The organism is Nocardia sp. NPDC127579, assembly GCF_042672005.1.
Taxonomy (GTDB): Bacteria; Actinomycetota; Actinomycetes; order Mycobacteriales; family Mycobacteriaceae; genus Nocardia.
Map to the genome: position 1 here is coordinate 1 of NZ_JBHXVZ010000006.1, position 111,604 is coordinate 111,604.

The window sequence follows — 111,604 nt, forward strand, 5'->3', positions numbered from 1 at the left end:
GACCCCGCTGCGGCTATGCCCGGCGGGGTTCTCTTGCCTCTGATGGTCGGCATCTTCAACGCCTGGTTGATCGGCATTTTCAGCGTCGCCTAACACCTTGCAGCCTCGCCCGGCGTCGATCTGGCGAGCAGCTGTCGTGGAGCGAGGCTGACGGCACCTGCCAGGCCGGGTGCGGGTCGGATTCCATGCCTGGGACCCACACTCCGGTCGCGATACCGGCTTCACGGTGCTCTGATTCCGGGCTCCGATGGTGGCGGCGGTGTTGATAGGAGGTGGTAGCGGCGGTGGGGTGGTGGCGGTGTTGATGGGTGGCGGGGGCGCTGGGTGGCGGTGTTGATGGGTGGCGGGGCGCTGGGTGGCGGTGTTGATGGGTGGCGGGGCGCTGGGTGGCGGTGTTGATGGGTGGCGGGGCGCTGGGTGGCGGTGTTGATGGGTAGTGGGCGCTGGGTGGCGGCGGTGTTGATGGGTAGCGGTAGCGGCGATGGGGGCGGCGGTGTTGATGGTGGCGGCAGCGCCGATCGGTGGCAGCAGCAACGCTGGGCGACAGCGGGTCGGGGCGCGGCCGGGATGGGGTGGTCGGTGGTCGCAGATCGGCCAGAATATCCAACGTCGACACTGGTTCGACCGTGCGAGGTTCTTCGGTCCGGGCGCGGGGGCTTGCACGAGGGGTGGGGTGCGCGCGACGGTGGTGCGATGGAGGAACTGCCGGAGGATCTCGAGGCACTGGTGGCGGAGTACGCCCGGCATCTGCGGCTGGGGCGGAACCGGTCGGCGCATACCGTGCGCGCCTATCTCGGGGACGCGCGGTCGCTGCTGGCGCACCTGTGCGCGCGAGCGGCGGATTCGGCAGTGCGCGAAGTCGATCTGGCGCTGCTGCGGTCCTGGCTGGCCGAACAGTCGGCGCGTGGTGCGGCACGCACCACGCTGGCGCGGCGGGCTTCCTCGGCGCGCACGTTCACCGCGTGGTTGACGCAGAACGGACATCTCGACGTGGATCCGGGCCTGCGGCTGGGTGCACCGAAAGCGCAACGCACTTTGCCCGCGGTGCTGGGCAAGCAGCAGGCGGCGGAAGCGATGGCGGCGGCAGAATCGGGTGCGGCGCAACGGGACCCGGTGGCACTGCGCGACCGGTTGATCGTGGAGTTGTTGTACGCCACCGGCATTCGGGTGAGCGAGCTGTGCGGCCTCGATCTCGACGACGTCGATCGGGAACGCCGCCTGGTCCGGGTGCTCGGCAAGGGCAACCGCGAGCGGTCGGCCCCCTTCGGCGGGCCCGCCGATCGAGCCATCGAACTGTGGTTGCGGCATGGTCGGCCCGCGCTGGTGAATTCCGCGTCGGGGCGCGCGCTCCTGCTCGGCCGCCGCGGCCGCAGGCTCGACCAGCGTCAGGCCAGAGACGTTGTCCACGAGGTGGTTTCGGCGATCCCGGGAGCCCCGGACCTGGGCCCGCACGGTCTGCGGCACAGTGCGGCCACCCATCTGCTCGAGGGTGGCGCCGATCTGCGTGTGGTGCAGGAACTCCTGGGGCACGCCAGCATGGCCACCACGCAGCTCTACACCCACGTTTCGATCGAGCGCCTGAAGTCCGTGCACGATCAGGCCCATCCGCGCGCCTGAGCGAAAGCCGCCGTGTTCGTCCCGAAACCCCTATTCTGAAACCAGTTCCAGTTTCGGGAGGCTTCGTGAACGATGCACGCGCCGTGCACACCGTGCTCGGTAAACCGGTCGAGATGCCGGTCCGGATCCGGCAGGCGCGCGCCTTCATGGCGTCCTACACCGTCGCCGCCGGCCCCGCGCAGCGGGCCATCGACTATTCGGGGCTGCAAGTCATCCGGGTGCCGGGTGACCGGGCCCTGTGCACGCTCGTGTTCGTGCAGTACGTCGATGGTGATCTCGGCCCGTACCACGAATTCGGGATCTCGTTCATGGTCCGCCACCACACCGCCGAATCCGTCGGCGGGCTGGCGGATATCCGTGCCCTGGCGGCGGGCGCGGCCGGTGTGTTCATCCACCGCCTGCCGGTCGACGGGGAGTTCACCTTGGCCGCGGGCCGCGAGATCTGGGGGTTTCCCAAGGAGATCGCCGATTTCCGGATGGACTACGAGGGCACGGCCCGGCGCGGCGCCGTGCATCACAACGGGGAACTGGTCGTCGACCTCACTGTCCGTCCTGGTTTCGCGACCCCGGCTCGCCGCGGCGCGAGCACCTCATTCGACGCCTACTCCCATATCGACGGTGTCACCCGCTGCACTCAGTGGGAGATGATGCCGGGCGGTATGCATGCTCGACCGGGCGGCGCGGATCTCGTCTTGGGCGAGCATCCATGGGCACGCGAACTCGCCACCCTCGGATTGCCCAAGCGCGCGTCGATGTCCTCGACGATCGCCCGGCTGCGGATGACCTTCCAGGACGCCACCCCGGTGTGATCCTCCGGTGCGCGACTTCTCGGCGTTAGGGTGATAACCCCGGCCGATTGGAGAGGTGAGGTGGAATCCGAATCACCGACGCGCGCGGAGGAGGTGCGGCTCGACTACCGTTTCGACCTCGCCAACGAACGCACCTTCCTGGCCTGGATGCGCACCTCCCTCGGCCTGCTGGCCGGCGGCGTCGCGGTGCACACGCTGGTGCAGCCGTTCCGGACGGCGGGCTTACGGCGCGCACTCGCGCTGAGCTGCATCGTGCTCGCGGTGATCGTGGCGGTCGGCGCGTACGGCCACTGGCGTCGGGTCGGTACCGCCATGCGGCGCGGAGATATGCTGCCCCGCACCGTCATGGTGCCGATCCTGTCCGCGGGCATCGCCGTCATCTCGGTGCTCGCCGCCGTCGCGGTCCTGCTGAAATGAGCGGCCGCGATCCCGGTCTCGCGGCCGAACGCACGGCGTTGGCCTGGCGCCGCACCGCGGTCTCGGCCATGGTCTGCGCCGCGCTGTTCCTCAACCACGCTGTCGGAAGTGCCTGGCGTCCAGCCGAATTCGCACCCCTCGCGGCCGCCGCCACCTTGACGGCCGTAGCGGTGCTCTGCTACTCCCGCAATCACGCACTGCGCGAAGGAAAACCCGGCCACGCCGGAGCCGCCATCGCTGTCACCACGGTCGCCGTGATCGCGGTGACCGCCGTCGCGGCAATTCTCGGCGCAACCATGCCGCACCCGTGATACCGATCCATACGCGCGCACCCGGATGTGATCAGCGTGAACGTCGGTGGGCAGGTGTGGGCTCGATTCGCGATCGGCGTGACGCCTGTCCGGGCAGCGCACTTCTGGTCGGAATCGGTGCGACCACCTGTCCGGGCGGGTGGGTTCTGGTCGGGTGTGACTATCGGGTTGGGGGTGGGTTCCGGTCGGGGTGGACGTGTCCACCGGGCTGGTTGCGTGGTTGCGGATCTGAATCGGTGTGTCCGCTGGGGCGGTTGCGTGGTTGCGTGGTTGCGGATCCGGACCGGTGTGTCCGCTGGGGTGGTCGCGTGGCTGTGGATCCGGACCGGCGTGTCCACCGGGGCGGGCAGGCGTAGTACCGGATTCGTCGACGCCGGTGCAAGATCGCTGAGCCGGGCTGCGCCGCAGTCGAATACGTGAGTCGACAAAGTCGAACCGGCTGGGTTTTGCCGGACGGTAGTCGGATAATTTCGGCTATTCTGACGCTGCCGGTCAGGCGCAAGCGGTTCGTAGGATGACGTGGCACAGATCGATCGAATGACCGAGCGATTCGGCTCGGCGCTGCGGCTCGGCGGGGGCGATATCTCCGCCGCGTGCCAGGCGTGCGTGCAAGTACTGCCCGTGCGGGGCGCCGCGATCCTCATCGGTGAACGGCATCTCGGCTTGTGGCCGTGGTCGGTCACCGGTGACAACGCCGCCCGCATCGAAGGGCTGCAGGCGGTCGCGGGCGCGGGTCCCGCCGTATACGCCCACGCCACCGGCATCCCGGTACCGCTGCCGGATGTCACCACCCCCTGCCCGCGCTGGCCCGAGTTCGCCGCGGCTGTGACCCGGGAGTCGATCACGGGGGCTATGGTGTCGATACCGCTGCGGCTGGGCATGGCCCGGCTCGGCACCCTCGACCTGTTCGATCCGGATCCTGGGATGCCGGCCCCGTCGACCATCGCGGCGGCCCGCCGCATCGCAGCACTCGTCACCGCCGAGCTGGTTTCGGCCCAGTCCGCGCGGGCGCCGGGTTGGCTCACACCGCCACCGGCCAGCGTCTCGATCCACCAGGCCGCGGGCATGGTGATCGCGCATCTGAACGTCGGCGCAGCCGACGCCTACGCGCGGTTGCGCGCCCTGGCGGCCCGTCAGGGCCTGACGCTGTCCGAAGTCGCCGAGCGGATAATCGCCCGCCGACTGCCGATCGCCGCCGCGCTCGATGCTCGACCGCCGAATCCACACGGCGACTGAGGGTTTCATTCGGGCCCCGCCAGTCCATACCATGATGTGTTGGGCACGATGCGGCACAGGATCTCCGTGGCGGATGCCGAGGGTTCGCCGGTACAGGGGTGGTTCGGATGTCTGACAGCGAGCTGCTGGTCACGGCGCTGGCCGAGCTCGCGCGTCTGATGGCCGCCGACGACACCACCGGACTGCTCCGGCACGTGATCGTCAGCGCCGCCGAACTTCTGGAATCGACCGGTGCCGGAGTGTTGCGGGTCTCGGACGGACCGGAGGACGGACAGCCGGGGGCGATCACCGCATCCCCGGTGCGGCTGGAAGCCTTGGAGCGCAGCCAGTTCGACGCGGCTCGCGGCCCCGCATTGGAAGCCATGCGGCACGGCGATTCGGTCGCCGTCACCGAGATCGGCAAATATCTGGACGTGTGGCCGGAATACGCGACCGCCGCCGCACAGCACGCCGTGTTCTCGGTGGCCAGCTTCCCGCTGCGCCATTGCGAGGTCAGTATCGGCGCGCTGTCGATCTATTCGACCGAACGCCGGGACTGGGCGCTGCCCGATCTGTCGGTCGGTGAACTGCTCGCGCAAATGACCGCCGGACACCTGGTCACCGTGGAGCGCCTGCGCGAACAGCAGCTCCTCGCCGATCAACTCCAGCATGCCCTCGACGCGCGTGTCGTCATCGAACAGGCCAAGGGCGTGATCGCCAATGCCCGCAATATCGCGCCGGATGCCGCCTACAAACTCATCCGGGCGCACGCGCGGCGCAATCGGATCAGCGTGGCTGCGGTCGCTACCGGCATCGTCGAGTTGCGGTTGCGGATCTGATCGCGCAAATGCGCTCGCACGGCCCTCCGGCGGTCGGTAATCTGGCGAATGGCGGATTTCGTCACCCCTGCCCCCGGGGCGAAATCGCCGCACCGACGTGAGCATCCCTGCCCCCTGATGGTCGGTTCCCACACCACCACGCAGCCATGGGGGCATCATGGTCTCGCACGTCATCTCCACCTGCCGCCAGCACGGCGCTGTGCAACCGGTCGGCACCGATTCTCTCGCCCAGTTGTTGCGCCGCACCGGCGCCGGCGACCGTGACGCGTACGCACAGCTCTATCACCGCACCCGCAATCTCGTCTTCCATCGCGTGCTGGCCATCGTGCGCGATCCCGGATACGCGGAGGAAACCTGTCATGAGGTCTACCTACAGGTTTGGCGCAGCGCGGCCAGTTATGACGAGCGGCGCGGTTCCGCGACCACCTGGTTGTGGACGCTGGCGCACCGTCAGGCGGTGGACCGGGTCCGCCGCGAACGTGCCGCCGTCGCCCACGATCAGGCCTGGGCCGTAGGGGATTACGGGCCACCCGTCGACACCGTCGCCGAGGAGGTGCTGCGCCGCCAGGAGTACCGCAATGTCCGCCGCGGCCTGGTCGCTCTCACACCCCTGCAACGCGAATCGGTGATCCTCGCCTACTACTACGGCCTGACCTACCCCCAGGTCGCCGCCGAACTCGGCATCGGCCTGGCCACCGTCAAATCCCGGATCCGGGCCGGGCTGGCCCAACTCGAATCCGCTCTGGCCAACGCCGCCTGAATCGCACAACCGTGCTATTCCAAGCGGATCGGGCAGTTCGGAATTCGGTCCAGCCAGGCATCTTGCCAGTCGGCCAGCGGCCGATCCAGTGGTAGCGCCACGAAGCGGCAGGCGAACAGCATGCCGTGGTCCGCGCCGGTTCCACCGACCCGATGCGTCCAGGTATCAGGAATGTCGATCCCGGCATCGAGATGGAAGAAGGTGGTTCGCCGTGGACGTCCGGACTGTGGGTGCGGTCGGTCGTCCACCCCGATTCGACCGATCACGGTGACATCGAGCAGCCCGGTCTCCTCCGCTACTTCTCGGAGCACCGCCCGTTCGAGGTCTTCGTCCGGGTACACGCCACCCGCGGGTATCTGGGTGCCTGCCTCGGGAATACCGACATGATCGAAAACCAGGAGTTCCGGCACGACGCGTCGCCTGATCACATAGGCGGCCACCCTGATTCGAGGTTGCTCCACTACGACATCGTGCCTGACCCGGCCGGGGATCCGTTGCCGGTCAAGGCTTCGCGGAACCCCTGTGCAGATCCCCACCGCACCGACCCGGTAGTGCACCGATCCGGCACGGCGCCCTCGGTTGAGCCAACGCCGACCGTCAGCGCGGTCGGTCGGGCCGGTGGCGATTGAACTGGGCGGCCGCCTACCGCGGTGGACTGTCGAAACCGGCTGTGAGCTCAGTTGGTCGAGAGGGTCGCGATGTATCGCGCCGCGACGAAGCGCTGGATGATCCGGACAACCGGCCCGCCGAGGCGGGTATACCAGGTGGCGGGGCGGGAGTAGGCGAGAACGATCCCATGGACACTGTCGTCGGCGGCATCGTATTCCACCGCGAACAGTTCTTCGCCGGATACGGGATGACCGGGCAGTGTCCCGTACGCGAACCCGCGCCGGTCCGGTTCGTCCAGCACGTACACCACTCGGCAGGGGGCGATGACCCCGATCGGGCCCACGCCCAGCCGCACCGTCAGTGTGCTGCCGGGTTCGGCCGCCGCCGCGCTCGCCTCCCGAAAGATCCCGGTGCCCTTCTGCATTCGGTAGGTCAGGATTTCCGCCCCGGCCCGCTCGAACAACTCCCGGCCCTGTCCGATCCGCTGCCGCAACCGGAACCGATGAAAGCCCTCCGTCGACTCACCACGCGTCGCCCCGATCTCGGCATAGGTAAACCCGTCACCATCCATAACGCGATCATGCCCCGCCGAGGGTGGTGAGCACAGCAACGATGATCCAGACCACGGTCTGAGGGTGTCTCGGCCCCCGCCGAGCGGCTCGGCCCTTGAATATCGACTGCTTCGAGCTGTTGATGTCGACTCCCTAGCCGTCGACATCAACCGGCCGATCTGTGCGCTATCAGTTGTCGGCGGATGGGCGAAATCCGCGGCGGTGCAAGCAACTCCACGTAGCCGCTCCGCTTCATCCGCTGGGATCGCGTGGCACCGACCGAAACCCATGGGCCGGAAATGCCGCGCGGGATTCGGGTGAATTCGGTGCGCCCGGGCTGGATTTCGGAGACGCTCGAGGCGCTGGGGCGCGACGGTGCGGCGGGCACCCCAGCGGACAAAGTGGTCGACGCCTACCTCGGACTGATCGACGGGGCGGCCAACGGGCAAGTGATCCGGCCCTGACGCCCAACTGCTCCGGACCGTCATGCCGCCGATCCGGGCACCACCGGCTTCAATCGCAAGGGTGAAATACGCAGTAGCGCAAGCGGATCCACGTATTCCGGACCATTCCTCGAACTACCATTCCGTCGTGCGCCCCAATGCAGGCAGGCAGTGGCCACACAGCCTTCGTGGCCGGGGCGCAGCGTGCCCAACACCGTGCCGCGGGTGATGCGCATTCCTTCGCGCACTGTCGTGTCGACCGGCTCGTAGGTGGTGCGCAAGCCGCCGCGGTGATCGATCGACACCACCGGTTTACCCGCCACCTCACCCGCGAACGCCACGATCCCGTCACCCGCCGCCAGCACGTCCTGCCCCGGGGAGCCCGCCAGGTCGACGCCCCGATGGCCCGGCAACCAGTTGTGCGCGGGCCTGTCGAATCGGCGTTCGACGGTCGGCCGCGGTCGCAGCGGCCACCCGAACTCGCCGGTCGGTGCGGCCTCGGCCGACGGTGGTACCGCTACGGTTGCCGCCAGCGCGCACAAAACCATGCCGACGTGCCGAAACCGCCTTGCCGCGAACGGACGAATAGCGCACAGGCCCATTCGCGGCCGACCTCCCGGTGCTGGCTGTGCGTGACCGTGAGACCGCGCAGTCTTCATGCCGGTCGTATCGGAAGCCATACTTGCGGAACAGGTTTCACCTGCGAACCGCCCGGAGTGAGCGGTCCCCGCCCACCGCTCACTCGGGATGCGAGACAGGTTCAGCGCGGTTCCCACGCCAGGGTGACCAGGATGGTGACCGGTCCGGAAGAGCAGGGCTCGGTGCACTCGGCCGGGTCGGGAGTTGCCAGGCGCAGGACCGGCGGGGGAGACGCCCGCTTCTTCGGCTTGGGCTTCGGTTTCGGGGTGGTCGTTTCGGCCGGGTCGGTTTCGGGTGCCGGGGCCGGCTCGGGTGCCGGGATATCGAGGGGTTTGCGCTCGGTGTGGGCGAGGGTGTCGACCAGTTCGGCGGTGACGGGAATCAGCTCGGCCAGGGTCGGGCCGAATTGGGTGATCAGGTGTTCGAGTTCGGTGGCGGAGCGGCCGAGTGCCGCGGCGAGACGGGGAACCAGTTCGGTGGTGAGCGGGACGAGCTGGGCCAGCGGCGGGCCGAATTCGGCGATGAGGCGGTTGACCTCGGCGGCGGGAATGCCGAGGGCCGCGGCGATATGCGGCACCAGTTCGGTGGCGAGCGGGACCAGCTGGGCCAGGGGCGGCCCGAGCTGGGCGATGAGGCTTTCGACCTCGGGTGTGGCGATGCGCCGCGGTGTGCTGCACACCGAGCCGGTGCACGACGCCTCGGCGCGAGCCGGTTGTGCGGTGACGACGGCCGCGGCGAAGGCGAGTGGAAGGAGCATGGTCGTGGCGATCGAGGTTCGGTTCATGCCGTCGAGAGTCGTCCTCGCGACCGGCGTGCCGTAAGCCCGTTCCCGGCGAGTGTGGACAACTTCCCCCGGTGTGGAGATTCACTATTTCTCCTGGTCAGAGGATCGGGTCCCGGGCGATTTAGAACCGCGGGCACCCACGCCGTAGACTGATCGAGCGGTCTGTGCCTGGCATGGACCGACTTCGCGCGCCATCCGTGCTGGAAAACAGTGAATTCCTCGGCTGGTCCCGAGCCTGCGTAAGGCCTGGGTCCGAGGGTTCGGAGGCGCCAGGGCCGTGGATCACCGATTCGCGGCGTCAACCGGCAACGAAAGAGAGTACGAGAGCAATGGCTGTCGTAACTATGAAGCAGCTGCTCGACAGCGGCGCGCACTTCGGGCACCAGACCCGTCGCTGGAACCCGAAGATGAAGCGGTTCATCTTCACCGACCGCAACGGCATCTACATCATCGACCTGCAGCAGACGCTGACCTACATCGACAAGGCCTACGAGTTCGTCAAGGAGACCGTCGCCCACGGTGGCACCGTTCTCTTCGTCGGCACCAAGAAGCAGGCCCAGGAGTCGATCGCGGCCGAGGCCACTCGGGTCGGTATGCCGTATGTCAACCAGCGCTGGCTGGGTGGCATGCTCACCAACTTCTCCACCGTGCACAAGCGCCTGCAGCGCCTCAAGGAGCTCGAGGCCATGGAGCAGACCGGTGGCTTCGAGGGTCGCACCAAGAAGGAAATCCTCATGCTCACGCGTGAGATGAACAAGCTGGAGCGCACTCTCGGCGGTATCCGCGACATGGCCAAGGTGCCCTCGGCCATCTGGGTCGTCGACACCAACAAGGAGCACATCGCCGTCGGCGAGGCGCGCAAGCTGAACATCCCGGTCATCGCGATCCTGGACACCAACTGCGACCCCGACCTGGTCGACTACCCGATCCCGGGTAACGACGACGCGATCCGTTCCGCCGCCCTGCTGACCAAGGTCGTCGCCTCCGCGGTGGCCGAGGGCGTGCAGGCCCGCGCGGGCGCGTCCGCTTCCGACGACAAGCCGGAGGCCGGCGCGGGCGAACCCCTCGCCGAGTGGGAGCAGGAGCTGCTCGCGCAGGCCGCCCCCGCCGCCGAGGCGGCCCCGGCCGAGGCTCCCGCCGAGACCCAGGCCTGAGTCCTCGTCACCAGCTGTTTCAGCGGTGGTCACGTCGATGTGTCAACGTGACCACCGCTGCCCAGTAACCAAAACTTTCAAGGAGGCTCGCCCGAGATGGCGAACTACACCGCTGCCGATGTGAAGCGGCTCCGCGAGCTGACCGGCTCCGGAATGATGGACTGCAAGAAGGCGCTCGAGGAGAACAACGGCGACTTCGACAAGGCTGTCGAGTTCCTGCGCATCAAGGGCGCCAAGGATGTCGGCAAGCGCGCCGAGCGCGCCACCGCCGAGGGCCTGGTCGCCGCGCAGGACGGCGTCCTGATCGAGATCAACTCCGAGACCGACTTCGTCGCCAAGAACGCGGAGTTCCAGGAGCTGGCCAACAGCATCGTGGCCGCGGCCGCGAAGGCCCGCCCGGCCGACCTGGATGCGCTCAAGGCCGTCGACCTGGGCGGCAAGACCGCCGACCAGGCCGTGCAGGAACTGGCCGCCAAGATCGGTGAGAAGCTGGAACTGCGTCGCGTCGCGTCCTTCGAAGGCCCGGTCGCGGTCTACCTGCACAAGCGTGCCACCGACCTGCCGCCCGCCGTCGGCGTGCTGGTCGAGTACAAGGGTGAGGGCGAGGCCGCCGAGGCCGCCGCGCGCGCCGCCGGTATGCAGGTCGCGGCCCTCAAGGCCAAGTACCTGACCCGCGAGGACGTGCCCGCCGACCTCGTCGCCAAGGAGCGCGAGATCGCCGAGGCCACGGCCAAGGAAGAGGGCAAGCCGGAGGCCGCCCTGCCGAAGATCGTCGAAGGCCGCGTCAACGGCTTCTACAAGGACGTCGTCCTGCTCGAGCAGCCCTCGGTCACCGACTCCAAGAAGACCGTCAAGGCCCTGCTGGACGAGGCCGGCGTCACCCTGACCCGCTTCGCCCGCTTCGAGGTCGGCCAGGCCTGATCCGCCTGAACAGCTGAAAGGCCCCTCGCGCACCGCGTGTGCGCGAGGGGTTTTTGCTGCGAATCCCCGCCTAGCCGGGGGCATCTGCCGCGTCGGATTGCCGATGAGGCAGGATAGGAACGCTGTGTTGCGCACTCGCGCAGGATTATCGAACGCCATCGCCGAAGGAGACGAGCACCGATGACCGACCCGGGGACCGACCGCCCAGGATATCGCCGGGTGCTTCTCAAATTGGGAGGCGAGATGTTCGGCGGCGGCAAGGTCGGGCTGGATCCGGATGTGGTGCAGACGGTGGCCGAGCAGATCGCCGAGGTGGTCTCCGACGGTATCCAGGTGGCCGTGGTCATCGGCGGCGGCAATTTCTTCCGCGGCGCCGAGCTGGAGGAGCGCGGCATGGACCGCGCCCGCTCGGACTACATGGGCATGCTCGGCACCGTGATGAACAGCCTTGCGCTGCAAGACTTCCTGCAGAAGCAGGGCATCGATACGCGTGTGCAGACCGCCATCACCATGGGCCAGGTCGCCGAACCGTATCTGCCGCTGCGCGCCAAGCGGCACCTGGAGAAGGGCCGTGTGGTCATCTTCGGCGCGGGCATGGGCATGCCCTACTTCTCCACCGACACCACCGCCGCTCAGCGCGCGCTCGAGATCGACGCCGACGTGGTGCTGATGGCCAAGGCGGTGGACGGTGTGTTCGACGCCGACCCGCGAGTGGACGAGAACGCCAAGCTGTTCACCGAGATCTCGCATCGGGAAGTGATCGAACAGGGTCTGAAGGTCGCCGACGCCACCGCCTTCAGTCTCTGTATGGACAACCAGATGCCCATGTTGGTGTTCAATCTTTTGACGAAGGGCAATATCGCCCGCGCGGTCGCCGGTGAGAAGATCGGCACATTGGTTCGGACCGACCCCGACACTCAGTAATTCGGGGATCAGGACGATGACGACGCTGTGGAGCCGGTGTCAAGGAAGGACATGGTCGTGATTGAAGAAGCGCTCTTCGACGCCGAGGAGAAGATGGAGAAAGCCGTCTCGGTGGCGAAGGACGATCTCGGGACCATCCGGACCGGCCGGGCCAATCCCGGCATGTTCTCCCGAATCGTCATCGAATACTACGGCTCGATGACCCCCATCACCCAGGTCTCCAGCATTACGGTGCCCGAGCCGCGCATGGTGGTGATCAAGCCCTACGAGCAGTCCACGCTGGGCGCGATCGAGACCGCGATCCGCAATTCCGATCTGGGCGTCAACCCGACCAACAACGGTGACATCATTCGGATCTCGGTGCCGCAGCTCACCGAGGAGCGCCGCCGCGAACTGGTCAAGCAGGCCAAGAGCAAGGGCGAGGACGCCAAGGTCTCGATTCGCAATGTGCGCCGCAAGGCCATGGACGAACTGGGCCGCATCCAGAAGGATGGCGAGGCGGGCGAGGACGAGGTCGGGCGGGCCGAGAAGGACCTGGACAAGACCACCGCGAAGTACGTGAGCCAGATCGACGAACTGGTCAAGCACAAGGAATCGGAACTGCTCGAGGTCTGAGCGCCTCGGGCGGCGGCTCTTTGGTGGGGGAACGAACGGAACTGGACGAGTTGAGCGACGGGACAATCGTGGCCGAGAAAGCCGCCGCGACCGGTGCGGCCGAGGAGCCGAAACCGGCCAACGGCACCCCTGAAGCGTTGCCGGAGCATCCCGGCATCGCGCCGCCGCCCGCCGCCGCGGCGGCCACACCCGCCGCGGCCCCCAAATCGCGGGCGGGCCGCAACCTACCCGCCGCGCTGGCGGTCGGTCTCGGTTTAGGTCTGTCGCTGATCGCGATTCTGCTGTTCGTCCCGAAGGTGTTCATCGCGGTGGCGGGCGCCGGTGTCGGCGTTGCGACCTGGGAGGTCGCCAAGCGGCTGCGTGAGGCCGATGTGCTGGTGCCGCGCATTCCGTTGATCGTGGGCGGGCAGGCGGTGTTCTGGTTCGGCTGGCCGTTCGGCGCCAGCGGCGTCGCCGGCGCGTTCGCCGGGACCACCCTGATCTGCATGGTGTGGCGGCTGTTCGATCACGGCTTGCGTCAGGCACCGCGAAACTTCCTGCGGGACACCGCGATCACGGTGTTCACGCTGGCCTGGATTCCGCTGCTGGCATCGTTCGCCACCTTGCTGCTGCTGGAACCCGACGGCAATCTGAAGGTGCTGACCTTCATGATTCTGGTGGTCTGCTCCGATGTCGGCGGCTATGTCGCGGGTGTGCTGTTCGGCAAGCATCCGATGGTGCCGTCGATCAGCCCGAAGAAGTCCTGGGAGGGTTTCTGCGGTTCGCTGGTATTCGCGGTGATCGGCGGTCTGCTGACGGTAACCCTGCTGCTGGAAGCCAATTCGATGATCGGCGTACTGCTGGGTGTCGGCCTGGTGGTGGTCGCGACCATCGGCGATCTGATCGAATCGCAGGTCAAACGTGAGCTCGGGATCAAGGACATGGGCACGCTGTTGCCCGGGCACGGCGGCATCATGGACCGGCTCGATTCCATGTTGCCGTCGGCCTTCGTCTCCTGGCTGGTGCTCAGCACCCTGATCTAGCGCGTCAGTGCACGGCGCGGTCGGTACCGTGCCAGTACTTGTCGCGGAGTTCGCGCTTGAGCACTTTGCCCGCCCCGGAGACCGGGAGGGCGTCGGTGAGTTCGATGGTGCGCGGTGCCTTGTAGCCCGCGATCAGGGTTTTCGTGTGCTCACGGATTTCCTCGACGGTGACCGTCGCGCCGGGGACACAGACGATGACGGCGTGCACGCGCTCGCCCCAGTCGGCATCGGGGACGCCGATGACGGCGCAGGCCGCGACGTGCGGATGCGCGGCGACCGCGTTCTCGACCTCGGTGGAGTACACGTTCTCCCCGCCGGTCACGATCATGTCCTTGAGCCGGTCCACCACGAAGACGAAGCCTTCGTCGTCCATGTAGCCGCCGTCGCCGGTGTGCATCCAGCCGCCGCGCAATGCGGCCGCGGTCTCCTCGGGTTTGTTCCAGTATCCGAGCATGACGTGGTCGCCGCGCACCTGAATTTCGCCGACGGTGCCGCGCGGCACCTCGTTGTCGTCCAGGTCGGCGATGCGCACCTCGGAGTGCGGGGCGGCCCGTCCGGCCGAGCGCATGCGGGCGCCGGTGTGTTCGTCGGGACCGAGCAGCGTGGCGACGGGCGCCACTTCGGTCATGCCGTAGGCCTGGGTGAGACGTGCGTTCGGGAACGCCTTCATCACCCGGTCCAGGACGGCCTGCGATACCGGTGACGCGCCGTAGAGGATGCGGGCGACGCTCGACAGATCGTGCTCGCCGACCTCGGGGTGGTCGACCAGCATCTGCAACATGACCGGCACGAGCAGAGTGTCGGTGACCCGATGCTCGGCCATCGCCCGCATGGTCGCGACCGGCTCGAACATCGGGATCGTGATGTGGGTGCCGCCGAGGAATACGATCGTCGTCCATCCGGCGAGGTCGGCGAGATGGAACATCGGCGCGGCATGCAGGTATCGGCCGCCGGGCGCGAACAGGTAGCCGGTCGAGATGGAGCCCAGCGCCGAGGCGAAGAGATTGTCGTGGCTGAGCATGACGCCCTTGGGGAAGCCGGTGGTGCCGCCGGTGTAGAAGACGCCCGCGAGTTCGCTGCCGCCGCGGCGGGCATCCGGGATCGGCGCGGTGTCGGCGATCAGCTGCTCGTAGGACAGAGTGCCCTCGGGGGTCGGTCCGTCACCGCAGTGGATGACCGCGGTGAGGCCGTCGTAGGACTGGCGGATCGCGGGCAGCATCGGTGCGAACGCGTCGTCCACGAACAGCACCTTGGTTCCGGAATCCCGGAAACTGTAGGTGATCTCGGCCGGGCTCCAGCGGATGTTGACCGGGTTCAGGACCGCGTCGGCCCACGGCACCGCGAGCAGGTATTCGCTGTAGCGGTCGGAATTGAGGCCGAGCATGGCGACTCGGTCGCCGGTGCCGACGCCGAGTTCGCGCAGCGCTCCGGCCAGCCGGGCGACGCGCTCGGCTGCCGTTCCGAAGGTGCGGGAGCGGTCGCCGCAGATCGTCATGATTCCGTCGGGGTTCTGCTGGACCGCGCGGTGCAGGCCTCGGGTGAGGTACATGGATATTCCTCCGAACCTTCGATGTGAATCGGCCGTAGCGTAACACCGGTCACACTCCTGCCAAGGTGCTTTCATCCATGCGCTGGTATTGCGTCAGCTGGCCCGGTTCGATCTACTAAGTGAATTCTTCGTAGGTTCGATTCATAGGATTTCGCATGGGGACTCTGGCCGGCAAGGTCGCGCTCGTTTCCGGCTCCGGCCGAGGTATCGGGCGTGAGATCGCACTCAAACTGGCTGCCGAGGGGGCGCGGGTGGTGGTCAACGATCTCGACGCCGAACCCGCTGAGGAAACCCGCACCGCGATCGAAGCAGCCGGCGGGCACGCGCTCACGTGCCTCGGCAGCGTCACCGACGACGAGTTCGCCGAACGGTTCGTGCGGACGGCCGTCGACGGCTTCGGGGGCCTGGACATCGTCGTCAACAATGCCGGATACACCTGGGACTCGGTGATCCAGAAGATGACCGACGAACAGTGGGATGCCATCCTCGACGTGCACCTCAAGGCGCCGTTCCGGATTCTGCGGGCCGCGCAACCGGTGATCGCCGACGCCGTCAAGCGCGCCAGAGCCGCGGGGGAGCCGGTTCCGTGCCGGAAGGTCGTCAACATCTCCTCCATGGCGGGCACGGGCGGCAATGCGGGACAGGCGAATTACTCCGCCGCCAAAGCCGGACTGCTCGGCCTGACCAAGACGCTGGCCAAGGAGTGGGGGCGCTACAACGTCACCGTCAACGCGGTCGCTTTCGGCATGATCAAGACCAGGCTCACCGAGGCCCCCGCGGGCAGCGGCGGCACCATCGACGTGCAGGGCAAAGAGATCAAAGTCGGCGTGAATCCCCAGCTGATGGCCGCCATGGAACAGATGATCCCGCTCGGCCGCTCGGGCACCCCCGCCGAGGCCGCGGGCGCGGTGTATCTGCTGTGCACGCCCGAATCGAACTACATCTCCGGGCAGACCGTGGTCTGCGGCGGCGGTTTCACCATCTGAGGACGCTGTCGTGGAGATCGGACAATGAGCGGGCCGGCGGTGGCCCGCCCGGCCCGGGGCACCCGGCCCGCGAACCGGCGCGAACTCATCGTGGCCGCGGCGAGCGAACTGTTCTATCGCAAGGGCTACGCCAATGTCGCGATGGGCGAGGTCGCCGAGGCCGTGGCCATCGGGCCGTCGGCGCTGTACCGGCATTTCCGGGGTAAACACGGCCTGCTCGCCACGGTGGTGGCGGGCGCGCTGCAAACCCTCGACGATGCGCTGGCCGTGGCCCGCCCCGACCAGGTGGCGGCGACCCTGGCGACGACAGTCCTCGGGCATCGCCAGGTCGGGGTGCTGTGGCGGCGCGAATCCCGGCATCTGGTCGACGCCGAGCGGGCCGCGTTTCGGGTGCAGGCACGCCGGATCGGAGGGCGGACAGCCGAACTCGTCGGTACCGCGCGTCCCGAGCTGGCCGCCCAGCAGCGAGACGTCCTGGCCTGGTCGGCGCTGTCGGTCGCCAATAGTGTGTCGTTCCACAGTCTTTCGCTGCCCGAGCCCGAATTCTCGGCGCTGCTCACCGATCTCGTCGGCCGAGTGCTCGACGCCACGCCGACCGCGCTCGGCGCGAGTGACGAGCCGGCCCGGCGCGCGCCGCTGGCCGCACGCTCGCGCCGCGAGGCGATACTCGTAGAAGCCACGAAACTCTTTGCCCGGCAGGGCTTCACGGGCGTCAGCGTGGAAGATATCGGAGCCGGCGCGGGCATCGCCGGTCCCAGCGTCTACAACCACTTCGCCGGGAAGGCCGATATTCTCGCCGCGGCCATCGTCCGCGGCGGCGAATGGTTGCGCATGGACCTGAACCGCGCCCTGGCCCGCGCCGCCGATCCCCAGGACGCGCTACGCCGAATCCTGCACAGCTACTGCGCTTTCGGATTCGAGAACCCGCATCTGGTGCAGACCCTGGTGTCGGAGACCCGGCATCTGCCCACCGCTGAACAGGACCGCGCCCGGGCCGCGCAGCGCGCCTACATCGCGGAGTGGGTGTATCTGCTGCGCAAGGTGCATCCGGAGTGGGAGCCGGTGGCTGCCCGGGTCCGAGTCCAGGCCGTTCAGGTCATGGTCAACGACACCGCCCGCACCCCGCACCTGCGGGCACAGGCGGGCATGGATGTGGCGGCGGCCACGATCGGGGCGCACGTGCTCGGTCTCTGAATCGGCGATATGGGAGACTGGAGCACATTATGGCCGCCGTCCCCCTTGTTTTCGATGCCCCGCGCCGGGGTATGCCGCCCAAACACCTCGCCGATCTGGACGCGGACGGGCGCAAGGAAGCGGTCGCCGAGCTGGGTCTGCCCAAGTTCCGGGCCGATCAGATCGCCCGCCAGTACTACGGGCGATTGCAGGCCGACCCCGAGCAGATGACCGACCTGCCCGCGCCGGTCCGCGAAAAAATCGGCGCGGCTCTGTTCCCGCCGCTGCTCAGCGTGGTGAAACACATCACCTGCGATGCGGGCGAGACCCGCAAGACGCTCTGGAAAGCCGGTGACGGCACCCTGCTCGAGAGCGTGCTCATGCGCTACACCGACCGGAACACCCTGTGCATCTCCAGCCAGGCGGGCTGCGGCATGGCCTGCCCGTTCTGCGCGACCGGCCAAGCCGGTCTCACCCGCAACCTCTCCACCGCCGAGATCGTCGACCAGGTGCGTGCGGCGGCTGCCGCCCTGCGCGACGGTGACGTCGCCGGCGGGCCGGGACGGTTGTCCAACATCGTGTTCATGGGTATGGGTGAACCGCTGGCCAACTACAAGCGCGTGGTCGCCGCCGTACGCCGCATCACCTCACCCGCGCCGGACGGTTTCGGAATCTCCCAGCGCAACGTCGTCGTCTCCACCGTCGGCCTGGCCCCCGCCATCCGCAAACTCGCTGACGAAGATCTTTCGGTCACCCTCGCGGTCTCCCTGCACACTCCGGACGACGAGCTCCGCGACACTCTGGTCCCGGTCAACAACCGCTGGCCCGTCGCCGAAGTCCTCGACGCCGCACGCTATTACGCCGACAAATCCGGCCGCCGCGTCTCGATCGAATACGCGCTGATCCGCGACGTCAACGACCAGCCCTGGCGCGCGGACATGCTCGGCAAGAAGCTGCACAAGGCTCTGGGTTCGCGCGTGCACGTCAACGTCATCCCTTTGAACCCCACACCGGGTAGCAAATGGGACGCGGCCCCGAAACCTGTTGAACGCGAGTTCGTTCGGCGCGTCAACGAGCAGGGCGTCCCGTGCACCGTCCGCGACACCCGCGGGCAGGAGATCGCCGCTGCCTGCGGCCAGCTTGCTGCCGAAGGCTGAATCGCAGCGAAGACCGGGTGGTTGTTCGGTTCGGGCTGCGCTCGGCATCGTCATGGTGATCAATCAGGTGTAGTTCACCCATAGACCGGGGTGATGACCGGCCTCACCATGTCGGCTCGACCGGGCGACGGTGATGGCGCACCAGACAGTCGAGAACTTCTATGCCCCGCTGGTGGTGCCCGTGGGTGCGGATCGCGGTGAACCGTTCGAGATCGCGGGAGCGGTCGTAATGCTGTCCGATCCATTGGCGCTGGCGGATTCGGTCGCCAATTGGGCTGCTGCGGGCGTGGATCCGCCGCCGCTGTCCACCGTTATCCTTGAGTCCGACGACCAGTTCGATGCTCTGGTGGCGAGCTCGTTCCTGGCCGGGATGGGGGTGCTCGTCGATCCACTGTTCGATCGGCGGGGAAAGCTCGTCTCCGCTTGTGTCATCGAGAATTTCGCGGTCCTGGTCGCGACCGTCGAGTAGCTCGGCCGCGCGGATAGTCGGTCGCTTGGAAGCGGTGGGCCTGCTGGGTTGTTCACCAGCGAGTGACCAGTCAGGGAACGAACGCACATTGCCACCGGAGCAGCTGGACCAACTCGCGGCGATGCGTAGGCAGGATCACGCGGTGACCAAACTCAGTCGAGACTTTCCCGACTTGCTTCTTTGATCCAGCGGCCGTTGATGGTGGGCATCCATCCAGACCGTCCGTTGCGCGTCTTCTCCCAACGCACCGCGTAGACGTCTTTGCGGCAGCGAAACAGATCGGTGTAGAAGCGGACCTCGTCCTCGGGACTGGAACGCATGTCAACCGGCGTATTGGCACTGGTCTGGTCGGGATCGACGGCACCGGATTGCTCCGGAGTCAGACGCAGCAAGTTCCGCAGGCGGACGTTTTCGGCACGGAGGGTGTCGAGTTCGCCGGGATATCGCTCCACGGGGCCAGTCTGCCCGATCGGGTTTCCACCATCTGCGCGGGCAGCGGCACGGATGGGTTGGTTCCGCGAGCACCGGCCGAAGCGCTTTCGTTTTATTCGAAAGCAGGGCATGATGGTTGTCATGGAGGTGCAATGACCGAGACGCTGAATGAGCGCACGCTGCTGCCTGAGCACTTGGACCAGCTTGCCGAGGTGCGGAGGTTCTTGGACGCTGCGCTCACGTCGACCGGCGCGACTGTGCTGAGGTCGGCCGACGGTGAGGTGGTGACATTGCCTGCTGAGGTGTTCGAGGGGCTGCGTTTGGTCGCGCTGGCGCTCTCCGAAGGCAAGGCGGTCACGGTCGCGCCGTTGCACACCACGTTGACCACGCAGGAGGCTGCCGAGTTGCTCGGGATGAGCCGGCCCACGTTGGTGAAGTTGTTGGATGCGGGGGAGATTCCCTTCACACGGCCCGGACGACATCGGCGCGTGCGTTTGACCGACGTACTGGCGTTTCGGGAGTACCGGCGCGCCGAACGCGCTGCGGGATTGTCCGAGTTGACGCGGATCTCCGAGGATCTGGGGCTTTATGACGCCGAGCCGCCCGAGCCGTTGCGGCGGCACGACTGATGCAACGGGTGTTCCTGGATACCTGCGTCTTATACCCGGCCCATCTGCGCGACACCGTTCTCCGTCTGGCCGAGGCGGACCTGGTCCAACCGTTGTGGTCGGCTGATGTGCTGGCGGAGCTGCGGCGGAATCTCTGTCTGCGGCATACGGGCGACGAATCGGCGGCGAAGATCGATCGGCTGATCAGCACGTTGAACGGCTTCTTTGCCGATGCCCTGGTCGAGGGATATGAGAAGCTGGTCGACAGGATGGAGAACCATCCCAAGGATCGTCATGTGCTCGCGGCGGCATTGCATGGCAACGCCGATGTGCTCCTGACGTTCAACCTCAAGGATTTCGCAGTCAGGCCCATCGGCGAGGGTTTCCCGGAATTGTGTCACCCGGACCCTTTTCTACTGGACGTGTTGGATCTGGCTCCCGGCCAGGTGCTCAGACTTCTGTACAAACAGGTCGCCGAACACAAGCGGCCGCCAAAGCGAATTCAGGGGCTCCTTGACGTACTGGACCGATCCGGGGTGCCCGGCTTCGCCGCCGAGGTACGCAGGCGTCTCGACTGAATTGCGGTGTGCCACCGGCCGCCGGAGTCGCCGCCGCATGTTAGGCAAGCTCACGACCGAAGCCCAGCAGGAGATCGAAGATATTTTCGAGAGCCTGGGTTGCGTTTGCCTCACGCCTCGCAAAAGAGGTCATTGAGTATTGTCGCAGGTCGCGGCATTTGTAAAACGGGGGCATGGGTGAACCGCTGGCCAACTACAAGCGCGTGGTCGCCGCCGTACGCCGCATCACCTCACCCGCGCCGGACGGTTTCGGAATCTCCCAGCGCAACGTCGTCGTCTCCACCGTCGGCCTGGCCCCCGCCATCCGCAAACTCGCCGACGAAGATCTTTCGGTCACCCTCGCGGTCTCCCTGCACACTCCGGACGATGAGCTGCGAGATACCTTGGTGCCGGTCAACAATCGCTGGTCGGTCGCCGAAGTTCTCGATGCCGCAAAGTATTACGCCGATAAGTCCGGCCGCCGGGTCTCCATCGAGTACGCGTTGATCCGTGACGTCAACGATCAGCCCTGGCGTGCGGACATGCTGGGCAAGAAGCTGCACAAGGCCCTGGGTTCGCGCGTGCATGTCAACGTGATTCCGCTGAACCCCACCCCGGGCAGCAAATGGGATGCCGCCCCCAAGTCGGTCGAACGCGAGTTCGTCCGGCGCGTGAACGAGCAGGGCGTGCCCTGCACCGTCCGCGACACCCGCGGCCAGGAGATCGCCGCCGCCTGCGGGCAACTCGCCGCCGAAGGATAGGTTGCTCTAGCTGGTCTCTTCCTCCTCGTCGAGATCGGTGTAATCCGTGATCGGTGAATCGAATACTTCAACAATCCAGCCGTTACTGCCGATCCCGCCGGTCGAGAAGCCGTCCTCGTCGCGCTCGGCATTTTGAATCCAGACCGTCACCGGGTGTATGCGGACGCGTTTGTCAGCGTCGTGTGCAGCCATGGCCAGTTGGACGCCGTCACGCAACTTTCGTTCTATCAGCTCGTGCTTCTCATTCAGTTCCCCGATGATCCAGCTGGTCCATACCATTTCAGGGGTTAGACCATCCGGGTAGCTCCAGCGGCCCGGTCTGGGATCGTCGTAGCCGACATCCGGGGTATCGGTCCGTCCGTCCAAGTCCCAATACTTCCCTCCTCGCCATCTTGTTTCGATGGCGTTCTCCAGGCGCACTGGCAATTCCACCTCGCCCGGGTTCGGGCCGCGCATGAATTCGTACAGGTCGGCAGTGTCCTGGGGGCTCCGCAGTCGATCGACGTAGTCTGGCACCGAGTAGATGGGGCCACGCCAGCTCCATTCGCCGTAAGATGGTGTGGCGCATTTCGATTCGAGATATCTCCGGATTGACCGGGCGACCGCTTCCGGGAACATGTCGAGATCGGGGTGCATCGGCTCTTCCCGCGTCTGCATGTCCTCATCGGGGTGAGCTTGCGTTTGGAGATAGTGATTCAGGCTGTTCAGCAGATCCGGAACCAGCCCCAAGTGGTCGCCCCCAACTGTGGTGACCAACTCCAGGTTCGGGGCCGGGATGCCTGCCGTACTGTCGATGGAAAGTGCGAAGATCTGAGTCCGCGCTGAGGTCGGATATGCAATGAAGTAGAGCATGATCGAGTTGCTCCTTGTGGTGCCGAGTAGAGCCGATTGCGCAGCCAGCGCCCCGGTGAGTGGAGTGGTTGATCGGATCCGATGCGGCATGGTGTCCGGCTCGGCATGGATTCAGAGTTTGTCCATCTCGGCATCGTGTCCGAGGTGGCGTGCCGACGACAATAGCAGGGACCTGCACCCTGGTCGAGGCCTTCGAGAATCCTCAGAAACGAACGGTGTTCGAGTTCGGTTGGGAATGCAACGCGCGCAGTTTCGTGGTGTACCCGGATACGAACGAGTCGGCAATCGACGCAGCGGTTGACGAGTGGTTGCTGGCGCGACGCTGCGAGCCGCAGGCTTTGCTATCCGGGCGCTCGATTGCATTGGCGAGCTGTGCGTTTCCTGTCGCGGGGCTAAACGGCTGATCGAGCTGCTTCATTGGATGGACTACTCACGGCTTTGAAGTTCCCGTCGCCAGGCGGCGAATCGGCGGCGCATGGCAGTGGTGACGTCCGGTGGTATGTCGCACGGTAACGACGTCGGGCATTATGGCGAGTTTCGCCTACACCGCACCCGAGCGCTTCCTCGGTCCGGCAGCCGATCAGTGCGCCGATGTCTATTCGCTGGGCTGCTCGCTGTATGAATTACTCACCGGCAGTACGCTATTCAACTATTCCGAACAGTCCACGGTGCACGCAGGCGCGGCCAGACCTCCCGCCTGGCTCGACAAGGTAATCGCTCGGGCTCTCGCCAAGGGGTTCGGACGACCGCTTCACCAGTTGTGGTGAACGTGCGGCTCGGGTATCGGAAGTGGCTCGCGCACAGCATGATTCGACCATTTCGGTTCGACGATCGCGGGTCGGCGCTACTCGCCTACCGTAGGGCGCTCCCCATTTCACGGTTTGGTCGCGAGGCTCAGCGGCGGATGGCGGCGATGGAGCCGCTGTGCGGAGCGTGGTCGCCGAGGTCGCGGCCCAGGGGTGCGACCATGTCGGTCCAGCGGCGGAACTCGGTGTTCCAGCCGAGGCTGTCGAGCCAGGGTTCGGGGTCGAAGGGTGGTTCGGGGGCGGGTGGGGTCGCGGTGCCGGAGACCAGGTTTCGGAGTTCGCGGTAGGGGGCGGAGGTGTGGTCGACGTCGAATCGGGAGACGTCGAAACAGCTGCCGGGGGCCGACAGCTCGGTGAGGGTGCGGATCACCTGCTGGGCCCAGTCCTGGGCGGGTGAGCCGAGGGTGCCTTCATCGATCCAGCAGGTGGGTGTGTCCGGCTGGAAGCCGTTGTCCAGTAGGTTCTTTCGCCAGTCTGCGCGGAGATCGGCGATGACCACGCGGCGGTCGCAGATCGGTCGGGCGGCGGCGAGGACCGGCTCTTTGAAGGCGAACAGTTCGGGTAGGTCGATTTCGAACAGGCGCAGGTCGGCGGGCAGGCGCATGCGGTAGGCGCGGGTGTCCAAACCCGCGCCGAGCAGGACGAATTGGCGGATACCGGCGTCTGCTGCGGCCTGTATCCGGTCGTCGACCAGGCGGACTGCCACGGTGCGGCCGGGATAGAACTGGTCGGCCAGGCGGTGCAGGCCGGTCCAGTGATCGTCGTCGAAACCGGCTCGGGCGGCGGTCGCGAAGACCTGGGCCGGGGGATCGTCGTAGAGCCGATCGGCCCGGGCGGATTCCCGCGCGCGGATGAGCGCGACCCCGAGGGCGGTCACCGCCACGCCCGTGACCGGGACATTCGATGCTGCTTCGGCCATACTTCACCCCTGAATCTCTAGATAGCTTGCCGACCGGCTAGCTAATTGCGAACAGCTCAGACGCTAAGGTTTTCCTTGCCGGTCGTCAAGCAATCGAGAGGATTCGATGGAGGAGCGCACAGACAGGCGGCGCAGCGACACGCGGGAGCGGATCCGGTCGGTCGCGATGGAACTGTTCGCCGAGCGGGGATACGAGAAGACCTCGCTGCGCGAGATCGCGGAGCGCTTGGATATCACCAAAGCCGCGCTGTACTACCACTTCCGGACCAAGGAAGACATCGTGTCGAGCCTGTCGGAGGACCTGCGCCGCGGCATCGACGACATCGTGGAATGGGCCGAAACGGCGCCGCCGGGAGCCGAACGCGCGAACGAGATCGTGCTGCGGTACGGAACGCTGCTGCACAGCGCGGGCCGGGACATGATCCGTTTCTGGGCGGAGAACCAGCCCGCGTTCCGCGATCTCGGTTTCGGCACCAGCCTGCGCTACCAGTTCCGCGTCCTGGCCGACCTGATGGTCGCCCCGAATCCCAGCCCCCTGGCCGTATTCCACGCTCGGCAAGCACTTCTGGCGATCAGCTGGAGCCTGTCCATGATGGGCGACCTGGACATCGACGACGAGGACTCCTACCGGGCGGCCGTCCACCTCGCCACCGACATCGCCGCCCGCTGTGGCTGAGACCGAGTGCTACTGCGATGGCTTGCGCAGTTCTGTGCTGCGCTGCGTGAGCAGGGCGGCGAGGCGATCAGTGGTCTTCTGGTCGAATCCGATTTCGCGCACCCTTGCGACCCACGGTCCGGCCGCGCCGGTGATGCGGGTCAGGCTACGGTTCATCGCGCGTTCCGGAACGCCGAGGCGGGTAGCTGCCTCGATCCACCAGCGATGCGTGAGTTTCGCGTCGCGGTCATAGAGCGGAAGAGCCATCGGGTCGCGCCAGCTGAGGTACGGCTGGGTGCTGAGCAGGTCGTATGCCGGGGTGACTGCCCAGATGCCATCGGCTTGCTGCTGGATGGACAGATTCTTGCCATGCAGGTTGCCGTTACCGATGAGATAGCTGAAGGCCGCGATCTCCAAGAGTTGCAGGACCGCCAATCGGTGGGAGCCGCGTCCTGCGGCGACCGCGTCGGCGAGTCCAGAAATTGCCTCCTGCAGGGTGATTCGGTATTTCGCGGCCGGATATCGGCCGAGGACTTGGCAGGAATCCTCCTGTGCCCACCGTCGGATGTCGCCGGATACGACGCTGCGGTCGAATCGGTGGACGAACAGGGCTTTCCGCCCGTGCCGGTCGGCGGCAAGATGATGGTTCGGGACTCGGATTCCGCACGCGCCGGCCATCGTCATGAAGAAGCTCTCGTTCTCGACCATCAGGGGATAGTCGGGCGGATTGAGTTTGAGGATGGCAGGACCCGTCGCTGTAGCGATCGGTGTCGAGATCATCTGCGCCGAAACCTTGATCTGGACGCCGGGCAGCCCGGCCCTGTCCAGGTCCGCGAGATCGGTCGAGGTCGCCCGGGAGAACAATTCGACGAAATCGGCGGATGCTGGGTCGGTGGCGAGAACCGGTGCCGGGTCGACGGGGTGCTGTCCGGCGGGCACTACTTGGACGTCGCCGATGGTGTCGGCTCCGACTGCGAGCAGGATGCTGAGGTGGTCGTCCGCACTGGTTCGCGTGGCGGTCGTGATCGCAGTCAGGCGCAATCCCTCTGGCAGCAATCCGGCGAAGAACGGCGGCACCGACCCGCCGGTAGCGCGGAAATCTCCCGCGGCCTTCGGCAAGGTGAATGCGACCGGAGGGGCAGTCGGATCGGCGAGATACGCCCGGTCGTATGTGAATGCGACGTCGTCGCGTTCGCGCCGGAAATGCCCGGCAAGGCGTCCGGACTTGTAAACGTCCGCCGCATCGATATCCCGGAGCTGGGCTGGGTCCGGGGAGGTCATCGTTCGGATCCGAAGCCGCGTACTTCGACAGCATCGCCCCCGGTTGTTCGAGCATCGATCTGGGGCACGGCGAGTAGTGAGAGGCCGAGTGCATCGAGAACGCGGAGGGCGACGGCCATGGTAGTGCTGGCCTGACCGGCTTCGAGGGTGCGAACCGAGGAGAGGCCGACATCAGCGAGGTCGGCCAGTTCGACTTGGGTCAGACCGAGTCGGAGGCGTCGCTCGGCCAGGAACGCTCCGAAGCCGACGAGTGGGCCGGTTTCGGTGCGTGATCGGCGTCTGGGTTGTGGCTTGGTCACGTGTGCCACCTATCGTTCCTATCGCAACGTTAGTTCGGGCAATATCGGAAGAAGTACCGGCAGCAACGCTTAACGCTGCTATTTCGATGATAGCGAATGAATTCAAGGGCGACGCTCGAAGCTTCGGATACTGGCGTTGGTATCGCGACGATAGCTCCGGTGGTGTCGTGAACTGGGCTGGGTGCCTGGGCGCGGTAATGTCCGAGGTAGTGGGTATCGGGAGCGTTCGTTCAGGCGAAGGAGCACCGCATGACCTATCCCGGCGGGCAGTACGAGGAGTATCCGGAACAGCCGGGGGTGCCGGTGCGGTTCTCGGTGAGCAACGCGGTGTCGTTCGGGTGGCAGCGGTTCAAAGGGAACCCGGTGCCGTGGGTGGGGGCGACGGCGTTGTTCGGGATTCTGCTCGGGGTGGTGACAGGGGCGACCGGGGGATTCGACGATGAAGCCGACACCGCGGGGCTGTTGACGCTGAGCGCAGTGCTCACCTGGTTGCTGACCACGCTGTTCTGGAATGTGTTCACGCAGGCGGCGCTGGCGGAGGTGGCGGGACAGCGGCCGAGCTTGAACGAGTTCACGAAGCTGAAGAACCTCGGGCCGTTCCTGATCGCGTCGGTGGTGCTCGGTGTGCTGGGTGTCGTCGCGCAGCCGCTCGTCGGTTCGGGAAACCTGCTGCTGTCGCTGATCGGCGTGATCTGCGCGGTGGCGGCGCTGGTGGTGGCGTTCCTGCTGCAATGGACCTACCTGTTCATCATCGACCGGGAGCTGGGCGCGGTCGAGGCGATGAAGTCCAGCCTGACCGCGGTGCGCGCGAATCTCGGTCCGGTGCTGCTGCTCACGGTCACCCTCGCCGCGCTCAACATCCTGGGCGCACTGCTGTGCGGGCTCGGGTTGCTCGTCACCATCCCCGTCTCGGTCATCGCCGCCGCGTGGGCGTACCGGCTGCTCACTTAGTCGGGCGACTCGGACCGGTCGAACGGGTAGCATCCCAGCGGACCGGTGGAAGTGTGGAGAGTGGAGATAGGCGTGCTGGAACCTGGTGATGTGTTCGCCGGTTACACCATCGAACGGCTGCTCGGTCGGGGTGGGATGGGCTCGGTGTACCTGGCGCGGCATCCGCGGCTGCCCCGGCAGACGGCATTGAAACTGCTGAGCCGAGAACTGTACGAGGACGAGGAGATTCGGGCCCGGTTCGAACGCGAGGCCGATCTCGTCGCCCAGCTCGATCACCCGAACATCGTGACGGTCTTCGACCGCGGTGTGGAGGACGAGCAGCTGTGGATCTCCATGCAGTACATCGACGGCATCGACGCGTCCTCGGTGGATCCGGCCAAACTGCCGCCGCAGCGCGCGGTGCAGATCATCGCCGAAACCGCCGCGGCCCTGGATTACGCGCACCGGATGAACGTGCTGCACCGCGACGTGAAACCGGCGAACATCCTGCTGGCCCGGGGTTCGGGCCGGGAGCGGGTGCTGCTCACCGACTTCGGTATCGCGCGCCCGCGCGAGGACACCAAACAGCTCACCCAGACCGGAACCTTCACCGCCACACTGGCTTACGCCGCGCCCGAACAGCTCACCGGCGCGCAACTGGACGACCGCACCGACCAGTATTCGCTGGCGTGCACCCTGTTCTGGCTGCTCAGCGGTTCGGTGCCATTCGATTCGCCGCACGCGGCGGCGGTCATCCAAGGGCACCTGCAGCAGCCGCCGCCACCGGTGAGCTCACTGCGCGCGGACTTGCCCGCCGGGCTCGATCAGGCGATCGGTCGCGCGCTGGCGAAGCGGCCCGCGGACCGGTACGGCTCGTGCGTGGAATTCGCGGCGGAGGTGCAGCGGGTGCTCTCCGGCGGGTCGGGGCAGCGTCCCGCGACCGGCCCGACCCCGATGCCCATGCCGGTGGCCGCGCACACGCCGCATCCGATGCCGATCGCGCAGCCGCTCACGGGCCAGCAATCGCAGCCGCAGTATCAGCAGCCGCGGCCCACCGCGGGCCCGATGCCGCAGGCCGGCTTCGGGCCGCAGGGCGGCTATCCCACCGGGTACCAGCAGGGCGGCTACCACCCGCAACAGCCGCAGGACGGCATGGCCTCGAACATGAAGGTGCTGCTGGGTGTGCTGGCCGGGGTGATCGTCCTGGTGCTGATCGCGTTGATCTGGGCGGCGGCCGCCTAGTGTTCCGCCTGAACAAGCGCCTGTTATTCCGGAGCTACCGTCTGCGCCCAACTCTGGTATCACAGGCCAGGCGGGGATATGAAGGCCGCAGCCTTCCATGCGTCACCAAGAATAGGAACACCGACATTGCTTGCCAGGATTAACGTGTGCGAGGAAGATGGTGATATGTGCGTTAGTCGGGGATGAATGCGTAGATCGCGTTTTTTGGAGTCCTCATGCGTATGCGTTTAGCTTCTATCGCTACGGTGGCAGTCCTAGGAACATCTATTTCAGGTCTGACACCGATGGTATTTCCTGGCGGCGGTAACACGCTCGGGCGGGCCGATTCAATGGATTCCACAGTTATGATCGGCAATTACTGTGGCTCGACCTATTCACCCCCGGTTCGAACAGGGCGAACTGTCGAGGGCGATGTTGTGTACTGCGTTCAGGTACTGCACACAGATGCCTTCGTATGGTGGCGTTCACCTGATCCTGTGCCTGCCGATCCAAACTCTCGTGTCACGCCGGGGGATGCATGTCTTGATGAAGGTGCGCGGTGGACCGATCCCGACGGTCTGCCGATCGTGTGTGAGAAGACAAAGAATGGCCGATTGGCCGGCAATTTAGTGTGGATGTATGTTTGAGGAGTTGATGCGCTCAGATCATGTTCGGCGATCGCTATCGGCTTGGGGCACACCGTTTCTCGGCGAGGCACGTGCGACCGACAATAATAGTTGAACTTCGCCCCAAGGCCGACGCGGTATCCGCAACTGGGTGTCATGCGATCGACGGTGCGGGTTTGGTCGACCTGGGTGCAGCGCAACGTGATGGAGCCGCAGGTGACTTTGCGGCTCGGCTATTAGGCGCGCTGGGCGGGGCGGCGAATGCCGAAGGTGAGCGGCTCGGAGTTCGGCAGGACGAGGAGTCGCTGGACGAACTCGTTGCCACTCGATCTGCGGCGGGACTTGCCGGGCTTGCAGATGCAAACGTTTGACCCGGCAGGAGGAGGCCGCGTACGGCGCCGACTGGGAGCGGTGGATCAAGGGAACGACTCGCTGGTTCGGTGCGCTCATACGAACTGGGCATTGCGCCGCTCTATATTCAACGACACCTCGGACCGGGATGGTCGATGATCGTCGCGCCGCTGCCATCAACAAGATCTGCCCTGGTGGGCGCGTCAGGTGTGGCGGTTGTTCATGCCCTTACTGCTGCTTATCCGCTGGCCCTGCACCAGGCAGGCCGTGCCCATTGCGGTAGTGGCGGAGTATGTGGCGCCATAGAGTTGCAACACCTGCTATCCGTTCGGCTGGAGCCGACGATCTGCGGGCAGCATCGGATCGGATCGTCGAGCGGAGGTATCTGATGCCTCATGACGAGGGTTTCGACGTGAACGAAAGGATCACCGATTTGCCGCCGAGAATCTTCCGCGGTACCTGGTGACTTTACGGCGGTGGCCGCGCAACCGTTTCGGGCAGGTGATGATACCAAGAATCGAGACCTGAGCCAGACGGACAGACCTAGCCGCGACGCTTGGCCGGGCGGTTGGTGGCCGCTCGGCGCTCGGCGTCCTTGGTCTTGACGCGTTCGGCTTCCTCGCGGACGGCGACCAGGTTGGCGCGCTCGCGGACCAGCCACTCGGGCGGGTCGGCGAGCAGCGCCTCGATCTCGACGGCGGTGAGCGCGTCGGATACCTCGGCGCGCTGCAGGCCGCTGTTGGAGACGCCGAGCTTGCGGGCGGTGATATCGCGCGGGAAAGGCCCGGTGCGGCGCAGTTCGGTCAGCCACTGCGGCGGATCGGTGCGCAGCGCCTCGAGCTGGGCGCGGGTGATCGTGGAGTTGCGGAACTCCTCGGGGGTCGCCGGAAGGTAGATGCCGAGCTTGCTGGCCGCCGTCAACGGCTTCATCGTCTGCGAATTCTGCTCCTGGCTCACCCGGTCAGCATAGTCGGAGCTACCGGGCGGCCCGCAGGGGCGACCCGATACCCTTGACCGAATGGACCGGTTCTCCGCGATCGACGTGGTGCGCCTGCGGTGGTTTGTCGCGGTCGCCGAGGAACTGCATTTCGCGCGCGCGGCCAAGGCGCTGCGCATCTCGCGGCAGCGTTTGAGTCAGACGGTCATCGATCTGGAACACGAGCTGGGCACGAAACTGTTCGTGCCCGGGGTGTCGCCGACCCAGCTCTCCGCGGACGGCCACGAACTGCTGCTGGCGGCTCGCGAGCTGATCGTGCGGGCGGAAGCGGCCGCGCAGGAACAGGTTTCCGCGACCCCGGTGGCGTTGCGGGTGGGTTTCGTGCCCGGTGTGACGGTGTCCAAGTGGACCCGGATCTGGGCCGAACGGTTCCCGCAGACGGCGCTCGAGGTGGTGGCGCTGGCTGCCGCCGACCAATTGAGCGCATTGCGCGAGGGCCGGGTCGACATGTGTTTCGTGCGGCTGCCCATCGACCGGGACGGGCTCAACGCGATTCCGCTGTATCGCGAGCTGCCGGTGGTGGTGGTTCCGAAGGAGCATCCGATCTCGCTGTTCGGTGCGGTGCGGCTGGCCGATCTCGCCGACGAGAAGTTGCAGGACGGGGGTGATCTCGACGCGGCCGCGGTCACCCTGGAGATGGTGGCGGCGGGTGTGGGGCCGGTCGTCGTGCCGCATTCGATCGCGCGGCTGCATGCCCGCCGTGATCTCGTCTACCGGACGGTCACCGACGCGCCGGATACCGAAATCGCCCTGGCCTGGCCGATCGCGAACGCGAGTGAGCTGAGCGAGGAGTTCGTCGGCGTGGTGCGCGGTCGTTCGGAACGGAGTTCGCGCTCGCCGTCGGGTCGGTCCGAGCCGGTAGCCACGCCGAAGAAGTCCGGTGCGGGGAAGAAGTCCGGCGTCGCGAAGCAACCCGCGCAGGCGCGCAAATCCGCCAAACCGGCGCACGCCAAGCAGAAATCGGTGAAACGCCGGGGTCGTTAGGCCGATTAACGGGTAGCCGCCGTGTCGGTGCGGCTGCGTATGCTGGACTCACTCGTGGAACGGGCAGGCCGCGAGTGAGATTCGCGCACCGAGTGGGCGATCCGGCCACGCTGGCGCGGTTGGGAGGGAACTCCGATGGAGTCGACCATCTTCGAGCGGTCGGCGCTCGATATCCGGGTGCTCGGGCCGGTACGGCTGCTGTTCGACGGCGGCGAGGTAGCGGTGCCCGGGGTGAAGCTGCGCGCGCTGCTGGCCATTCTGGTGATCAACCGACGCCGGGCGGTGCCCAAGAGTGTGCTGGTGCAAGCGCTCTGGGAGTCCGATCAGCCGGCCCGCTCGGTGGACGGGCTCTACGCCTACGTGTCCAATCTGCGGACGGTGCTGCGTGGTGCCGGGGTCGACGACCGGGCGGTGCTGCGCACGGTGCCCGATGGGTACCTGCTGGAGATCCGCGACGAGGCGTGTGATGTCGGCCGATTCGAGCAGGCGCGCACCCGCGGTGGCATGTCCGTGGCGGCCGGGGATTCGGCGGCGGCGGCACGGCATTTCGCGGCGGCGCTGGCGCAGTGGAGCGGCGAACCGGTCGCGGGTCTGCGCGAATTGCGATTCGCGGCGAATTTCGCCGCCGATATGGCCGAGCGGCGGATCAACGCGCTCACCGACCGGCTGGAGGCCGATATCGGTTGCGGCCGAGCGGGTGCGGTGATCGGTGAGCTCACCGCGCTGACCGCCGAGCACACGGTGAACGAGCGGCTGTGGCGGCTGCTGATCACCGCCCTGTACCGGGCCGGGCGGCAAGCCGACGCGCTCGCCGCCTGTCTGCGCATTCGGCGGAATCTGGCGCAGGAGCAGGGGATCGACCCGGATCCGCGCACGGTGGCACTGGAGGAGGCGGTCCGCGGCCAGCAGCAACTGCACACCGAGGGGGTACGCCCCGGTGCGACCACCCGTGAGGCACCGCAGATCCGCCGCCGGGCCTGGCTGCGCGTCGGCGATCGGGCCCCGCTGCCGATTCCGCCCGCGGGATTGCGTATCGGGCGCGCGCCGGACAATGACGTGGTCCTCGAGGACAACCGGGTGAGCCGCAAACACGCGCGCATTCTGCACCGTGAGGGTGGCGTGTTCATCCGGGATCGAGATTCCGCCAACGGCGTGTACGTCAACGGCGCACCGATCGGCGCGGATACGGCGCTGGCCGACGGTGATGTCATCCGGGTCGGGTCCACCACGCTGCGTTTCGAGTTGCACGCGGAACGTCCGGTCGCACCGTAGCCGGTTCAGGTGTCGGGTTACGGATCGAACACTTTCCTTGGCATTATCAGCTAATGTCTGGCAATCTGCCTGCAAGCTAGTTTCGTACCTTCACCCTGAAGTCCCCTGGCGTCCTCGCCTGGTCAATTCGCGTTCGAGGGAGACCGATCATGAAGCGTTCCAGCGCACTTCTAGCCACCGTAGGTCTCCTGACCGGCGGCACCATCGCGGTCCAACTGCTCGGCAGCGGCGAGGCCGGCGGCCCGCACCCCCTGATCCTGGAGACCGCGAACAGCCGGGTCGAGCTGTCGCACAACGAGCGTGCCGACAATCCGCTCCCCGACGCCTGGGGCCTGCTCTACCGCTAGCCGGGCCCGGTCGTCGCTAGTACTTCTTCGGTAAGGCCGCCATCATCTCCCGGGTCACCGCGACCGCGTTGTCCGAACTGCCGCCCTGTACGAGCAGCGTCGCGAACGCCAGATCTCCGCGATACCCGACGAACCACGAGTGCGATCCACCGCCCGCCTCGGCCTCCCCGGTCTTGCCGTACACCTCCCCCTGATCGGCGATCCGCTCCGCGGTGCCGCCCGTGACCACCTTGCGCATCATGGCCCGCAGCCCCTGCACCACCTTCGGCTCGAGTGGCGGCGGTGGATTCTCGACGGTGGTCTCGCGCCCGGCGATCAGATACGGCACCGGAACCGAGCCGCGCGCGACGGTCGCCGCCAGCAGCGCCATCCCGAACGGGCTGACCAGCACCCGGCCCTGCCCGATACCGTCCTCGGTGCGCTGCACCAGATCGGTTGCGGGCGGCACACTCGCGGTGACGGTCGGAATGCCGGGCACCGTATAGTCCGGGCCCAGGCCGAGTTTCGCGGCCGTGACGTGCAGCGCGTCCGCGGGCAGCGTGCTGGCCAGCTTGGCGAAGGCGGTATTGCAGGAGCGCTCGTAGGCGGCGCTCATGGGCGCGTCCCCGATGGTGAACAGGTTGTAGTTGGGAATCATGCGCTCGCCGATGGTGATTCGGCTCGGGCACGGCAGCACGGTATCGGGCGTGGCGAGGCCGGTGGACATGGCCGCGGCGGCGGTGACGGTCTTGAACACCGAGCCGGGCGGATAGGTGCCGATGGTGGCGACCGGGCCGTCCCGGTCGGCCGCCGGGTTCTGCGCCACCGCGAGAATCGCGCCGGTGGACGGTCTGAGCACCACCATCATGGTCTGCTCGGTGCGCGCGTCCACCGCGCGCTGGGCGGCGTTCTGCACATTGCGGTCGATGCTCAGCGCGAACGAGGGGGCGGGCTGAGCGGGCACCTCGGTGAGCACGTCGGTCTCCATGCCGTTGGCATTGCGGGTGACCACGCTCCAGCCCGCCGTACCGTCCACCTCGGCGATGACGGTCTTGCGGATCTGGGTCATCAAGTCCGGCGCGAACCAGCGGTCGGTGGGCAGCAGATCCCATTGCTCGCTCACCCGGACGCCCGGCAGTGCGGCGAGATCGTCACGGACGGTGTCGTATTCGGCCTCGCTGAGATCCGCGACCGGATAGGCGCCCTCGGTGTCCAGCGCCGCGTCCCGGATCGCCTCGGCGGTCAGCCGGGTGTCGTAGCGGCGCAGCGCCGAGGACAGCACGATCGATACCCAGCCCGGATCGGGTGCTTCGGCCGCGGTGAAGGTGACTCGGGAAACCTTGCCGGGCACCAGTACATCGCTGCCGGACTGCTCGTTGACCCGGGCGCGCGGCGCGGGAGTGACGCGCAGCTGCATGGACTGGGTGTCGCCGAGTTTCGGGTGGATGTCGGAGGCGGTCCAGCGCACCTTCCAGCGGCCCTCGCTGCGGCCCATGTGCAGTTGCACCGGGTAGGTCCAGATCCGGTTGTTCGGCAGCTTCCAACGGTAGGTGTACTCGACGGTGCCGGCGTCGCCGTTGATTCGGACCGCGCCGGTGTGCGCCGTGAGCTCCTCGGCCTGTAGTTGGGTCCAGGCCGAATCCATTGCGGCGGCGGCCGTCTCGGGCGCACTGGTGAATTCCGCGGCGCGGGCCAAGTCACGCTGGGTGAACGCGGTGATGAATCCCTCCGCGGCCGCGACCGGGCCCTGGGGGTTCGATGAACAGCCCGCCGCCGCGACGGCGACCGCCACGGTCGCGGTGAAGGCGAGCCGGCGCCGCGCGCGCACAGCGCTCGCGGGTGGTAGCGCAGCCCGCAGGGCAGCGCGGATACGGCGAATCGAGCAGCGTGTCGGTGCCATCGGCTGGAATCGTAGCGCGGCATCAGCTAACCGTGACAGCGCACCGCGATACCGATGTGTGTCAGTCGAGCAACACCGTGGCGAAGGTGGCGATCTGCCGGAATCCGATGCGGCCGTAGGCTCGCCGGGCCACCGTGTTGTAGTCGTTGACATACAGGCTGGCGGTGCGCCCCGACGCGACCACGGCGTTGGCGATCGTCGCGGTGCCCGCGGTGCCCAGGCCCTGCCCGCGCCGATCCGGGCGTACCCACACCCCCTGGATCTGGCCGGTGCGCCGAGACAGCGAACCCACTTCGGCCTTGAACACCACCTCGCCGTCCTCGAAACGTGCCCAGGCCCGGCCGGATTCGATCAGACTCTGGATCCGGCGGCGGTAACCGCGTCCGCCGTCCCCGGCTCGGGGGTCGACGCCGACCTCCTCGATGAACATCGCGATCGCCGCTTCCAGATACCGTTCCAGTTCGTCTGGCCGGGCCCGGCGCACCAGCGGATCGGGGGTGGCCAGCGGCGGCTGGCCCAGCGCCAGCAGCGGTTGCGCACTGCGGAGTTCGCGCGCCGGACCCCAGCGGACGGTCAGCATCTCCCACAGCGGCAACGCGAGTTCCTGGCGGCCGACCACCGAGGAGGCGACCCGCGGCCAGCGGACGGCGCGATCGGCGAACGCGCGCAGCGCATCCCGGTCGCCCCGTAGCGGGACCAGATTGGCACCGGAGAAACACAGCGACTCCGAAGGCGCACCGCGACTCCACAGCTCGCCGTGCCCCGCGCGATTGTCGAGGCCGAATTCCTGCAATCGCGCGGCGATCATGCACGAGGCCACCGGATCGGCGTCGAGCACACGCAGGACCTGCGCCAGGTCACGGTTCGCGAGCTGGCGGGCGGGAACATATCGGGTCCGCCCCTGCTTCTGTTTGGACCACGTCGGCTCCAGCAGACTCCGCACAACGACAGCCTGCCACGTACCGCGGCCGTCTGGTACGGCTATGTTGAAACGTGACTCAGCCGACGGTCACGGTGGGTTCACCGGAGGGGACATCCTCCATGGTCTCCGCGAGCCGCATGGCCTCTTCGATGAGCGTCTCCACGATCATCGCCTCGGGCACGGTCTTGATGACCTCGCCCTTGACGAAGATCTGCCCGCGGCCGTTACCCGAGGCCACACCCAGATCGGCCTCACGCGCCTCGCCGGGACCGTTCACCACGCAGCCCATCACCGCGACCCGCAGCGGCACCTCCATGCCCTCGAGTCCGGCGGTGACCTCGTTGGCCAGGGTGTAGACATCGACCTGGGCACGCCCGCAGGAGGGACAGGAGACGATCTCGAGCTTGCGTGGCCGCAGATTCAGCGACTGCAGAATCTGCCCGCCGACCTTGACCTCCTCGGCCGGCGGAGCCGACAGCGAGACCCGGATCGTGTCACCGATGCCCTCGCTGAGCAGCGCGCCGAAGGCGACCGCGGACTTGATCGTGCCCTGGAAGGCGGGGCCCGCCTCGGTCACACCGAGGTGCAGCGGATAGTCGCACCGGGCGGCCAGCTGGCGATACGCCTCGACCATGACGACCGGATCATTGTGCTTCACCGAGATCTTGATATCGCCGAAGCCGTGCTCCTCGAACAGCGAGGCCTCCCACAGCGCGGACTCGACCAGCGCCTCCGGGGTGGCCTTGCCGTACTTCTCCATCATTCGCTTGTCCAGCGACCCGGCGTTGACGCCGATCCGGATCGGGATACCGGCCGCACCCGCCGCCTTGGCGACCTCCGCCACCCGGCCGTCGAACTCCTTGATATTGCCCGGGTTGACGCGCACCGCGGCGCAACCGGCATCGATCGCGGCGAAGATGTACTTGGGCTGGAAGTGGATGTCGGCGATGACCGGGATCTGGGATTTGCGGGCGATGGTGGCCAGCGCGTCGGCGTCTTCCTGACGTGGGCAGGCCACGCGCACGATGTCGCAGCCGCTGGCCGTGAGCTCGGCGATCTGCTGCAAGGTGGCGTTGACGTCGTGGGTTTTGGTGGTGGTCATCGACTGCACCGAAATCGGGCTGTCGCTGCCCACTCCGACAGAGCCCACCATCAGTTGACGGGTCTTGCGTCGGGGCGCGAGAACGGCCGCCGGTGCGGCGGGCATCCCCAATCCGATCGTGCTGGTCACCTTCGGCTGCCTACTTTCGTACATCGCTGCGGGCCGTTCGCTCTTCCGAGCTTAGTCGCGCCCGAGACGGGCATTCTGTGACACCCATGACAATGACAACATCGAACGTCGCGCCGGTGACGCGCGAAATGGCGCGTACGACAGCGTACTCCGCCGCGTCCGAGGTCAGGGCCGCTGGAGCGGGGGATATGCCGAGGACGAATGCTTGTCCGCGGTTGCCTCAGGGGAACAGCTTGATCGGATTGACGATGTCGGCGGTCAGGGTGAGCAACATGTACGCGCCGCCCAGTGCCACGGCCGCATAGGTCATCGGCAGCAGCTTCAGGTAGTCGACGGGGCTGCCGGGTGCGAGACCGCGCCAACCGCGCACGGTGTTGCGCACCTTCTCGTACAGCACCACTGCCATGTGCCCGCCGTCCAGTGGCAGCAGTGGCAGCAAGTTGAAGGCTCCGAGGAAGAGGTTGAGGCTCGCGAGCAGCACCACGAACCAGTCCCACAGGCCGCGTTCGGCCGTCTGACCGCCGATAACGCTGGCGCCGACCACGCTGACCGGCGTATCCAGGTCGCGCTCGCCGCCGGTCACCGCATCCCACAGCGCGGCTACCTTGGCGGGCATCTGCACCAGCGCGTGCACCGTGCTCACCGCCATGTCGCCGGTGAAAGCGGCAGCGCCCGGCACCGCGGTGACCAGGTTGTAGTCGATGACGTAGTCGTGGTCGATGGACACACCCACGGCACTGACCTGCCGAGCGACTCCGTCGCGGTATCGCGTGACCCGCTCCGGAACCACCTCCCGGACGACCTCGCTGCCATCCCGGTCGATCGTGTAGCGGATGACGCCTTCCTGCTGCTGGGTCTGCCGCTGGAACTCCAGCCAGGTCCGGACCGGGACTCCGTTCACCGCGGTGACCACATCGCCGGGCTGGAGCCCGCCCGCCTGCGCGGGGCCGCTGCCACGGCACTCGCGCATGGTGCCGTCGGGGTTCTCCGAGGCGATGCAGCTCAATCCGTCGATCCGGGCCGGGGGCTCGGTGCGATTCGGCAAGCCCCACACGACGGCCGCGAGGACGATCAGCAAGAAGCCGAGCAGGAAGTTCATGGCGATCCCGCCGGACATGACCACGAGCCGTTTCCAGGTCGCCTGCCGGTACATCGCGCGGTCGAGATCCTCCGGCGCCACCTCGTCCATCGCGGTCATCCCGGCGATGTCGCAGAAGCCGCCGAGCGGAATCGCCTTCAGGCCGTATTCGGTCTCACCACGGCGAAAGGAGAACACGGTCGGGCCGAAACCGACGAAGTACCTGCGTACTTTCATCCCTGTTGCCCGCGCCGCCCACATGTGCCCGCACTCGTGGAGAGCGACCGACAGGGTAATGCCCACGGCAAAGAGCACTACCCCCATCGCGAACATCATCCGGTCGGACCCTCCTGCTTCTCGCGTTCGCACGTGCGTGCACCTGTGCGCCCGCTACACCGGCCGAACACTCGGTCTACGGTAGCGGGTCCGGCAAGCAGGGCGCCGACCGACTGTCCGGGCCCTCGCCGATCCGATCGCAGGAGCGGAGATCGTGCCCGGCGGTCCGGCCGCAACCGGATCACGGGCACGATCTCGGGCTTCGAATTACGCGTAGTCGAGCGGTGCGGCCTCGTTCGCGCAATTGTTGATGACGTCCCGGGAAATTCCGAAACCTGCCATGCAGCCCAGGGCCTTCGCGGGCGAGATCATGGTGCCGAAATTGCACTTGGTGAGGTACTTCTCCGCGATATCGCCGCGCACGCCGTTCCGCTCGAGGCACGCGCGGAACGCCGCCTCGGCCGCACTGCCGGCCGCGAGCACACGATTCGCCACGGGGACGCCGTTCTGCCACACCGTGGAATTCGCTGTGGTCGGCGACACCTGGACGATTTCGTTCTCGACGTGGTCGAGAATCTCGCCGCGTGCGGTGACGAGGGCCTCGACCACTTCGGTTTCGGCTCCCGAACCCTGCAGCGGAACCGAGACGAAGTACGTCGCCGCGTCCACCTGGCGAACGGCGGCGCGCAGGATATCGGGGCGGTCGGAGTCCAGCACACTCAGTGCCAGGTCGCCCGACTCGATCGCGCCGACGACGGCCTGCACGGGCGAGACCGCCTCGGCGGCCCGTGCCGGAGCCGGGCTCGCCAGCGCGGGCGCCGCGGACATCGTCGCCGCGAAAGCGGACAGCAGTAAGGACCCGACAATTGTGTTCCGTCGAATTTTCGACATAAGAGTTCCATCCTCGAATTGATCGGAGAATCTACTCGGCCGATGAAAATTGCTGCGCACATACAGAATGCGCGACTTTCCACGGATGAGCGGAAGCCGGAAACGGGCTTCCATCGAATCTCGAATTGAATAACTCCGTCCCGCAACAGATTTCAGCAGCACGCGGGAACGGAGTCAACACTTCGAGGCGGGTTTGGCAGTCTGCCAAACGAACTGTCTCGCCTCGCTCAGGATGCCACGAGGCGGCGGGCGAACTCGCGTGCCCACGAGTCGGCGGCGAGCACGTCGGCGAGCTCGCGGGGCTCGCTACGCCACTGATCGGCGGCTTCGACGGCTCGGGCGACGGTGCGCACGATCGCGGGGAACGAAATGGCGCCGTCGAGAAACGCCTGGACGGCGATCTCGTTGGCGGCGTTGTACACCGCGGTCACGCTGCCGCCCGCCTGGCCTGCGGTGCGGGCCAGATCCACCGCCGGGAACACGGTGTTGTCGACCGGTTCGAACGTCCACGTGGACGCGGTACCGAAGTCGCAGGCCGCCGCCGCGCCGGGCACCCGATCCGGCCAGCCCAGTGCGAGCGCGATGGGCAGCTTCATGTCCGGCGGGCTGGCCTGGGCCAGTGTGGAGCCGTCGGTGAAGGTGGCCATGGAGTGCACGATCGACTGCGGGTGCACGGTGACATCGATGCGGTCGTACGGAATGCCGAACAGCAGGTGCGTTTCGATCAGTTCCAAGCCCTTGTTCACCAGCGACGCCGAATTCAGCGTGTTCATCAACCCCATCGACCAGGTCGGATGCGCTTTGGCCTCGGACGGGTTCACCGATTCCAGCATCTCGGCGGTCCAACCGCGGAACGGGCCACCCGAGGCGGTCAGCACCAGCCGATCCACCTCCTCGGCGCGCCCGCCACGCAGGCACTGGGCCAGCGCGGAGTGTTCGGAGTCGACCGGGACGATCTGCCCGGGTGCGGCGGCACGGGTCACCAGGGAGCCGCCCGCGACCAGGGATTCCTTGTTGGCCAACGCGAGTCGGGTGCCCGATTCCAGAGTGGCCAGCGTCGGTTCCAGGCCGAGCGAGCCGACCAGCGCGTTCAGCACCACGTCGGCCTCGGTGCGGCGCACGAGTTCGGTGACCGCGCCGGGACCGCCGAGTGCGAGGTCGAGCGTTCGCGCGGCGGCGGGGTCGGCCACCGCGACATTGCGGGTGCCCGTGGCGGTCATCTGCTCCGCCAGCAGCGCGGGGTTGCCACCCCGCGCGGCCAGTCCGACCACCTCGAATTTCTCGGGGTTGGCGGCGATGACCTCGAGGGCTTGGGTACCAATGGATCCGGTGCTGCCGAGCAGCAGGACTCTCACGATGTCGGACACGAACCTCATTGTGGCTTACTCGAGACCGGTGTGACCGGCCCGGCCGACTTCCAACGACAGACCGTCGTATGTCACGATATCCGGCAACAGTCCCGTACCCGCGAGGTACCGAACCAGTCGAGGAGCGATCGTGGCCGCCACGGAACTCGAAACCACCACGACCGAGCGCCGCGTCGCCACCCAGGTGGACACGGCCGAGGTGCCCTCGGCGGCGTGGGGGTGGAGCGGTGAGTCGCCGCGTACCTTCCGGATCGCCGGTGTGGTCGTCGCGCTGATCCTGCTCGGCATGCTGTTCGAGGGTCCGCAGGGCAGCTCGTCCGGTTCGGGCAATGTCGGCTACATCTTCCTGATCGGGTTCGCGGCGCTGCTGGCCGGCATCCTGATTCGCGACGCGCTGCTCCGGAACAAGCCGCGGTAGCGCGCGTTCGATCGGCTTGTCGCCGTCCCGGCTGCTGCCGGGGCGGCGATTCGCGTTTCAGGCCGCGGGGTCGCGGCGCAGGGTGGCCGCGAGATGGTGTTGCAGCGGTTCGCCGACCGCGGCCATCCGCAGTGTGTAATCGATCGTGTCGCCGGCCACGCGCAGGGAACGACCCAGCGCCGTCACGGCTTTGGCGGTGCTGGAGCGGCCGATGGCGGTGGAGTCGAACTCCATTCGCAGCTCGCCGTCGTCGATGCTGAGCTCGCCCTCGCAGATCTCGGTGATGCCGGTCGGATGCGCCAGGATGAGTTCGAGATGCCCCGGTCGCGGGCAGCGCAGGTAGCCCGTCTCGGCGTGCATCGGACGGCTGCCGTCGGCGGCGCGGGTGCGCTGCCGGTAGGTCAGGAACGGCCGCCCGAGATGCCCGAACCGGATCTCCTCCAGGTATTCGAACGGCTGGATCGTCGGGTATTCGCCTCGTCCCGCTCCCCGCCAGGTGCCCAGCAGCGGCGCGAGCGGCGCGATCTCGGGATGAACGGCGACAGACGACTGAGGTTCCACCACGGCCGACAGCTTAGGCCCACCCGGTTTACGGCGCCCGTGAACCCACCGGATCACCGCGCTCGGCCCGCCTCGGTATCCGTCTCGTTCGCGTTCGCCGCCCAGTGCTGTGACCAGGCCCAAACCCCTTCCAGAGCGGCGCCGAGCTGCCGCCCCGCGGTGGTGAGTTCATAGCTCTTGTCAGGATTCTTCTCGACCAGCCGCGCGCTTTGCAGCTGCTGCAATCGGGTGGACAGCATGCTCGACGAGCACTGCCCCATGCGCCGCCGCAGCTCGAGGAACCCGAGCCGCCCGGGTTCCAGTTCCCACAGGACCCGCAGGTTCCAGCGCTGCCCCAGTAGTTCGATGGCCGCCAGCACGGGGCCGTTGGCCGGATCGTCCTCGCCCCGAGACGGTTTCGCACCGCTCGTGCTCATGGCCTGTTCCTTCCGCGCGGTGGTCCGCCGAGTTTGCGCTTCTAATTCAGAACCACCATAGTGATTCTGAATTAGAAGCGTCACGACGGGTGAGGGGCAACAGTGGACTCGGAACAGCGGATCATCCTGGTGACCGGGGCGTCGCGCGGTATCGGAGCGGAGACGGCGCGGGTGCTGGCCGCGCGCGGCGAGCACGTGATCGTCAACTATCGGGAGAAGCGCAAGCGCGCCGACGCGATCGTCGCGGACATCGTCGCGGCCGGCGGCAGCGCGTCGGCCGCGGGGGCGGACATCGCCGACCCGGCGGCGGCGCGCGCGCTGATCGAGGGTGTCGTCGCGGAGTTCGGCCGGCTGGATGTGCTGGTGCTGAACGCTTCCGGCGGGCTGGAGCGTGGCGCCGAGGCGGATTACGCGATGCGATTGAACCGGGACGCGCAGGAGCGGTTGGTGCGGCTCGCGGTGCCGCATATGGGTTCTGGTGCGCGGATCGTGTTCGTGACCAGTCACCAGGCGCATTTCCACGGACGCAAACCGGTCCCGGCCGACTACGTGCCGATCGCGGCGAGTAAACGAGCCGGGGAGGACGCGCTGCGCGCGATGATCCCCGAACTCGGCACGCGCGGCATCGATCTGGTCGTGGTGTCGGGCGACATGATCGACGGGACCACCATCGTGGTGCTGTTGGAGCGGCGGGATCCGGAGGCGGTCGCCCTCCGGCGGCGGGTGGGTGAGCTGCCGACGGTGGCGCAGTTCGCGACGGCGGTCGCCGACGCGGCGGACAGCGCGGGGGAATCGGGCCGCACGGTGTATGTCGGTGGCGCGGATTACGTTGATGCTGAGGGGTTGCCGGTGCCCGCTGACGGGTCCGCCGGATAGGGGCGAGTAGGTTCGGCGGGTGTGGGGGAGCGGTGCGGACAACCGCGCAACCAAGCGGTTGTCCGCTTCCATATGCAGGGCTGGTCAGGGAGTGTCTAGGCAGAAGGTGCTGGTCGGTGGGAGGCCGATGGTATGACGGCGGCTCGTGACAACTGGATGGTGCCCGGTCGGGAGCTGCTGCTGGCAGCTTGCCGGGGGCTACCCCATGACAATCACCCGATGCTGGACGCAGCGGGTGAACTGACCCAGCTGCATATGGATCGCGAGCGCACACCGGTGTGCGAACTCGTGCAGATCGATCGGCGCCGCACCCAGTTGGTGCGGGCGATCGACCGCTGGATGACCCTCGCCACGCCGGTTCCGCCGCCCGGCGAGCACTGGCACTACGAATCGGTCGGCAGGGTGGTGGATCGCCTGGCCGAACTCACCGCCCAGGCCATTCCGCTCGACCACGCACCCGATTCGATCTTCTACGACATCTGGCTGCGGGTGGCCGAAACGGCCGATGCCTATCAGGATCTGGCGGACGGGCTGTGCGCCGGAACTCTGCGCCCACCCACCCGCGGCTACTGGTTACCGGCCGCGACCGAATAGTCGCAGGCCGCGGCCACGCCGCCGCGGCAGGGTGGCGTACACCATCGTCATATCGGCGAACACCTCCGCCTCCTGCTCCCGCTCGGCACCGAACTCGTTGCGGCCCAGCACATGCTGCACCGACAGGGCGGGCAGCAGGGCGGCCAGCATGGGCGGCAGCGGCGCGTTCGGATCCGCCTCGGCCTTGCCGTGGCCGAGCAGCATGTGGCCGATCTCGTGCAGGATGATGTGATCGGCGTTGCGTTCGGTGGCGGCGTCGTCGTAGACGATGATGTCGTCGTGCTTGCGGGCGACCCACAAACCCTTTCCGCGGCAGCCCTTTTCGGTCAGCATCTCGGCCGGGACCGGTCGCAGCGAGATCGAGCGCCCACGGTACGCCGCGACATCGGCGAGATACGCGGTGAGGTTCCACGGATTCGGTAGTGGCACTGTCCGGGTAGCGTCACCGAAGCGGGCTTCCATGCTGGTCATCGGGGCACACATTACCCACCGGGCCGCCCGCCGTCACCTCCGCGATCCCTACCCCCGCGATTCGTCCAATGGCTTCTGTTCCGGTGTGTTTCGGCCGGTGAATCGCAGCGCGAGATGGTTGATCACCCACAGCGCGGCGCCGACCGCAAGCAGTGCGCCGGCGATGGCGTACTGGTCGGGATTGCGGTCGGTATAGGGCGTCACGAGGAACCCGCAGGTGAGCGCGCCGACTACGGGCAGGGCGGTCGGCGTGCGGAAGTGCTCGTGTGCCACCGGATCCCGGCGCAGGACCAGCACCGCCACATTCACCACGGTGAACACCGCGAGCAGCAGCAGCGCGGTGGTGCCGCCGAGTTCGGCGACCTTGCTGACGAAGAAGATCAGCCCGAGCGCGAGCGCGGTGGTGAACAGGATGGCGACATGCGGCGTGCGCCGGGCCTGATTGACCTTGCCGATCGGCCGGGGGATGACGTGCTGGCGGGCCAGCCCGTACAGCAGGCGGCTGGCCATCATCATGTTGATCAAGGCGGTGTTGGCCACCGCGAACATGGAGATGATCGCGAACAGGTGGGTCGGGAACGCCGGCGCCCCGATCTCCACCACCTTCAGCAACGGTGTGTCACCCTCGGAGAGTTCGGCGACCGGGACCAGCGCGACCGCGGTGATCGCCACCAGCACGTACACCAGCGCGGTGATCAGCAGCCCGGCCAGCAGCACCCGTGGGAAGATCCGCGACGGCTGTTTGCATTCCTCGGCCATGTTCACCGAGTCCTCGAATCCGACCATGGCGTAGAAGGCGAGGGTGGTCGCGACGATGACCCCGCCCACCGCGGTGCGGTCGCCGGTCTCGAATTCGGTGATGCGGCCGAAGTCGCCGTTACCGAATCCCAAGGCCCACAGCCCGATTCCGATGACGATCAGCAGACCGGTCAGCTCGATGCAGGTGAGCAGCACGTTGAGTTTGACGCCCTCGGAGACACCGCGCAGGTTGACCGCCCCGACCAGCAGCATGAACGCCAGCGCCACCAGCGTGACGCCGATTCCGGTGCCCAGGTCGATCTCGAAGGCCTCGGCGAAGTTGGCGGCGAAGGCGCGGGCCGCGGTGGACGCCGAGGTGATGCCGGAGCTCATCACCGCGAACGCGACCATGAAGGTGAGGAAGTGGATGCCGAACGCCTTGTGCGTGTACAGCGCGGCGCCCGCGGCCTGCGGGTATTTGGTGACCAGCTCCAGATAGCTGAGCCCGGTGACCAGCGCGACGAGGAAGGCGACCACGAACGGCACCCACACCGCCCCGCCGACGTGCCCGGCGACCTTGCCGGTCAGTGAGTAGACCCCGCTGCCGAGGATGTCACCGACGACGAACAGCAGCAGCAGTCCCGGGCCGATCACTCGTTTCAGCGACGGTTGTTCCTGGGCGGCGGATTCAGCGGACACATCGGCCATGGCGACACCCCTCTGTGCTACATCCGGACAACGGAGGGTACCCGCTGAAGCCTCAAATAATGCGCAGGTCAGAGGCTTTCGTGTCGCTACTGCATCCGGTCGGCGATCTGCCGGATGAGCACCGAGGAGTCGCGCGGGCTCAGCGCCATGGCGCGCAGTTGGTCGAAGATGACGCCGAAGCGCCGGATCTCGGCGTGGCCCTCGATGAGTTCGTCGCCGGCGATGCCTTCGACGTACACCAGTTCCGGATCGTCGGGCTTGGGGAAGTCGACCAGGGTGAAGGAGCCGGCCATACCCGGGTGCGCGCCCGCGTCGAACGGGAGGATCTGCAGGATCACGTTCTTGCGCTTGCTCTCCTCGAGCAGCTTCTCCAACTGGCCGCGCATGACACCCGGGCCGCCGACCACGCGGCTGATGGCGGCTTCGTCGAGTACCACCCACAGTTCGAGCGGGTCGTCCTTGCTGAGGACCCGCGCGCGTTCCATGCGCGCCTGGGCGCGGCTTTCCATGACGGCGGCCTCGACCTTGGGCATGCTGGTGTCGAGGACCGCCATCGCGTACTGCTCGGTTTGTAGAAGGCCGGGGATGAAGGAGGTCTGGTAGTGCCGTGCCGAGAGCGCCTCGGATTCGAAGTTGATGTACGCGGCGTAGACCTCGGTGAGGTTGCCCTCCCAGGGCCGCGACATGCCGGGTTTCTGCGCGTCGGTCAGCAGATCCAGCGCGTACTTGCGGCGCTCCGGATCCACGCTGTACAGATCGAGCAGCGTCATCAGGGTGCGCCGCTGCGGGCGGGCCTGTGCCGCCTCGATGCGGTACAGCGTGGTGACGTTGATTCCGGTCTTACCGCTGACCTCTTCTTTGCTGAGATTCACGCCTTCGCGCATCTCGAACAGCAACGCGGCCAGTCGTCGCAGGCCCGCGGTGAGAACGGTGCGCTTGCCCGCCATGTCGACAATCCTTTCGCCGTGCGCACTGCTGGGAACGCACCCCCGTGCGTTCGTGCGACCGTAAGGGCCCCTCCAGTGCAGCAGATCCACACGGGAATTGGGCGAATATCGGCAGAGCGTACTCCGCCGCTACGGCACGGTGACGGGTTGGTCGCAGCTGGCGGGCGGGTCGACCAGTGCGCAGTCCGAGGGCCCGCGGGTGGGCCGGTAGGCGGCGGGCACGCCGCCGGTGGCGATGATCCGGCGGTAGGTGTCCACGGCGTCGGTGGGACGGCGGGTCAGGCCGGGGTCGGTGCGCACGTCGACCGTGTAGAGGCCGAATCGTGGTGTGTAGGAACCCCATTCGTAGTTGTCGGTAATGGACCAGTAGTTGTAGCCCATGATCCGGATCCCGTCGGCCCTGGCCCGTTGCAGCCAGTAGACCGTGTCGCGCAGGTGCGCGGAGCGGGTGTAGCCGTCGGCGCGCGGCATGCCCTCCTCGGTGGGCATGCCGTTCTCCACGATCCACAGCTGCTTGTCCGGGAACTGGCGGGCGTAGTGCTGGAGCGCGAAGTAGATGCCCTCCGGGCGGATCGGCAGGTTCCACATGCCGATCGGCGGTGCGGCGGATCCGTCGGAGGCGGCGGCCATGGCGTCGGAGCCGGGATCCTCGAGGCCGAAGTAGTAGTCGATGCCGATGAAGTCGAGCCGGTCGCGGATGCGGTCGATGAGCGGCCCGTTGACCTCGGCCTCGGCGCCCGCGACGTAGCCGACATTGCTGGTGACCATGGCGTCGGGCTGGACGCGGTGGATGTAGTCGTAGATCTCGTTGTGCGCCTGGGTGACCCGATCGAGCATGGCGGCGGCGTCGGTCGCGTTCTGGCGCACCTCGTGCATGATGTAGGCGACCGGCTCGTTGATGGTGACCCACACCGGTTTCCGGTCGGCGAAGCGATCGACCACCATGCGTGCGCTGGCCAGCCACTGTTCGACGATGCCGGGGTTGTTCCAGCCGCCCTGGTCGGCGACCCAGCCGGGGTAGACCCAGTGGTCCAGGGTGAGCATGGGGTGCATGCCCGCGTCGAGGATGGTGTCGACGACCGCTTCGTAGAAGGCGAAGGCGTTCTCGTCCCAGGTCTCGGGGGTCGGCTGGACCCGCGCCCATTCGATGCCCACGCGGAAGACCTTGGCGCCGAGCCCGGCGGCAAGGGCTATGTCCTGCGCGTAGCGGGTGTGGAAGTCGACCGCGTTCTCGTAGGCGTCCCAGCCCGGGTTGGCCGCGATGTAGCGGGTCCAGTTCGAGTCCGGGGCGTGGCCCTCCGATTGCGAGCCGGATGCCGCCACGCCCCACAGGAAGTCGGCGCCGAGCCCGCCGTCGGCGCCGACCGCCGATGCCGCGGGGGTGGCGAGTGCGGCGGCGTCGGGGAACAGGGCGGCGGCCACGGTCAATCCCGCCAGGGCCAGACGGTGCAGTCGCGCGCGCATCGCACTCCGATCTCCGGTCGGGACGGTGGTACCGAACCGGATCGTAGCTGAATATTTGCTGAATCCGGGGGAGGTGGTGGGTGTCGCGGATGGACGCCGCCGAATGGGGCGCGGCGGCGTGGGCCGTGCGGAACCCGATGGTTGCTCGCCCGGGCCGTGGGCGGTCGCGCGGCCCGGTGTGCGCCCGTGCCGCGCCCGTCCGGGAGTTTGTCGTCGCGGTCCGTCGGCGCTGGTCGGCCCGGCTCGAGACGGACCGGACGGTATGCCTGCTGGTTACCGATCGGCATCCGAATGGGCTGTGGCGCTTGAGAGTTGCTGCGATCGCAGATGTAAGCACACTCGCGTTGCAGGATTGAAGACGCACTCTTGCGTTCTGCCCCCGCCGGGAGCATGATCCAGCTAGCGTATTAGTTGAAACTACCAATCCGCGACATCGGATAACCGAATCGAGAGCCAATCATGTTGGTACATAGAGTGTTGGTGTCGGGTGATTTTGAGGTGGCGAAATGAGCGCGCCCACGGTGGGCGCGCTCCCCACCGCACCGCAATTGTTGTGCGCATTCCAGGGGCGGCGCTTCCTGGATCGCGAGCTGCTGCGTTCCGCACACGCGCTGGCGGAACTGCACGCCCGCCGCAGTGAAGTGCGCGATGCGTTTCTGGTCGCCGAAATAGATTGCCGTCGAGGCGAACTCGTCGACGACATCAACGACTGGGTGGCGGCGGAGGTGCCGCAGCACCGCAACGGCGCGTCGCTGCACACCGAAAGCCTAGGCGCGGTGGTCGATCGCATGGCGCAGAGCTGGGTCGATGCCAATCAGGCGATCGACGCGGACGGTCCGCGCAGCGACAACACCCATAAACACTGGTACCACCTCGCCGAACTCGTCGACGGCTACACTGATCTGGTAACCGACGTGGCCGGCGGGCGGCGTCGGTTGCCGGAACAGTGACTCGGCAGCACCGCGATTCGCGTGCCGAGAGGGTGGCATTCCAGCGAATGCCACCGGCCGTGACGGCGGGCGCAACGGGGCGCCCTGCCCGGCGTGCCGCGTAGTCGACTGGCGCGGCACGCCCGCCGGGTCATTCCGCAATTGTGAATTCGGCGGAGGCCGCCGCGCGAATATCGATCTTGTCGTGTGCACGCATTCTTCGAAGTAATTCCACCCATGGTTCGGTCCAGCCGAAATGATTGCCGCACAGGGTGATCAGGGTGACCGCCGCGTAGGCGGTCGGCAGATCGACGTGGCTACTCAGCTCGTTCGCGATGGTCCACATGGTGGCCGGGTTGCTGGCACGCAACGTGGCGGTCGAGAGCGCCTGCTCCAAGTGTCGCGCAGGTCGGCAGATCAGTAGGCCGTCGGCCAGCTCGGCTGCGCGCCGGATCGCTTCGATCGCGGATTCTGGTGCGTGCCAACGGATTCCGGCCAGATGCAGATCGATGGCTGCCTGTCGCCATAGCGGCGCGGTGCCCAGTGTGACGGCGATCGACATCGCCGCGGTGCGCCCCGCTGCCGACCGGCGAGCAACTGCCTGGACCTGAGTCACCAAGGCGGACAGGCGCTGTCGCGCCGGGAGGTCGCGGCCCGGTAGCTCGATGTCTTCTGCCGCGAGGAGTTGCCGAACCGCCTCCGCGAGCGCCGTCACATCCCCGGTGGTCGTGGTGTGGGCCACCAGTGCCGCAACCGCGCCCCGCCACACGCCGAGTTCGCTCAGATCGCAGATCCGGCGCGCCAGCTGCGCACCGGCTTCGGGCGGGCTCCACCGACTCCAGAGCGGTAGCAGCGAAATCGCCTGGGACGCCAGCTGTTCGTCGGTGTTGTGTGCCAGGCCGAGTAGCAGACCCGCCATGCGGCGCCGTTGCTGGATCGGCAGCAGGCGCGGGGCGTACCCCGACAGTTCGCTCGCCACCTCCGGGTCGGCCGCGGCCTGCGACAGCACCGCCCACGCGGCGTCTCGATCCAGCAGGAAGCGGCACGCGAAGACCGCGGCGCGCCGCACATCGCGGTGCTGGCCCGGCGTGCGCCACACCTCCCCGATGACGTCCATCGCCTCCGGGGCGTGCAGTTCGGCGAGCAGGCGGACGCCCTCCTTCTTCGCGGTGATCTTGGGTGAGGCGAGCAGCGCCGCCGTGGTGCTCGTGAGCCGGTCCGGCGCAATGCCTTTCGCACAGGTAGCCATGCTGCTCACCGCGACCCGGGCCCGGTCGGAATCGACCTGTCCGGCCAGCAGGCCGAGCGCGCGCTCGGGATCCGCGCACTCGCCGAGCGCCGTGAGCGCCGCCTCGGCCACCGAAAGCCGCTGGTCCGCGGTGTATCCGGCCAGTCGATCGAACCCGCCGGGCAGGCGGCCCAATTGCCGTACCGCCCACCTCGATTCCCACAGCGAGGACTTGCGGTGGTCGGCGTGCGCGCTCAGCAGCCGGGCGTACTGCTCGACCTGAGCGGGAGTCCAGCTGCCGAATCCGCCTGGGAAACTGGGAACGAAGCGCACTTTCGCGGACAGGAACCGGCCCGGTGTCGCCGCGCCGAGCAGCGAATCGAGCAGGTCGGTGCGCCGCAGGCCGATCAGCCGCTGCACCGGCGGCAGGGTGATCAGCGAGCGGTCGCGTTTCACCAGGGCGTTCAGGGCGTCGTCCCGGGTCGCCGGGTCCGCGAGGGCCAGGTCGACGGCGCGTCGCACCGTGGAGTCGCTCCGGGCGCCGCAGGCGCGCAGCACCATTCGATGCAGATCGGGTAGATTCCGGGCGCGTTTGTCCAGACCGGCGGCGAGGTCGAGGGCGAGCTCCCACTCGTCGCGGGCGCCGTCGTTGTCCAGCCGGGGGCGCAGGGCCTCGAACAGGTGTCGCTCGGCGCCGCGCGGCAGGTTCTCGTGGATCCGGCCCAGCGGCACCCGGGTGGTCTGTGCGGCAAGGAGTTCCAGCAGACGCAGGGCGGTCGCGGCGAACCCACCGGTCGTGCGGGCGGCGGCACCGGTCGTGGTGGTGGTGCCAGCCATGGAGGTGGCGGCGCTGGTTGTGGAGGTGGCGGCACTGGTTGTGGCGGCGGCAGCGCCCGTCGTAGAGGTGGCGGCGCGCAGGAGCAGCAGCCGGGCCAGCGTCGCGACGGCGGCGGTGGTGCTGTACGAGCGGTCGCGCGCCTCGAGCGCGTCGGCGCAGATCTGCTCGAGTGCGGGCAGATGGTCGGGACGCAGCAGCGTCGGCGGCATCGCGGTCAAGGCTTGGAAAGCCTGGGCGCGCACCGGATCCTGTTCGTTGCGCAGGCGGCGCAGGGTATCGAGCAGGTCGCCGAGCACCTCCGGATCCCGGGCTCCGAACGCGGCCGCGATCAGCAGTGGATACGCGGTGGCCCGCTCGTCGGCGGTGGGGCGGCGAATGGCCTGGGCCAGAACGGGTTCGGCGTCGGGCCAGAACAGGCGCGCGGTGAGGCGCTCACGCACCGCACGCACCTCGGAGCCGCCGGGCCGGGCCAGCAGCTCCCGGGCCAGCTCGGCGCGCGCCGGGCGGGGGAGCAGATCGAGCAGGGTCGCGTCGATATCGCCGGGATCGATGCCCGGGCGCGCCCAGACGGCGCGCACCACGACCGCGCGGCGCGCGGGCGCCAGTGCCCGCAGAAAGCGGGTGCGGTGGTAATGGGGGTAGACAGATCCGAGGGCGATCAGCCGCTCATCGGGCAGCTCGCGCAGTGCCACCCACAGCGCCTGCCCGGTCAGCTCCGCGCCGCGGCCGGACGAGTGCAGCACGAGCGCCTGCACCGCCGCCGGATCGTGCCGGGCCAGCTGCCCGGCGACCGGCCGAAGTTGCTGGACAGAGGTGAATTCCACGGCCCGCCGGGCCAGTGCCAGCAATCGATCCGGCTGATGTTCGGCCGCGGCGCGGGCGCACGCGCCGACCCGCGGCCACAGCTCCCACCAGTCGGATTCGCCCGCGATGTCGGCTTTTTCCTCGGCATAGGCGAGCACGACATCGAGGTGCCTGTGGCCGAGCGCGGCCCAGTCCGGCACGGCGTAATCGAGTTCGGGCAAATACTCGGCGACCGTCGATTCGGTGCAGTACGCCAGGATTCGAGCCGCCTCCGCGTCACCGAAATGGCGACGGATCACCGGCAGCAGCGGGTCGGCGGTGTAGCCGCGGCCGGTCCGGCCGAGCGCGCGGTACAGCGCGCGCCGCGTGCGGTGCGACATCCGCGGCAGCCGATCGAGCAGGGCGTCCGGTTCGATTCGGGCGCGCACCAGCGCGTGCACCGCCCGCGCCGCCAGCTCGGGGGCCGGCGAATCGAGCTGGCGCAGCAGGAAGTCCGATTCGTTCGCGACGGTCGCCATCCGACCCGCCAGCAGCCGCTCGTAATGGCCCCCCGCGGCGAGTTCGGCCAGGAGGCCGGTCAGCTCGGCGGTGCCGCGCAACCGCAGCGCGCAGACCGCGACCGCGTGCTGACGCGCGGGCGCCGCGAGCGGCTCGATCTCCTTCAGCAGTTTTGTCGCGGTGCTGGCCACGCAAACCCCCTTCATCGAGTGTGACCGCGTCCCGCTCTACGGATTCGACGGCCTCGAACATCGTTGCGATGCTAGGTGAACCGGTTCCGCGCCGCATTCGAGATTTCGGGCCCGCCGGATTCCCTGTGCGGGTCGACCATCGGTCGGGAGGTCTCGGTGCTCCGGGCGGCTGCGTTGTGCTGTGCGGCTGCGACATCCAGAGCGGTCTCGCTGCTCCGGGCGGCTCCGTCACGCAGAGCACGCGGCCCTGTCCTGGCGGGCGGCCCGTCTCGTCGAACGCGGATCAGCCGCCGAGCCGGGCTTCGAAGGCGATGCGGTCGCCGCGGTAGAGGGCGCGCACCCGTTCGATCGGCGCGCCGTCCTGATCGACACTGCGCCGGTGCAGCAGGAGCAGCGGCAGGGCGGTGGTGCATTCCAGCAGGCCGGCCTCGCGTGGGGAGGCGAGGACGGTTTCGATGCGTTCGGTGGCCGCGGTGTAGACCACGCCGGTGGCGCGGACCGCCGCGTACAGGGAGGTGGTGGGGTCATATCCGGCGCGCAGTCCGGCGAAGCGGTCGCGGGGGAGATAGGTGCTCTCCAAGCCGATCCGCTCGCCGTCGGCGAGCAGGACGCGTTCCAGGTGCATCACCAGGGTGCCCGGCGCGAGGTCCAGCGCGGCGGCGGTGTCGGCGTCGGCCGGGACATCGTTGAAGCTCACCACGACTCGGCCCGGGACGCGGCCGAGGCTGATCGCGCCCTCGGTGTAGGAGCGCAGCGACAGGGGTTGCACCATCTTCGGGCGGGAGACCACGGTGCCGCGTCCCTGCCGCCGGATCCGCCCCTCGACCAACAGGTCGCGCAGGGCCTGCCGGACGGTCTCGCGGGCCACCTCGAAGCGGACGGCGAGGTCGCGTTCGGAGGGAACCGGATCGCCCTCCTCGAGTTCGGCGAGGATGCGCTCCAATTCGGTGCGCACCACATAGGACTTCAGCTGACGCCCCGCGAGTGCGGAATCCCTGCTCCGACCGGGTATTTCGGCCGCCGCGGCCCCCATCGACTCGGTTGCTTCCATGCCGCCAGCCTACCCGGCATTGGTCTATACCAATTGTTAACCCGGTGTTCGCATGGGAAACACCCGTTGGTCTAGACCATTGATCACCATGGTTTCCATGCGATTGGTCATCATCGGAGGTGGAATCCTCGGCACCGCCCACGCGCTCGCCGCGATCGGCCGCGGCCACGAGGTCGTACAGCTGGAGCGGGAGCCGGAAGCGCGCGGCGCGACCGTGCGCAACTTCGGATTGGTGTGGGTCTCGGGCCGCTCGGCCGACGAACTCGACCTGACTCTGCGCTCCCGGCAGCTGTGGGAGGAGATCGGCGGCAAGGTGCCCGGGGTCGGATTTCGCCCGGCCGGGTCACTGACTCTTGTGCGCACCCCGGAGGAATTGGCCGTCGCCGAGGCGGCCGCGGCGCACCCGAGCGCCGGGGCCCGTGGCTTCGAACTGCTCGACTCCGAGCGGGTTCGCGCTCTGAACCCGGCGTTGCGCGGCAAGTTCCTGGCCGGTCTGCACTGCTCGACCGACGCCGCGGTGGAGTCCCGGCAGGCGCTGCCCGCGCTGCGCGCCTATCTGACCGCCACCGGACGCTACACCTTCCACGCGCACACCGAAGCCCGCGCCGTCGCCGATACCGGTTCCGGCGCAACGGTTCTCGATGATCGCGGGCGCACCTTCGACGCCGATCTGGTGCTGGACTGCCCCGGTGCCGCGCACACCGGACTGACTCGTGAGCTCGTCGGCGACCTCCCCGTCCGCCGGGTCCGGCTCCAGATGATGCAGACCGCGCCGCTGGGCGAACCGCTCACCACCGCCATCGCCGACGGTGACAGCTTCCGCTACTACCCCGGTTTCGCCGGGCCGGAGGTGGACGCGCTCAACGCCGAACAATCACAGAGCGCCACCGCCGCCGAGCACAAGATGCAGTTGCTCTGTGTGCAGCGCCTGCACGGCGGACTCACCATCGGCGACACCCACGAGTACACCGAGCCGTTCGCCTTCGACGTGGACGAGGCGCCCTACGAGCACCTCACCCAGGTCACCGAGGAACTGCTGGGACGCGAACTGCCGCAGGTGATTCGGCGCTGGGCCGGGGTGTACAGCCAGTCGGTCGACCCGAACGTGATCGTCACCCGGGCGCAGGCGGCCGAGCACGTCTGGGTGATCACCGGCCCCGGCGGCCGTGGCATGACCCTCGGGCCCGCCCTCGGCGAGCAGACCGCGGACCTACTGAACCTGTGAGGAACACGATGTCGGACAACGCTATTCAGCTCGCCGTCTTCGATATGGCCGGGACCACGGTCGCCGACGGCGGCCTCGTGGTGCGCGCTTTCGACGCCGCCGCCACCGCCGTCGGCATGGAAACCGAAGGCCCGCGGCGCGATCGGGCGCGGCAGTACGTGCTCGACACCATGGGGCAGTCGAAGATCGTGGTCTTCCGTGCGCTGTTCGATGACGAGGACACCGCGCGGCAGGCCGACCGCGCCTTCGAAGCCGCCTACGACGCCTTGATCGAGGAGGTCGGGGTCACGCCGATCCCGGGCGCCGCGGCGGCATTGCGGAAGCTGCGGGCGGCGGGCGTGCGGGTCGCACTCACCACCGGCTTCAGCCGCGGCACCCGGGACCGGCTGCTGACCGCGCTGGACTGGACCGATATCGCCGACCTCACCCTCGCGCCCGCCGACGCCGGGCGCGGCCGCCCCTACCCCGATCTGGTCCTGACCGCGCTGCTGCGGCTCGGCGTCGACGCCGTCGACCGGGTCGCCGTGCTGGGCGACACCACCAGCGATATCGCGACCGGCCTGGCCGCCGGCGCGCGGATCGTCGCGGGCACCCTGACCGGCGCGCACGACGAGGCGCGGCTGCGTGCGGCGGGCGCCACCCACGTGGTGCCCTCCGTCACCGAGTTCGCCGAACTCGTACTCACCGAGCACTCCTGACCGTCCCCGTCCCTTCGAGACCCCTACTTCGACGAAGCGAAAGTTGTTCAACCGTGCGTACTTCCACAACGCGCCTCTTCAGTAAGACCGCCCTGCTCCTGGCCGCCGTCTGCGCGGTATCGCTGACCGCGGCCTGCGGCGGCACCGGATCCGGCGGGTCCGGCGAGCAGACCGTGACCGTCTACTCCGCCGACGGTCTCGACGGCTGGTACAAGACCCAGTTCGAGAAGTTCAAGGCCAAGACCGGCATTTCGGTCGATGTGGTGGCCGCGGGCTCCGGCGAGGTGGTCAACCGGGTGGAGAAGGAACAGTCCAACCCGCAGGCCGACGTCGTGGTGACGTTGCCGCCGTTCATCCAGAAGGCCGACGCCGCCGGGCTGCTCCAGCCGATCGGCGTGGACACCTCCGCCATCGCCGACTCCGAGCGCGACCCGAAGGGCAAGTATGTCAGCCTCGCGGGCAACTACCTCAACTTCATCGCCAACTCGACCGTCGACTCGTCCAAGCTGACCTGGGACGACCTGCTGAAGCCGGAATACAAGGGCAAGGTGCAGTACTCGACGCCCGGCCAGGCCGGTGACGGCACCGCCGTGCTGATCCTGCTCCAAGCCCTGCGCGGCAAGGACGGCGCGCTCGAGTACCTGAAGGCGTTGCAGGCCAACAATGTCGGGCCGTCCAGCTCGACCGGCAAGCTCCAGCCCAAAGTGGACAAGGGTGAGTTGCTGATCGCCAATGGCGATATCCAGATGAACATGGAGTCGATCAAGTCCAAGGGCTCGAAGTTCTCCATCTTCTTCCCGGCCTCGGCCGACGGCAAGAAGCACACCGTCTCGCTGCCCTACTTCATGGGCCTGGCCAAGGGCGCGCCGCACGCCGACGCTGCCAAGAAGCTGATGGAGTACCTGCTCAGCAAGGAGGTGCAGGCCACCCTGGGGCCGGATGCCTACGCGGTGTCGGCGCGCAAGGACCTCGCCGAGGTCACCCCCACCGGCACCGGTCCGACCCCGGCGTCGCTGATCCAGGGCGTCGAGGTGGTGCATCCGGACTGGTCGAAGGTGATCGCCGAACTCGACGCCGACGTCGCCGCCTACCAGCAGGCCACCGGCAGCTGACCGGCGCGACCAGCAGAAGGAGACCGATCCCATGAACGCCGGTGACGCGCGGACGAAAGCCGCCACGTCCACGACCCGAACATCCGCGGTCGTCGAACCCGCGATCGTGTTCGACCGGGTGGGGGTGCGCTACGGCGCGGGGCGCAAATCCACTGTCGCCCTGGCCGATTTCACCCTGCGCGTCGCCGCCGGGGAGACGGTCGCCCTGCTGGGGCCGAGCGGCTCGGGCAAGTCCACCGCGCTCAAGGCGCTGGCCGGATTCGTCCGGCCCACCTCGGGCGCGGTACGGCTGGCCGGACGTGAGGTCACCGACCTCTCACCCGCCGCGCGTGGAATCGGGGTGGTGGTGCAGTCGTATGCGCTGTTCCCGCATATGACGGTGCACGGGAATGTCGCCTTCGGCTTGAAGGCACATCGGGTGCCGCGCAAGGAGATCGGCGCGCGCGTCACCGAGGCGCTGGAGATGGTCGGTATGGGCGCGTACGCGAAACGGCTGCCGCGCGAACTGTCCGGTGGCCAGCAGCAGCGCGTCGCCATCGCCCGGGCACTGGCCATCCGGCCCAAGGTGCTGCTGCTGGACGAGCCGCTGGCTGCCCTGGACGCGCAGCTACGCCAATCCATGCTCGGCGAGTTGCAGCAGCTGCGAAAAGCCCTGCCGGACACGGCGATGCTGTATGTCACCCATGACCAGGCCGAGGCGCTGGCGCTGGCCGATCGGATCGCGGTCATGCGGGACGCGCGACTGGTCGACATCGACACCGCCGAGAACCTGTGGCAGCGCCCGCCCAGCGATTTCACCGCCGCCTTCTTGGGCGGCGCGAACCTGGTGCCCTGCACCGTGAACCACATCTCCGGCGATGCGGCCCTGGTCACCGCCGGGCGACACACGCTGCGTGCCACCGCGCCGAAACCGGGTGTGGGCAAGGCTGATTGGGTACCCGACGCGCACGCACTACTGTGCGTTCGCCCGCACACGCTGATCATGGGCGCGACCACGGATCGAGACGCACTGCGCGCCCGGGTGGTCTCGAGTGTCTGGCGCGGCGCCGCCACCCGCCTGTACCTGGCGGTCGATGGCCTGCCGGACGAGATCGTCGCCGAGGTGCCGGGACACCGTGCCGCCGAGCCGGATTCGATCGTCGGCGTGCGTTTTCCGGATCCGGCGGGAGTGCTCATTCCCGCCGAAGTGGGCGCTGGGACGGGCGAATCCGGAGCGGGCGAATGACCGTGCGCACCGGCTCACCGCAGACCGGTGCTGCCACGGATCGGCTCGACTCGCACGCCGGGATGAGCGCATGGTCCCCGCGCGCCTGGCGGCCGGTCCTGTGGACCCTGCCTCCGGTACTGATCGTGCTGGTCATCGCCGGGTATCCGATCACGCGAGTACTCGCCGAATCGACAGTGACGCCCGCTGGGCGCGGTACGGCGGTCTGGAGCCAGGTGCTGGGCTCGGAGGCGTTCCGAGATGCGCTGTGGCGCACCGTGTCCATCGCGATCGCCTCGACGGTGGGCTGCCTGGTGCTCGGTTCGTTTCTGGCGGTGGTGCTCGCCTTCGTCCCGTTCCGGGGATCGCAGGTGGTGGGCAGGCTGATCGATACGGTGCTCACGTTGCCGTCGTTCCTGGTGACGCTGGCCTTCACCTTCCTGTACGGGACGGCGGGCGCGGTCAACGCGCTGATCGCCGAACTCACCGGGCGCACCACCCCGCTGCTGAACTTCCTGACCACTCCGTGGGGTGTGATCGCCGCCGAGGTCACCTTCTTCACTCCGTTCGTGGTGCGGCCGCTGCTGGCCGCGTTCGCCCAATTGCCCAGGGAGCAACTCGATGTCGCGGCCAGCCTGGGGGCCTCCCCGTGGCGGGTGCTGCGGCAGGTGGTGCTGCCCGAAGCCTGGCCCGCGCTGGCGGCCGGCGGCAGTCTCGTACTCCTGCTGACGCTCAACGAATTCGGGATCGTCCTGTTCACCGGGGCCAAGGGCGTGCTGACGCTGCCCGCCATGATCTACACCCGGGGCATCGTCACCTTCGACCTGCCCGGTGCGGCGGTGCTGGCCACCGTGCAGGTGGTGCTGTCGCTCACGCTGTACACGGCGTATCGGATCGTGTTCGCCCGCTTCATCTCCCGGAAAGGACGCTGATCATGCTGGTGTGGACCCGAACCGGGAAAGCGGTGGTGCTCACCGTCTTCGGGCTGGTGCTGACGGTGGTGTTCGTGGCACCGATCACCACCGTGGTCGCGGCGGCGCTGGCGGGCAGCTGGATCGGCCCACTGCCCTCGAATCTCGGGCCGGCCAATTTCAGTCAAGCGTTGACCGGCGACGACGCGGCGAGTCTCGCGGTCAGTCTGCAGACCGCGCTGATCGCGGGTGCGGTGGCGCTGCTGCTCGGCACCTGGGCGGCGCTGGCGGCCCGCGAAGCGCCCGGCTGGTGTCGTCGTCTCACCGACGCGGTGTTCCACCTGCCGGTCGCGGTGCCCTCGGTCGCGATCGGCCTCGGCGTACTGATCGCGTTCAACGAACGTCCGCTGCTGCTCGGCGGCACCAAATGGATTGTCATCCTGGCGCATTCGGTGCTGGTGCTGGCCTACGCCTTCAGCGCGGTCTCGGCCGCGCTGGACCGCCTGGACCCGGGCTACCGGCAAGCCGCCGAATCCCTGGGCGCCGGACCGATCCGCGTGCTCTGCCAGGTGACGCTGCCGCTGCTGCTGCCCGCCCTCGGCGCGGCGGCCGGACTGTCGATCGCGCTGTCCATGGGCGAACTCGGCGCGACCATCATGGTCTACCCGGCCACCTGGCGCACCCTGCCGGTGACCATCTTCGGCCAGACCGACCGCGGCGAGATCTTCACCGCCGCGGCCGGCACCAGCCTGCTGGTATCGGTCACCCTGGTGTCGCTGGTACTGCTCGGCCGGCTGAAGGGCCGCGCGGCCCTGCGGTGACTAGGATCGACGAATGTCCGCGCTCCCGTTGATCTTCACCGCCGGCTGGGCGAGCGGCATCAACGCCTACGCCGTCGTGCTGCTGTTCGGTCTGCTCGGTGTCACGGGGCTGGCCGACGACGTCCCGGCCGGCTTGCAGCGCACCGATGTGCTGATCGCGGCGGGCGTGCTGTTCCTGATCGAGGCGGTCGCGGACAAGATCCCGTATTTCGACTCGTTCTGGGACGCCATCCACACCGTCATCCGCCCGGCCGCGGGCGCGGTGGTGGCCGCGCTGCTGGCCGGTTCGGACGGCTCGCTGCCGCAGCTGGCCGCGGCCGCGGTCGGCGGGACCACGGCGCTGGTCAGCCATCTGGTGAAGGCCGGGCTGCGGATGGGCGTCAACACCTCGCCGGAACCGGCGAGCAATATCGTCGTCAGCGTCGCCGAGGACATCGGCGTCGCGAGCGTCATCACGCTCGCGGTCTTTCATCCTGTGCCCGCGGCGATCATCGCCGCCGTCCTGCTGGTGCTCGGCGTGCTGCTGGCCGTGTTCGCGGCCAAGCGCATCCGGCGCTCGTGGCGGCGGCTGCGGACCTGGTGGGAAACGCGGCGCGGCAGGGCATTACCGAGTTAGCGCACCTGCGGGGCGACCTTCTCGCCGAACAGTTCGATGGTGCGGAGCACCTGCTCGTGCGGCAGCGTGCCGACGCTGGTGTGCAGCATGAAACGGTCCAGGCCGAGGGTGTCGCGGACATCGGCGATCTTCTCGGCGACATAGTCGGGCGTGCCGACGAACAGCGACCCGCTCTGCGAGCGCAGCGCGTCGAACTGCTGGCGGGTCATCGGACCCCAGCCGCGCTCGCGCCCGATCTGGCTCATCGCCGCCGCGTACGGCTCGTAGAAGTCGGCGACCGCCGCCGCGTCGGACTCGGCGATATAGCCGTGCGCGTGCACCGCGACCGGCTGCTTCTCGTGGCCGCCCTCGGCCAGCGCCCGGTGGTACAGCTCGACCAGCGGTCCGAACCGGGCGGGCTGGCCGCCGATGATCGCAATGGCCAGCGGGAGGCCGAGCAGTCCGGCGCGGATCACCGATTCTGGGCTGCCGCCCACCGCGATCCAGACCGGTAGCGGCCGGTCGTCGGTCCGCGGATAGACGATCGCGTCGCGCAGCGCCGGGCGGAACCTGCCCGACCAGCTGACCGGGCCGTCGTCGCGGATCTTCAGCAGCAGCGCCAGCTTCTCCTCGAAGAGTTCGTCGTAATCGGACAGGTCGTAGCCGAACAGCGGGAACGACTCGGTGAACGAGCCACGTCCGGCCATCAACTCGGCCCGGCCGCCCGACAGGCCGTCCAGGGTGGCGAACTCCTGATACGCGCGAACCGGGTCGGCCGAACTGAGCACGGTGACCGCGCTGGTCAGCTGGATGCGCTCGGTGCGCGCCGCGATGGCCGCCAACACCACGGCGGGCGCGGACGCGGCGAAATCCTGGCGGTGGTGCTCGCCGACGCCGTACACGTCCAAGCCCGCGCGCTCGGTCGCCACGGCTTCTTCGACCACCTCGCGCAGGCGCTGCCCGGCGCTGGGTGCGGGCCGGTCACCGACCGGCATGACCTCGGCGAATGTCGTCATTCCCAATTCCACGGCAGTGTCCCTGTCTGTGAGTGGTCGTTGCTCTGCCGATTAAACGGACCTTAGTCCGTATCTATTCCGCGGTGGTGGGAGGGAGGTGGCCGGTGCACCGGCCACCGGCCCGATAGGCTTGCGCCATGGCAGTCGGTACCCGCAAACCCCTCGTCCCCGGCACACAGTCGCCCATCCGCGAGGTGCCGCGCGCCATCGAACGACCCGAGTACGCGTGGAAGAAAACGGTGAACGAGGGCAGCGAGCCCTGGGTGCAGACGCCGGAAACCATCGAGAAGATGCGGATCGCGAGCAAGATCGCGGCGCAGGCGCTCGAAGCGGCCGGCAAAGCGGTCGCGCCCGGCGTCACCACCGACGAACTGGACCGGATCGCCCACGAATACCTCTGCGACCACGGCGCGTACCCGTCGACACTGGGCTACAAGGGATTTCCGAAGTCCTGCTGCACCTCGCTGAACGAGGTGATCTGCCACGGCATCCCGGATTCCACCGTGATCGAGGACGGTGACATCGTCAATATCGATGTCACCGCCTACATCGACGGCGTGCACGGCGACACCAACAGGACCTACCTCGCCGGCGATGTCGACGAAGAGGTGCGGTTGCTGGTGGAGCGCACCGAGGAAGCCACCATGCGCGCCATCAAGGCCGTGCGGCCCGGCCGCGCGCTGAACGTGATCGGGCGCGTCATCGAGTCCTACGCCAACCGCTTCGGCTACGGCGTGGTGCGCGACTTCACCGGACACGGCGTCGGCCCCACCTTCCACAGCGGCCTGGTCATCCTGCACTACGACCAGCCGGCCATCGACACGGTCATCGAAGAGGGCATGACCTTCACCATCGAGCCGATGATCAACCTCGGCGGCATCGACTACGAGATCTGGAACGACGGCTGGACCGTGGTCACCAAGGACCGCAAGTGGACAGCCCAGTTCGAGCACACCCTGGTGGTGACCGCGACCGGCGCGGAAATCCTCACCTTGCCGTGACGAGTGGACGGCCCAGTTCGAGGCTCACGCCCTCGGGTGGTGACCGCGACCGGCGCGGAAATCCTCACCTTGCCGTGACGAGTGGGCAGCCCAGTTCGAGGCTCGGGCCCTCGGGTGGTGACCGCGACCGGCGCGGAAATCCGTACCCCGCCGTGACCCCGCGGGGGGCGATGCTGGTCGCCGGGACCACCTCCGACGCCGGGAAAAGCGTTGTGGTGGCCGGGATCTGCCGGATGCTGGCGCGGCGGGGGGTGCGGGTCGCGCCGTTCAAGGCGCAGAACATGTCCAACAACTCCGTGGTCACTCTCGACGGCGGCGAGATCGGCCGGGCGCAGGCACTACAGGCCCGGGCGTGCGGGCTCGAGCCCAGCGTCCGCTTCAATCCGATTCTGCTGAAACCGGGTAGCGATCGGCGCTCCCAGCTCGTGGTGCGCGGCAAGGCGATTGCCACCGTGGGGGCCCGGGACTACTTCGTGCACCGGCGGGAACTGCGCGAAGTTGTTGCCGCCGAGCTGAATTCGCTGCGCGCCGACTTCGACGTGGTGATCTGCGAGGGCGCGGGCTCGCCCGCGGAGATCAATCTGCGTGCCACCGATCTGGCGAACATGGGGCTGGCCCGGGCGGCGAATCTGCCGGTCGTGGTGGTCGGCGATATCGATCGCGGCGGCGTACTGGCACACCTGTTCGGCACCGTCGCGGTGCTGGAACCCGAAGACCAGCAACTGATCTCGGCGTTCATCGTGAACAAGTTCCGCGGGGATGTCGAGCTGTTGAAACCCGGTCTGGACCGGCTCACCGAACTCACCGGCCGTCCCACGCTCGGCGTCCTCCCGTACGCCGAGGACCTCTGGATCGACGCCGAAGACTCGCTCGGCACCGTCGCCGACGCCCCCGTCGGACGGCCCCGCCCGCCGCGCGGCGACGAATGGCTGACCGTCGCCGCCGTCCGCCTGCCCCGGATCTCCAACTCCACCGATATCGAGGCCCTGGCCTGCGAGCCGGGCGTCGCGGTGCGCTGGGCCACCGAGCCGTCCCGCCTCGCCGACGCCGACCTGGTCGTGCTGCCCGGCAGCAAGGCCACCGTGTCGGATCTGGAATGGTTGCGCCGCAACGGAATCGCCGACGCGCTGCGCCTGCGTGCGGCCGCGGGCCGCCCGATCCTCGGCATCTGCGGCGGCTATCAGATGCTCGCCACCCGCATCGTCGACCCGGTGGAATCCGGCGCGGGGGCGGTCGAGGGCCTGGGCCTGCTCGATCTGGAGATCGAATTCGCCGCCGAGAAGGTCCTGCGCCAGGCCACCGGGGCCACCGCAGATCGGTCGATCCCGGTGCGCGGCTACGAAATTCACCACGGCCGCGTCACCCACACCGGCGATCCCGCCTGGCTGCACCTCGAAGGCGCCCCCGAAGGCAGTGCTACCGGCGCGATCTGGGGCACCCACCTGCACGGCCTGCTCGAATCCGACGCCTTCCGCCGCAGCTGGCTCCGCGAGGTCGCCCGCGCCGCCGCCCGCCCCGGCTTCCACCCGGCCGAGGACACCTCGGTAGCCGCCATCCGCACCGCCCAACTGGACCTCCTGGCCGACCTGATCGAGGACCACCTCGATGTCCCCACCCTCGAAGCCCTGCTCACCGGCGGCGCTCCCGCCGTTCCCACGCTCAGCACCACCCGCTGACCGAGTCGACGCGCTGAGGTGTTCAGGTGAGCGGTGTAGCGTTCAGCGGCATGGAAGCTCGGCGTATCGCGGTGGGGGACCGGGAATGGACCGTGCGGGTCGATGGCCCGGAGTCTCGGCACAGCGTGCTGTTGTTGCCGGATGCCGGGGATCCGCCGGAGGTGTTCGACGCGGTGTGTGCCCGGCTGCACACCTCCGATCTGCGCACCCTCACGGTGGAATCGATCGAGGGGCTGGATCCGGCGGCCATCCACGCGATTCTCGACGAACTCGCCGTGCCCTACACCCATGTCGCCGGGCGCGGCGCGGGCGCGCTGCTGGCCTGGCAGCTGTGCGCGGGCACCTTCGGCCGGTTCATCAGCCTGGTCGTGGCCGATCACGGTCACCCGGCGGTAGCGGGGCCGGACGGCGCGATCGCCGACGCCGGCTGCCGCCCGATGGAACTCCCGGTCACCGTGATCGCGACCAAGCGACTGCCGCGCGCGGTCGCGGAGACCTCCGGCCGCTACATCTACGGTGAATTCCGGGTGGTGCAGGTCGACGTCGACAATGTCGCCACCGAAGCCGACCACGAACTGGCCACCGAGATCGTGCTGCGCACCAGTCCCTGGTAACCGCCCGATTCCCGTAATCCGTTCCGCCGTTCTATTGTTCGAGGGAATCGGATCGAGAACGAGGTAACCATGCGGGGGATTCGGGCCGTGCTCGCGGTGACGGCCGTGCTGCTGGCCGGGTGCACACAGCTGACACCGGGCAGCCCGATGCCTGAGCCCGCGGCCCGCGCGCCCGTCACCATCGACACCTACGGACTGGATCTCTCCCTGCGAGACCGATCCGACCTGCAGACCGCCGCGGTGCTGCGCATCATCGACCCCTGCGGTTTCGTCAGCCCCGGCCAGTTGAGCAAGTACGGCGAAGTCGTGCAGGTGGTCCCGTATCTCGGTCCCGAACGGTGCCGGGCACTGGTGCACTCCGGTAGCGACACCGGCAGCCTGATGATCGAGGTCGGGGCCTACAAACCCGACACGGTCACCGACTATCCGGTGGACGGCGGCACGGTGTCGCGCCGGATGGACACGGTCGGCGGCTGCGAGCTGATCGTCCCCGCGCGGCTCCCGGTCACCGGTGTGGCCGGTCCCGGCGATACGTTCCTCGACCACATCGGCGTCACGGCAGGGGAGTTCGCGGGCGACGAGTGCGCGCCCGCCGCCGATGTGGCCGCGAAAATCCTTGCGGCGGTGCGTGATCTGAAACTGCCGCTGCGTCGCTACGCCACCGAGATCGTGCCCGGCGGCTTCTACGATCCCTGTGCGGCCGCGGGGCATCTGCCGACGGGCTGGCGGCTGACCCGTCTGGCAACGGTCGGACAGCCCTACGACTGCACGTTCTACGCCAACGGTCCCGACGGCAAGGAGCAGTATTTCGGGGTCCGGCTGGAAATCGACCGCGCCGACGCATCCGCGCTGGGCGCCCCGATCGATCTGAACGGGCGTCCCGGCACCCTCTACTGTCCCGGCGGTGCTGCGCCGGACATGCCGGACAACTGCTTCGCCGACTTCATCCTCGAGGGTGAAGTCGACGGCAACAGGTCCGGTTCCCCGCTGTCGAAGGTGGAAATGGCCTACGGCCGGGTCCGCACCACCGTCAGCGTGTACGGCATTCGGGCCGCCGTCGAGACGGTCGCGGCCGCGGCCACCGCGCTCTACCGCTGAGCGTCGCTGCCCGACTTGCGCTGATACTCGGTCAACCAGTCCAGCCAGTTGTCCAGCTCGGTGAACGCCTGCGCCAGCGGCTCCGCCGACGACAGGAACACATCGTGGCGGGCGCCGTCGATCGGCACGATATTGGTTCGGTCGCCGATGCAGCCGGCCCAGCGCTGGATCTGGCGCACGTCGAGCACAACGTCGGCGACGTCGGCGGCCGGGCCGTACGTGTGGGCGAACTTGGTCAGCCGGGAACGCAGGATCAGCGACGGCACGCCGATATCGAGGCCGCGCTGCAACTGCGCGTGCCCTTCCCGGATGGCGCGCAGCCAGCCGAAACGCACCGGGAACCCGGCCAGCGGCTTCCAATCCAGGTTGTAATCCCATTCGCCCGCGACGGTGCGGTGCAGGCTGTCGCCGTAGGTGCTGACCTGCGCGCCCGGAAGTTCGAACATGGACCGGAATCGGCCGAGCGCCTTGATGACCGGAGTGCCGATCGTGCGGTAGTAGGACGGACCCTGCAGATCGAACCAGGGGCTGTTGAGCACCAGCCCGATGATGCCCGCGGCGACCGTGCCGGTGGACTTGTTGAGCCGGTCCAGCCACAGCGGGGTGATCAGCCCGCCGGTGGAATGCGCGACCAGCAGCACCGGCGCGCCCGTCTCCGCCGTGACGATGCGCAGCGCCTCGTTCAACTCCGCGTCGTAGAGCGCCAGGTCGGTGACGTAGTGCGGTGTCTGGCCGTCGCGCAGCGAGCGGCCGCACTTGCGCAGATCGAGCGCGTAGAAGCGGTGGCCGCGCTGCGCGAAGTGCTCGGCCAGATGCCGCTGGAAGAAATAATCGGTGAAACCGTGCACGTACAGCACGGTCGCCTCGGTCGCGGGCGCGCCCGCCTCGGGGGTGCAGCGAATCAGTGTCGCCACCGCCTCGCCCTCGCCGTCCGGATCCGGGCCGAGGGGCAGCACGCGCTGCTCGTACCCCGCGCCGAGCACGTCCGGACGCCAGGACTCTCCAGTGATATCCGACACGCTGACCGTCGATTCATCCGTCACGAGTCTCAATCTAAGCCAGGTCGGGCGCGGATCGAAGACCGGTGGGGCGACTTTATCTATGTCACATTCGCCGCGTTCGTTTCGGGTATTCGAGGCGGTGAGGTGCACAATTGGGTCAAGGTGACTCAGGGGTAACCTCTTGTTCACCTAGCCCTGGCCCACGCGGCCCGCCGACCCCGGTGGGCAGCGCGAGAAGTGACAAGGAAGTCGATCTACCCGTGCCGAACGCTGCCATGACTGAAAAGACCGACGTCGTCCTCATCGGTGCCGGAATCATGAGTGCCACTCTCGGCGCGCTGCTGCGGCAGCTGCAGCCGAACTGGTCGATCGCCATGTTCGAGCGGCTCGACGCCGCCGCCGCCGAGAGCAGCGACCCGTGGAACAACGCGGGCACCGGTCACTCCGCGCTGTGCGAGCTGAACTACAGCCCGCAGACCGCCGACGGTTCCGTCGATGTCACCAAGGCCATCGACATCAACGAGCGCTTCCAGGTCTCGCGCCAGTTCTGGGCCTACGGCGTCGAGAACGGCATCCTGGGCGACCCGTCGGGTTTCATCAACCCGATCCCGCATGTCAGCTTCGTGCACGGCCAGGACGACGTGCAGTACCTGCGCAAGCGCTACGAGGCGCTGGCCGGGCATCCGCTCTTCGAGGGCATGGAGTACATCGACAGCCCCGAGGAGTTCACGCGGCGACTACCGCTGATGGCGCGCGGTCGTGACTTCTCCGACCCGGTCGCGCTGAACTGGACCGACGCGGGCACCGATATCGACTTCGGAGCGCTGACCACCGAACTGCTCGCCTACCTCGGCTCCACCGGCGCCGACATCGCCTTCGGGCACGAGGTACGCAACCTGACCAAGCAGTCCGACGGCAGCTGGCTGGTGAAGGTGGAGAACACCCGCACCGGGCGCACCCGCACGATCAACGCCAAGTTCGTCTTCGTCGGCGCGGGCGGCGGCGCGCTGCCGTTGCTGCAGAAGTCCGGCATCAAGGAGATCAGCGGCTTCGCCGGCTTCCCGGTGAGCGGCCAGTTCCTGCGCTGTACCGATCCGGCGCTGATCGCCAAGCACGAGGCCAAGGTGTACGGCAAGGCCGCCGTCGGCGCGCCGCCGATGTCGGTGCCGCACTTGGACACCCGGGTCATCAACGGCGAGTCCGGGCTGCTGTTCGGCCCCTACGCGGGCTGGACTCCGAAGTTCCTCAAGGACGGCTCCAACGCCGACCTGTTCAAGTCGATCCGCCCCGGTAACCTCGCGCCGATGCTCGGCGTCGGCCTCACCGAGCTGTCGCTGGTCAAGTACCTGGTCAGTGAGCTGCTGAAGTCACAGTCCGGCAAGGTGTACACGATGGAGGAGTTCATCCCGCGCGCCGAGGGCCGCGATTGGGAACTCATCACCGCCGGTCAGCGCGTGCAGATCATCCGCCGCAAGGGCGCGGGCGGCGTGCTCGAGCTCGGCACCGCGGTCATCGCGGCCGAGGACGGCTCGATCGCCGGGCTGCTCGGCGCCTCACCGGGCGCGTCCACCTGCGTGACCGCCATGCTCGACGTGTTGCAGCGCTGCTTCCCGCGCGAATACGCCGAGTGGACCCCGAAGCTGCAGAACATGGTGCCGTCGCTGGGCGTGAAGCTCTCCGACAACAAGGCGCTCTTCGGCGAGGTCTGGGACTGGACCTCCAAGACGCTCAACCTCACCTCCGCGCAGCACGCCGCGATGTGAACGGTTGCCCGGCGGCGCGATTCGGCCAAGTGGCTCGCGTCGACCCGCCGGGCGTGGTAGCAAGATGCGATGATGTCAACGGTTGCACTCAAGCGGTCATGGGCCCAGGATCTCGACACCGCCACCCTCTATCAGCTGTTGAAACTTCGCGTCGAAGTCTTTGTCGTGGAGCAGAAATGCGCCTATCCGGAGCTGGACGGTCTCGATCTGCTGCCGGAGACCCGCCATTTCTGGCTCGACGACGAAGGTGATGTCGTGGCCACCGCCCGGCTGTGCGAAGAGCACGCCGACGGGGTGAAATCGTTCCGGATCGGCCGGGTCTGCACCGAGAAGGCGGCCCGCGGGCACGGTTATTCCATCCGGCTCGTGAAAGCCGCTGTCGCCGAGGCGGGTTCGGCCACCATTCGGCTCAGCGCGCAGAGCTACCTGGTGGACATGTACGCCAAGCTCGGATTCAAGGTGGACGGCGAGGAATTCATCGACGACGGTATCCCGCACGTGCCGATGCGTAAAGGCTGATCCGCGGTGGGTGTGCCTCCGCCGGACTCGGGTTCGGTGGAGGACGCGCGGGTGAGGTCGCGAGTCGGTGGGTGGTTGCCGACGGCCTGGTCGCTCGCGCCTAGAGTTGGGGCGTGGTTCGAGCTGACGTTGCACTAGCGCCCCCGATCGGCGAGGCGGGATTCCCGTTCTCCGCCGTGGTCGGGCAGGAGCGGTTACAGCTGGCGCTGATCCTGTGCGCGGTACACCCCGGGATCGGCGGTGTGCTGGTGCGCGGAGAGAAGGGGACCGCGAAATCGACGGTGGTGCGCGCGCTCGCGCAGCTGCTGCCGCCCGTCGTCGACGAGATCGGCGCGCGGCCCGCGCGGTTGGTGGAGCTGCCGGTCGGGGCCACCGAGGATCGGGTCGTGGGTTCGCTCGATCTGGAACGGGTGCTGCGCGACGGTGAACAGGCCTTCCGGCCCGGGCTGCTGGCCGCCGCCCACCACGGCGTGCTCTACGTCGACGAAGTGAACCTGCTGCACGATCACCTGGTCGACGTGCTGCTCGACGCCGCCGCCATGGGGCGGGTGAATATCGAACGCGACGGGGTGTCGCATTCGCATCCCGCGCGGTTCGTGCTGGTCGGCACCATGAATCCGGAGGAAGGTGAGCTGCGGCCGCAGCTGCTGGACCGGTTCGGTCTCACTGTCGACGTCGCCGCGTCCCGGGATGTCGACGTGCGGATGGCGGTGGTGCGCCGCCGCCTCGACTACGAAGCCGACCCGGCCGGTTTCGCCGCCCGCTACGCCCGCGCCGACCGCGAGATCGCCGAGCAGATCCTGACCGCGCGCGATCTCGTCGCCCACATCCGGCTCGACAATGTCGAACTGCGGCGGATCGCCGCCCTGTGCGCGTCGTTCGACGTCGACGGCATGCGCGCCGATCTGGTCGTGGCGCGCACCGCGACCGCGCACGCCGCCTGGCGTGGCGCCGACCGGGTCACCGCGGCAGACGTGCGAGTCGCCGCCGAACTCGCCCTGCCGCACCGCCGCCGCCGCGACCCGTTCGACGAACCCGGGATCAGCGAGGAACAGCTCGACGAGGCAATGCGCGCGGCGGACGAGGAGGCGGCGCGCGAATCCGATTCGGAGAGTGAGGAGTTCGAGGACGCGGTGGATGGGCCGGAAGACGATCCGGACGACGACGGCCCCGGCTCCGGAGGGGCGCGGCCGGATGGCGATGGGCCGGACGGACCCGATGGTCGCGACGGAGCGGACGGCACGGGGCCCGATGGTCGCGATGGGGCCGACGGTGCGGGGCCCGATGGTCGCGATGGGGCCGACGGCACCAGGCCGGACGATCGTGCCGGGGCGGGGCCGGACGGCAACGGTCCAGATGTCCCCGACCGCGAGGTCGCTGCTGGTCGAAATGACTCGGCGAACGACGACGGCCGCGGAGACGACCCGCGCCGCCCCAGCGACCCCACCGCGCCATCGCGCGAAAACCGCACCGGCACAGCCTCATCCAGCAAGATCGTCGCCCCGCGCTGGGAGGTCCCCGGCATCGGCGAAGGCGCACCCGGCCGCCGCTCCCGCGCCCGCACCCGCCAGGGCCGCGTAGTCCGCCCGATCACCGACACCACCGCCGGCCTGCACCTACTCGGCACCATCTTCGCCGCCGCACCCCACCAGCATCGCCGCCGCACAACCACCCCGCCGCTATCGCCCGGCCGCACGAACACCGCTGCCCCGGCATCGAATCCAGCCGCCGTCGACGAGGCTCGCTCTGCCGCGGATTCGTGTGTGGATGTCGGCGGTGCGGTCCAGGACTCCTGGCACGATTCCGGTGATCAACTGTCGGATCGGGTTGGCGGCCCGGTGATCGGTGGCGGATTCGGCGCTGGCGCGCGGCGGGGATTGCTGTTGGAGCCGGTGGACTTGCGCGGGGCGTATCGCGAAGGGCGCGAAGGGAATCTGGTGGTGTTCGTGGTCGACGCCTCCGGGTCCATGGCCGCGCGGGATCGGTTGTCGGCGGTGACCGGGGCGGTGGTCGCGCTGTTGCGGGATGCCTACCAGCGACGTGACAAGGTAGCCGTGATCACCGTGCGCGGGGCGGACGCGGAACTCGTCCTGCCGCCGACCTCCTCGGTCGACATCGCGGTGCGGCGACTTGCGGGTATGCGGACGGGCGGTAAGACGCCGCTGGCCGCGGGACTGTTGAAGGCGCGTGCGGTGATCGGGCGGGAGCGGGTGCGCGATCCGCGGCGGCGGCCGATGCTGGTGCTGCTCACCGACGGGCGCGCCACCGGTGGTGTCGATCCGGTGATCCGGGCGCGGGCAGCGGCCGGGATGCTCGCTCGCGACGCGGTCACCGCGATGGTCGTCGACTGCGAACGCGGCATGATCCGGCTCGGCCTGGCCGCTGAACTGGCTCGCGAACTGCGCGGTGGCTATCTGCGTCTGGCGGAGCTCACCGGTGCGGCGGTCGCCGATGTGGTCCGTGCGAGTTCCGGGCATGCGGCGGCGTAACCGTCGTGGGTGACGGTCAGTGGTAGTGGACAGCGAGGAGTTGCGTAGTGCCTAAGGGTGTGCCGGAAAGTGTTCCGGACGATGGGTTGACGACGCGGCAGCGGCGGAACCAGCCGGTGCTGGCGGTGCATACCGGGCCCGGAAAGGGAAAATCGACGGCGGCGTTCGGGATGGCGCTGCGGGCCTGGAATCAGGGATTCGATGTCGCGGTGTTCCAGTTCGTGAAGAGCGCGAAGTGGAAAGTGGGGGAAGAGGCCGCTTTCCGCACGCTCGGGCAGGTACACGCCGACACCGGGGCCGGCGGTCCGGTCGAATGGCACAAAATGGGTGAAGGCTGGTCCTGGACGCGCAAGCAGGGCAGCGAGGAAGATCACCAGGCCGCCGCACTCGCAGGGTGGCAGGAGATCGCCCGCCGCCTCACCGCCGAACAGCACCGCTTCTACGTACTCGACGAATTCACCTACCCCCTCAAGTGGGGTTGGGTCGATATCGACGACGTGGTCGAGACCTTGGTGAACCGGCCCGGCAACCAGCACGTTGTCATCACCGGCCGCGACGCCCCACAGGCACTGCTGGACGCCGCCGACCTCGTCACCGAGATGACGAAGATCAAACACCCGATGGACGCGGGCCGCAAAGGCCAGCGCGGTATCGAATGGTGAACTCGGACAACGGGACACAGCGGTTCACCGACATCCGGCCCGGTTGGTGTGTTCAGCCCGTGAACGAATCGCTGGTCGGGGTCGCGCGGTGAGCGTGCCCGCGGTCGTGATCGCCGCGCCGGCGTCGGGCAGCGGGAAGACGACGTTGGCAACCGGGTTGATCGGGGCGTTGCGCCGGGCCGGTCATCGCGTCGCGCCGTTCAAGGTGGGACCGGACTATATCGATCCCGGTTACCACGGGCTGGCGGCTGGGCGGCCGGGACGGAATCTGGACCCGGTGCTGGTCGGCGCGCAACGAGTGGTGCCGCTGTACCGGCACGGGGTGCGCGGCTGCGACCTCGCCGTGGTCGAGGGTGTCATGGGCTTGTTCGACGGCCGCATCGACGAGAACCAGGTCGCGCCGGTCGCCGAGGGTTCGACCGCGCAGGTCGCGGCCCTACTGGGCGCGCCCGTCGTGCTGGTGGTGGACGCGCGTGGCCACAGTCAGAGCCTCGCGGCCCTGCTGCACGGTTTCGCCACCTTCGACAGCGGAATCCGGCTCGGCGGCGTGATTCTCAACCGCGTCGGCAGCGAACGCCACGACCAGGTGCTGCGCGCCGCCTGCGCCCGCGTCGGCCTCCCGGTCCTCGGCTCCCTGCCCCGCATGCCCGAATTGGAAGTCCCTTCCCGCCACCTCGGCCTCATCCCCGCGGTCGAACACGGCTCCGCCGCCACCGCCGCCGTCGCCGCCATGACGGATCTCGTCGCGGCACACGTAGATCTGTCGGCCATCGCGCGTCTCGCCCACTCCACAGCCACCGGCGACCCCTGGGACCCATCCGACGCTGTCCGCGCGGTTTTCAACGCGACCGCCCCCGTAGCAACACACCACTCGAACGAACCCGTGCACGAGGTTGCAACGCCGAAGGACTCCACGCTCAGAACGGCTACGCCTGAGGTTGCCACACCCAGGACCGTCAGGTCTGAGGATGTCACGCCTGAGGACGCCGCGCCCGTGGACGTGCCCGAGGTCGCCGCCGTGTCCGAGGCTGCGGTGCCTGCCGTCGTGTCTGGGGTTGCTGTGCCTGAGGCTGCGGTGCCTGCCGTTGCGTCTGGGGTTGCTGTGTCCGGGGCTGCGGTGGCTGCCGTCGTGTCTGGGGTCGTCGCGCCGAGAACCGTCTCGCCTGCCGGCGGACAACAGCAGGTCGGTGGTGATGGCGATACCGCCCTATTCGCCGGGCAGGCCACTGAGTCTTTCGTTGTACCCGATCAGTCACAGAGCGTCGGTGCGGCTTCGGGTATTTCCCACCGTTCGTCGGAATCCGTGGGTGGTCCGTCGCGGGCGTTCGGAACTTCACGTGGTGGTCCGGTGATCGCGATGGCCGGTGGGCCGGCGTTCACGTTCGGGTATGCCGAGCATCGGGAGTTGCTGGTCGCTGCCGGTGCGGAGGTGGTGGTCTTCGATCCGTTGCGTGATGAATTGCCGGAGGGGGCGGCAGGGTTGGTGTTGCCCGGTGGGTTCCCGGAAGAGCATGCCGCTGACCTGGCCGCGAATGCCGGCCTCTTGAAAACTGTCGGTGAGTTGGCGCGTCGCGGGCTGCCCATTCATGCCGAATGTGCCGGGCTCCTCTATCTCACGCGCTCGCTGGACGGTCACGCGATGGCCGGTGTCCTCGATGCCGACGCCGAATTCGGCCCGCGCCTCACGCTCGGCTACCGCGACGCCGTAGCTCTTGCCGACTCCGTGCTCTGGCGCGCCGGCGAACGAGTCCGCGGCCACGAATTCCACCGCACCCGCCTGATCGCCGCCGGCACCGCCCCCGCCGCCTGGGGCTGGCACGGCAGCCAGGGCGAACGAGTCCGCGAAGGTTCGTTGATCACTCGAGTCCACGCCTCCTACCTGCACACCCACCCCGCCGGAAACCCCCTCGCCACAGCCCGTTTCGTCACCGCGACCGAGCAGTACGCCGGGCACCATGTCGTCCCTTGACGTGCGGCGGAAACGTCACGTTCTGGTCGTACCGGATCGCGCTGCGTTCCAACGTGCCGCGGACGCGGCCGGTGTCCTGGTTTCGCAGGGCAGTTGGTGTGGTTGCACACCCGGTCGGGTGTGTGGTGTCGCCAAAAGTGGTGTGGTCCAGGGCCGGAATCGCCTACGGGGTGGGTACAGCGCATAGTGGGCGGTTTCGATCGGGTGGGGAGCGAGCGCGGAGTGGTCGGTTGGTGGGCGGGGTGGGTGTTGTCGAATCGGAGGGTGGCATGACCGAGGTGGTGGTGGGGATCGGTGCGCGGTCGGGGGTGACGGCCGAGGCGGTGCGACGGGCGCTGCGGGAGGTCGTGGGGAACAACGTAGTTCGTGGGATCGCGACGATCGATCGGCGGGCGGGGGAGCCGGGGATCGTGGTGGTTGCGCAGGAGCTCGGGGTCGCGGTGCGGGGATTCTCGGCGGCTGAGCTGGATCGGGTGGTGGTGCCGAATCCGCAGGATCGAGTTCGAGACGCGGTGGGGACCGCGAGTGTCGCGGAGGCAGCCGCGCTGGCGGCAGGGAACGGGCCGCTGCTGATGGGTAAGCGGGCCATCAGTGGCGTTGTGATCGCTGTCGCTCCGTGGCGGTCTGATATCGGCTGAGCGGGGGTATCTCCGCTAGGTGGGTAGAACCCTGGGCGCCGTCGGTGCGCAGATCGAACAGCTGTCTGCCGGTGGCCGAATATCAAAGGTGTCGGCGGGCAGAATCTGGAAGTGTCTGCCCGGTGGGCGATGCTAGGGCGTCTGGCGGTAGGGACACCTGTCGGTGGCCGGAATCCGGGGCGTCCGCCGGTGGGGCGGAAGGTACGGGTGCCTGTCGGCGGGCAAGACGTAAAGTGCCCGCCGACAGGGAGAACCTAGGGGGCGACCGAACCCCAGTCGGCGAACCCGGTGGGGTCGTGGCGGCCCATGCTGGCGTGCTCGAACAGCCCCCAGCCTTCCGCGTCCCCGCAGCGGGCGTGGCCGACGTGGTCGATGACGCCGAAGGGGATGCGGGCGGCGATGGCGGGGTCGGTGAGGTCGTAGGTGCGGGAGTCGACCCAGCCGCGGCCCTTCCATTGGCCGTGCAGCCAGTCGGGGTCGCCGCCGTAACCGCAGCCGATGTGCAGGGGGACGTTGGTGCCGGCGGTGACGTCGATGTCCAGCGGTTTCCCGTCGGGGGTGGTGCATTCGAGGCGGAGCGAGACGGGAATGCGGGTACCGGGCCGGTAGCGCAGCGACACTCGCGGCCAGCCGAGCTGCTCGACGCGTCCGTCGGGCCAGATCCGGGTCGCGTCGTTGAGGGTGCGGGTGCCGTCGGGCTCCTCCTGCACGATCACGATGATCGAGAAATCGTCGAACCGCAGCGGCACATACAGCCACCAGAAACCGTCGGCGGGTTCCGCGCCCGCGCGCCCGGCCGGATCGGGATCGCCGACGGGACGGATACCCCAGGAGCGGTCCCGGGTGCCGGTCCACACGGCCGGATCGACCGGAATGTCGACGCCGTCCACGGCCAGGGTGCCCGACCAGGATCCGACCTGTGCGAACCGTGACGCGTCGATGATCGGCCTGCCGCCGCGCATGATCAGATGCGGCTGTTCCTGCACGACCGGGAAGGCGCCCTCCCAGGTGAGGTCCATGCCGAGGTCTTCGTGCTCGCAGATCACCCTGATCCGCTGCAACGGTTCCACGACCTCGATGCGGTAGCCGCCGACCGCCAGATCCAGGCTGCGATCACCGAGCGCGTCGGAGAACCGCACGGACCGCTGGATATCGCCGCGCCGCACGCACACATACCCGTCGGTGACACCGAGATTCGGGTATACGCCGAACCCGGTGATCAGCATGGTGCCGCCGTCCCGGTCGTGGGCGTTGAAATAGCTGCGGTCGTAGAAGTTCTTGTCGCTGGTCGCCACCCGCGCCATGGTGAGCGGGGTCTGGTGCACCGGGTATTCGTCCAACGGTGCGGGCGCGGAGCCCGGAATGCGTTCGGCCATAGTCGTTCTCAATCCCACTGATAGGTTCCGTCGAGCAGAGCCTCGAGGCTCGCCCGGTGCATGACGTAGTCGTCGCGGTCCGGGGTGTCGGTGTCCTCGCCGAAGTGGATCATCCGGCGTTTGACCCGCGCCATCACGATGGCGTGCTTGAGCGCGGAGAACACCAGGTAGAAGTCGAGGTCGCGCAGCGTATATCCGCTGAGCTCCTCGTATTTCGCGACCACGTCGGCGCGGCGGCAGAAGTCGGGCAGGCCGGGCTGCTCGAAGCGCACGGCCAGATCCTGGAAGAAGCGGTGCAGGAAGATGAGCCAGGCGACGTCGAGTTCGCGCGGGCCGATCGTGGCCATCTCCCAGTCCAGGACGGCGGCGGGCTCGAATCCGCGGTAGAGGATATTGCCGGGCCGGGAGTCGCCCCAGGACAGCACATCCGGGCCGGGGTCCGCCGGCCAGTTCGCGTCCAGCCATGCGAAGCCGCGTTCGATGATCGGGACGGTGTAGCCGTCGTCGGCCAGGCCCCAGCGGTACCAGCCGTGATACCAGTCGACGCTGCGTCGCAGCGCCGGTCCCGGTCCGTCGAGCATCGGGAATGTCGTTGCGGGGTCGGCGATGTCGTGGATCGCGGCGATCGCTTCGACGGTTCCGGCGACCAGTCGCGCCCGCTCGTCGGGTGTGGCGTCGAACAGCCACCCGAGGAACACATAGGGCGGATTGTCCGAGACGACACGGCCTTCGGCCTTGTCCATGACGAAAAACGGTGCACCGAGGACGGTTTCGTCGGTTTCCAGCCAGCGCAGCCCGGGTACCGGCACGTCGGAGGCGGCCGCGACCCCGGCCATCACCTGGTACTGCGTGGCCAGATCGTAGTTCTCGAAGATCGGGAAGTCGCTGTCCTGCGGCGCGAGCCGGGCCACGAACGAACCGCCGGCGTGCTCGCCGCCGCTGGTCCATTCGGCGTCGAAGAACACCGAGGTGCTGGACATGCCCGCACCTTCCGGCCGCGACAGCCCCGAGATCTTCGGTGGTTCGTCGGCCGCGACCCGGTCGCCGAGCCAGCGCGACAGTTCCTCGGCGAGTGTCTCGAGATCGCGGCCACTGACGGTAAGTCGCACCCGTTCGGTGGGGTCCGGGCCTTCGGCCATAGTCGTCCTCCTGAAACCTGTTGCACTTGGGCGCGAATCTAACCGGCTCAGTGCCGCGCCGCAGGCTAATCCGGGCAGCCCGGACCACGAGTTCGGTGCGCGGACGATCTGGCTCACTGGCCGGAATCGATGGTTGACATCTCCGGCCACGGTGGTGCTGGCACCCGGGCGCCGCGGGTGCTCTCACCCCACGGTGCTAGGGGTGGCACGTAAGTCGCGAGACGTACCGCAAGTCGGGGGTTTTCCTGGAGGTGGCGCTCGGAGGCGGTCGATAACTTACAAACATCGGATGTTTGGGTCGGTGAGAGTGAGGTCTTCGGGTGAGTGCCCTCGGCGTGCAGGTGACAGAACACGACAGCGGCTGGTCGCCGCTGGCCCGGATCGGATTCCGATTCTGCTTCACCTATTTCGCGCTGTTCGGACTGTTGTTCGCGCAGATCCTGTTCGTCTTCGCGGGGATCGCGGTGGCGTGGCTACCCGAGGACGCGATCCACTGGCAGATGGATCGGGTCGCGCCGCTGGCCGAGTGGGTGGGCGAGCACATCCTCGGCGTGGATGCGGTCCTGCGCTCGAACGGCAGCGGTGATCAGGCGGCCATCTGGGTCATGGTCCTGATACTGGTCGTGCTCACCGCCGCGATCACCCTGATCTGGACCGTGCTGGCAAGACGTACCGAATACCGCACCCTCGGTACCTGGTTCGTCACCGCGATCCGGCTGGCCGCCGGTGGCCAATTGCTCTGGTACGGCTGGGCCAAACTGGTGCCGAATCAGATGCCGTATCCGAGCCTGGCCACCCTGCTGCGGCCGTTCGGTGAGTTCAGCGCCATCGACGTGCTCTGGAATCAGGTCGGGGTGTCGCCCGCCTATCAGGTACTGCTCGGCGCGGCCGAGGTGGTGGCCGGGCTGCTGCTGTTCTGGCCGCGCACCGCGACGCTGGGCGGCATGATCGGGCTGATCAGCATGCTCCAGGTCTTCCTGCTGAACATGACCTACGACGTACCGGTCAAGATCCTGTCCTTCCACCTGGTGCTCATGTCGCTGATCGTGCTCGCGCCGCAGACCCGGCGGATGCTGGACTTCCTTGTGTTGCAACGAGATACCGCGCCCGCTACGCAGCGCCCACTGTTCGGCACGCGCCGTGCCGAGCGGATCGCCGCAGCGGTCCAGGTGGCCCTGGGGCTGTGGGTGACCACCGCCTGCCTGCACGACGCGCACGAGATCTGGTACGAATACGGTTACGGCGCACCGAAACCCGCGCTCTACGGCATCTGGAACGTCACCGAGTTCAGCCGCGACGGTCAGGTGTTGCCGCCGCTGACCACCGACGAAAACCGTTGGCAGCGACTGGTTGTCGACCGTGGGGTGATCACCTATCAGCAGATGGACGGAACCCTGGTCGCCGCGCCGGGTGAGGTCGATCCGCAGGCGCGAACCATTACCGCGACTCCTGTCCGGCTCGTCTTCGAAGAGTCCGCCCCGGATCGGCTGATCGTGCGCGGCGAGATCGACGGCCATCCGATCACCGCGTCACTGGACAGGCAGGATCTCGATGCCTTCCGGCTGCGGGGCCCCGGCTTCCACTGGGTGCAGAACGAGCCCGCCTTCAGCTGAGCCACGATGCCCGGGCACGTAGGTTGGTGCGGTGGTTTTCGGAATGGCGGAGGGGGACTGGCATCCCGCGGCTCGGGTGGGATTCCGGTTCGGTGTGACCTACTTCCTGCTGTTCGGGCTGGTCTTCACCCAGATCCTGTTCGTGTTCACCGGATCGGTGACCGGGTTCCTGTCCGAGGAGTCGGTGCTGTGGCAGGTGCCGTGGCTGACGGCGGTTCCGCGGTGGGCCGGTGGCGTCGTCGGGGTCGATGTCACGTTGCGGATGAGCGAGAGCGGCGACCAGGCCTACATCTGGGTACTCGTCTGCTGTTTGCTGGTGGCGGCGCTCGGCCTGACGCTTGCCTGGACCCTGCTGGATCGCCGCACCGAATACCGGCGGCTGGGCGCCTGGTTCGTCGCCGTCGCGCGGATCTGCCTCGGCGGGCAACTGCTCTGGTACGGGATCGCCAAACTCGTCCCGAACCAGATGCCCTACCCGCCGTTGACCACCTTTCTGGAACCGTTCGGCACGTTCACCAGGATGGAGGTGCTGTGGAATCAGATCGGGATCGCGCCCGGGTATCAGATGCTGCTGGGCGCGGCGGAGGTGCTGGCCGCGATGCTGCTGCTGGCGGCGCGGACCGCCACCCTGGGTGCGCTGCTGGCCCTGGTCTGCCTGACCCAGGTGTTCGTGCTGAACCTGAGCTACGACGTGCCGGTGAAGCTGTACTCGCTGCATCTGCTGCTGCTGGTCCTGGCGGTGCTCGCGCCGCAGGCTCGCGACCTGGCGAATGTCCTTGTGCTGCAACGGCCGACCGAACCCGCCGGACAACCCGCGCTGCCCGTCGCGCCGCGCACCCGCCGTATCGTCACCGCCGTCCTGGCCCTGCTCGCGGTCACCACCTGCCTGCGTGACGCGTGGCGATGCTGGCACGAATGGGGTTACGGCGCACCGAAACCGGCGCTCTACGGCATCTGGGACGTCACCGAGTTCCGGGTCGACGGACAGTCGCTGCCGCCGCTGGTCACCGACGAAACCCGGTGGCAGCGCCTGATCGTCGACATTTCCGGTCTCACCTATCAGCGGATGGACGACACCCTCGTGCCGGTCGAGGCGGACCTGGCGCAGGGATGGCTCGGCCTGGCGGATGCCGGATCGTTCACCTACGAACGCCCCGCTCCCGACCTGCTGACCCTGCACGGCGACCTGCGCGGCCGCCCGGTGACCATCGCACTGGCCCGACACGATCTGGACGACTTCACCGTCCGACGCTCCGGCCTGCACTGGGTGCAGGAAACCCTGCCCCGCGACCGTCCCGCAGCGTAGCTCGGTCGTCTGGTTGATCCAGTTCGGTGACGGCCGCCCCAGCTCACCGCTCACGGTGAACGCAATCGGAATCAGCCGACCCCGTCGCATTCGCCGAGTACAGGAACGATCACCCCGGATACCGGGTCCACTCGCCGCCGGGCCCCGAACGTTCACCTCGCGCACCGGTTTCCAGATCGAGGATGTCCAGCAGCGTCGGATCCTCGTCGACGGCGTGCGAGAGGTGCCCGACGCGCCCCTCGCTGCCCGCGGCGGTATCGCCGATCAGCTGCCACACGCCGTCGGCGTCGTTGCAGACCAGCAGCACGGGCTCGCGCCGCTCGAAGACCTCGGGTGTCTGCACGCACATCGTCGCGGTCACCCAGTGCCGCATCCACCAGGCTCGCGGATCACGAGCCATCACCTGATCGACCACCCACCAGATGAAGGGGAGGTCCTCGTGGGCGCGGGACTGCTCGGCCGTCAGGTCCGGGCCGCCCTCGGGTACCTGCTCGAATGGATCGTCGACCAGGGAGTACGCGTAGGAGTCACCGTTGTCGAACAGCACGGCGTGGAAGGTGGCGCCGCCCGGATTCCCGGCACCGATACCGATACTGAGCCGCCCGGCCCGGGCATCGGATCCGGTGGTCCAGCCGAAGGCGTAGGAGGCGAGTTCGCCTCGGGGGCCGATGAATTCACCGAACGCCCGGCGGTCCATGCCGGTGGCGTCGGAAGTCGGGGCCTCGATCAGTCGTCCCGGGATGACCTGCGCGTTCACTCGCCGACGCTAGCACCCCGCGCGCGCCCCGTGCGGAGGGTGACCCGGCGTCCCGTAGGCTCGAACCTTGTGTCGAACACGTCTGCCAACACCGATGAGCATGCTGCCGGAGACCCGAACTACCTGGTCGGGCTGGATTTGAACGGACGCCGCGTCGTGGTGGTCGGCGGTGGCTCGGTGGCCCAGCGCCGGCTCGGTCTGCTGATCGCCTCGGGTGCGGACGTGCACGTCGTCAGCCGCAGCGTCACCCCCGCCGTCGAGGGCATGGCGACCTCCGGACAGCTCACGGTCACCCTGCGGGCCTACGCGGACGGCGACCTGGACGGCGCCTGGTACGCCATCGCCTGCACCGACGAACCCGACACCAACGCGGCCGTGGTCGAGGAGGCCACCCGCCGCCGCATCTTCTGCGTGCGCGCCGACACCGCCCGGCTCGGCACCGCCGTCACCCCGGCGACCGCGCGCTACGACGGACTGACCCTGGGCGTGCTCGCCGGCGGCCAGCACCGGCGCTCGGCCGCGATTCGCAACGCGGTGCTCGAGGCTCTGCAATCCGGTGTGGTGACCGATGATTCGGCGCCGGTCACCCCGGGTGTCGCGCTGGTCGGCGGCGGTCCCGGCGACCCCGACCTGATCACCGTGCGCGGCCGCCGCCTGCTCGCCCGCGCGAACCTGGTCGTCGCGGACCGGCTCGCGCCGCCGGAGCTGCTGGCCGAGCTCGGCCCGGATGTCGAGGTGATCGACGCCGCCAAGATTCCCTACGGCCGGGCGATGGCGCAGGAGGCGATCAACACCGCCCTGATCGAGGGTGCGAAGGCGGGCAAGTTCGTGGTGCGGCTCAAGGGCGGCGACCCTTACGTTTTCGGCCGCGGCTTCGAAGAAGTAGAGGCGTGTGTGGCGGCGGGCGTCCCGGTGACCGTGGTCCCCGGCATCACCAGCCCGATCTCGGTGCCCGCCGCCGCGGGCATCCCGGTCACCCATCGCGGCGTCACCCATGAATTCGTGGTCGTCAGCGGCCATGTCGCTCCGGATCATCCGGACTCGCTGGTCGACTGGCCCGCGCTGGCCCGCCTGCGCGGGACCCTGGTCCTGATGATGGCCGTCGAGCGGATCGAACAGTTCGCCACCGCGCTGCTGGAGGGCGGGCGGCCCGCCGATACCCCGGCCACGGTCATCCAGGAGGGCACCCTGCGCACCCAGCGGGTGCTGCGCGCCGATCTCGGGACCGTCGCTGCCCGGGTGCGCGCGGAGGGTATTCGCCCGCCCGCGATCGTCGTCATCGGCCCCACGGCCGGATTCTCCGCCGACGCCGTCGAATAGGCCCGGTCGCCGATCGGGGCCGACGCCTGCAACGGCGTCCATTACAGTGGCTGACTGTGCTCCAGAACCCCACTGCGCCGATGCAGTATCCAGTGACGCAGCGGGCTTTCGGGCTCGCCATTCTCGTGCTGAGTGGGATGCAGCTGATGAGCGTGCTCGACGGCACGGTCATGATCCTGGTGGTCCCACGGCTGCAAGCCGATTGGGGGATGACCGCTTCCAGCGCCAACTGGGTGATCACCTCCTATGCGCTCACCTACGCGGGGCTGATGCTGTTGGGCGGCCGGGTCGGCGATGCGTTCGGCCGGAAGAAGATGTTCCTGGTCGGCGTCGGCCTGTTCACCTTCGCGTCGCTGCTGTGTGGGCTGGCCCTCAACGGCGGCATGTTGATCGGCATGCGCGCGCTACAGGGCATCGGCGCCGCGTTCGCGTCGCCCACGGCGCTGGCCCTGGTCGCCACCACCTTCGCGCCCGGCAAGGCGCGTAATCAGGCCATTGCCATCTTCGGCGCCATGGTCGGTGTCGGTTCGGTGGGCGGCCTGGTGGTCGGCGGCGGACTGGCCGATGTCTGGTGGCGCGGCATCTTTCTGATCAATGTGCCGATCGGCCTGCTGGTCCTGTTCGGCGCGCAGCGCTGCCTGCGCGATACCGAACATCATCGCCTGACCCTGGATGTGCGCGGCGCCGTGCTGGCCACCTTCGGCGTCTCGGCCCTGGTCTTCGGTGGTATGGAAGGGCCGGTGCTGGGCTGGGGCCACCCGGTGATCATCGGCTCGCTGGTGGCCGGTGGCGTTCTGCTGATCAGTTTCGTGCTCGCCGAACGCAATGTGGACAATCCGCTGCTGCCCTGGTCGCTGTTCAGCAGCCGGGACCGGGTCGCCACCTTCCTGGCGGTGCTGTTGGCCAGCGGCGTGATGGGCGGCATCTCGGTGTTCGGCGCGCAGTATGTGCAGAACGTGCTGGGCTACACGGCCTTACAGTCGGGGCTGATCTTCATCCCGTTCACCATCGGCATGGGTGTGGGCGGCGCGCTCACCTCCAAGCTGGCCATGCGGATCGCACCGCGCTACCTGATCGCCATCGGCGCGGGCTTGGCCGCGGCCGCTCTGCTGTTCGGGTCGACCCTGGACCGCACCACGAATCTGCCCACCCTGCTGGTGCTGTTCCTGATGATCGGCGCCGGTGTCGGCATCGTGCTGGTGATCGTGCCGCTGTGCCTGATCGTCGGTGTCGAGGTCACCGAGATCGGCCCGCTGAGCGCGGTCGGGCAGATGCTGCTCGCCTTCGGGCCCGCGCTGGCGCTGGGCTTCCTGGGCCCGGTCGTGGTGTCCAGAACGCTGGCGCTCGGCGGCAGCGACACGATCAAACCCAAGGCCATGAACACCGCCCAGCTCGACGCGCTGAGCAGCGGTTACACCCTCGCCCTTTTCCTGTGCGGCGCCGGCGTCCTGCTGACCCTGCTGATCGCGCTGGCGATCCGCTACTCCGCCGCCCAGGTTGCCCAGGCCCAGCACGCCCAGGAAGAAGCGCAGCAGGCCTGACAAGCGCGATCCGGCATGGGAGACTCGCGAAGGTGACCAGCAAGCCCACCCCGGAGGAACGCCTCGGCGACCTCGTGCGGTTGCGGCGGGTCCGCGACCGGATCGACCGGGAGTACGCCCAGCCGCTGGACGTAGCGGCCCTGGCGCGGGACGCGCACATGTCGGCCGGGCATCTGAGCCGCCAATTCAAGGCCGCCTACGGTGAATCGCCGTACTCGTATCTGATGACCCGCCGGATCGAACGCGCCATGACGCTGTTGCGGCGCGGCGACCGGAGCGTCACCGAGGTCTGCTTCGAGGTCGGCTGTTCCTCGCTCGGCACCTTCAGTACGCGTTTCACGGAGCTGGTCGGCATGCCGCCCAGCGCCTACCGGGAGCAGGAGGCGCTCGCCACCGAGGGCATGCCCCCATGCGTGGCCAAACAGGTGACCCGACCGATCAGGAATAAAGAAGCGCGGGCGACCTAGCCGCATCTAGCCTGGTCATCATGGAAATCGCCATTTATCAGAGCTATCTTCCGCAGACCGATCCCGACGCCGCCCTGGCTTTCTACCGGGACACGCTCGGCTTCGAAGTGCGCAACGATGTCGGCTACAACGGGATGCGCTGGCTGACCGTCGGCCCGCCCGGACAGCCGGAGATCGGGATCGTCCTCTACCCGCCGGGCGCCGACCCGGGCATCACCGACGAGGAGCGCCGGGTGATCGGCGAGATGATGGCCAAGGGCACCTACGCCAGCATCAATCTGGGAACCAAGGATCTCGACGGTGTGTTCGACAAGCTCCAGGCCGGTGGCGCCGAGGTGGTGCAGGAACCGACCGACCAGCCCTACGGGGTGCGGGACTGCGCGTTCCGCGACCCGTCCGGGAACATGATCCGAATCAAACAGAGCTAGCTGACCGAGCGCAGCCGCTGCAGGGTGGGCTGGTCGAGATCCAGCTCCAATTCGATCGGCCCGAGTTCACCGGCGATCCCCGCGAACTCCTCGGCCCAGCGGTTGTGGACCCCGGCGCGCTGCACCAGACCCCAACTGAGCGTGGGATTCTCGGCGATCGGCACGTAGACGGCCGGACCCCGGTCGTAGTACTTGATCGCCTGGCCGCAGGCGAACGCGACCGCGTCCCCGGCGGACACCGCGAACAGGATTTCCTCGCGGGTGGGCTGGGCCGCGTCGGCTTCGCGCGGCGGCAGCGGGGAGAACGATTTCTCCCAGTAGTCCGGCATCGGCAGGCCTGAGGGCAGGACCTCGTACTCGGCGACCTCGGCCAGGGTCACCGCGGTGCGCCCGGCCAGTGGATGGCCGTGGCCGACGACCAGCACGATGGGTTCGGTGAAGGCCGCCGGGCCGATCAGCAGATCGGGTTCCAGCACCGGCATGGCCAGCAGCGCCACATCGACCTCGCCGCTGCGGATCAGCGCGAAAGGATCATCGATGCGCACCTCACGCATGTGCAATTGCACTGCGGGACAACGGGTTCGGAACAGCGCCGTGATCGGGGCAAGATCCTGCCACATCGGCCCGAGCACGCCCAGGGTGAGGGTTTCCGGTCCGCCGCGGGCGGCGGTCGCGGCGGACTCGACACCGTCGAGAATGCGCCGGTATCCGGCTTGCAGGTCGTTGCGGAGTTGCTCGCCGAGCGGAGTCAGGGTGACCTTGCGGCTGGTCCGCTCGAACAGGGGCGCGCCGATACGGCGTTCCTGCTTGGCGATGGTCTGGCTGACTCGGGGCGTGGAGATGTGCAGGCGTTCGGCGGTGCGGCCGAAATGCAGCTCTTCGGCCAGGGTCAGGAAGATCTCGATATCGCGTAACTCCACCCCGTCATGGTCGGCGATCGTTAACCCCGCGCGCAACCGGCGTTGCCTGATTGCTCATTGTTCGCCCCTTGCCGGGACGGAAAACTGAGAGTCGTAAGGAACACGGAACGAGAGAGGTCGGGGACATGGCAGTGGTACGGACCCACCGGTACACCGTGGTGACCGGCAAGCTGGCGCAGTTGCTGGAGCAGCGCGCCCGGTTGATCCAGGGTCTGCGCTCGATGAATCCCGCCTTCACCGCGGCCACCCTGATCCGCCAGGCCGACGGGTCCTACCTCGATATCTGGCGCTGGGATTCGGCGGAGGCGCGCCGCGACACCCTCGAATTCCCCCTGGTCGCGGCCACCGCGACCCTGACCACCGGCCACACCGTCGTGGACGGCGAGGTGCTCGTCGAACGATGAGGTCCGGCGTGCACCAATTCAGCGAGTAATACCGAAAGCATCGGAGAAGAAATCATGAGCACTCAGAAGCAGCGCAAAGCCGGCACCCCGGGCGCGTTCTCGCGGTGGATGCAGCAGAAAATGAACGGCCGGATGAACCGGAAGATCCGCGGCGGCCATGGCACCTTTATGGGCATGGACGTGCTCATTCTGAACACGGTCGGGCGGCGCAGCGGCCAGCCGCGCCAGACCCCGCTGGCCTGGTTCCCCGACGCCGAGGATTCCTGGGTGCTCGTCGGTTCCGGCGGCGGCAGCCAGAACCCCGACTGGCACGCCAACCTGATGGCCAACCCCGATCAGGTGAGCATCGAACTGCCCGGCCGGGATGCCTTCCCGGTCACGGTGCGCCAGCTCGACGGCGCGGACCGCGACCGGGTCTGGGAGCGCGTCGCCGCCGCCCAGCCTCGGATCGCCAAGTACCAGAGCAAGTCCGAGCGGCAATACCCGCTCGTCCGACTGACCGCGCGCTGACCGAGTAGGAGCCCCCCATGACCTGGAGCAAGCGGACCCGTCAGTGGCACCGCGCTTTGTCGATGACGTTCATGACCACCGTGCTCATCTGCTTCATCGCCGTCCCGTTCGGCGCGCTGGAATCCGCACCGTGGATCTTCTATCTGCCGCTGCCGCCGCTGTTCCTGCTCATGGGCACCGGCCTGTACCTTTTCGTGCTGCCGTACCGAAACCGGCGGCGCTCGACCACTCAGGAGATTCGATGACCACCGCGGCCGACAGCCACGACCTGATTCGCGTGCACGGTGCGCGGGTCAACAACCTCAAGGACGTCAGCCTCGAGCTGCCGAAACGACGGCTGACCGTCTTCACCGGCGTCTCGGGTTCCGGCAAGAGCTCGCTGGTGTTCGACACCATCGCCGCCGAATCGCAGCGGCTGATCAACGAGACCTACAGCACCTTCGTACAGGGTTTCATGCCGACGCTGGCCCGCCCCGATGTCGACGTGCTCGACGGGCTCACCACCGCGATCAGCGTCGACCAGCAGCGTATGGGCACCGATCCGCGCTCCACGGTCGGCACGGCCACCGACGCGAACGCCATGCTGCGCATCCTGTTCAGCCGGCTCGGCACGCCGCATATCGGTTCGCCGCAGGCGTTCTCGTTCAATGTCGCCTCGATCAGCGGCGCGGGCGCGGTCACCGTGGAGAAGGGTGGCCAGCAGGTCAAGGAGCGCCGCAGCTTCAGCATCACCGGCGGAATGTGCCTGCGCTGCGAGGGCCGCGGCGCGATCAACGACATCGACCTGACCCAGCTCTACGACGAGAACAAGTCGCTCAGCGGCGGCGCGCTGACCATTCCCGGCTACAGCATGGACGGCTGGTACGGGCGGATCTTCAGCGGCTCCGGCTTCTTCGACATGGACAAGCCGATCAAGAAGTTCACCAAGAAGCAGCTCAACGATCTGCTGTACAAGGAGCCGACCAAGATCAAGGTCGACGGCATCAACCTGACCTACGAGGGCATCATCCCCAAGGTGCGAAAGTCGATGCTGTCCAAGGATGTCGACGCGCTCCAGCCGCATGTGCGCGCGTTCGTCGAGCGGGCCGTCACCTTCGGCACCTGCCCCGACTGCGGCGGCACCCGGCTCACCGAGGCCGCGCGCTCCTCGAAGATCAAGAAGCTCAGCATCGCCGACGCCTGCGCCATGCAGATCAGCGATCTGGCCGTCTGGGTGCGGGGTTTGAACGAGCCGTCGGTGGCGCCGCTACTGGACAAGCTGGCCCACACCCTGGACTCCTTCGTCGAGATCGGCCTGGGCTACCTGTCGCTGGATCGGCCCGCGGGCACGCTGTCCGGCGGTGAAGCCCAGCGCGTCAAGATGATCCGGCATCTCGGGTCGGCGCTCACCGATGTCACCTACGTGTTCGACGAGCCGACCGTGGGCTTGCACCCGCACGACATTCAGCGGATGAACAATCTGCTGCTCCAGCTGCGGGACAAGGGCAATACCGTGCTCGTGGTCGAGCACAAGCCGGAGACGATCGCCATCGCCGACCACGTGGTGGACATCGGTCCCGGTGCGGGCACGGCGGGCGGCGCGGTCTGCTACGAGGGCACGGTCGAGGGGCTGCGCGGCAGCGGCACCGTCACCGGAAAGCACCTGGATGATCGTGCGGCACTGAAGGATTCGGTGCGCGAATCGAACGGCAAGCTGTCGATCCGCGGCGCGAACAGCCACAATCTACGCGATGTCGACGTCGATATCCCGCTGGGCGTGCTGTGTGTGGTCACCGGGGTCGCTGGCTCGGGCAAGAGCTCGCTGATCCACGGCTCCATCCCCGGCACCGAAGGCGTCGTCGCCGTCGATCAGGCGCCGATCCGTGGCTCGCGCCGCAGCAATCCGGCCACCTACACCGGACTGCTGGAGCCGATCCGCAAGGCCTTCGCCAAGGCGAACGGCGTGAAACCCGCACTGTTCAGTGCGAATTCGGAGGGCGCCTGCCCCAACTGCAATGGCGCGGGCGTCATCTACACCGATCTCGGGATCATGGCGGGAATGGAGACCATCTGCGAGGTCTGCGACGGCAAACGGTTCATGGCCGAGGTGCTCGACTACAAGCTCGGCGGCCGCGATATCAGCGAGGTACTGGCCATGCCGGTCGCCGAGGCGGAAGCCTTCTTCCGGGAGGGCGAAGCGAAACTGCCTGCCGCGCATGCGATCCTGGATCGGCTCGTCGATGTCGGGCTCGGCTACCTGACCATCGGGCAGCCGCTGACCACCCTGTCCGGCGGTGAGCGGCAGCGGCTGAAGCTGGCCACCCACATGGCCGACAAGGGCGGGATCTACGTGCTCGACGAGCCGACCACCGGTCTGCACCTCGCCGATGTCGAGAACCTGCTCGGCCTGCTGGACCGGCTGGTCGACGCCGGTAAATCGGTCATCGTGATCGAGCATCACCAGGCGGTCATGGCGCACGCCGACTGGATCATCGATCTCGGTCCCGGCGCGGGACACGACGGCGGCACCATCGTCTTCGAGGGCACGCCCGCCGACCTGGTCGCCGACCGGGCCACGCTGACGGCCCAGCATCTCGCGGACTACGTGGGCGCTCCGGCGAAGCGGACGCGCAAGAAGGCCGCCGCGCGGTAGCGGATCAGCCGAGAGGGCGGGTCGAACGACCCGCCCTCTCGGCGTGTTCAGAACTTGCCGACCACCTTGCGAGGTGTGACGCGCACGATGATGCGGTCCGAGTCGTGCACCGACGCCGGATTGAATTCGGCGTAGGGGAGACCGGTGTACTTGCGTGAGAGCTTGTCCGGGAACTGCCGCTGCGGGTCGGCGGTGACGGTCGCCGAGCCGCGGATCTCGGCGTAGACGAACGGGCTCTCCGGCGGGTTGATCAGGATGGTCACCCGCGGATCCCGGGCGATGTTCTTGGCGTGCTGACGGGTCACCGTGGTGGACAGTAGAATGTCGTTCCCGTCGCGCTCCAGCCAGAACACGCCGAGGTGCGGTTGACCGTTCGCTCCGTTCGTGGCGACGGTGGCGTAGACCTTCGACTCATCGAGATGTTTCTTCAGTTCCGGTGAGAGCTCTGCTGTCATGCCTTGGTGAAACGTGCTGCCCCGAACCGTTATTCCCGGTCAGCGGGGCGAATCTGGGCGAGCTCGGCGGCGAGATTGGCGCGGGCGGCCGCCTCGAACCGCGCTGCGGCGGCGGTTCGGAAGAGTCGCGGTTGCCGGGCCAGCCCCTCCAGCACGGCGGTGCGGCCGGCTCGGAACAGGTCGTCCGGCACATGCTGATATTCGGCCCGGACCGCTGTTGTGTAAGCCGCGTAGCCGGCCGCGTCGGCGGCCAGCACGACGAGGTCGGCATCGCAGAGCACCGCGCCGTTACGATCGCCGGGCTCCGGGTCGTGCCCCGCCGTCAGCCGCACCAGACGCCCTACCTCGGCAACGAGTTCCGGTGCCGCACCGAGCTTTTCGAGCTCCTGCTCGGCCAGCTCGGCGCTGCGCTCCTCATTGTCCGCCCGGTCCACCGCGTACACGGCATCATGGAAGAACGCCGCATAGAGCACCGCGTCGAGCTCGTCGGCCTCGGCCGCGAGCTCGTCGATCGCCGCCAGCATCGCCGCCAGGTGCTCGACCGTGTGATAGCGGCGATGCACCTCCCGGTACCGGCCCACCAGCTCCGCGCCGACCGGCTCGGCGTTCAACCCTGCCAGTTCCACCCAGCGTGCGAGCAGCTCAGTGTCTACCTGTCCTTTCATCCGCCCAGTCTGGTCCAGATCGGCCGCTCCCGGCAATGTGGTTTTTGCCGTTGATGATTCGGATGCGGAGCCGAATCGTTCAAGAAACCCAGGGGAAGGCAAGACCGTTACCGTTCAGTGCTCGTTGGCGAGTACATCTTCGGTAGCCGTCACCTCACGACGACGGCGTTGAGCCAGTGGCTCTTCCCGCAGCGGTCCGATTGCCGACGACGCGGGCGTCGCTGGTCTGACATCGGTTCTGTCGGGCTGCTCCCGCACCAACTGTGCGGTGTCCGCCGCCAGGGCGGCGAGATTCAAGGCTGCGTTCTCGTCCCGGTCCAGGACGATCCCGCATGCCGTGCAGGCATAGCTCCGCTCCGACAGCGTCAGTTTGGCTTTCACTGTGCTGCAACCGGAACAGGTCTTCGACGAGGCGAACCAGCGGTCCGCCACTATCAACCGGCCGCCTGTGCGTTCGGTCTTGTAAGTGAGTTGACGGCGGATCTCTGCCCACCCCGCGTCGGCGATGTGGCGGGCCAGCCGACGATTACGAATCATACCCGCGACATGTAGGTCCTCGATAACGATCGTGTCGAACTCGCGCACCAGGTCCGACGTGAACTTGTGGATGTCATCGCGCCGCAGATTCGCTACGCGGGTATGGATTTGGTCAGCGCGGGCACGAGCTTTGCACCATCGCTTCGATGGCTTCACACCGGATCGGCGGTTGGGCCCCTGTCTGCGCGCGCAGACTCGTTGCAGGCAACGCAGTTTCCGCAGTCCGGCAGCCAAGCGCAGCGGGTGGCTGACCTGCACGCCGGTGGACAGAGTGGCGAGTTGCCTGACCCCGAGGTCGACACCCACTATCCGGTTGTGGGTGCGTGGCTTCGGTTCACGGTCGGGCAGATCCACCGAGAACGACACATGCCAACGTCCGCGTTGAAAAGACAGTGTCGCTGAACGGATACGCGCCACACCGGCGTCGATCTTGCGGCCGAGTTTTCGAGTCGACTCGGCAGTGCGGACGACCCCGATCACGGGAAGCCGGAGATGTCGACGATCACGTACCAGGCCGAAACTGCCTGTGGTGAATCGGCACGACAGCCGGGCACGGCGCTTGGACTTGAACCGGGGCATCTTCGCTCGCCCGGCTTTGCGATTGCCGAGTGCGGTCGCGAGAGTTGCGCAACCGAAGGCGTACGCCTCTTTCGAGTTCTCTGCCCACCACGGCGCACGCTCTGCCTTCGCCGCGTTCCACGCCTTGCGCAGACCGTAAGCGGACGTGTTGATCAACGGCGTGAGCTGGTCCTCAGCCAAACCGTAGGTCCGCTCGGCGGATCGCTGAGCCCAGTTCGCCCGCACCTGCGTCAGACACCAGTTGTAGGCCACACGCGCTGCGCCACAATGTGAACGCATCGAATCGACTTGTGCGTCGGTGGGTTCGAGAGCGAACAGATAGGCCCGGATCACGATCCCCTGGTTCCCATCTCCGTTTCAGCTGACCAGCGTCAGGAACTCGTCCAGGCTGAGCTTCTCGTCCCGGTTCAGATCGGCCTTCTCCAGGATGGACAGGGCGGCCTGCTTGGCGATCTCGGTCGAAAACCCGTACGCCTCAACGGCTTGTGCGTACTCGTCGAGCGTGATGAAGCCGTCACTGTTCACATCGACCTGCACGAAGACCGCCTTGGCCTCCGCGACAGTAAACCCGCTCACAACCCACTCCTTCGTTGAGAATCGACAAAATCACTTCACGCTACACCGTGACCTGCTGACGCAGGATCGCCGTGCGGCTCCGTGCGGATCATCGATTCCGGTCCCGGGCCCGAGCGTGCGGGGGCAGGATTGAGCTCGAGGTCTTGGTCACCGAGGAATCGAGGACGATCATGCAGACAATCGCGCACTGGGTCGACGGGAAGGCGTTCGGTGGGACGAGTGCGCGTACGGCGCCGGTGACCAATCCGGCGACCGGGGTCGTTACCGGGCAGGTCGCGCTGGCGAACCAGGCCGACGCGCGGGCCGTGATCGTCGCGGCGACAGCCGCTTTCGCGGAATGGCGCGACACCTCACTGGCGCGGCGCACCCAGGTGCTGTTCCGGTTCCGGGAGTTGCTCAACGAGCGCAAGGGTGAGCTGGCCGAGCTGATCACCGCCGAGCACGGCAAAGTGCGCGCCGACGCCGCCGGCGAGGTGAGCCGCGGGCTGGAGGTGGTCGAATTCGCTTGCGGTGTACCGTATCTGCTCAAGGGCGGCTACACCGAGAACGCCTCCACCAAGGTCGATATCTTCTCCATCCGCCAGCCGCTCGGGCCGGTGGCGGTGATCTCGCCGTTCAACTTCCCGGCGATGGTGCCGATGTGGTTCTTCCCGGTGGCGATCGCCGCAGGCAATACCGTGGTGCTCAAGCCCAGCGAGAAGGACCCGTCGTCGGCGCTGTGGCTGGCCGAGCTGTGGGCCGAAGCCGGTTTGCCCGCTGGGGTTTTCAACGTTCTACAGGGTGACAAGGAAGCTGTGGACGAGCTGCTGGACAACCCGGCGATCAAGGCGGTGTCCTTCGTCGGCTCCACGCCGATCGCCCGCTACGTCTATCAGCGCGGCACCGCGAGCGGCAAGCGGGTGCAGGCGCTCGGCGGCGCGAAGAACCACATGGTGGTGCTGCCCGACGCCGATCTGGACCTGGCCGCCGACGCCGCGGTGAACGCCGGATTCGGGTCGGCGGGGGAGCGGTGCATGGCGATCAGCGTGGTGCTGGCGGTCGGCGCGGTCGGCGACGAACTGGTCGGCAAGATCATCGACCGGGCCGCCACCGTCAAGACCGGCGACGGCACCCGCGGCGTCGACATGGGCCCGCTGGTCACCCGCGCACACCGCGACCGGGTGGCCGAGTACATCGCGGCGGGTGAATCGAGTGGAGCCACGGTGGCTTTGGACGGCCGCAGGATCCAGCCCGACGGTGCGGCCGAGGGATTCTGGCTCGGCCCAACGGTTCTCGACCATGTCGGCACCGAGATGAGCGTCTACACCGACGAGATCTTCGGCCCGGTGCTTTCGGTGGTGCGGGTCGAGAGCTACGACGACGCGCTCGCCCTGATCAACGCCAACCCCTACGGCAACGGCACCGCCATCTTCACCAACGACGGCGGCGCGGCCCGGCGCTTCCATCACGAGGTGGAGGTCGGCATGGTCGGCATCAACGTCCCGATCCCGGTGCCGATGGCCTACTACAGCTTCGGCGGCTGGAAGAACTCCCTCTTCGGTGACTCGCACGCGCACGGCACCGACAGCGTGCACTTCTTCACCCGCGGCAAGGCAGTCACCACACGCTGGCTCGACCCCGCGCACGGCGGCCTGGAGCTGGGTTTCCCGCAGAACACCTAGCGTTCCGCGTGTGAAAGACGTTGTAGATATTGCGCGAGGCGGAATCGCACGTGCAAGCCGCCGCTGAACTGGCGATTCGCTCGGCGGGGGAACCTCAATGGATTGTCAACTCTTCGCTGCGGTGTGGAATTGAGTGTTCTCCGATGGTTACCGTAGTCGCAGCGTCTGGCTGAAGAGCGTAATACGACAAAAGGAACGGTAATTCAATTATGAAGCGAAGTCTGGTCGGTGCCTCGATTGTCTCCCTGCTCACCGTGGGCGTAGCCATCGGTACGGCCGGAAACGCCAGTGCGAGCGCAGGTTGCGGAGGAGGCTGCGAAGGAAGTTACTACCGCAAGGAGGGGACCGGGCGATACTCATTCCATGTTGTCGATTCCAAGGCGGATGGTTACGCGGTCGAGGGTTATATCCGGAAGAAGTCGAACAACGAGCTGATCGAAAAGGTGAGGGCCGAGGGCAACGGTGATTCCAATACCATCAGCCGCAGCCTCTCTGCAGGTTACGCAACGTTTCAGCCGTGCACGGTCAAAGCCGGTAATACGATCAATTGTGCAGCAAAGGTATCCGTCGGATAATCAATAGCCGGCCTGTCCCGCGCCGGTCGGCGCTTTCGGGCCGGTTCGCTCTTCCTGTTGCGGGCAACGACGACATCGCCGCCGAAGGCCGCGATCGTGCCGCAGTTCCGCGGATCAGGTGAGGATGAGAAGTTCGGTGGGCGAGGCGATCTCGGTTCGCAGTCCGGACTTCTCCGCCACCCGCGCCACGGCACGGACATCGCCGGGCTCGGCGCGGGTGAGTACCAGCGCCCGGGCCAGCAGACCCTTGTGGTGCTTGTTGAAGTGACTGACCACGGTGCGCGAACCGTCCGGATGTTCGGTGAGCACATTGGCGGTGATCGCGCCGGGCACCCGCCCGAGCTGCTGATAGGTGCCCGATCGCAGATCGACGACGAGCTCGCCCGCCGCCTCGGCCAGCAGCGCCTCCGGCAGGGCATCGCGCCACAGCGCCGAAAGTGTCGGCAGGCCGGGCAGTTTGGAGCCGCCGGACAGGCGGTAGGCCGGGATCGGGTCGCTCGCCCGCACCGCGCCGAACAGCGCCGAACCGATCCCGAGCCGCGCGTATGCCTTGGCCCGCTGCGCCTTGCTGAACGATTTCGCCGCCAGCGCGTCGTACAGCACGCCGGTGTACCGCTCCAGCGCGGGCCGGGTGGGCGAGCTCCGCAGCGCCGCGTTGCGGGCGATCTCGGCGTCGGCCCCCTTGCCGAGCGCCAGCGCCGCGCGTGACGCGTCCGGATCCTGGGCGAGCGTGATCACCTCGGTGACCAGCTTGTCGCGCACCGACGTGAGCTGCGGCATCGCCAGCTCGGCGAGCTCGAGCGGCGCGCCCGCGCCACCGTCGGACTTGGTTTCGGAGGGAGGCAGCAGCACCAGCACGAGCCGATACGGTACCGGCGTCGCGTCAGGAGGTAATGCGGTGGAGTCCCCGCGAAGCCAGGGACTACGCTGAGCACCCGTGATCACCCGCCTCTCCCACCTGTTCCTGCGTACGCTGCGCGACGATCCCGCCGACGCCGAGGTGCCCAGCCACAAACTGCTCGTCCGCGCCGGATACGTGCGCCGCGTCGCCCCGGGTGTGTACTCGTGGCTGCCGCTGGGCCTGCGTGTGTTGCGGGAAGTGGAGCGCGTGGTCCGCGAGGAGATGAACGCGATCGGCGCGCAGGAGATCTCGCTGCCCGCGCTGCTGCCGCGCGATCCCTACGAGACCACCAACCGGTGGACCGAATACGGCGACGCGCTGTTCCGGTTGCAGGACCGCAAGGGCGCCGACTACCTGCTCGGCCCCACCCACGAGGAGCTGTTCGCGCTCACCGTGAAGGCCGAATACAACTCCTACAAGGATCTTCCGGTCTCGCTGTATCAGATCCAGACCAAGTACCGCGACGAGGAACGCCCCCGCGCCGGCATCCTGCGCGGACGCGAGTTCATCATGAAGGACTCCTACTCCTTCGATCTCGACGACGCGGGTCTGAAGGCGTCCTACAACGCGCACCGCGAGGCCTACCAGCGCATCTTCGACCGGCTCGACGTGAAGTACGTCATCGTGGCGGCCACCTCCGGCGCCATGGGCGGCAGCGCGTCCGAGGAGTTCCTGGCCGACAGCCCGGTCGGCGAGGACACCTACGTGGTGTGCCGCGAATCCGGCTACGCCGCGAACGTGGAGGCCGTGATCACGCCCGCGCCCGCGCCGCTGCCGATCGACGGGCTGCCCGATCCGGTCGTGCACGAGACCCCCGATACGCCCACCATCGCGACCCTGGTCGACTGGGCCAACGGCGCGGGCGTCTACGACCGTCCGGTCACCGCCGCGGACACCTTGAAGAACGTCATGGTGAAGCTGCGCCACCCGGACGGCAAGACCGAGATCCTCGGCATCGGAGTCCCCGGTGACCGTGAGGTCGACGACAAGCGCCTCGGCGCCTCGGTCGAACCCGCCGAGGTCGAACTGCTCACCGAGGCCGACTTCAAGGAGAACCCCTTCCTGGTGAAGGGCTACATCGGCCCGAAGGCGTTGCAGGCCAACGGTGTTCGCTACCTGGTCGATCCGCGGGTCGGCACCGGCACCCGGTGGATCACCGGCGCGGACATCGAGGGCAAGCATGTCGTCGGCCTGGTCGCGGGCCGCGATTTCACCCCGGACGGCACCATCGAGGCCGCAGAGGTGCGCGAAGGCGATCCCTCACCGGACGGGCGCGGCGTCCTGCACGCGGCGCGGGGCATCGAGATCGGCCACATCTTCCAGCTGGGCCGCAAGTACACCGACGCGTTCGAGGTCGACGTGCTCGGCGAGAACGGCAAGCCGGTCCGCCTGACCATGGGCTCCTACGGTGTCGGCGTCTCCCGCATGGTCGCGGTCGTCGCCGAGCAGCAGCACGACGAGAAGGGGCTGCGCTGGCCCGCGGAAATCGCACCGTTCGACATCCACGTCGTCATCGCCAACAAGGACGAGGCCGCCCGCGCCGGCGCCGAACAGGTGGTCGCGGGCCTGGATTCGCAGGGCCTCGAGGTCCTCTTCGACGACCGCACCGCCTCGCCCGGCGTGAAGTTCAAGGACGCCGAACTCCTCGGCATGCCATGGATTCTGGTCATCGGCCGCGGCTGGGCCGAGGGCAAGGTCGAACTCCGCAACCGCTTCACCGGCGAGGCGCAGGAGATCCCGGCCGAGAACGCCGTGGCCGCGGTGCTCGCGAAACTGCGCGGCTGAGGTCGACGGCTTCCCGGTACGCCGGATAGAACTCGAGGAGGTGCCATGTCAGCCGCCCTGCCGGATTGGTTCTACCCACCACGAGACAGCGGCTGGGAAGCCGAAGACCTCGACAACGTTCCGGAACTGCCGCGTCATACCGAACTCATCGATGGAGCGTTGATCCTCATGGTGTCGCCGCAACGCAGCTGGCACGATCGCGTGGTGCGGGCGCGATCGTGAATCTACCTACGCTTCCGTAGGTGGATTTGCAGGTCAGCGGATGATCGGATGGGGCGCACGCTGCTGTTACCCGCTGGTAAGTTAACCGCATGACCACTCCTCTGCTGTTCAATCCGGCGACCTACGATCCCCAGCATTTCGACGCCGAGACGCGTCGGCTGCTGCGCGCGACGATCGAGTGGTTCGAGTCGCGCGGTAAGGCGCGGCTGCTCGCCGACGACGCGGCCGCCGTGTGGACCGCCGACTTCCTGGAGTTCGTGAAGCAGGAGAAGCTGTTCGCGACCTTCCTCACCCCCGCCGCCTACGCCGACGGCGACGAGAACCGGCGCTGGGACGCCGCCCGCAACGCCGCGCTCTCGGAGATCTTCGGCTTCTACGGGCTGGCCTACTGGTACGCCGAACAGGTCACCATCCTCGGCCTGGGCCCGATCTGGCAGAGCGACAACGACACCGCCAAGCGCAAAGCCGCAGCCGACCTCGCCGCCGGCGAAGTCATGGCCTTCGGCCTCTCCGAGCAGACCCACGGCGCCGACATCTACAACACCGACCTGGTGCTCACCCCGACCGAGCCGGGCAGCGCCGACCACGACGCCGGAATCCTGTTCCGTGCCAACGGCGAGAAGTACTACATCGGCAACGGCAACGTGGCCAGCATGGTGTCGGTGTTCTCCCGCCGCGCCGATATCGAAGGCGCCGACGGGTACGTGTGGTTCGCCGCCGACTCCCAGCACGAGAACTACCACCTGCTCGGCAATGTCGTGCATCAGCAGATGTATGTCAGCACCTTCCGCCTGGAGAACTACCCGGTGCGTGCCGCGGACATCCTGCACACCGGTCCCGAAGCCTTCTCCGCCGCGCTGAACACCGTCAACGTCGGCAAGTTCAACCTCTGCCACGGCGGCGTCGGCATGGTCGAGCACTCGTTCTACGAGGCCATCACCCATGCCAACAACCGCATCCTCTACGGCAACCCGGTCACCCGGTTCCCGCATGTGCGTGGCAATTTCGTCGACGCCTACAGCCGCATCGTCGCGATGAAGCTGTTCAGCGACCGCGCCGTCGACTACTTCCGCAGCGCGAGCCTCGAGGACCGCCGCTACCTGCTGTTCAACCCGATGACCAAGTCCAAGGTCACCTCCGAGGGCGAGGTCGTCATGACCCTGCTGCTGGATGTGCTGGCCGCCAAGGGATTCGAGAAGAACACCTACTTCGCCGAGGTCGCCCGCCTGATCAACACGCTGCCCCGTCTGGAGGGCACCGTGCACGTCAATGTCGGCCAGATCCTGAAGTTCATGCCGAACTACCTGTTCAACCCGAAGGAGTACCCGGAGGTCGGCACCCGCCTGGACGCCGCCGACGACACCTTCTTCTGGGCGCAGGGCCCAGCGCGCGGCGCGGGCAAGGTGCAGTTCGCGGACTGGACCCCGGTGTACGAGCAGCACGCCGATGTCCCGAACGTGGCCCGCTTCTACGAGCAGGCCAAGGCGCTGCGCAACCTGCTGCTGCACGCGGCCCCGGATGAGGCCCAGCAGCAGGACCTGGACTTCATGCTCACCATCGGTCACCTGTTCTCGCTGGTGGTCTACGGTCAGCTGATCCTGGAGCAGGCCGCGGTCACCGGCCTGGACCGCGACGTGCTGGACCAGATCTTCGACTTCCAGGTCCGCGACTTCAACGGTCACGTCACCACGCTGTACGGCAAGCCCTCCACCACGCAGGCTCAGCTGGACTGGGCTGTCGGGGCGCTACGCACCCCGGAGGCCGACCGCGATCGTTTCGACCGGGTCTGGGACCAGGTCGTCGCCTACGACGGCGCTTACCAGATGAACCCCTGAGGCGACTCCGGGTGAGCCGGTCGGTCAGACCGGCTTACCCGGGAACGCGGTCGTGGGCGGGACGGTACCCAGGATGGCTCGCCAAGTGGCTTGGCGGACAGCGGATTCGGTGAGCGCGTCGATGCCGGTGCGGCGGATGTCGGCGGTGTCGGTGCGCTCGACGACCGCGCGCCAGGCGATGGCGCAGTCGTTTTCGACCGTGACGGCCAGGTTCGCCGCGGGGATGGGGTCATCGACCGGGAACGGGGTCGTGTAGGCCGGGTCGGGGGCGGGAACTGCGACGCCGGAGACCTTCAGGACGTCGATGGTGGAATCGCGGCGGGCGCGGTGGGCGCCGACGCACTCCGAAACCAGCCGGGCCCGATCGGCATTCGCGTAGGCGGCGACCACACCGTAGGCGTAGACGGCGGCGTATTCGGCCTCGAGCGCGTCCAGCAGCGACTGCTGCTCGGCGGTGGTCATGCGAGCAGCACCCCCGCGTGCGTCGCGCAGCAGGCGCTGATCGAGGCGAGCAGCCCGGCGCGGTAGCCGGAGAGCTGACGGCCCAGATCGGCGGCGGACTGCCGGGAACGGCCGAGCTGATCACGCAACTGCTCGAGGCTGGGCGGCGCGGCCGGTGCCGCCGACGTACCGCTTGCGGGGTGGGCGACATCGGTGGTCGCGGCGGCGCGGGTGCGTGGCACCGGGGTGGTTCCGTCGCCGTAAACGCCGATGACACGGTCGATTTCGGCCTGCAATGCCTCGGCGTGCGCGGTGCGCTCGGCGGCGATGGCATTGAGCGCATCTTGACGCTGGGGCGCCAGGGCGATGGCGGCGGTCGCGGCGGCGGCATCGGCCTTGGCCGAAGTGACCTGTGCCGCAAGCCGATCCGGTGCCTGTAGCGGTTCCTCGCCGCAGGCGGCGGCCGCTCCGAGGGCTAGTGCGCCGAGCGCGCCGCCACCCGCCAACCGGAACGCGGCGCGACGGGAGACGCCGGTAACCGGGGACGGCAGGTGCGACCTGCCTGGCGGATGAGTACTGTTGCCGGGCGAGCACCCGGCGTGCGGGGCGGGGAGGCGGATGGGCACGCGCACCATCGTGCCAGATTCCCCCGGTCGGTCCGGCGGCGGCGCGGTCCCATACTTCGGGACGCGCGGCTGTGACGCACCCAGCAAACTTGCCTGAGCTCGCTGGTCCTTTACACTCTCCGAGCGCGTTACGCTAGACCTTCGGTACAGAAATAATTTCCCCCCCGCGTCACAACTGAACCAGGAGCCGCCCCAGATGCCGATGCCGACCGAGGAAAGGGTGAGCCAGCTAGTAGCTGGTCTCGTCGAACGCCGGGGTTTCGACCTCGAGGGCGTCGAGATCTCCACTGCCGGACCGCAAGCGGGGGTCAAGGTCGTCGTCGACAGCGACGCGGCGGTCGAGCTCGACGCCATCGCCGAACTCAGCAACGAGATCTCCGAGACGCTCGACACGGCAGGCGACTTCGGTGAGACGGCGTACCTGCTGGAGATCACCACCCCGGGCATCAACCGTCCGCTCACCGCGGACCGGCACTGGCGGCGCGCGCAGGGCCGCAAGGTCCGGATCAAGCTACGTCCCGGCGCCGACTCGCCCGATCCGTCGGGCGCGGCCAGATTCGAGGCCCGCATCGGGACCCTCGACGGCGCGGTGATCGCCGTGGTGCTCGGCGGCAGAGCCAAGCCACACCTGGTCACGATCCCGCTCGCGGATATCGCCGAGGCCGTCGTCCAGGTCGAGTTCAACCAGCCCAGCCCCGCGGAACTCGAGCTGGCGGGCGGTATCGCCGCCGGCAAGCCCCAGCCCGGCGCCGCACCCGAAGACCTCTCATCCGAATCAGAATCCGAAGGGATCGTGGAATGAACATCGAAATCGAAGCCCTGCGCGCGATCGTCGCCGACAAGGGGATCTCGATCGAGACGGTGATCTCCGCGATCGAGTCCGCGCTGCTCACCGCCTACCGGCATACCGAGGGCCACCAGCCCAACGCGCGCATCGACATCAACCAGAAGACCGGCGTGGTGCGGGTGATGGCCCGCGAGCTCGACGCCGACGGCAACGTGCTCTCCGAATGGGACGACACCCCAGAGGGTTTCGGCCGGATCGCCGCCACCACGGCTCGCCAGGTGGTGCTGCAGCGGCTGCGCGACGCCGAGAACGAGAAGTCCTTCGGTGAGTTCTCCACGCACGAGGGCGATATCGTCGGCGGCGTGGTGCAGCGCGACGCGCGCGCCAACGCGCGCGGCACGGTCGTGGTGCGGATCGGCAGCGAACTGCACGGCACCGAGGCGCTGATCCCGTCGGCCGAGCAGGTGCCAGGGGAGACCTACGAGCACGGCGACCGGATCAAGGCCTATGTCTACGGCGTGTCCCGCGGCCCGCGCGGTCCGCAGATCACGCTGTCGCGGACCCACCCGAATCTGGTTCGCCGCCTGTTTGCCCTCGAGGTGCCCGAGATTGCGGACGGCTCGGTCGAGATCGTCGCGGTGGCGCGCGAGGCCGGGCACCGTTCCAAGATCGCGGTGCGCTCCACCGTCCCCGGCGTGAACGCCAAGGGCGCCTGTATCGGCCCGATGGGACAGCGCGTGCGCAATGTGATGAGCGAACTGGCGGGCGAGAAGATCGACATCATCGATTGGGCCGAGGATCCGGCGACCTTCGTCGGCAACGCGCTGTCCCCGTCGAAAGTGGTGTCGGTCACCATCGTCGACGCCGAAGCGCGCGCGGCCCGCGTCGTGGTGCCCGATTTCCAGCTGTCGCTGGCGATCGGCAAGGAGGGCCAGAACGCTCGCCTGGCCGCCCGATTGACCGGGTGGCGCATCGATATTCGCAGCGATGCCGCCCCTGACCTGGGCGAAGGGGTGCGTTCGGAGGCGCAGCGCGGTTGACCGAAGCGAAGCGTTCCGGTCGCCGGGATGACATGTTGGTAACTTCCCCGGGGGCAGGGTTCGTCGTTCCGACCGGGTCGGCGGTAGAGTGGTCACAGGTTCAGCCCGAGCCTTCGGTTCCTTTGCAAGAACGCACCAATGAGCAGTCCTCTCGGAAAGCTCCACTGCGCACGTGTATCGGATGTCGGAAGCGCGAGTTGGCCGTCGATCTGTTGCGGATCGTGGCGCAAGATCGGGAATCGCTTGACGGATCCCGTATCGTCGCGATCGTTCCCGATCCGCGGCGCAGACTGCCCGGGAGGGGTGCCTGGTTGCACCCCCTTTCGTCTTGTCTGAGCACGGCAGAGCGACGCCGAGCATTCGGCAGAGCACTACGAGTGTCCGGACATCTGGATATCTCAGCCCTGGAGCATTACCTCGAGAACAGGCACGAGCACTCATGAGCACAACGTGAAGTACCAACGATGAACGTCCATCGGAGATAACCCGAGGTCGTGCGGGCCGCCGTCCCCTGAAACGGCGGAGCTGCTCGACCTCTCAGTGAGGAGAGCAGTGGCAGGCAAGGCCCGCGTGCACGAGTTGGCCAAAGAACTCGGTGTCACGAGCAAAGAACTACTCGCGAAGCTCAAGGAGCAGGGCGAGTTCGTGAAGTCGGCGTCCTCGACGGTGGAAGCACCCGTCGCCCGTCGTCTGCGCGAATCGCTGGCGGCGAAGAGCGCCCCCAGCACCGAATCCAAGACCGGGGCCAAGCCCGGTCCCGCTTCGTCGGCCAAGCCGGCCGCGAAGCCCACCCCCGGCGGTCCGCGCCCGGGTCCCAAGCCCGCCGCACCGGCTCCGGCCGCACCGGCTCCGGCTGCCGGCACCCCGGCGACACCCGCCGCCCCGGCCGCACCGCGTCCGTCCGAGGGCGCTCGCCCCGGACCGGCCGTGAAGCCGGGCCCGGCGTCGGCGCCGGCCGCTCCCGCCGCCGAAACCAAGCCGGCTCCGGCCGCTCAGCGTCCCGCTCCGGCCGCTCCGCAGCCGGGTCAGCAGCAGCGTCCCGCTGCCGCGGCCCCCGCGGGTCCGCGTCCGGGCGGCCCGAAGCCGGGTCCGAAGACCCCGCGCGTCGGTAACAACCCCTTCTCTTCGGCTCCCGAGCGTGAGCGCGCGCCGCGTCCGACCCCCGGTCAGGGCGGTCCCCGCCCCGGTCAGGGGCAGGGTGGCCCGCGTCCCGGTCAGGGTCAGGGCCAGGGCGGTCCCCGTCCCGGTCAGGGTGGCCCGCGTCCCGGTGGTCCCGGTCAGGGCGGTCCCCGCCCGGCCGCGGCCCAGGGTGGCGCGCCCCGTCCCGGCGGCCCGCGGCCGAGCCCCGGCTCGATGCCGCCGCGGCCGAATCCCGGTGCGATGCCCGCACGTTCGGCTCGTCCGGGCCCCGGCGGTGCCGGTGCCGGTCGTCCCGGTGGCGGCGCTGGTCGTCCCGGTGGCGGTGCCGGTCGTCCCGGTGGCGGCGGTGGCGGTGGCTACCGTGGCGGCGGTGGCGGTAACACGGGTGCGCCCGGTGCCGGTGCACCCGCGGCCGGTGGTTTCCGCGGTCGTCCCGGTGGCGGTGGCGGTCGCCCGGGTGGTCCCGGTGGTCGTGGCGGTGCGGCCGGTGCGTTCGGTCGTCCCGGTGGCGCTCCGCGTCGTGGCCGTAAGTCGAAGCGGGCGAAACGTGCCGAGTACGAGTCGATGCAGGCGCCCGCCGTCGGCGGCGTGCGGCTGCCCCGCGGCAACGGCGAGATCATCCGCCTGGCCCGCGGCGCCTCGCTGTCGGACTTCGCGGAGAAGATCGACGCCAACCCGGCCGCCTTGGTGCAGGCCCTGTTCAACCTCGGCGAGATGGTCACCGCGACCCAGTCGGTGAACGACGAGACCCTCGAGCTGCTCGGCGGCGAGATGAACTACGTCGTACAGGTCGTCAGCCCGGAGGACGAGGACCGCGAGCTGCTGGAATCCTTCGACCTCACCTACGGCGAGGACGAGGGCGGCGAGGAAGATCTCGAGCAGCGTCCGCCGGTGGTGACCGTCATGGGTCACGTCGACCACGGTAAGACCCGACTGCTGGACACGATCCGTAAGGCCAACGTCCGTGAGGGCGAGGCCGGCGGCATCACCCAGCACATCGGCGCCTACCAGGTGCTCTCGCACGTCAACGGCGAGGACCGGCTCATCACCTTCATCGACACCCCGGGTCACGAGGCGTTCACCGCCATGCGTGCCCGTGGCGCGAAGGCCACCGACATCGCGATCCTCGTGGTCGCGGCCGACGACGGCGTGATGCCGCAGACGGTGGAGGCCATCAACCACGCCCAAGCCGCGGACGTGCCGATCGTGGTGGCGGTCAACAAGATCGACAAGGAAGGCGCGAACCCGGACAAGATCCGGCAGCAGCTGACCGAATACGGTCTGGTGACCGAGGAGTACGGCGGCGACACCATGTTCGTCAACATCTCCGCCAAGCAGGGCACCAATATCGAGCAGCTGCTCGAGGCGGTCGTCCTGACCGCGGACGCGGCGCTGGACCTGCGGGCCAACCCGGACATGGACGCCCAGGGTGTCGCCATCGAGGCGCACCTGGACCGTGGCCGCGGCCCGGTGGCCACCGTGCTCATCCAGCGCGGCACGCTGCGGGTCGGCGACTCGATCGTGGCGGGCGACGCCTACGGTCGCGTGCGCCGCATGGTCGACGAGCACGGCGACGACGTCGAGGCGGCGCTGCCGTCGCGGCCCGTCCAGGTCATCGGCTTCACCTCGGTGCCGGGCGCGGGTGACAACCTGCTCGTCGTCGACGAGGACCGGATCGCCCGTCAGATCGCCGATCGCCGCTCGGCCCGCAAGCGCAACGCGCTGGCCGCGCGTGGCCGCAAGCGCATCTCCCTGGAAGATCTGGATGCCGCCCTGAAGGAGACTTCGGAGCTGAACCTGATCCTCAAGGGCGACAACTCCGGTACCGTCGAGGCCCTCGAAGAGGCCCTGTTCGGTATCGAGGTCGACGACGAGGTGCGACTGCGGGTCATCGGCCGCGGTGTCGGTGGCGTCACCGAAACCGACGTCAACCTGGCGACCGCGTCCAACGCGATCATTATCGGGTTCAATGTCCGGGCCGAGGGCAAGGCCGCCAAGCTGGCCCAGACCGAAGGCGTGGACATCCGGTACTACTCGGTGATCTACGAGGCCATCGACGAGGTCGAGAAGGCGCTCAAGGGCATGCTCAAGCCGATCTACGAAGAGGTCGAGCTGGGCCGCGCCGAGATCCGGGCGATCTTCCGGTCCTCCAAGATCGGCAATATCGCGGGTTGCATGGTGCTCTCGGGTTCGGTCAAGCGCAATGCCAAGGCGCGCTTGCTCCGCGACAACGTCGTGGTCGCCGAGACCGTGACGATCTCCTCCTTGAAGCGGGAAAAGGACGACGCCACCGAGGTCCGCGAGGGCTTCGAATGCGGTATGACCTTGACCTACAACGACATCAAGGAAGGCGACGTCATCGAGGCCTACGAGTTGCGCGAGAAGCCGCGCGACTAGGTACTCACAGCGGAAAGCCCCGGCTGGAGCGGGTAGCTCCAGCCGGGGCCTTCGTCGATAGGGTCAGTTGCCCTGGGGCGGCACTACGATAGTGGCGCACATGGCGGTGCTGATCTGGCTCAGCAGGGTGGGCTCGGTGGGGCCACGGTCCGCGGCGCCCTTGGTGGCCTGCAGGTTCAGAACGAACGACATGATGTCTCCTCTATGGTGTCAGTTTGTCGGCAGGGTCAGTTGTCGGCAGGGGCCACGACACCGGCGCACATGGCGGTGCTCACCATGCTGAGCAGGGTGTTGGCCGCGCCGCGGTCCTCGGCGCCGTCGGTGGCCTGGAGGTTCAGAACGAACGACATGATGATTCCTTCTTGTTGATGTTTACTTGTGTGACTTAGGTTTTCGTTGATGTACGGCGTGGCAGTGCGGTCGCTGCCCTCCTTTCGTCGGAGTCGTGTTCAGAGGAACGGAAGCAACTCGGCGCTTCCGTCCTGGTCTTGGAGCGCGCAGCGGATCGCCAGCAGGAGTCCGGCGTTTCCGGTGCCGACATCCATCGAGAGCCGCAGCAACTGCTCACCGGGAAACGCGACGTGGCCGCGGTAGTCGATGGCGTGCCAGGCGAGTTTGCGCAGGTGCGCGTCGATGAGTGCCGCGTCGATGTCGAGCACGGCCGAATCGCGGACATGCGCGAGCAGGCCGATCATGCCCGCCCGGCCGCTGAACAGCGACGAGTGGATGAAGAAGTCGGAGCCGGCGGCGCGCACGATACCGGCGAGGGCGGCAGCGAACTCCGGGTCGTGCCGGTGCCGCAGGTACTCGGTGATCACCAGGCCGATACCGGCGCTGCCGGCCGCCACACCGGGCAGTGCCCGTCGGCCCTCGTCCACCAGGAGCAGCTCCCGGGAGCCCACAGTGACGCAGCCCGCGAGGTCGATGCCGATCGCGCGTCGTGCCCGATCCAGATAGCGGATGTCCGAGGCGGATTCGAAGAGCCGGAGGAAGAACAGCGCCGGTCCCGAGTCGCCGTGCAGCAGGCCGATCCGGGTGGATTTCGGCTGATCCGCACGCTCGTCCATGCGCGCGGCCAGCAGGTCGGCCACTTCGAGCGCCCGGGTGAAATAGGTGCTGGATCGGTCCTGCCCCGCCAGGTGCAGCAGGGTCAGGCCGATACCTGCCAAGCCGTGATAGAGGTCCGAGGACAAGGTTTCGAGCTGATACGCCGCCTGGTCGACGATCGCGGCGGCGTCCGCCGTGCGGCCGAGCCGGTCGAACGTGTAGGCGATTCCGTGCAGTCCGTCGTAGAACCCGACCTGGGTGATCGCGCCGCGTTCCACCTGCCTGATCAGCCAGGCTTCATACTCTGGATGGCGGCCGAATCCGGTGTTGGACAAGCTCCACAAGGTGCCGGCGGCGCCGTGTGCGAAGCCGGCGGCGTTGGCCGTGAACTGTTCGATGTCGCCGGGGAAGAGTCGATCCGCGCGCTTCGGCGTCGCCGTGGCCAGGATGGCATCGGCGATCGATCGCTGTAAGCCGGCGAAGTCCGGCTGCGCTTCGGTCAGCGAATCGAGGCAGGTCGAGGCCGGTGTGACCGCGGGAGCGGTGTGGCCGATGCGCAGGTCGGCTCGAATGCCCGCAATGTAGTCCGAGGGCAGCCCGAAGATGTCCCGGATCTGGTCGACGTGCAGGTCGGCCTTGTGCCGGTCGAGCTGGTAGAGCAGGGTCAGGGGGAGGAAGACGGCGATTTTCAGGCAGGCCAGACTGTAGCGATCCGCGGCGGGACCGGTGATCTCCGGCGGTGGTGTGTAGCCCGGTGCGCCCGCGCCGATATTGCACAGTTCTTTTCCGGAGTACGCGAGCTCCAGATCTATGAGCTCGATATCGCCGTCGTCCCGGACCAGAATGTTCATCGGATGCAGATCGCCATAGGTGATACCACGCTCGTGCATGGCATTCAATACCGCTTCGATTTGCGAAATGATCCGCAGCGCCCATTCCCGATAGTCGGCTTTTTCCGCAGTGCTGGGATTTTCGGACAGCAGCGGGAGTTTCTCGACTATGAGCTCGTTCAGATTTTTGGCGTCGACATATTCGGTGGCCAGGAAAGAATGCTCCCAGACTTGGAACAGGCCATGCGCTCGTACCACGCCCGGAATATCGTCGAGTTGTTCGAGTACGGAATGCTCGTGCCGCAGCCGGGCGACCGAATCCCGCCCGAGACTGTCGATGGCCGTATGCGGTCGCGCCTCTTTGAGTACGACCATGGTGTTGTCGCGCTGATCCTCGGCGAGATAGACGCCGCCACCATTGGAGAAATGCAGCGATCGTTCGATCCGGTACGGGAAGTCGGCAGGCGCTTCCGATCCGCCGAGGGCTTCGATGTGCGGCACCAGGAACCCGGGCAGGTCCAGCCACTCGGGAACGCTGAATACCGGGCCGCGGTGATCCGGGACCAGGCGGCCTGTCGGGTCCTCGATCGCGAGGCACTGATCACCGCTTTCGTCCGTACAGTAGCGCTCGATGAAGCCGCCGTAACGGACGTGCAGTGGGCCTGCGCCCCACCGCAAGTCGCTCAGGATATAGGGTCCGTCGGCGCCGTCGAGGCGACCGCCGAGTTCTTCGAGCGTCTGCTGGAGTTGTTGGATATCCCGCGGATAGATGGTGACCAGTTTGCCGCTTCCGCTGCGGCTCGCCTGTTTCCCGTTCGCCATGGTGAAAGCCGCCGGGGTCGGCAGGAACTTGAAGGGGAGCGCGTTGTCGACGCAATACGCGTAACTGGTCGACAAAACCTCCCGTACACTGCCGGGCGTCGCGGAGGCGTGGATCTTCCAGCCCTGGCCGGGTAGTACCGGATGCGGAGGCATCACATGCATCCAGGCATTGATCGGACGCCGTACCCAGCCGGCCGGAAGCGGCTTCGTCGTCTCCGGGAATTCGTCCTGTCCGTCCGGGCGCGGAGTGTCGTAGAACCAATTATCGGCGAAACAGTAGTCGAGATAGCGAATGTCCATGAAACCCCCAGCGCCTGGAAAACAGCGGTGTGATCATCTTTTCCGGGGCGGCCGAGCGTTGTCAACGAATCAGGACTGCCGAATACGGCAGAAAAGAATGGCAGTGCGGCAGCGGTCCGGTGTGCTAGCGGGCGAAGCCCAGCCAGCCCGGCGCGCCGGCGCCGGGGGTGCTGGAGTAACCTTGCGAGGTTGTCGGAATTTCCGCGCGATCCTGTGCTGCGCGACGAAACCTGTTGAGAGGTGTGTGGGTGTACCTGGGTGCACTGGAGTTCGACATCCTGCTCGGGGATGTGCACTCGCTGAAAGAGAAGCGGAAGGTGATCAAGCCTGTGCTGGCCGAATTGCAGCGCTTCGGAGTGAGTACCACCGAAGGCGGGGAACACGACCGCCACCGCCGTTCGTTGCTGGGTGTGGCCATGGTCAGCAATGGTATGGACCATCTGACCGAGGTACTCGACCGCTGTGAACGCACCGTGGCGGCACGTCCGGAGATAGAGTTGCTGGCAGTACGCCGACGGATCTTCGGACCCGAAGATTAGAGCTGGAGGAGGGACAAGCCATGGCAGATCCAGCCAGGGCACGCCGACTCGCCAAGCGGATTTCCGAGATCGTGGCGACCGCCATCGATCACGAGGTGAAAGATCCACGCTTGCGTTTCGTCACGATCACCGACGCGAAGGTCACCGGTGACCTACGCGAGGCCACGGTGTACTACACGGTGATGGGTGAGACGGTCGACGCCGAACCCGATTTCGCCGCCGCGGCCGCCGGGCTCGACAAAGCCAAGGGTGTCCTACGTTCCAAGGTGGGCGCGGGCACCGGCGTGAAGTTCACGCCCACGCTGGCTTTCGTGCTCGACAAGGTGCCCGATGTGGCCCGCGATATGGAGGAGTTGCTGGCTCGTGCCCGCGCTGCCGACGAGGAAGTCGCGGCCGCCCGGGCCAATGCCACACCCGCGGGTGACGCCGACCCCTACAAGGTCGAACGCGACAGCGAGTAACGAGCGGGCATGACACTCAGCGAGAGTTCGGCGGGGACGGCTCGGTCCGCACTGCCGTTCGAGGCCGCGATCGCGGCCTTGAACGCCGCCGGCTCGGTGACCATCGTGTGCCATGTGCAGCCCGACGCCGATACGGTCGGCAGCGGGCTGGCGCTGGCGCTGGTGCTGGAGCGGCGAGGGATTCCCGTGCGGGTGTCCTTCGCCGAACCCGCCGAACTGCCACAATCCATGCGAACCCTGCCGGGAGTGTGGCATCTGGTGCCGCCCGCCGACGTGCCCGATCAGGTCGATCTGCTGATCGCCGTCGACTGTGGCAGCGCCGGGCGACTCGGCGCGCTGGCCGGCCGAATGGACGGCGCCGCAACGACATTGGTGATCGACCATCACCGATCCAATACCACGTTCGGCGACGTCAACCTGGTCGACCCGGATGCCGAATCGACCACCGCGGTCATCGCGCGGTTGCTCGAGGCCTGGGGCGAACCACTCGATGCCGTTGTGGCGCACTGCCTCTATGCCGGTCTGGTGACCGACACCGGGTCCTTCCGGTGGGTCCGGCCCGGCACACACGCGCTGGCCGACCGGCTGCTGGCCACCGGCATCGACGGTCCGGAGATCGCGCGAACCTTGCTCGACACCCATCCGTTCGCCTGGTTGCCGATGCTCTCGCGGGTGCTGGGCACCGCGCGACTGGAGCCGGCCGTACGCGACGGCACCGGTCTGGTCTACGTGTTCGTCCGCCGGGCCGACGAAACCGGTGTCGGCTCCGAGGAGGTGGAGAGCGTGATCGATATCGTCCGCACCACCACCGAGGCCGGAATCGCCGCCGTCTTCAAGGAATCCCGCACCGTCGAGGACCGCTGGACGGTGTCGCTGCGCTCGCGTGATTCCGGCCCCGGCATGTGCGACGGCGTCGACGTCGCCGCAGTCGCCACCGCGCTGGGCGGCGGCGGCCACCGGTACGCGGCGGGATACACCGCCTACGGCGACCCGGAGGGGATTGTCGCGGCACTGCTCGCGGTGCTGGGCTGAGCTACCACACTGCCGCGGTAATGAGTATCGCCCGCGGTCCGGGCAGCCCGGCTAAGGCCCTGGCAATGGTGGTCGAGCTCGTCGAGTCCGCATGGGCTCGCTGGCGGGCGATCACCGGAGCCCATCCGGTGCCCTCGATTGCGAGCGGGAGTGGGCTTCGAGGATGGCGTCCTCGTCGAACAGACCGAATCGCACGCAGCGGTAGATAGCGGAAGAACGAGGGGAAGAAGGACCCGTGGCGATCTGCTTCGAACTCGTGGTGAACTTCGGTGACAACGTCGAGGCGGCACAGGCTGCCGCTCTTACCACCGCCAAGCCATGGATCCTGCATGCAGGTGTCCATCGCATCCCCCTTCATCGACCGGTGCTGGCAACGACAGGCTCATACATCGAGCTGTCCGTCCTTCCGGTAGGTGTCGGCTGGGGTGTCGCCCTGGACGGCAGCCTTCCCGAATTCCGGCTCACCGCAGCCGAGCTCACCGAGCTGGGGCATCAGCTGTACGAGCTGCTTGCGACGTTCGACGGGTATGTCACCGCACGGGTCGGCTGGGATCCGGAATCGCTGCTGGACCCCGTTGAACTCGAAGGTGAGTGGTCGGAGGAGCTTGCCGATGGCAGCCTCCCGGGGCTCGTTCTCTGCGAGAGGCTCCACGGCGAGCTGGGCCTCGGTGACGATTACGTCCTGTTCCGGCCCGGATACCGCTGGATACCGTACCGAGGGGAGAAGCCGAGCAGCTTCACGGCCGACTGACCGTCCACAAGTATCCGTTTGCGACCGTCGCGTGAGGTTCGCGGCCGCGGCTTCCGCTGTGGGGACCACTGGCTGGAGGGGAATCGGTGTGGCGGCGGAAGCGGGACAGGTTCAGGCGCTGCCCGCCGGGATTTCGGCGCCGGTGCGCGCCCAGCGACCGGAAAGGGTGCGGCGGACGACTGTGGCCAGGCGCAGGAGCATGAAGGCGGCCAGGCCGGTCCAGATCCCGGCCAGGCCCCAGTCGAAGATCAGGGAAAGCCAGATGGCGGGGAGAAAGCCGATGAGGGCGGAGGTGAGGGTGGCGTTGCGGAGGAAGGCGGCGTCGCCCGCGCCGAGGAGGACGCCGTCGAGGGCGAAGACGACGCCGGCCACCGGAATGATGGCGACGAAGAACCACCAGGCCACACCGGTGCGCTCCAGGACCGAGGGGTCGGCGGTGAACAGGGTGGGAATCAGGCTGTAGCCCAAGGCGAAAAGGGCCGCGAGAAGGAGCGCGAAAGCCGTGGACCACTCGGTGATTCGCCGGGCCAGCTGCTTGGCGCCGGAGGCGTCGCCCGCGCCGAGCGCGGCACCGACCAGGGTTTGAGCGGCGATGGCCAGGGAGTCCAGGGTGAGCGCGAGAAAGTTCCACAGCTGGAGGACGAGTTGGTGGGCGGCGACCGACGCGGCGCCGAAACGCGAGGCGACCGCCGCGGCCGAAACGAAGCACGCTTGAAAGGCGAGGCTGCGGGCGATCAGATCGCGGCCCATCACGAGCTGAGCCTTGATCACCGACCAGTGCGGTGCGAGCGAAACCCGCTCGCGCACCAACGCGTACAAGAACAGGGCGCCGCTGACCGCCTGTCCCGCCAGATTGGCCACCGCCGATCCGGGCAGGCCCAGCCTGGGCGCGCCGAACCAGCCGTGCACCAGCAGCGGACACAGCAGGGCTGAAAGC

Annotated in this window: 113 protein-coding genes and 1 pseudogene (1 of these 114 cut by a window edge); 71 read left to right on the forward strand and 43 right to left on the reverse strand. The window is 67.8% G+C overall.

Annotation, left to right across the window (positions count from 1 at the left end; all coding sequences use genetic code 11):
- Window positions 1-693: 693 nt before the first annotated feature.
- From ACFVMC_RS20555 to ACFVMC_RS20585, 7 genes are all read left to right on the forward strand, one after another.
- A complete protein-coding gene (locus tag ACFVMC_RS20555) occupies window positions 694-1,617 on the forward strand; it encodes a tyrosine recombinase XerC (protein ID WP_379212464.1) in 924 nt (307 codons plus the stop codon).
- A gap of 113 nt (window positions 1,618-1,730) precedes the next feature.
- Window positions 1,731-2,426: an acetoacetate decarboxylase family protein gene (locus ACFVMC_RS20560; protein WP_379213223.1), complete on the forward strand. Its 696-nt coding sequence runs from the start codon at window positions 1,731-1,733 to the stop codon at window positions 2,424-2,426.
- Between the two features lie 60 nt (window positions 2,427-2,486).
- On the forward strand, window positions 2,487-2,843 hold the full coding sequence (locus tag ACFVMC_RS20565; protein ID WP_379212466.1) for a YidH family protein: 357 nt from the start codon (window positions 2,487-2,489) through the stop codon (window positions 2,841-2,843).
- Window positions 2,840-3,154: a DUF202 domain-containing protein gene (locus ACFVMC_RS20570; RefSeq protein ID WP_379212467.1), complete on the forward strand. Its 315-nt coding sequence runs from the start codon at window positions 2,840-2,842 to the stop codon at window positions 3,152-3,154. The genes ACFVMC_RS20565 and ACFVMC_RS20570 overlap by 4 nt, the downstream gene beginning before the upstream one ends.
- Window positions 3,155-3,673: 519 nt before the next feature.
- On the forward strand, window positions 3,674-4,390 hold the full coding sequence (locus tag ACFVMC_RS20575) for an ANTAR domain-containing protein (protein WP_379212469.1): 717 nt from the start codon (window positions 3,674-3,676) through the stop codon (window positions 4,388-4,390).
- A gap of 107 nt (window positions 4,391-4,497) precedes the next feature.
- Complete coding sequence (locus ACFVMC_RS20580; RefSeq protein WP_379212471.1) at window positions 4,498-5,208, forward strand: ANTAR domain-containing protein; 711 nt, start codon at window positions 4,498-4,500, stop codon at window positions 5,206-5,208.
- A gap of 157 nt (window positions 5,209-5,365) precedes the next feature.
- Window positions 5,366-5,968, forward strand: a complete 603-nt coding sequence (locus ACFVMC_RS20585; protein ID WP_379212473.1) for a sigma-70 family RNA polymerase sigma factor — start codon at window positions 5,366-5,368, stop codon at window positions 5,966-5,968.
- Between the two features lie 14 nt (window positions 5,969-5,982).
- Here the strand turns inward: ACFVMC_RS20585 and ACFVMC_RS20590 are convergent, their stop codons facing one another.
- Both ACFVMC_RS20590 and ACFVMC_RS20595 read right to left on the reverse strand, forming a co-directional pair.
- Window positions 5,983-6,429 carry an NUDIX domain-containing protein gene (locus tag ACFVMC_RS20590; protein WP_379212475.1) on the reverse strand — a complete coding sequence of 149 codons (447 nt, stop codon included), beginning with the start codon at window positions 6,427-6,429 and terminating at the stop codon, window positions 5,983-5,985.
- A gap of 215 nt (window positions 6,430-6,644) precedes the next feature.
- On the reverse strand, window positions 6,645-7,148 hold the full coding sequence (locus tag ACFVMC_RS20595) for a DUF1990 family protein (protein ID WP_379212477.1): 504 nt from the start codon (window positions 7,146-7,148) through the stop codon (window positions 6,645-6,647).
- Between the two features lie 249 nt (window positions 7,149-7,397).
- Between ACFVMC_RS20595 and ACFVMC_RS20600 the strand changes: the two genes are divergently transcribed.
- Window positions 7,398-7,592 (forward strand): hypothetical protein, encoded by a 195-nt coding sequence (locus ACFVMC_RS20600; RefSeq protein WP_379212479.1) that lies wholly within the window; start codon window positions 7,398-7,400, stop codon window positions 7,590-7,592.
- Between the two features lie 20 nt (window positions 7,593-7,612).
- Here the strand turns inward: ACFVMC_RS20600 and ACFVMC_RS20605 are convergent, their stop codons facing one another.
- Together ACFVMC_RS20605 and ACFVMC_RS20610 are read right to left on the reverse strand one after the other, a co-directional pair.
- Complete coding sequence (locus ACFVMC_RS20605) at window positions 7,613-8,119, reverse strand: M23 family metallopeptidase (protein ID WP_379212481.1); 507 nt, start codon at window positions 8,117-8,119, stop codon at window positions 7,613-7,615.
- 212 nt (window positions 8,120-8,331) lie between these two features.
- On the reverse strand, window positions 8,332-8,994 hold the full coding sequence (locus ACFVMC_RS20610) for a hypothetical protein (protein ID WP_379212482.1): 663 nt from the start codon (window positions 8,992-8,994) through the stop codon (window positions 8,332-8,334).
- Between the two features lie 329 nt (window positions 8,995-9,323).
- On the opposite strand from ACFVMC_RS20610, the gene rpsB reads away from it, so the two are divergent.
- From rpsB to ACFVMC_RS20635, 5 genes are all read left to right on the forward strand, one after another.
- The gene (gene rpsB / locus ACFVMC_RS20615; RefSeq protein ID WP_379212484.1) at window positions 9,324-10,148 is read left to right on the forward strand and encodes a 30S ribosomal protein S2; all 825 of its coding nucleotides are present in this window, start codon (window positions 9,324-9,326) and stop codon (window positions 10,146-10,148) included.
- A gap of 96 nt (window positions 10,149-10,244) precedes the next feature.
- The gene (gene tsf, locus ACFVMC_RS20620) at window positions 10,245-11,069 is read left to right on the forward strand and encodes a translation elongation factor Ts (protein WP_379212486.1); all 825 of its coding nucleotides are present in this window, start codon (window positions 10,245-10,247) and stop codon (window positions 11,067-11,069) included.
- Between the two features lie 180 nt (window positions 11,070-11,249).
- Window positions 11,250-11,993 carry a UMP kinase gene (pyrH, locus tag ACFVMC_RS20625; RefSeq protein ID WP_379212487.1) on the forward strand — a complete coding sequence of 248 codons (744 nt, stop codon included), beginning with the start codon at window positions 11,250-11,252 and terminating at the stop codon, window positions 11,991-11,993.
- Between the two features lie 57 nt (window positions 11,994-12,050).
- Window positions 12,051-12,608, forward strand: a complete 558-nt coding sequence (gene frr, locus ACFVMC_RS20630; protein WP_379213224.1) for a ribosome recycling factor — start codon at window positions 12,051-12,053, stop codon at window positions 12,606-12,608.
- Window positions 12,609-12,745: 137 nt separating this feature from the next.
- Window positions 12,746-13,630, forward strand: coding sequence for a phosphatidate cytidylyltransferase (locus ACFVMC_RS20635; RefSeq protein WP_379213226.1), 885 nt, complete (start codon window positions 12,746-12,748; stop codon window positions 13,628-13,630).
- Window positions 13,631-13,634: 4 nt separating this feature from the next.
- Here the strand turns inward: ACFVMC_RS20635 and ACFVMC_RS20640 are convergent, their stop codons facing one another.
- Entirely contained in the window at window positions 13,635-15,179 is a 1,545-nt protein-coding gene (locus ACFVMC_RS20640) for a long-chain fatty acid--CoA ligase (protein ID WP_379212488.1), read from the reverse strand.
- 155 nt (window positions 15,180-15,334) lie between these two features.
- Here ACFVMC_RS20640 and ACFVMC_RS20645 point away from each other — a divergent pair, with 155 nt between their 5' ends.
- From ACFVMC_RS20645 to ACFVMC_RS20660, 4 genes are all read left to right on the forward strand, one after another.
- Entirely contained in the window at window positions 15,335-16,165 is an 831-nt protein-coding gene (locus ACFVMC_RS20645) for an SDR family NAD(P)-dependent oxidoreductase (protein ID WP_379212490.1), read from the forward strand.
- A 24-nt stretch (window positions 16,166-16,189) separates the two neighbouring features.
- Window positions 16,190-17,359 (forward strand): TetR/AcrR family transcriptional regulator, encoded by a 1,170-nt coding sequence (locus ACFVMC_RS20650; protein WP_379212492.1) that lies wholly within the window; start codon window positions 16,190-16,192, stop codon window positions 17,357-17,359.
- 29 nt (window positions 17,360-17,388) lie between these two features.
- On the forward strand, window positions 17,389-18,495 hold the full coding sequence (rlmN, locus tag ACFVMC_RS20655; protein WP_379212494.1) for a 23S rRNA (adenine(2503)-C(2))-methyltransferase RlmN: 1,107 nt from the start codon (window positions 17,389-17,391) through the stop codon (window positions 18,493-18,495).
- Window positions 18,496-18,628: 133 nt separating this feature from the next.
- Window positions 18,629-18,964 (forward strand): hypothetical protein, encoded by a 336-nt coding sequence (locus ACFVMC_RS20660; protein ID WP_379212496.1) that lies wholly within the window; start codon window positions 18,629-18,631, stop codon window positions 18,962-18,964.
- A 152-nt stretch (window positions 18,965-19,116) separates the two neighbouring features.
- Here ACFVMC_RS20660 and ACFVMC_RS20665 read toward each other — a convergent pair whose 3' ends face one another.
- Window positions 19,117-19,416, reverse strand: a complete 300-nt coding sequence (locus tag ACFVMC_RS20665) for a hypothetical protein (protein WP_379212498.1) — start codon at window positions 19,414-19,416, stop codon at window positions 19,117-19,119.
- A gap of 132 nt (window positions 19,417-19,548) precedes the next feature.
- Between ACFVMC_RS20665 and ACFVMC_RS20670 the strand changes: the two genes are divergently transcribed.
- The 3 genes and pseudogenes from ACFVMC_RS20670 to ACFVMC_RS20680 form a co-directional block, all read left to right on the forward strand.
- Complete coding sequence (locus tag ACFVMC_RS20670; RefSeq protein WP_379212499.1) at window positions 19,549-20,025, forward strand: excisionase family DNA-binding protein; 477 nt, start codon at window positions 19,549-19,551, stop codon at window positions 20,023-20,025.
- Complete coding sequence (locus tag ACFVMC_RS20675) at window positions 20,025-20,582, forward strand: putative toxin-antitoxin system toxin component, PIN family (protein WP_379212501.1); 558 nt, start codon at window positions 20,025-20,027, stop codon at window positions 20,580-20,582. Before ACFVMC_RS20670 ends, ACFVMC_RS20675 begins: the two co-directional genes overlap by 1 nt.
- A gap of 170 nt (window positions 20,583-20,752) precedes the next feature.
- Window positions 20,753-21,322: pseudogene (locus ACFVMC_RS20680) on the forward strand (radical SAM protein); the annotation flags it as partial.
- 6 nt (window positions 21,323-21,328) lie between these two features.
- Here the strand turns inward: ACFVMC_RS20680 and ACFVMC_RS20685 are convergent.
- Both ACFVMC_RS20685 and ACFVMC_RS20690 read right to left on the reverse strand, forming a co-directional pair.
- Window positions 21,329-22,174 carry a hypothetical protein gene (locus ACFVMC_RS20685; RefSeq protein ID WP_379212503.1) on the reverse strand — a complete coding sequence of 282 codons (846 nt, stop codon included), beginning with the start codon at window positions 22,172-22,174 and terminating at the stop codon, window positions 21,329-21,331.
- Window positions 22,175-22,376: 202 nt separating this feature from the next.
- Window positions 22,377-22,592, reverse strand: coding sequence for a hypothetical protein (locus ACFVMC_RS20690; protein ID WP_379212504.1), 216 nt, complete (start codon window positions 22,590-22,592; stop codon window positions 22,377-22,379).
- A gap of 109 nt (window positions 22,593-22,701) precedes the next feature.
- On the opposite strand from ACFVMC_RS20690, the gene ACFVMC_RS20695 reads away from it, so the two are divergent.
- Window positions 22,702-22,941 (forward strand): hypothetical protein, encoded by a 240-nt coding sequence (locus ACFVMC_RS20695; RefSeq protein ID WP_379212506.1) that lies wholly within the window; start codon window positions 22,702-22,704, stop codon window positions 22,939-22,941.
- Between the two features lie 127 nt (window positions 22,942-23,068).
- Here the strand turns inward: ACFVMC_RS20695 and ACFVMC_RS20700 are convergent, their stop codons facing one another.
- The gene (locus tag ACFVMC_RS20700) at window positions 23,069-23,899 is read right to left on the reverse strand and encodes an SAM-dependent methyltransferase (protein WP_379212508.1); all 831 of its coding nucleotides are present in this window, start codon (window positions 23,897-23,899) and stop codon (window positions 23,069-23,071) included.
- Window positions 23,900-24,005: 106 nt separating this feature from the next.
- Here ACFVMC_RS20700 and ACFVMC_RS20705 point away from each other — a divergent pair, with 106 nt between their 5' ends.
- Window positions 24,006-24,575, forward strand: coding sequence for a TetR/AcrR family transcriptional regulator (locus ACFVMC_RS20705; protein WP_379212510.1), 570 nt, complete (start codon window positions 24,006-24,008; stop codon window positions 24,573-24,575).
- Window positions 24,576-24,584: 9 nt separating this feature from the next.
- On the opposite strand, the gene ACFVMC_RS20710 is transcribed toward ACFVMC_RS20705, so the two are convergent.
- The gene (locus ACFVMC_RS20710; protein ID WP_379212512.1) at window positions 24,585-25,835 is read right to left on the reverse strand and encodes a type II toxin-antitoxin system HipA family toxin; all 1,251 of its coding nucleotides are present in this window, start codon (window positions 25,833-25,835) and stop codon (window positions 24,585-24,587) included.
- Complete coding sequence (locus ACFVMC_RS20715; protein WP_379212514.1) at window positions 25,832-26,143, reverse strand: helix-turn-helix domain-containing protein; 312 nt, start codon at window positions 26,141-26,143, stop codon at window positions 25,832-25,834. The genes ACFVMC_RS20710 and ACFVMC_RS20715 overlap by 4 nt, the downstream gene beginning before the upstream one ends.
- A gap of 240 nt (window positions 26,144-26,383) precedes the next feature.
- On the opposite strand from ACFVMC_RS20715, the gene ACFVMC_RS20720 reads away from it, so the two are divergent.
- Together ACFVMC_RS20720 and ACFVMC_RS20725 are read left to right on the forward strand one after the other, a co-directional pair.
- Window positions 26,384-27,085 carry a hypothetical protein gene (locus ACFVMC_RS20720; RefSeq protein ID WP_379212515.1) on the forward strand — a complete coding sequence of 234 codons (702 nt, stop codon included), beginning with the start codon at window positions 26,384-26,386 and terminating at the stop codon, window positions 27,083-27,085.
- 72 nt (window positions 27,086-27,157) lie between these two features.
- Window positions 27,158-28,306 (forward strand): serine/threonine-protein kinase, encoded by a 1,149-nt coding sequence (locus ACFVMC_RS20725; protein ID WP_379212517.1) that lies wholly within the window; start codon window positions 27,158-27,160, stop codon window positions 28,304-28,306.
- Window positions 28,307-29,805: 1,499 nt separating this feature from the next.
- Here ACFVMC_RS20725 and ACFVMC_RS20730 read toward each other — a convergent pair.
- Window positions 29,806-30,219, reverse strand: coding sequence for a DUF5997 family protein (locus ACFVMC_RS20730; protein ID WP_379212519.1), 414 nt, complete (start codon window positions 30,217-30,219; stop codon window positions 29,806-29,808).
- 61 nt (window positions 30,220-30,280) lie between these two features.
- On the opposite strand from ACFVMC_RS20730, the gene ACFVMC_RS20735 reads away from it, so the two are divergent.
- The 3 genes from ACFVMC_RS20735 to ACFVMC_RS20745 all read left to right on the forward strand — a co-directional run bounded on the left by ACFVMC_RS20735 (window position 30,281) and on the right by ACFVMC_RS20745 (window position 32,862).
- Window positions 30,281-31,243 carry a LysR family transcriptional regulator gene (locus tag ACFVMC_RS20735; RefSeq protein WP_379212521.1) on the forward strand — a complete coding sequence of 321 codons (963 nt, stop codon included), beginning with the start codon at window positions 30,281-30,283 and terminating at the stop codon, window positions 31,241-31,243.
- A 135-nt stretch (window positions 31,244-31,378) separates the two neighbouring features.
- Complete coding sequence (locus ACFVMC_RS20740) at window positions 31,379-32,515, forward strand: BTAD domain-containing putative transcriptional regulator (RefSeq protein ID WP_379212523.1); 1,137 nt, start codon at window positions 31,379-31,381, stop codon at window positions 32,513-32,515.
- A 149-nt stretch (window positions 32,516-32,664) separates the two neighbouring features.
- Window positions 32,665-32,862 (forward strand): hypothetical protein, encoded by a 198-nt coding sequence (locus ACFVMC_RS20745; protein WP_379212525.1) that lies wholly within the window; start codon window positions 32,665-32,667, stop codon window positions 32,860-32,862.
- Between the two features lie 16 nt (window positions 32,863-32,878).
- On the opposite strand, the gene ACFVMC_RS20750 is transcribed toward ACFVMC_RS20745, so the two are convergent.
- From ACFVMC_RS20750 to dxr, 6 genes are all read right to left on the reverse strand, one after another.
- A complete protein-coding gene (locus ACFVMC_RS20750; protein WP_379212527.1) occupies window positions 32,879-34,741 on the reverse strand; it encodes a penicillin-binding transpeptidase domain-containing protein in 1,863 nt (620 codons plus the stop codon).
- Between the two features lie 61 nt (window positions 34,742-34,802).
- Complete coding sequence (locus ACFVMC_RS20755) at window positions 34,803-35,675, reverse strand: GNAT family N-acetyltransferase (protein ID WP_379213228.1); 873 nt, start codon at window positions 35,673-35,675, stop codon at window positions 34,803-34,805.
- Window positions 35,676-35,739: 64 nt separating this feature from the next.
- Window positions 35,740-36,894 carry a flavodoxin-dependent (E)-4-hydroxy-3-methylbut-2-enyl-diphosphate synthase gene (gene ispG, locus ACFVMC_RS20760; RefSeq protein WP_379212529.1) on the reverse strand — a complete coding sequence of 385 codons (1,155 nt, stop codon included), beginning with the start codon at window positions 36,892-36,894 and terminating at the stop codon, window positions 35,740-35,742.
- A 220-nt stretch (window positions 36,895-37,114) separates the two neighbouring features.
- Entirely contained in the window at window positions 37,115-38,308 is a 1,194-nt protein-coding gene (locus ACFVMC_RS20765) for a M50 family metallopeptidase (protein ID WP_379212531.1), read from the reverse strand.
- 207 nt (window positions 38,309-38,515) lie between these two features.
- Window positions 38,516-39,139 carry a hypothetical protein gene (locus ACFVMC_RS20770; RefSeq protein ID WP_379212533.1) on the reverse strand — a complete coding sequence of 208 codons (624 nt, stop codon included), beginning with the start codon at window positions 39,137-39,139 and terminating at the stop codon, window positions 38,516-38,518.
- Window positions 39,140-39,366: 227 nt separating this feature from the next.
- The gene (gene dxr / locus ACFVMC_RS20775) at window positions 39,367-40,506 is read right to left on the reverse strand and encodes a 1-deoxy-D-xylulose-5-phosphate reductoisomerase (RefSeq protein WP_379212535.1); all 1,140 of its coding nucleotides are present in this window, start codon (window positions 40,504-40,506) and stop codon (window positions 39,367-39,369) included.
- 130 nt (window positions 40,507-40,636) lie between these two features.
- Here dxr and ACFVMC_RS20780 point away from each other — a divergent pair, with 130 nt between their 5' ends.
- Complete coding sequence (locus ACFVMC_RS20780) at window positions 40,637-40,924, forward strand: DUF2631 domain-containing protein (RefSeq protein ID WP_379212537.1); 288 nt, start codon at window positions 40,637-40,639, stop codon at window positions 40,922-40,924.
- Between the two features lie 57 nt (window positions 40,925-40,981).
- Here the strand turns inward: ACFVMC_RS20780 and ACFVMC_RS20785 are convergent, their stop codons facing one another.
- Window positions 40,982-41,497, reverse strand: a complete 516-nt coding sequence (locus tag ACFVMC_RS20785; RefSeq protein WP_379213230.1) for a peroxynitrite isomerase — start codon at window positions 41,495-41,497, stop codon at window positions 40,982-40,984.
- Between the two features lie 41 nt (window positions 41,498-41,538).
- On the reverse strand, window positions 41,539-41,901 hold the full coding sequence (locus ACFVMC_RS20790; RefSeq protein ID WP_379212539.1) for a winged helix-turn-helix transcriptional regulator: 363 nt from the start codon (window positions 41,899-41,901) through the stop codon (window positions 41,539-41,541).
- Between the two features lie 102 nt (window positions 41,902-42,003).
- Here ACFVMC_RS20790 and ACFVMC_RS20795 point away from each other — a divergent pair, with 102 nt between their 5' ends.
- Entirely contained in the window at window positions 42,004-42,777 is a 774-nt protein-coding gene (locus tag ACFVMC_RS20795; RefSeq protein ID WP_379212541.1) for an SDR family oxidoreductase, read from the forward strand.
- Window positions 42,778-42,996: 219 nt separating this feature from the next.
- Window positions 42,997-43,371 (forward strand): hypothetical protein, encoded by a 375-nt coding sequence (locus ACFVMC_RS20800; protein ID WP_379212543.1) that lies wholly within the window; start codon window positions 42,997-42,999, stop codon window positions 43,369-43,371.
- Here ACFVMC_RS20800 and ACFVMC_RS20805 read toward each other — a convergent pair.
- The 4 genes from ACFVMC_RS20805 to ACFVMC_RS20820 all read right to left on the reverse strand — a co-directional run bounded on the left by ACFVMC_RS20805 (window position 43,351) and on the right by ACFVMC_RS20820 (window position 47,699).
- On the reverse strand, window positions 43,351-43,842 hold the full coding sequence (locus tag ACFVMC_RS20805; protein ID WP_379212544.1) for a hypothetical protein: 492 nt from the start codon (window positions 43,840-43,842) through the stop codon (window positions 43,351-43,353). The genes ACFVMC_RS20800 and ACFVMC_RS20805 overlap by 21 nt on opposite strands.
- A gap of 48 nt (window positions 43,843-43,890) precedes the next feature.
- Window positions 43,891-45,288 (reverse strand): APC family permease, encoded by a 1,398-nt coding sequence (locus ACFVMC_RS20810; protein WP_379212546.1) that lies wholly within the window; start codon window positions 45,286-45,288, stop codon window positions 43,891-43,893.
- Between the two features lie 86 nt (window positions 45,289-45,374).
- Window positions 45,375-46,235, reverse strand: coding sequence for a helix-turn-helix transcriptional regulator (locus ACFVMC_RS20815; protein WP_379212548.1), 861 nt, complete (start codon window positions 46,233-46,235; stop codon window positions 45,375-45,377).
- A gap of 129 nt (window positions 46,236-46,364) precedes the next feature.
- Entirely contained in the window at window positions 46,365-47,699 is a 1,335-nt protein-coding gene (locus tag ACFVMC_RS20820) for a family 1 glycosylhydrolase (RefSeq protein WP_379212550.1), read from the reverse strand.
- 590 nt (window positions 47,700-48,289) lie between these two features.
- Between ACFVMC_RS20820 and ACFVMC_RS20825 the strand changes: the two genes are divergently transcribed.
- Window positions 48,290-48,649, forward strand: a complete 360-nt coding sequence (locus ACFVMC_RS20825; RefSeq protein WP_379213232.1) for a DUF4254 domain-containing protein — start codon at window positions 48,290-48,292, stop codon at window positions 48,647-48,649.
- A gap of 130 nt (window positions 48,650-48,779) precedes the next feature.
- Here the strand turns inward: ACFVMC_RS20825 and ACFVMC_RS20830 are convergent, their stop codons facing one another.
- Together ACFVMC_RS20830 and ACFVMC_RS20835 are read right to left on the reverse strand one after the other, a co-directional pair.
- Window positions 48,780-52,187: a hypothetical protein gene (locus ACFVMC_RS20830; protein WP_379212551.1), complete on the reverse strand. Its 3,408-nt coding sequence runs from the start codon at window positions 52,185-52,187 to the stop codon at window positions 48,780-48,782.
- Window positions 52,188-52,470: 283 nt separating this feature from the next.
- Entirely contained in the window at window positions 52,471-53,238 is a 768-nt protein-coding gene (locus ACFVMC_RS20835) for a GntR family transcriptional regulator (protein WP_379212553.1), read from the reverse strand.
- A 97-nt stretch (window positions 53,239-53,335) separates the two neighbouring features.
- Between ACFVMC_RS20835 and ACFVMC_RS20840 the strand changes: the two genes are divergently transcribed.
- The 7 genes from ACFVMC_RS20840 to ACFVMC_RS20870 all read left to right on the forward strand — a co-directional run bounded on the left by ACFVMC_RS20840 (window position 53,336) and on the right by ACFVMC_RS20870 (window position 59,825).
- The gene (locus ACFVMC_RS20840; RefSeq protein ID WP_379212555.1) at window positions 53,336-54,463 is read left to right on the forward strand and encodes a TIGR03364 family FAD-dependent oxidoreductase; all 1,128 of its coding nucleotides are present in this window, start codon (window positions 53,336-53,338) and stop codon (window positions 54,461-54,463) included.
- An 8-nt stretch (window positions 54,464-54,471) separates the two neighbouring features.
- On the forward strand, window positions 54,472-55,161 hold the full coding sequence (locus tag ACFVMC_RS20845) for a phosphonatase-like hydrolase (RefSeq protein ID WP_379212557.1): 690 nt from the start codon (window positions 54,472-54,474) through the stop codon (window positions 55,159-55,161).
- A gap of 53 nt (window positions 55,162-55,214) precedes the next feature.
- On the forward strand, window positions 55,215-56,273 hold the full coding sequence (locus ACFVMC_RS20850; RefSeq protein WP_379212559.1) for a 2-aminoethylphosphonate ABC transporter substrate-binding protein: 1,059 nt from the start codon (window positions 55,215-55,217) through the stop codon (window positions 56,271-56,273).
- Window positions 56,274-56,304: 31 nt separating this feature from the next.
- Window positions 56,305-57,498: an ABC transporter ATP-binding protein gene (locus ACFVMC_RS20855; protein ID WP_379212561.1), complete on the forward strand. Its 1,194-nt coding sequence runs from the start codon at window positions 56,305-56,307 to the stop codon at window positions 57,496-57,498.
- Between the two features lie 62 nt (window positions 57,499-57,560).
- Window positions 57,561-58,409: a 2-aminoethylphosphonate ABC transporter permease subunit gene (locus ACFVMC_RS20860; RefSeq protein WP_379213234.1), complete on the forward strand. Its 849-nt coding sequence runs from the start codon at window positions 57,561-57,563 to the stop codon at window positions 58,407-58,409.
- A 2-nt stretch (window positions 58,410-58,411) separates the two neighbouring features.
- On the forward strand, window positions 58,412-59,209 hold the full coding sequence (locus ACFVMC_RS20865; RefSeq protein WP_379212563.1) for an ABC transporter permease: 798 nt from the start codon (window positions 58,412-58,414) through the stop codon (window positions 59,207-59,209).
- 13 nt (window positions 59,210-59,222) lie between these two features.
- Window positions 59,223-59,825, forward strand: a complete 603-nt coding sequence (locus ACFVMC_RS20870) for a DUF4126 domain-containing protein (RefSeq protein ID WP_379212565.1) — start codon at window positions 59,223-59,225, stop codon at window positions 59,823-59,825.
- Here ACFVMC_RS20870 and ACFVMC_RS20875 read toward each other — a convergent pair.
- Window positions 59,822-60,832 carry an LLM class flavin-dependent oxidoreductase gene (locus ACFVMC_RS20875; protein ID WP_379212567.1) on the reverse strand — a complete coding sequence of 337 codons (1,011 nt, stop codon included), beginning with the start codon at window positions 60,830-60,832 and terminating at the stop codon, window positions 59,822-59,824. The two genes, ACFVMC_RS20870 and ACFVMC_RS20875, sit on opposite strands and share 4 nt — an antisense overlap.
- 125 nt (window positions 60,833-60,957) lie before the next feature.
- Between ACFVMC_RS20875 and map the strand changes: the two genes are divergently transcribed.
- The 4 genes from map (at window position 60,958) to ACFVMC_RS20895 (ending at window position 65,209) form a co-directional block, all read left to right on the forward strand.
- Window positions 60,958-61,821, forward strand: a complete 864-nt coding sequence (gene map / locus ACFVMC_RS20880) for a type I methionyl aminopeptidase (protein ID WP_379212569.1) — start codon at window positions 60,958-60,960, stop codon at window positions 61,819-61,821.
- Window positions 61,822-61,991: 170 nt separating this feature from the next.
- Window positions 61,992-63,497: a cobyric acid synthase gene (locus ACFVMC_RS20885; RefSeq protein WP_379213236.1), complete on the forward strand. Its 1,506-nt coding sequence runs from the start codon at window positions 61,992-61,994 to the stop codon at window positions 63,495-63,497.
- A gap of 50 nt (window positions 63,498-63,547) precedes the next feature.
- A complete protein-coding gene (locus ACFVMC_RS20890) occupies window positions 63,548-64,111 on the forward strand; it encodes an alpha/beta hydrolase (RefSeq protein ID WP_379213238.1) in 564 nt (187 codons plus the stop codon).
- Between the two features lie 69 nt (window positions 64,112-64,180).
- Entirely contained in the window at window positions 64,181-65,209 is a 1,029-nt protein-coding gene (locus tag ACFVMC_RS20895) for a hypothetical protein (RefSeq protein WP_379212571.1), read from the forward strand.
- Here ACFVMC_RS20895 and ACFVMC_RS20900 read toward each other — a convergent pair.
- A complete protein-coding gene (locus ACFVMC_RS20900) occupies window positions 65,200-66,252 on the reverse strand; it encodes an alpha/beta hydrolase (protein WP_379212573.1) in 1,053 nt (350 codons plus the stop codon). The genes ACFVMC_RS20895 and ACFVMC_RS20900 overlap by 10 nt on opposite strands.
- A gap of 233 nt (window positions 66,253-66,485) precedes the next feature.
- Between ACFVMC_RS20900 and mqo the strand changes: the two genes are divergently transcribed.
- The 6 genes from mqo (at window position 66,486) to ACFVMC_RS20930 (ending at window position 74,250) form a co-directional block, all read left to right on the forward strand.
- Window positions 66,486-67,973: a malate dehydrogenase (quinone) gene (mqo, locus tag ACFVMC_RS20905; RefSeq protein WP_379212575.1), complete on the forward strand. Its 1,488-nt coding sequence runs from the start codon at window positions 66,486-66,488 to the stop codon at window positions 67,971-67,973.
- Window positions 67,974-68,042: 69 nt separating this feature from the next.
- A complete protein-coding gene (locus ACFVMC_RS20910; RefSeq protein ID WP_379212577.1) occupies window positions 68,043-68,492 on the forward strand; it encodes a GNAT family N-acetyltransferase in 450 nt (149 codons plus the stop codon).
- A 113-nt stretch (window positions 68,493-68,605) separates the two neighbouring features.
- Complete coding sequence (locus ACFVMC_RS20915) at window positions 68,606-70,981, forward strand: VWA domain-containing protein (protein ID WP_379212579.1); 2,376 nt, start codon at window positions 68,606-68,608, stop codon at window positions 70,979-70,981.
- 47 nt (window positions 70,982-71,028) lie between these two features.
- Complete coding sequence (gene cobO / locus ACFVMC_RS20920; protein WP_379212581.1) at window positions 71,029-71,643, forward strand: cob(I)yrinic acid a,c-diamide adenosyltransferase; 615 nt, start codon at window positions 71,029-71,031, stop codon at window positions 71,641-71,643.
- A 106-nt stretch (window positions 71,644-71,749) separates the two neighbouring features.
- Window positions 71,750-73,612, forward strand: coding sequence for a cobyrinate a,c-diamide synthase (locus tag ACFVMC_RS20925; RefSeq protein ID WP_379213240.1), 1,863 nt, complete (start codon window positions 71,750-71,752; stop codon window positions 73,610-73,612).
- 269 nt (window positions 73,613-73,881) lie between these two features.
- The gene (locus ACFVMC_RS20930) at window positions 73,882-74,250 is read left to right on the forward strand and encodes a cobalamin biosynthesis protein (protein ID WP_379212583.1); all 369 of its coding nucleotides are present in this window, start codon (window positions 73,882-73,884) and stop codon (window positions 74,248-74,250) included.
- A gap of 254 nt (window positions 74,251-74,504) precedes the next feature.
- Here ACFVMC_RS20930 and ACFVMC_RS20935 read toward each other — a convergent pair whose 3' ends face one another.
- Together ACFVMC_RS20935 and ACFVMC_RS20940 are read right to left on the reverse strand one after the other, a co-directional pair.
- Window positions 74,505-75,626, reverse strand: coding sequence for a hypothetical protein (locus ACFVMC_RS20935; protein ID WP_379212584.1), 1,122 nt, complete (start codon window positions 75,624-75,626; stop codon window positions 74,505-74,507).
- 8 nt (window positions 75,627-75,634) lie between these two features.
- Window positions 75,635-76,765, reverse strand: coding sequence for a phosphotransferase family protein (locus ACFVMC_RS20940; protein WP_379212586.1), 1,131 nt, complete (start codon window positions 76,763-76,765; stop codon window positions 75,635-75,637).
- 320 nt (window positions 76,766-77,085) lie between these two features.
- On the opposite strand from ACFVMC_RS20940, the gene ACFVMC_RS20945 reads away from it, so the two are divergent.
- Both ACFVMC_RS20945 and ACFVMC_RS20950 read left to right on the forward strand, forming a co-directional pair.
- Window positions 77,086-78,378 (forward strand): DoxX family protein, encoded by a 1,293-nt coding sequence (locus tag ACFVMC_RS20945; RefSeq protein ID WP_379212588.1) that lies wholly within the window; start codon window positions 77,086-77,088, stop codon window positions 78,376-78,378.
- Window positions 78,379-78,421: 43 nt separating this feature from the next.
- Entirely contained in the window at window positions 78,422-79,684 is a 1,263-nt protein-coding gene (locus tag ACFVMC_RS20950) for a DoxX family protein (RefSeq protein WP_379212590.1), read from the forward strand.
- A 109-nt stretch (window positions 79,685-79,793) separates the two neighbouring features.
- Here the strand turns inward: ACFVMC_RS20950 and ACFVMC_RS20955 are convergent, their stop codons facing one another.
- Window positions 79,794-80,441: a hypothetical protein gene (locus ACFVMC_RS20955; protein ID WP_379212592.1), complete on the reverse strand. Its 648-nt coding sequence runs from the start codon at window positions 80,439-80,441 to the stop codon at window positions 79,794-79,796.
- A 69-nt stretch (window positions 80,442-80,510) separates the two neighbouring features.
- Here ACFVMC_RS20955 and cobA point away from each other — a divergent pair, with 69 nt between their 5' ends.
- The 4 genes from cobA to ACFVMC_RS20975 all read left to right on the forward strand — a co-directional run bounded on the left by cobA (window position 80,511) and on the right by ACFVMC_RS20975 (window position 84,197).
- The gene (gene cobA / locus ACFVMC_RS20960; RefSeq protein ID WP_379212594.1) at window positions 80,511-81,761 is read left to right on the forward strand and encodes a uroporphyrinogen-III C-methyltransferase; all 1,251 of its coding nucleotides are present in this window, start codon (window positions 80,511-80,513) and stop codon (window positions 81,759-81,761) included.
- Between the two features lie 80 nt (window positions 81,762-81,841).
- Window positions 81,842-83,302, forward strand: coding sequence for an MFS transporter (locus ACFVMC_RS20965; protein WP_379212596.1), 1,461 nt, complete (start codon window positions 81,842-81,844; stop codon window positions 83,300-83,302).
- A gap of 32 nt (window positions 83,303-83,334) precedes the next feature.
- The gene (locus ACFVMC_RS20970) at window positions 83,335-83,769 is read left to right on the forward strand and encodes a helix-turn-helix transcriptional regulator (protein ID WP_379212598.1); all 435 of its coding nucleotides are present in this window, start codon (window positions 83,335-83,337) and stop codon (window positions 83,767-83,769) included.
- Between the two features lie 20 nt (window positions 83,770-83,789).
- The gene (locus ACFVMC_RS20975) at window positions 83,790-84,197 is read left to right on the forward strand and encodes a VOC family protein (protein WP_379212600.1); all 408 of its coding nucleotides are present in this window, start codon (window positions 83,790-83,792) and stop codon (window positions 84,195-84,197) included.
- On the opposite strand, the gene ACFVMC_RS20980 is transcribed toward ACFVMC_RS20975, so the two are convergent.
- Window positions 84,194-85,117 carry a LysR family transcriptional regulator gene (locus ACFVMC_RS20980; RefSeq protein ID WP_379212602.1) on the reverse strand — a complete coding sequence of 308 codons (924 nt, stop codon included), beginning with the start codon at window positions 85,115-85,117 and terminating at the stop codon, window positions 84,194-84,196. The two genes, ACFVMC_RS20975 and ACFVMC_RS20980, sit on opposite strands and share 4 nt — an antisense overlap.
- A 125-nt stretch (window positions 85,118-85,242) precedes the next feature.
- On the opposite strand from ACFVMC_RS20980, the gene ACFVMC_RS20985 reads away from it, so the two are divergent.
- Genes ACFVMC_RS20985 through ACFVMC_RS21000 form a run of 4 tightly spaced genes read left to right on the forward strand, consistent with a single transcriptional unit; the run spans window position 85,243 to window position 88,663 of the window.
- Window positions 85,243-85,521, forward strand: a complete 279-nt coding sequence (locus ACFVMC_RS20985) for a hypothetical protein (RefSeq protein ID WP_379212604.1) — start codon at window positions 85,243-85,245, stop codon at window positions 85,519-85,521.
- 54 nt (window positions 85,522-85,575) lie between these two features.
- Entirely contained in the window at window positions 85,576-86,031 is a 456-nt protein-coding gene (locus ACFVMC_RS20990; protein WP_379212605.1) for a nitroreductase family deazaflavin-dependent oxidoreductase, read from the forward strand.
- A 17-nt stretch (window positions 86,032-86,048) separates the two neighbouring features.
- Window positions 86,049-86,276, forward strand: a complete 228-nt coding sequence (locus ACFVMC_RS20995; protein WP_379212607.1) for a hypothetical protein — start codon at window positions 86,049-86,051, stop codon at window positions 86,274-86,276.
- A complete protein-coding gene (locus ACFVMC_RS21000) occupies window positions 86,273-88,663 on the forward strand; it encodes an ATP-binding cassette domain-containing protein (protein ID WP_379212608.1) in 2,391 nt (796 codons plus the stop codon). The genes ACFVMC_RS20995 and ACFVMC_RS21000 overlap by 4 nt, the downstream gene beginning before the upstream one ends.
- 47 nt (window positions 88,664-88,710) lie before the next feature.
- Here the strand turns inward: ACFVMC_RS21000 and ACFVMC_RS21005 are convergent, their stop codons facing one another.
- The 4 genes from ACFVMC_RS21005 to ACFVMC_RS21020 all read right to left on the reverse strand — a co-directional run bounded on the left by ACFVMC_RS21005 (window position 88,711) and on the right by ACFVMC_RS21020 (window position 91,475).
- The gene (locus ACFVMC_RS21005; RefSeq protein ID WP_379212610.1) at window positions 88,711-89,118 is read right to left on the reverse strand and encodes a PPOX class F420-dependent oxidoreductase; all 408 of its coding nucleotides are present in this window, start codon (window positions 89,116-89,118) and stop codon (window positions 88,711-88,713) included.
- Window positions 89,119-89,147: 29 nt separating this feature from the next.
- Complete coding sequence (locus tag ACFVMC_RS21010) at window positions 89,148-89,783, reverse strand: metal-dependent phosphohydrolase (protein WP_379212612.1); 636 nt, start codon at window positions 89,781-89,783, stop codon at window positions 89,148-89,150.
- Window positions 89,784-89,897: 114 nt separating this feature from the next.
- The gene (gene tnpB, locus ACFVMC_RS21015) at window positions 89,898-91,232 is read right to left on the reverse strand and encodes an IS607 family element RNA-guided endonuclease TnpB (RefSeq protein WP_379212614.1); all 1,335 of its coding nucleotides are present in this window, start codon (window positions 91,230-91,232) and stop codon (window positions 89,898-89,900) included.
- Between the two features lie 24 nt (window positions 91,233-91,256).
- Window positions 91,257-91,475, reverse strand: a complete 219-nt coding sequence (locus tag ACFVMC_RS21020) for an EF-hand domain-containing protein (protein WP_379212615.1) — start codon at window positions 91,473-91,475, stop codon at window positions 91,257-91,259.
- A gap of 170 nt (window positions 91,476-91,645) precedes the next feature.
- Here ACFVMC_RS21020 and ACFVMC_RS21025 point away from each other — a divergent pair, with 170 nt between their 5' ends.
- Together ACFVMC_RS21025 and ACFVMC_RS21030 are read left to right on the forward strand one after the other, a co-directional pair.
- Window positions 91,646-93,136, forward strand: a complete 1,491-nt coding sequence (locus ACFVMC_RS21025) for a CoA-acylating methylmalonate-semialdehyde dehydrogenase (protein ID WP_379212617.1) — start codon at window positions 91,646-91,648, stop codon at window positions 93,134-93,136.
- Window positions 93,137-93,345: 209 nt separating this feature from the next.
- Window positions 93,346-93,711: a hypothetical protein gene (locus tag ACFVMC_RS21030; RefSeq protein WP_379212619.1), complete on the forward strand. Its 366-nt coding sequence runs from the start codon at window positions 93,346-93,348 to the stop codon at window positions 93,709-93,711.
- Between the two features lie 114 nt (window positions 93,712-93,825).
- Here ACFVMC_RS21030 and yaaA read toward each other — a convergent pair whose 3' ends face one another.
- Complete coding sequence (gene yaaA, locus ACFVMC_RS21035) at window positions 93,826-94,569, reverse strand: peroxide stress protein YaaA (protein ID WP_379212621.1); 744 nt, start codon at window positions 94,567-94,569, stop codon at window positions 93,826-93,828.
- A 79-nt stretch (window positions 94,570-94,648) separates the two neighbouring features.
- On the opposite strand from yaaA, the gene ACFVMC_RS21040 reads away from it, so the two are divergent.
- The 3 genes from ACFVMC_RS21040 (at window position 94,649) to ACFVMC_RS21050 (ending at window position 98,454) form a co-directional block, all read left to right on the forward strand.
- Window positions 94,649-96,397, forward strand: coding sequence for a proline--tRNA ligase (locus ACFVMC_RS21040; RefSeq protein ID WP_379212623.1), 1,749 nt, complete (start codon window positions 94,649-94,651; stop codon window positions 96,395-96,397).
- 45 nt (window positions 96,398-96,442) lie between these two features.
- Complete coding sequence (locus ACFVMC_RS21045; protein WP_379212625.1) at window positions 96,443-96,619, forward strand: hypothetical protein; 177 nt, start codon at window positions 96,443-96,445, stop codon at window positions 96,617-96,619.
- 89 nt (window positions 96,620-96,708) lie between these two features.
- On the forward strand, window positions 96,709-98,454 hold the full coding sequence (locus tag ACFVMC_RS21050; protein ID WP_379212627.1) for an acyl-CoA dehydrogenase family protein: 1,746 nt from the start codon (window positions 96,709-96,711) through the stop codon (window positions 98,452-98,454).
- Between the two features lie 24 nt (window positions 98,455-98,478).
- On the opposite strand, the gene ACFVMC_RS21055 is transcribed toward ACFVMC_RS21050, so the two are convergent.
- Window positions 98,479-98,916: a ferritin-like domain-containing protein gene (locus ACFVMC_RS21055; RefSeq protein WP_379212629.1), complete on the reverse strand. Its 438-nt coding sequence runs from the start codon at window positions 98,914-98,916 to the stop codon at window positions 98,479-98,481.
- Window positions 98,913-99,521, reverse strand: a complete 609-nt coding sequence (locus tag ACFVMC_RS21060; RefSeq protein WP_379212631.1) for a hypothetical protein — start codon at window positions 99,519-99,521, stop codon at window positions 98,913-98,915. The genes ACFVMC_RS21055 and ACFVMC_RS21060 overlap by 4 nt, the downstream gene beginning before the upstream one ends.
- Window positions 99,522-99,717: 196 nt before the next feature.
- On the opposite strand from ACFVMC_RS21060, the gene rimP reads away from it, so the two are divergent.
- The 4 genes from rimP to infB all read left to right on the forward strand — a co-directional run bounded on the left by rimP (window position 99,718) and on the right by infB (window position 104,885).
- Window positions 99,718-100,323, forward strand: a complete 606-nt coding sequence (gene rimP / locus ACFVMC_RS21065) for a ribosome maturation factor RimP (protein ID WP_379212633.1) — start codon at window positions 99,718-99,720, stop codon at window positions 100,321-100,323.
- Window positions 100,320-101,348 (forward strand): transcription termination factor NusA, encoded by a 1,029-nt coding sequence (gene nusA, locus ACFVMC_RS21070; protein ID WP_379212635.1) that lies wholly within the window; start codon window positions 100,320-100,322, stop codon window positions 101,346-101,348. Before rimP ends, nusA begins: the two co-directional genes overlap by 4 nt.
- A gap of 122 nt (window positions 101,349-101,470) precedes the next feature.
- Window positions 101,471-101,791, forward strand: a complete 321-nt coding sequence (locus ACFVMC_RS21075; RefSeq protein WP_379213241.1) for a YlxR family protein — start codon at window positions 101,471-101,473, stop codon at window positions 101,789-101,791.
- Between the two features lie 109 nt (window positions 101,792-101,900).
- Window positions 101,901-104,885, forward strand: a complete 2,985-nt coding sequence (gene infB / locus ACFVMC_RS21080) for a translation initiation factor IF-2 (RefSeq protein ID WP_379212637.1) — start codon at window positions 101,901-101,903, stop codon at window positions 104,883-104,885.
- A gap of 63 nt (window positions 104,886-104,948) precedes the next feature.
- Here the strand turns inward: infB and ACFVMC_RS21085 are convergent, their stop codons facing one another.
- The 3 genes from ACFVMC_RS21085 to lanKC all read right to left on the reverse strand — a co-directional run bounded on the left by ACFVMC_RS21085 (window position 104,949) and on the right by lanKC (window position 107,884).
- Window positions 104,949-105,077, reverse strand: a complete 129-nt coding sequence (locus ACFVMC_RS21085; protein ID WP_379212639.1) for a hypothetical protein — start codon at window positions 105,075-105,077, stop codon at window positions 104,949-104,951.
- Between the two features lie 35 nt (window positions 105,078-105,112).
- Window positions 105,113-105,235 (reverse strand): hypothetical protein, encoded by a 123-nt coding sequence (locus tag ACFVMC_RS21090; protein WP_379212641.1) that lies wholly within the window; start codon window positions 105,233-105,235, stop codon window positions 105,113-105,115.
- Window positions 105,236-105,334: 99 nt separating this feature from the next.
- The gene (lanKC, locus tag ACFVMC_RS21095; protein WP_379212642.1) at window positions 105,335-107,884 is read right to left on the reverse strand and encodes a class III lanthionine synthetase LanKC; all 2,550 of its coding nucleotides are present in this window, start codon (window positions 107,882-107,884) and stop codon (window positions 105,335-105,337) included.
- A gap of 248 nt (window positions 107,885-108,132) precedes the next feature.
- On the opposite strand from lanKC, the gene ACFVMC_RS21100 reads away from it, so the two are divergent.
- From ACFVMC_RS21100 to ACFVMC_RS21115, 4 genes are all read left to right on the forward strand, one after another.
- Window positions 108,133-108,423, forward strand: a complete 291-nt coding sequence (locus ACFVMC_RS21100; RefSeq protein ID WP_379212644.1) for a DUF503 domain-containing protein — start codon at window positions 108,133-108,135, stop codon at window positions 108,421-108,423.
- Between the two features lie 20 nt (window positions 108,424-108,443).
- Window positions 108,444-108,884 carry a 30S ribosome-binding factor RbfA gene (rbfA, locus tag ACFVMC_RS21105; RefSeq protein WP_379212646.1) on the forward strand — a complete coding sequence of 147 codons (441 nt, stop codon included), beginning with the start codon at window positions 108,444-108,446 and terminating at the stop codon, window positions 108,882-108,884.
- A gap of 9 nt (window positions 108,885-108,893) precedes the next feature.
- Window positions 108,894-109,916, forward strand: coding sequence for a bifunctional oligoribonuclease/PAP phosphatase NrnA (locus tag ACFVMC_RS21110; RefSeq protein ID WP_379212648.1), 1,023 nt, complete (start codon window positions 108,894-108,896; stop codon window positions 109,914-109,916).
- Window positions 109,917-110,151: 235 nt separating this feature from the next.
- Window positions 110,152-110,667, forward strand: a complete 516-nt coding sequence (locus tag ACFVMC_RS21115) for a hypothetical protein (protein WP_379212650.1) — start codon at window positions 110,152-110,154, stop codon at window positions 110,665-110,667.
- 111 nt (window positions 110,668-110,778) lie between these two features.
- Here ACFVMC_RS21115 and ACFVMC_RS21120 read toward each other — a convergent pair whose 3' ends face one another.
- Window positions 110,779-111,604: the 3' portion of an MATE family efflux transporter gene (locus ACFVMC_RS21120; RefSeq protein WP_379212652.1), read on the reverse strand. 506 nt of this gene lie beyond the right edge of the window; 826 of the gene's 1,332 nt are visible here — the last part of the coding sequence; its start codon lies off the right edge, out of view; its stop codon occupies window positions 110,779-110,781.

Excerpts from the sequence above, each read along its gene's own strand:
- ACFVMC_RS20555 (WP_379212464.1), top strand. The coding sequence starts at position 694 with ATGGAGGAACTGCCGGAGGATCTCGAGGCACTGGTGGCGGAGTACGCC.
- ACFVMC_RS20560 (WP_379213223.1), top strand. The coding sequence starts at position 1,731 with ATGCCGGTCCGGATCCGGCAGGCGCGCGCCTTCATGGCGTCCTACACC.
- ACFVMC_RS20570 (WP_379212467.1), top strand. The coding sequence starts at position 2,840 with ATGAGCGGCCGCGATCCCGGTCTCGCGGCCGAACGCACGGCGTTGGCC.
- ACFVMC_RS20580 (WP_379212471.1), top strand. The coding sequence starts at position 4,498 with ATGTCTGACAGCGAGCTGCTGGTCACGGCGCTGGCCGAGCTCGCGCGT.
- ACFVMC_RS20585 (WP_379212473.1), top strand. The coding sequence starts at position 5,366 with ATGGTCTCGCACGTCATCTCCACCTGCCGCCAGCACGGCGCTGTGCAA.
- ACFVMC_RS20595 (WP_379212477.1), bottom strand. The coding sequence starts at position 7,148 with ATGGATGGTGACGGGTTTACCTATGCCGAGATCGGGGCGACGCGTGGT.
- ACFVMC_RS20605 (WP_379212481.1), bottom strand. The coding sequence starts at position 8,119 with ATGGTTTTGTGCGCGCTGGCGGCAACCGTAGCGGTACCACCGTCGGCC.
- ACFVMC_RS20610 (WP_379212482.1), bottom strand. The coding sequence starts at position 8,994 with ATGAACCGAACCTCGATCGCCACGACCATGCTCCTTCCACTCGCCTTC.
- rpsB (WP_379212484.1), top strand. The coding sequence starts at position 9,324 with ATGGCTGTCGTAACTATGAAGCAGCTGCTCGACAGCGGCGCGCACTTC.
- tsf (WP_379212486.1), top strand. The coding sequence starts at position 10,245 with ATGGCGAACTACACCGCTGCCGATGTGAAGCGGCTCCGCGAGCTGACC.
- pyrH (WP_379212487.1), top strand. The coding sequence starts at position 11,250 with ATGACCGACCCGGGGACCGACCGCCCAGGATATCGCCGGGTGCTTCTC.
- ACFVMC_RS20640 (WP_379212488.1), bottom strand. The coding sequence starts at position 15,179 with ATGTACCTCACCCGAGGCCTGCACCGCGCGGTCCAGCAGAACCCCGAC.
- ACFVMC_RS20645 (WP_379212490.1), top strand. The coding sequence starts at position 15,335 with ATGGGGACTCTGGCCGGCAAGGTCGCGCTCGTTTCCGGCTCCGGCCGA.
- ACFVMC_RS20650 (WP_379212492.1), top strand. The coding sequence starts at position 16,190 with ATGAGCGGGCCGGCGGTGGCCCGCCCGGCCCGGGGCACCCGGCCCGCG.
- rlmN (WP_379212494.1), top strand. The coding sequence starts at position 17,389 with ATGGCCGCCGTCCCCCTTGTTTTCGATGCCCCGCGCCGGGGTATGCCG.
- ACFVMC_RS20660 (WP_379212496.1), top strand. The coding sequence starts at position 18,629 with ATGGCGCACCAGACAGTCGAGAACTTCTATGCCCCGCTGGTGGTGCCC.
- ACFVMC_RS20670 (WP_379212499.1), top strand. The coding sequence starts at position 19,549 with ATGACCGAGACGCTGAATGAGCGCACGCTGCTGCCTGAGCACTTGGAC.
- ACFVMC_RS20675 (WP_379212501.1), top strand. The coding sequence starts at position 20,025 with ATGCAACGGGTGTTCCTGGATACCTGCGTCTTATACCCGGCCCATCTG.
- ACFVMC_RS20685 (WP_379212503.1), bottom strand. The coding sequence starts at position 22,174 with ATGCTCTACTTCATTGCATATCCGACCTCAGCGCGGACTCAGATCTTC.
- ACFVMC_RS20690 (WP_379212504.1), bottom strand. The coding sequence starts at position 22,592 with ATGAAGCAGCTCGATCAGCCGTTTAGCCCCGCGACAGGAAACGCACAG.
- ACFVMC_RS20695 (WP_379212506.1), top strand. The coding sequence starts at position 22,702 with ATGGCGAGTTTCGCCTACACCGCACCCGAGCGCTTCCTCGGTCCGGCA.
- ACFVMC_RS20700 (WP_379212508.1), bottom strand. The coding sequence starts at position 23,899 with ATGGCCGAAGCAGCATCGAATGTCCCGGTCACGGGCGTGGCGGTGACC.
- ACFVMC_RS20705 (WP_379212510.1), top strand. The coding sequence starts at position 24,006 with ATGGAGGAGCGCACAGACAGGCGGCGCAGCGACACGCGGGAGCGGATC.
- ACFVMC_RS20710 (WP_379212512.1), bottom strand. The coding sequence starts at position 25,835 with ATGACCTCCCCGGACCCAGCCCAGCTCCGGGATATCGATGCGGCGGAC.
- ACFVMC_RS20720 (WP_379212515.1), top strand. The coding sequence starts at position 26,384 with ATGACCTATCCCGGCGGGCAGTACGAGGAGTATCCGGAACAGCCGGGG.
- ACFVMC_RS20735 (WP_379212521.1), top strand. The coding sequence starts at position 30,281 with ATGGACCGGTTCTCCGCGATCGACGTGGTGCGCCTGCGGTGGTTTGTC.
- ACFVMC_RS20740 (WP_379212523.1), top strand. The coding sequence starts at position 31,379 with ATGGAGTCGACCATCTTCGAGCGGTCGGCGCTCGATATCCGGGTGCTC.
- ACFVMC_RS20745 (WP_379212525.1), top strand. The coding sequence starts at position 32,665 with ATGAAGCGTTCCAGCGCACTTCTAGCCACCGTAGGTCTCCTGACCGGC.
- ACFVMC_RS20750 (WP_379212527.1), bottom strand. The coding sequence starts at position 34,741 with ATGGCACCGACACGCTGCTCGATTCGCCGTATCCGCGCTGCCCTGCGG.
- ACFVMC_RS20765 (WP_379212531.1), bottom strand. The coding sequence starts at position 38,308 with ATGATGTTCGCGATGGGGGTAGTGCTCTTTGCCGTGGGCATTACCCTG.
- ACFVMC_RS20770 (WP_379212533.1), bottom strand. The coding sequence starts at position 39,139 with ATGTCGAAAATTCGACGGAACACAATTGTCGGGTCCTTACTGCTGTCC.
- ACFVMC_RS20790 (WP_379212539.1), bottom strand. The coding sequence starts at position 41,901 with ATGAGCACGAGCGGTGCGAAACCGTCTCGGGGCGAGGACGATCCGGCC.
- ACFVMC_RS20800 (WP_379212543.1), top strand. The coding sequence starts at position 42,997 with ATGCTGGACGCAGCGGGTGAACTGACCCAGCTGCATATGGATCGCGAG.
- ACFVMC_RS20805 (WP_379212544.1), bottom strand. The coding sequence starts at position 43,842 with ATGACCAGCATGGAAGCCCGCTTCGGTGACGCTACCCGGACAGTGCCA.
- ACFVMC_RS20810 (WP_379212546.1), bottom strand. The coding sequence starts at position 45,288 with ATGGCCGATGTGTCCGCTGAATCCGCCGCCCAGGAACAACCGTCGCTG.
- ACFVMC_RS20815 (WP_379212548.1), bottom strand. The coding sequence starts at position 46,235 with ATGGCGGGCAAGCGCACCGTTCTCACCGCGGGCCTGCGACGACTGGCC.
- ACFVMC_RS20820 (WP_379212550.1), bottom strand. The coding sequence starts at position 47,699 with ATGCGCGCGCGACTGCACCGTCTGGCCCTGGCGGGATTGACCGTGGCC.
- ACFVMC_RS20835 (WP_379212553.1), bottom strand. The coding sequence starts at position 53,238 with ATGGAAGCAACCGAGTCGATGGGGGCCGCGGCGGCCGAAATACCCGGT.
- ACFVMC_RS20840 (WP_379212555.1), top strand. The coding sequence starts at position 53,336 with ATGCGATTGGTCATCATCGGAGGTGGAATCCTCGGCACCGCCCACGCG.
- ACFVMC_RS20845 (WP_379212557.1), top strand. The coding sequence starts at position 54,472 with ATGTCGGACAACGCTATTCAGCTCGCCGTCTTCGATATGGCCGGGACC.
- ACFVMC_RS20855 (WP_379212561.1), top strand. The coding sequence starts at position 56,305 with ATGAACGCCGGTGACGCGCGGACGAAAGCCGCCACGTCCACGACCCGA.
- ACFVMC_RS20860 (WP_379213234.1), top strand. The coding sequence starts at position 57,561 with ATGAGCGCATGGTCCCCGCGCGCCTGGCGGCCGGTCCTGTGGACCCTG.
- ACFVMC_RS20865 (WP_379212563.1), top strand. The coding sequence starts at position 58,412 with ATGCTGGTGTGGACCCGAACCGGGAAAGCGGTGGTGCTCACCGTCTTC.
- ACFVMC_RS20870 (WP_379212565.1), top strand. The coding sequence starts at position 59,223 with ATGTCCGCGCTCCCGTTGATCTTCACCGCCGGCTGGGCGAGCGGCATC.
- map (WP_379212569.1), top strand. The coding sequence starts at position 60,958 with ATGGCAGTCGGTACCCGCAAACCCCTCGTCCCCGGCACACAGTCGCCC.
- ACFVMC_RS20885 (WP_379213236.1), top strand. The coding sequence starts at position 61,992 with ATGCTGGTCGCCGGGACCACCTCCGACGCCGGGAAAAGCGTTGTGGTG.
- ACFVMC_RS20890 (WP_379213238.1), top strand. The coding sequence starts at position 63,548 with ATGGAAGCTCGGCGTATCGCGGTGGGGGACCGGGAATGGACCGTGCGG.
- ACFVMC_RS20895 (WP_379212571.1), top strand. The coding sequence starts at position 64,181 with ATGCGGGGGATTCGGGCCGTGCTCGCGGTGACGGCCGTGCTGCTGGCC.
- mqo (WP_379212575.1), top strand. The coding sequence starts at position 66,486 with ATGACTGAAAAGACCGACGTCGTCCTCATCGGTGCCGGAATCATGAGT.
- ACFVMC_RS20910 (WP_379212577.1), top strand. The coding sequence starts at position 68,043 with ATGATGTCAACGGTTGCACTCAAGCGGTCATGGGCCCAGGATCTCGAC.
- ACFVMC_RS20930 (WP_379212583.1), top strand. The coding sequence starts at position 73,882 with ATGACCGAGGTGGTGGTGGGGATCGGTGCGCGGTCGGGGGTGACGGCC.
- ACFVMC_RS20935 (WP_379212584.1), bottom strand. The coding sequence starts at position 75,626 with ATGGCCGAACGCATTCCGGGCTCCGCGCCCGCACCGTTGGACGAATAC.
- ACFVMC_RS20940 (WP_379212586.1), bottom strand. The coding sequence starts at position 76,765 with ATGGCCGAAGGCCCGGACCCCACCGAACGGGTGCGACTTACCGTCAGT.
- ACFVMC_RS20950 (WP_379212590.1), top strand. The coding sequence starts at position 78,422 with ATGGCGGAGGGGGACTGGCATCCCGCGGCTCGGGTGGGATTCCGGTTC.
- ACFVMC_RS20965 (WP_379212596.1), top strand. The coding sequence starts at position 81,842 with ATGCAGTATCCAGTGACGCAGCGGGCTTTCGGGCTCGCCATTCTCGTG.
- ACFVMC_RS20975 (WP_379212600.1), top strand. The coding sequence starts at position 83,790 with ATGGAAATCGCCATTTATCAGAGCTATCTTCCGCAGACCGATCCCGAC.
- ACFVMC_RS20985 (WP_379212604.1), top strand. The coding sequence starts at position 85,243 with ATGGCAGTGGTACGGACCCACCGGTACACCGTGGTGACCGGCAAGCTG.
- ACFVMC_RS20990 (WP_379212605.1), top strand. The coding sequence starts at position 85,576 with ATGAGCACTCAGAAGCAGCGCAAAGCCGGCACCCCGGGCGCGTTCTCG.
- ACFVMC_RS20995 (WP_379212607.1), top strand. The coding sequence starts at position 86,049 with ATGACCTGGAGCAAGCGGACCCGTCAGTGGCACCGCGCTTTGTCGATG.
- ACFVMC_RS21000 (WP_379212608.1), top strand. The coding sequence starts at position 86,273 with ATGACCACCGCGGCCGACAGCCACGACCTGATTCGCGTGCACGGTGCG.
- ACFVMC_RS21005 (WP_379212610.1), bottom strand. The coding sequence starts at position 89,118 with ATGACAGCAGAGCTCTCACCGGAACTGAAGAAACATCTCGATGAGTCG.
- ACFVMC_RS21010 (WP_379212612.1), bottom strand. The coding sequence starts at position 89,783 with ATGAAAGGACAGGTAGACACTGAGCTGCTCGCACGCTGGGTGGAACTG.
- ACFVMC_RS21025 (WP_379212617.1), top strand. The coding sequence starts at position 91,646 with ATGCAGACAATCGCGCACTGGGTCGACGGGAAGGCGTTCGGTGGGACG.
- ACFVMC_RS21030 (WP_379212619.1), top strand. The coding sequence starts at position 93,346 with ATGAAGCGAAGTCTGGTCGGTGCCTCGATTGTCTCCCTGCTCACCGTG.
- ACFVMC_RS21045 (WP_379212625.1), top strand. The coding sequence starts at position 96,443 with ATGTCAGCCGCCCTGCCGGATTGGTTCTACCCACCACGAGACAGCGGC.
- ACFVMC_RS21050 (WP_379212627.1), top strand. The coding sequence starts at position 96,709 with ATGACCACTCCTCTGCTGTTCAATCCGGCGACCTACGATCCCCAGCAT.
- ACFVMC_RS21055 (WP_379212629.1), bottom strand. The coding sequence starts at position 98,916 with ATGACCACCGCCGAGCAGCAGTCGCTGCTGGACGCGCTCGAGGCCGAA.
- rimP (WP_379212633.1), top strand. The coding sequence starts at position 99,718 with ATGCCGATGCCGACCGAGGAAAGGGTGAGCCAGCTAGTAGCTGGTCTC.
- nusA (WP_379212635.1), top strand. The coding sequence starts at position 100,320 with ATGAACATCGAAATCGAAGCCCTGCGCGCGATCGTCGCCGACAAGGGG.
- ACFVMC_RS21085 (WP_379212639.1), bottom strand. The coding sequence starts at position 105,077 with ATGTCGTTCGTTCTGAACCTGCAGGCCACCAAGGGCGCCGCGGACCGT.
- ACFVMC_RS21090 (WP_379212641.1), bottom strand. The coding sequence starts at position 105,235 with ATGTCGTTCGTTCTGAACCTCCAGGCCACCGACGGCGCCGAGGACCGC.
- lanKC (WP_379212642.1), bottom strand. The coding sequence starts at position 107,884 with ATGGACATTCGCTATCTCGACTACTGTTTCGCCGATAATTGGTTCTAC.
- rbfA (WP_379212646.1), top strand. The coding sequence starts at position 108,444 with ATGGCAGATCCAGCCAGGGCACGCCGACTCGCCAAGCGGATTTCCGAG.
- ACFVMC_RS21110 (WP_379212648.1), top strand. The coding sequence starts at position 108,894 with ATGACACTCAGCGAGAGTTCGGCGGGGACGGCTCGGTCCGCACTGCCG.